Source organism: Duganella sp. 3397 (assembly GCF_031456625.1).
In the GTDB taxonomy this organism is placed as follows: Bacteria; Pseudomonadota; Gammaproteobacteria; order Burkholderiales; family Burkholderiaceae_D; genus Rugamonas; species Rugamonas phyllosphaerae.
Genome location: NZ_JAVDVB010000005.1, coordinates 453683 through 569025 on the forward strand (window position 1 = coordinate 453683; position 115343 = coordinate 569025).

A 115343-nucleotide genomic window follows, 5' to 3' on the forward strand; every position below is an offset into this window, starting at 1 on the left:
GTATTTCGCCTGGATTCTGGGGCTGCCGCTGGCAGCGATGTTTGGGGTGCTCAATGCGATGTGGTACGAGATGGCGGAGGATGATGCCGAGGCGGCCCTGCGTTAGCCGCGCGCCACGCCCGGTATCACTGCGGTTATATTGGCTAACCAACTTTCAGGAGGTGCATCATGCCAATCAAAACCGTCGATGAATACCAGGTCGAATACGTGGCCGAGGCGCTGGAGGGCAGCGACCAGTGGGGCGCGTTCGTTTCCATTTCGGCGCCTTCGGCCACGCCCATGCACATGAACGTGATTCATGAACGCCAGCGGGTGGCGGCCGACCAGGTGTTCGCCAGCGCGGACGAAGCCGAGGCGGCCGCCGAGCAGGCGGCGATGGCGCTGCTCGAGCAGGTGCGCAATCCGGCGCCACCACCGAACTAACCCTCCGCACCACCCCCCAGGGCCTTGTACAGCGCCACTGCTGACCGGAACTGCTCGCGTCGCAGGTCGAGCAGCGTACCTTGCGCTGCATATGACTGGCGCTGGGCGTCGAGCAGCTCCAGTCGGCTGTCCTGGCCGGCGCCGTAGCGCAGCTTCGACAGCCGTTCGCGCAGCTGGGCCGCTTCCACCACCCGTTGCTGGGCTTCGATTTGCAGACGGTAGGTCTGGCTGCCGGCCAGCCCGTCGGCCACTTCGCGAAAGGCCGACTGGATCGCCCGTTCGTACTGCACCACCGCGATCGACTTGCGCACTTCGGCCAGGCGCAGCTCGGCGTTCAGCTGGCCGGCGTTGAAGATCGGTTGCGTCAGCTGCGGCGCGAACGACCAGGTACGCTGGCTGCCGCGGAACAGGCCACCGATTTCCGGGCTGGCGAAGCCCAGTTGCGCGGTGAGCGAGATGCGCGGGAAGAACGCTGCGCGGGCCGCGCCGATATCGGCGTTGGCGGCCACCAGCACGTGCTCGGCCTGGATGATGTCGGGCCGCCGCGCCAGCAGGTCCGATGGCAGTCCGGCGGGCAGGGCGGTGAGTACCGGCTGCGCTGACAGCGCCGCGCCGTCCGGCAAGCCGGCGGGGACGGGAGCGCCTACCAGCAGTTCCAGGTTGTTGCGCGCCAGGCGCAGCGCGCGGTCGCGTGCCTGCAGGTCCGCTTCGGCCGTTGCCACCTGGCCGCGCGCCTGGGCCAGGTCGATGCCGCTGCGTTGCTGCGCCGTGTGCAGGCGTTCGGTGAGCGCCTGCGACTGGCGCCAGTCGTCCAGGGTGCGCTGCGTGAGCTGCGCCTGCTCCTGTGCCAGCCGCTGTTCGAGGTAGGCGTCCGCCACCGCCGCGATCAGGGTCAGGCGCGCGGCGCGCTGGCCTTCCACCGACGCCAGGTAGCGCGCGAAGGCGGCGTCCGACAACGAGCGCAGGCGGCCGAAGAAATCGAGCTCGAAGGCATTGATCGCCAGGCCGGCGCTGCTGCTTTCCTGGATCGCGCGCGGCTGCAAGTCGCTGGCGCTGATGCGCTGGCGCGCAGCGCCAGCGGCCACGTCCACCCTCGGCAGCCGGTTGGCGTCCTCGATGCGGTACTGCGCCTGGACTGCAGCGACATTGAGCGCAGCTGCGCGCAGATCGCGGTTGTTGGCCAGCGCCAGTTCCACCAGTTGTTGCAGGCGCGGGTCGGGCAGCATGGTGCGCCAGGGCATGTCGGCGCCGTTGCCAATGTTGGGGGCAGTGGCGTCGGCATAGCTTGCCGCCACCGGCAGCGCCGGCTTTTCCAGCGTGGGCGCCAGCGTACATGCCGACAGCGCGGCGGCCACGAAAACAGTCATCAATTTATGGCGCATCATGGCGCTTGCTCCTCGAGCGTGGTGGCGGCCGATGGCTGCCGGGGCCCGCGCCAGCGCGCCAGGCGCTCGGCGCCGCCCACCACCACGACAAAAAATACCGGGACAAAGAAAATCGCCAGCACGGTGGCGGCCACCATGCCGCCGAACACGCCGGTACCGATCGCGTGCTGGGTTTCGGCGCTGGCGCCGGTCGCCAGCATCAGCGGCACCACGCCCAGCGTAAATGCCAGCGACGTCATCAGGATCGGCCGCAGGCGCAGGCGCGCCGCTTCGATGGCCGCTTCCACCAGGCTTTTGCCTTCCGCATGCAGTTGGCGCGCAAATTCGACGATCAGGATCGCGTTCTTGGCCGACAGGCCGATGATGGTGATCATGCCGACCTTGAAGAACACATCGTTCGGCATGCCGCGCAAGCCCACCGCGAGCAGGGCGCCCAGCAGGCCCAGTGGCACCACCAGCATGACCGAGACCGGAATCGCCCAGCTTTCGTACAGCGCGGCCAGCACCAGGAACACCACCAGCATCGACAGCGCCATCAGCATTGGCGCCTGCGACGCCGACTCCTTCTCTTGCAGCGACTGTCCGGCCCAGGTCACGCCGAAGCCGGGCGGCAGTTGCGCAGCGAGGCGCTCCATCTCGGCCATGGCGGCACCGCTCGACACACCGGGCGCCGCACCGCCGCTGATGCGGCTCGACAGGTAGCCCTGGAAGCGCACCAGTTGCAGCGGCGTTTGCTGCCACACCGGCTGGACGACTTCCCGTAGCGCCACCATGCCGCCATCGCTGTTACGAATGCGCAGCGCGAGCAGGTCGTCGACCTGCATGCGCGCCGGGGCGTCGGCTTGCACGATCACCTGCTGCATGCGGCCGGAGTTGGGAAAGTCGTTCACGTAAGTCGAGCCGGTGGCGGTGGTGAGCATGTCGCTCACGGCAGCAAACGACACGCCCAGCGCCTCGGCCTTTTTGCGGTCGATCTCCAGGCGTACGCTGGCGCCGGGCGGCAAACCGTCCGGGTACACCGCCGCCAGCAGCGGGCTTTGCGCAGCCAGTGCCAGTAGCCGGTTCTGCGCTGCCTGCAGCGCGGCGGCGCCGTGGTTGGCGCGGTCCTGCAGGCGTAGCACGAAGCCGGACGAGTTGCCCAGTTCGTCGATGGCTGGCGGCAGCACCGACATGATCATGCCTTCACGCGCGGTAGCCATCGCCAGCTGCGCTTGCAGCACTTCTTCCTGGGCGCTGGCGCCGTCGCGCTTCGACCAGTCGTTAAGCATGGTGAACGCCAACGCCGCATTGGGGCCGGAGCCGGAGAAACCAAAGCCCAGTACCGACTGATTGACCTCGATGCCGGGACGGCTGGCCACGTGCTGCTCGTACTGCTCGACTACCTCCAGCGTGCGGCCGGTGGTGGCGTCGGACGGCAACTGGAACGAGGTGATGAAATAGCCCTGGTCCTCTTCCGGCAAAAAGGCCGACGACAACCGCGTAAAGCCCCAGGCCACGGCGGCGGCAATGACCGCGTACAGCAGCATCATGCGGCCGCCGCGCTTGAGCAGCAGCGTGGTGCCGGCCGCATAGCGCACCGTCAAGCGCTCGAAACCGCGGTCGAACCAGCCGAAGAAGCCTTTTTTGACATGGTCGTCGGGACCGATGGGCTTGAGCATGGTGGCGCACAGCGCCGGTGTGAGCGTGAGCGCCAAAAACGCCGAGAACAGGATGGATACCGCCATCGCCACCGTGAACTGGCGGTAGATCACGCCGACCGAACCGGCGGCCAGCGCCATCGGGATGAACACGGCCGTGAGCACCGCCGTGATGCCTACCACGGCGCCGCTGATCTCCTTCATGGCGCGCGATGTGGCCTCGCGCGGCGACAGGCGCTCGGTGGCCATCAACCTTTCCACGGCTTCCACCACCACGATGGCGTCATCGACGATGATGCCGATCGCCAGCACCATGCCGAACATGGTGAGCACGTTGATCGAATAGCCGGCTACCGCCATCACGGCAAAAGTGCCCATCAGCGCAATCGGCGCGACAATCGCGGGTATCACCGTGTAGCGTACCTTTTGCAGGAACAGATACATCACCAGGAATACCAGCACCATGGCCTCCACCAGCGTGGTCACCACTTTTTCGATCGAGATCTTGACGAAGGGCGCGGTGTCGAACGGCACCGAATAGGTCATCCCGGCCGGCATCGACTTGGCCAGTTCCTCCATCCGTGCACGGATGCCGGCGGCGGTGGCTACGGCGTTGGCGCCGGGCGAAAGCGAAACCGCCGCGCCGGCCGATTCCACGCCGTTTTCGCGCGTCTGGAAGCTGTAGCTTTGCGCACCCAGTTCCACCCGCGCCACATCTGCCAGCGTGACCAGCGAGCCGTCGCGGCCTGCGCGCAGCACGATGGCGGAGAATTCCTGGGCGTTGCACAGCTGGCCCTGTACCGTCAGCGGCGTGGTAACGCGCTGGCCGGGCACGGACGGCGTGTCGCCTACCCGGCCCGGCGCGATCTGCACGTTCTGGGCGGCGATGGCGGCGGTGACATCGCCCATCGAGACGTTATGGGCGGTCAGTTTCGCGGGATCGACCCAGACCCGCATCGCCCGTTCGGCGCCGAACAGCTGCACCTTGCCCACGCCGGGCACGCGGCGCAGTTCTTCGATGACGTTGCGCGCCAGGTAGTCGCCCAGTTCGAGCGCGTCGGCGCCTTTGCCTTGCCTGTCATCGGCGTTCATGCTGATGATCATCAGGAAGCCGGAAGACGCCGATTCCACCGTCACGCCGTTCTGGCGCACCGATTGCGGCAGGCGCGGTTCGATCGACTTGAGGCGGTTTTGCACGTCCACCTGCGCCAGCTCCGGGTTGGTGCCGGGCTTGAAGGTGACGGTGATCGAGGCCGAACCCGAGGTGTCGGTAGACGACTCGTAGTACAGCAGGTTTTTGACGCCCGACAGTTCGCGTTCGATCAGCGCCACCACCGCGTCGTTCATGGTTTGCGGCGAGGCACCGGGATAGACTGCGCTGATGGTCACGCTGGGCGGCGCCACCGACGGAAAGCGGGCAATCGGCAGGTTGGGCAGCGCGATCAGGCCGAACAGCACGATGAAAATGGCGACCACCCAGGCGAAGATGGGGCGGTTGATGAAAAATTGTGACATGGGGATTCTCTTTCAGTGCGATCAGCGTTGCGCAGTTTTCGGCGCGGCCGACTGCCACCGGTGCGGCGCCGCTTGCACGCCGTCCTGCAGCCGCTCCTGGCCTTCAACCACCAGGATGTCGCCATCCTTGAGGCCTGCGCGGATCACGTACTGGTGGTTGATCACCGGACCCACCTCGATCTTGCGCAGGCTGGCCTTGTGGTTTTTGTCGAGCGTCCAGGCCAGCGCTTCGCCATCGGGGCCGCGCTGCACCGCCTGCTGTGGCGCCATCAGTTCGTTCGAGGTGGCGCCACGGGCGATGCGCGCGCGCACGAACATCCCGGGCAGCAGAGCGCGGTCGGCGTTGTCCACCAGGATGCGCAGGGTGGCGTCGCCGGTGCCGGCGTCCACGCTGATGTCGGAGAACAGGATGCGCGCCTTGGCGGCATACGGCTTGCCGTCAGCATCGAGAATGGTGACTGCGACGCCATCGGGCGCGCGCGTGCCCAGCGCATGGATCGACGCGATCATCGCCGCCGGCTGGCGCACGTCCACGTACACCTGGTCGGTCTGCTGGATGCGCGCCATGGGGGTGGCGTCGAGCTGGCCCACCAGCGCGCCTTCGGTCACCAGTTCCGAGCCGATACGGCCGGAGATCGGCGCCTGCACGGTGGCAAAGGCTACGTCCAGGCGGCGCCGTTCCAGCGTGGCGCGGGCCTGCGCCACACTGGCGGCAGCCAGGTCGCGCTCGGAGACGGCGTCGTCGAACGACTGGCGGCTGATGGCGTCGGCCTCGATCAGCGGTTGCAGGCGTTCGGCCTGGCGCGTGGTGCGCACCAGCGTGGCTTGCGCGTGTTGGAGCGACGCTGCGGCGGAATCGAACTCCGCTTTCAGCGGCGCGGGGTTGAGCTGGAACAGCGGCTGGCCGGCCTTCACTTCGGCGCCCTGTTGGAACAGGCGGCGCAGCACGATGCCGCCCACTTGCGGACGGATGTCGGCGGTGCGCAACGCCGACACGCGGCCGGGCAGGTCGTCGCTGAGGGTGACTGCGGCAGGCTTGAGGGCGATGACGGTCACGCCTGGCGGCGGTGCGGCGGCCGGCGTGGCCTCTTGTCCGGAGCAGGCGGCCAGGGCCAGGGTCAGGGTCAGAGCCAGAGCGGCGGCGATCATCAAGGGCCATTTCTTCAGCAAGGTATGCATAGTTGTCATGTCTGTGTGGTCGTGCGGCGAGACTACGCCTGGCACATGCAAGTTCGATGGGGGAAGTGTGGAGATTGGATGGAGGCGATCGATATATTTTCGGCGCTGGCAAACGCGCGGCCGGCGGCGTTATCATGCAAGCCTATGCACAAACCTCCCGATAATATGGAAGCCCACACGGAGTCCCACCAGGCGCTGGTGCTGGTGGCCGAAGACGAAACCGAAATCGCCCAGATCCTGTTGGCCTACCTGGCGCGCTCCGGCTTGCGCGTGGCGCACGCCGCCGACGGCCAGGCGGCGCTCGACATGCACCTGGCGCTCAAACCCGACCTGGTGCTGCTCGACGTGATGATGCCTCGCCACGATGGCTGGGCGGTGCTGTCCGAGCTGCGCCGGCGCGGCCATACCGCCGTCATCATGCTCACCGCGATGGACCAGGATATCGACAAGCTCACCGGCCTGCGCATCGGCGCCGACGACTACATCGTCAAGCCGTTCAATGCCGCCGAGGTGGTGGCGCGTACGCTGGCCGTGCTGCGCCGCACGCGGCAGGGTGGCGCGCAGCCGCACCGGCTGCTGCGCGCGGAAGGCATCGAGGTCGATCTGGAACATTACGAGGCGGCCGTGTGCGGCGCGGCGGGCCGGCAGCTGCTGGCATTGACGATTACCGAGTTCCGCCTGCTGGCGCACATGGCGCGTGCGCCCAAGCGGGTATTTACCCGCACCGAGCTGCTGGCCGCTTGCCTGCCCGAGGGCGAAACACTGGAACGCACGGTGGACAGCCACCTGAGCAAACTGCGCAAGAAGGTGGAAGGCGCCGGCGGCGCCGGGCTGCTCGAGAGCGTGCGCGGCGTCGGTTACCGGCTGGGGGGCGGCGCATGAAATTCCGCATGGGCCTGGGGCGCCAGATCACGTTGTCGATGTCGCTGCTGACGCTGCTGATCATCGTGCTGTTGCAAATCAGCTCCAGCATCCTGTACGCGATGCTGCTGCGCTACCAGCCCGAGTTGTTCGCCGACCCGGACAACTACATGCCCACGCTGCCGGAGTGGCTGTACATGGGAATCTCGACCATCATCGCGGTGATCATCGCCATGGTGGCGGCGGGGCGGCTCTCGCGGCGCATTCTGGCGCCGCTCAACGCCGTTGCCGCCAGCCTGCGCCGCGTGGCCGGCGGCGACCTGTCCGCGCGCGCCGCCGTCGATGACCGTCCGATCGGCGAGGCCTCGCAACTGGTGGAAGACTTCAACAGCATGGCCGAGCGCCTGCAGCACATGGAGCAGGAGCGCGGCTTCTGGAACGCCGCCATCGCCCATGAGTTGCGCACGCCGGTCACCATCCTGCGCGGCCGCCTGCAGGGCTTTACGGACGGCGTATTCATGCCCGACCAGGCGCAGTTCCGCAGCCTGCTCACCCACGTCGAGGGCCTGGGCCGGCTGATCGAGGACTTGCGCATGGTGGCGCTGGCCGGTAGCGGTCACCTGGAGCTGCACCTGCTGGAGACGGCGTTGGCCGACGACATCGCCACCGTGATCGCGCTGGCCGGTCCGGCCTTGCAGGCTGCCGGCTTCAGCATCGAGGTGGCAACGCAAAGCGACACGATGTTGTGCGATCCGATGCGCATGCGCCAGGCCTTGCTGGCGTTGCTCGAAAACGCCCGCCGTCATGCCACGCCCGGCCGCCTGCGCATCGGCGCCGCCGTGGCGGACGGCATGTGCGTGCTGCGGGTGGAAGACGAGGGACCAGGCATTGCGCCGGAATTGGCGCTGCACGTGTTCGAAGCGTTCCAGCGCGGCGAGCAATCGCGCTCGCGCGAGAGTGGCGGCACCGGCCTGGGGCTGGCGGTGGTGGGCGCCATCGCCAAGGCGCATGGCGGTCAGGCCACGTGTCGGCCATCGATCATGGGCGGTACGCTGTTCGAACTGCGCTGGCCGGCGCACGATGTTCACGCACCGTAGCCACGCACGGTAATCACGTACGGGAGACACGTAGCGCTTGAGAGTTTAATGATAATGACTTATCATTACCGACTATCACGCATCGATGAGGAACTTTCCATGTCCGTTTTCCGCAGCAACCGCACCCCGCTCGCCCTGGCCATCACGCTGGCGTTGAGCCATTTTTCCATGGCCCACGCTCAGACTCAGACTCAGTCCCAGGCGGAAACCCGCCTGCCGGCCGATCCGGAATCGGTGCCGACCGTGGTCGTGGCGGCCAGTGCGCTGGGCGTGGTGGGCGACGACATGATCACGCCGGTCACGTCCATCGGCGGCAATGAGCTGGTGCGGGTGCGCGAATCGACCCTGGGCGAGACACTCAACCGCCAGCCCGGCATTTCGTCGAGCCAGTTCGGCGCCGGCGCCAGCCGCCCGATCATCCGCGGCATGGACGGTCCACGCGTGAAAATCCTGTCCGACGGCGCGGAAATCCAGGACGCCTCCACCATCAGCCCCGACCACGCGGTGGCGTTCGAGCCGATGCTGGCCGAACGCATCGAAGTGCTGCGCGGCCCGTCGGCGCTGGCCTACGGCGGCGGTGCGGTGGGCGGCACCATCAATATCATCGACCGCAAGATTCCCACCGCCATTCCGGTCAACGGCCTCGAAGGCAGCGCCGAACTGCGCGCCAACTCGGTCGCGCGTGAAAAGGCCGGCGCCTTCGAAGTGACCGGCGGCGCCGGCAGCGTTGCGTTCCACGCAGAAGGCGTCAAGCGCGAGGCCGACGCCTACCGCGTGGGCAAGGGCTGGAGCGAAGGCCGCAAGGTTGACGGCAGCTTCAAGGATACCGATACCGGCAGCGTGGGCGTGTCGTGGATCGGCGCCAACGGTTACCTGGGCCTGGCCTACACCAAGGAGCGTACCAGCTACGGCATTCCCGGCCATAACCACGAATTCGAAGGCTGCCACCTCGATGGTGGCGCCCTCCATTGCGGCGAGCACGAAGAAGAGGGCGGCGCCGAGCACGAACACGAAGAACACGCAGCGGGCGAGGTGCCCACCGTGAAACTGGACAGTAACCGCTGGGACCTGCGCGGCGAATACCGCGCGCCCGTGGCAGGCATCACCAAGGTGCGCCTGCGCGCCTCGCTCACCGACTACCAGCACGACGAACTGGAAGGCGCTGAAGTGGCGACCAGCTTCCGCAACAAGGCGCACGACGTGCGCGTGGAAGCCGAACACGCACCGCTGGGCGGCTGGCGCGGCGTGGTGGGCGTGCAGACGACCAAGCGCGATTTTGTTGCCGATGGCGAGGAAGCCTATGTGCCGGCCACCATCACCAAAAAGAACGCGGTGTACCTTACCGAGGAATACAAGCTGCGGGACTGGCGTTTTGAAGCCGGCGCGCGCCACGAGTGGCAGGACATCACCGTCAACCAGGCCGGCCTGCGCGACCACGATGTGAGCGGCACGTCCGTGGCGGTGGGCGCGGTGTGGAAGTTCGCGCCCGAGTATTCGCTGCGCGCGTCGCTGTCGCGGGCCCACCGCCTGCCCACCGCCGAGGAACTGTACGCCAACGGCGTGCACCTGGCCACGAGCACCTACGAGATTGGCAACCAGGACCTGGACAAGGAAACTTCGAACAACGTCGACCTCACGCTGCGCAAGTACGCCGGCGCCACCACGTTCTCGCTCAGCGCATTCCGCAACAAGGTCGATCACTACATCTACGCCCGCACGCTGGACAACTTCGAGGGCTTCCAGCTGATCGAATACGCCCAGCGCGACGCCACCTTCACCGGCCTGGAAGGCGAGGTAAAACACAAGTTCTCGCCGGCGTTCGAAGGCACGGTGTTCGGCGACTACGTGCGCGCCCGTTTCGACAGCGCCGCCAGCGACCGCAACCTGCCGCGCATCCCGGCCGCACGCCTGGGTGCACGGGTGGACGCCAACCTGGGCCAGCTGCATGGCCAGGTGGAGTTCTACCGCGTAAACAAGCAGGATAAAGTGGCCGACTTCGAAGGCGCCACGCCCGGTTACAACATGCTCAACGTGGGCACGCATTACACGCTGCGCCTGGGCGGCATGCCGGCGCAGATTTATGCGCGTCTGAACAACCTGACCGACGAACTGGCCTACAGCCATACTTCGTTCATCAAGAATGCGGCGCCGCTGCCGGGCCGTAATGTCACCGCCGGCGTGCGCGTGTCGTTCTGATGATGATGAAGTACCTGATCCGCTGGGGCGATTACGCGGGCATGACCGCCTCCGGCATCTGCCTGGTCCATTGCGTGGCGATGCCGTTCCTGCTGGCGGCGTTCCCCATGCTGGGCCTGGGCCACGAACATGATTCGGTCCATTCGCTACTGGTGCTGGGCGTGACGATACCGGTGGTGGTGGCGCTGCTGCCAGGCTTCATCAAGCACCGCGAGCCGGTGGCGCTGCTGCTGGGCGCGGCCGGGCTGGCGGCGTTCATGGTGGCGGTGTACGTGGTGGGGCCGCTGTTCGGTCAGGCCTGGGAGACCGCGCTGGCCATTTGCAGCAGCCTGCTCCTGATCATCGCCCATCGCCGCAACCACGGCAACTGCAAAAGCTGCGCGTCGGACTGACCGATCGCCTTATTTACACTGGTCGCACAGGCCGTACAGGGTCAGCTCGTGCGATTCGAGCTGAAAGCCCTTGGGCGCCATCTTTTGCATGTCGCCGGGGCAGGCGTGGACTTCGAACACCTTGTCGCACGCGCGGCAGTGAAAGTGGTGGTGGTGGCCATGGCCTGCCACTTCATAACGGTCGCCGCCGGTCGGCAACGATACGGCGGCAATCTCGCCCGACTCCAGCAGCGATTTGATGTTGCGGTAGATCGTGGCCATGCCGATGCCCGGCACGGCCTGCTGCGCGTGTTCGAGAATTTCCTGCGGCGCGAGCGGGCGCCCGGCGGCCGTGATGCACTGGTGGATGGCGGTGCGTTGGCGGGTATTTCGTTCCATTCGTTTCTGTTCCTCGGCGCCGGACGACGGCCCGGACAGACCTTGATTATATAACCGGGAACCTTTGCATGTTGTTTCGATCGCTGTTTTTCATTACCTCGCTGTATGCCGCCATTCCGTCATCCGCCGCAACGGCGCCTGCGCCGCAAGTGCTGCCGCCCGCCGCCCCGTGGAGCGGCAAGAGCGAGCAGCTGATCGTGCCTGCCGCAGAACGCCTGGCCACGCCGGCCGAGCGCTCCGATTTCCGGTCGTCGCCCAGCTATGCGCAAACAATGGACTACCTGCGTACCTTGGCCGGATCCTCGAAGCTGCTGTCATTGCACAGTTTCGGCAAAAGCCTGCAGGGGCGCGACCTGGTGTACGTGCTGGCGAAAAAGCCCGGCGCGGAAAAATCGGAGTCCAAAAAGCCGGTCGTCGTGATCCAGGCCGGCATCCATTCCGGCGAGATCGACGGCAAGGATGCCGGGCTGATGCTGCTGCGCGATATCGCCCAGCGCGGGCGCGACGACCTGCTCGATGCGGTGGACCTGGTGTTCATTCCCATCCTCAACGTCGACGGCCACGAGAACAGCAGCGCGCTGGGCCGCCCGCACCAGCATGGTCCGGACAGCAAGGGTTCGCGCACCAACGGCCAGGGGCTGGACCTCAACCGCGATTACGCGCGCCTGCAATCACCCGAGATTGCGGCCGTGGTCAAGCTGCTGCAAACTTTCGATCCGGCGCTCTACATCGACGTCCACGTCAGCGACGGCATCGATTACCAGTACGACGTGACCTACACCTATGCGGGCTGGGGCACCTATGCGCGCTCGCGCGCCACGGCCGACTGGCTGATGAAAACCTATCACGGCGACGTCCACGCGGCGCTGGTGGCGCAGGGCCACACGCCCGACCTCTATCCTAGCTGGGTCGACGAGGACGCGCCCGAGAAGGGCTTGCGCATCAGCGCCGAAGGGCCGCGCTATTCGACCGGCTATGGCGACTTCACCGGCATTCCGACCGTGCTGGTGGAGAACCACGCGATGAAGCCGTATAAACGCCGCGTGCTGGGCACCTATGTGCTGCTCGAGCAGTCGCTCAAGACCGTCGCGCGCGAGCACGCAGCCATCGCTGCCGCCAAGATCCAGGACCGTGCCGACCGGCCCGCAACGCTGATGGTGCGCTGGGAGCGCGAGGCGGCGCCATTGAAAATCAAGACGTTCAAGGGCTACCGTTACGACGCCTACCTGTCGCCGGCGTCCGGCACCACCGAGCGCCGCTGGACCGGTGAGCCTATCGATATCGCCATGCCGGTGTTCGGCGTGCGCTCGACCAGGGAGGTGGCGCTGCCGGCGGCGTGGTGGATCGGCGCCGAGCAGCAGGGCATGATCGCCGCGCTGCGCCGGCACGGCATCGTGCTGGAAGAATTGAAGCAGCCGCGCACCATGCTGCTCGACACCGTGCAACTGGCCAGCGGCAAGGAGCGCAGCGGTTTGCAGCGCGCGCAAAAAGAATGGACGCTGCCGGCCGGTTCGGTGCGGGTGCCGTCCGACCAGCCGTTCCACCTGCTGGCGGCGGCGCTGCTCGAACCCGAGAGCGACGACTCGTTCCTGGCCACCGGCTATTTCGATACCGCCTTGCCGCTCGAGTCGCAACTGCCACGCCACCTGCTGGCGCCCATGGCGGACCGGATGATGGCAGCCGATCCGGTCCTGCGCACGCGCTTTGCCGAGGCGCTGGCGGCCGATGCCACGCTGGCCGGCGATCCGCAGGCGCGGCTGCGCTGGTGGCTGGCGCGCTCGCCGTATCTCGACCGCGCGCGCTGGACCTACCCGGTGCTGGTGGAACGCAGATAATCGGCAAACTGGTTAGGCCACATATAAAGTGGTCTAACCACCTTGAAACCTTGCTAGAATGGTCCCGCATTGCCAGATCCGGAATAATCCGGGCGCATAATCAATCACGGAGACCAGACCATGAAGGTGGAGATCGATCAGAAAGTTGACCAGAAGCGCCGCACGTTGATGCGCAGCGGTGCGGGCATGGTGGCAGCGGCCAGTGCGCCTGCGGCGCTGTTGCACACGGCGGCCAGCGCCGGCGACAAACAGGCTGCGGCCGACCCCTGGCAGCGCGCGCGCGACATCGAGCAGAAATTCGCCACGCCGCTCAAGTTCCGCGACCAGGACTTCGTCATCACCGCCTTCGGCGCCAAACCGTGCCAGCTGGCCAAGGTCAACGCCACCATCCGCTACACCGAAAAGGCCGACGTGCCGTCGCCGGTGCGCGGCTCGCCCGACGCCTATCCCGCCATTACCGCCGCCATTGCCGCCTGCAACAAGGCCGGCGGCGGACGCGTGGTGATCCCGAAAGGCGACTGGTACGTGGCCGGTCCGATCGTGCTGCGCTCGAACGTGCACGTGTACCTGGCGGCCGGCGCCCACGTCTATTTCAGCGCCAACCCGGCCGACTTTGCCAAGTACGGCGACATCGATTGCGGCGCCAACGGCAAGCTGTCGATCTCGCGCTGGCAGGGCAACGACGTGCTCAATTACTCGCCGCTGGTGTACGCCTACGGCCAGACCAATATCGCGCTGACCGGCGAGGACTGGACCAGCGTCTTGAATGGCCAGGGCGGGGTGCCCTTCGAGAACGGCGAGGGCTGCTGGTGGGACTGGAAGGGCCGCCACAACAAGGGCAGCGTGCAGACCGAGATCGCCGTCAACGAGCGCAATCCGAAGTCGATGCGCGAGGTGGCGCCCAATCTGCCGGCGCACGAGCGCGAGATGATCGAAGCGACGCGCCAGAGCTTCCGCGCCGACGTGCGCTACCTGCCAGCGCTGTCGGAAGCCGGCGTGCCGGTGGCAAAACGCGTGTTCGGCGTGGGCCACTTCCTGCGTCCGAGCATGATCGAATTCATCGGCTGCACCGATGTGCTGATGCAGGGTTACATGGTGACCGCCACGCCGTTCTGGCAGCACCACCCGGTCAACTGCCGCAACGTCCATATCCGCAAGGTGCGCATGGAGAGCCAGGGCCCCAACAGCGACGGCTTCGACCCCGAGGCCTGCGATACGGTGTTCGTGGAACACTGCGAGTTCAATGCCGGCGACGACTGCATCGCCATCAAGGCGGGCCGCAATCGCGACATCGAGTTCGGGCCGACCCGCAATGTGCTGGTGCAGGACTGCGTGATGAACAGCGGCCATGGCGGCATGACCCTGGGCAGCGAGATGGCCGGTGGAATTGAACACGTGTATGCGCAGCGGCTCGAGTTCCGCAACAAGTACTGGCAGACTTCGGGCCTGAACACCGCGATCCGCATGAAAACCAATATGAACCGCGGCGGTTTCCTGCGCCATTTTTATGTCCGCGACTGCACGCTGCCCAACGGCGTGGCCACCATCGGCCGCACCTATAGCCAACTGCCGGGCACCAGGCTGCCGGCGGTACCGCACACCACGGCCGGTGGCGTGATCACCATCGATTGCGACTACACGCCGGTGGACGAAAGCGTGCGCATACGCCCGCCCGAGGTCTCGGACGTGCACATCTCGAACCTGCGCGTGAATGATGTGCAAACGCCGATCGGCAAGCACTCGTGCTTCCAGGCGTTCGTGATCCTGGGACCGGTGGCCGGCACCTACAACGGCCCGGCCGGCAAGGCCACGCTCCCGCTCGACAACATCACCATCACCAACTGCGACTTCGGCACCCCGCGCAACGCCGAGCAGCCGTGGTTTGCCTACAACGTGAAAAACCTGGTGCTCAAGGATGTGAAAATCGGCGGCAAACTGGTCAATCAGAAGATCGACGCCTGAGGATCTTTTTTGGCGGCGCCTGCGCGCTTGCGTTTGACACTGCGCGCGGGCCCCGCGCCGAACAGGGCCAGCACCAGTTCGTCGCGCCGCGCCGGTTGCAGGTGGCGCCGGACCGGGTGCGGCTTGTCATCCTGCAAGACGTGGATGCGGTGGTCGTCGCTGCCGAACAGCCGGCTCAAATAGTTCTCCATTGATTTACCTCCATGCATAATGTTGATCTGCATTGTCCCATTGAGATAAATGCCAAAACATTGATATATATCAAGAAGCCAAGCAAGGAGTGCACCTTGAATCATGATAGATCCAATGGCTGGGAGGCTGTTGCCCGGGAATTCATGGCTGCCAGATCCGATATCGGCAGCAGCGTCGTGCGGCAATGGGCGCGTTCCTTGCCGGCCCGAGCGGAGGTGGTGGATATCGGCTGCGGATCGGGGGCGCCAATGGCGATAGCGCTTGCCGAAGAAGGTTGTTCAGTGTTCGGCATCGACGCATCGCCCACCCTGCTGGCGGCATTCCGCCAGCGCTTGCCGGCAGCGTCCGCAGCTTGCGAGACGGTGCAGGACAGCAGTTTTTTTGGCCGCAAGTTCGATGGCGCCCTCGCTGTGGGGCTGATATTTCTGCTGTCGGAGCGGGAACAGCGGGAATTGATCTTGCGGGTCGCCAACGCCCTCCATACGGGAGCACGATTCTTGTTTAGCGCGCCTCGTGAACCGTCTGCATGGAACGATCTGCAAACCGGTCAGCCCTCGCGCTCGCTGGGCGAGCAGCACTATCTGCGCCTCCTCGCCGAGGCCGGTTTTACGCTGTTGACCGTGCATGTCGACGAGGGCGGCAACCATTATTTCGACGCGGTCCTTTACGATGGATGCACTTGATGGCGTCGTACTTCTGCCGCACCGGCATTAAAGGAATGATATTATTTGCAACGGCCGCCTGTTCTTCAGTCAACATCCTTCACCATCCGCCACCATCCCATGTTTAAACTACTTAATAGACTATTGGGCCGCAGCGCGCCGACGCGCCCGGCGCCACCTGCCGCCGCCGACCGCGTCTCGGACGACCAGCTTCTCAGGTCGCATTTCTCCGTTTCCAAAGAGGCTGAGCTGGCACTTGAGCGCTTCGGCACCCTGGTCACGGCCCAGTTGGGCGCCAAGGAGAGTCGTCGTTTGACCAATTTGCTGGTGGCGCAATTGCAGCGCGGCGATACCCCGGAAGATGCGGTCAACAACAGCCTGCTCGGCGATGATGGGCAGCAGCCTGGGAAGTGGGTAATGCTCACGGTCGACTGGAAAGCCACGGAAGAAGTGGAATGGCAGGCGAACGAACTGCTGGCTACGGCAGGAGTTGCCGAGACCTGGCATTTGCAAGACGAGGAAAACAAGATCGTCGCGCAGGCCCTGCTGGAGTTTTCCGCGTGGGTGGAGCCGCGCGGCTTGCAGTTGCTGCACCTGGACCTGCTGCACGATGCCTACTACGCCTTGCTGGTGCGCGCCGAACTGGCAGACGAAGCCAGGCAGGCTGCGAAACAGGCCGGCCTGAAGCTTCAATCTTGCGACGAGTTTCGCGCCGAAAACGGCTGATCCATAAAACAACCCGGCGCATGCGCCGGGCTTTCTCTGTTTAAACCAATTACTTGACGTCGCTCGCCGGCTCTTCCGGGAACGCGTTGGTCGCCTTCGAGCCCCACAGTGCATAGAACAGCACGTAGATTTCGCAAGCCACGGTCAGCAGGAACGACATCTGCAGGCCGTAGTGGTCGGCCAGCATGCCTTGCAGTACCACCAGCGCGCCGCCGGCGATTGCCATGATCATCAGGCCGGAGCCTTCTTCGGTCATCGGGCCCAGGCCCTTGATGCCCAGCGTGAAAATGGTCGGGAACATCACCGAGTGAAACAGGCCCACCGAGATCAGCGCCCACATCGCCAGCGAGCCGCCGGAGAAGGTGGCCACCGTCATCACGATGGCGGCGCCGATGCTGCAACCAGCGAGCACGCTTTCGGCCGTGAATTTGCGCATCAGGATACTGCCGGCAAAGCGGCCTACCATCATGCCGCCCCACAGGATGATCAGGTAGTGCGACGCCTTTTCGTGGTTGACGTTGCCGATGTCCGGCTGCGAGACGAAATTGATGAACAGGTTGGCCACGCCGATTTCGGCGATCAGGTAGATGAAGATGGCCGGAATGCCGAACACCAGGTTGCGGTGCTTCCACAGCGAGTGGTTCTTGCGCGCGGCTTTGGCGGCTTCGCGGTTGGTCGAGGCGCCGATTTCAGGCAGCGGGAAGCGGGCAATCACGATCGCCAGGATCACCAGCACGCCGGCGACGATCAGGTACGGCAGTTCCACGGCGCGGGCGTCGGCCAGGCGTTCGGCCTGGGTCAGCACCTGGTCGGCGGAGGCCGTGCCCGAGTTGGAGCGGCCCAGGATCAGGTAGCCGCCGAACAGCGGCGCCAGCATGGTGCCGAGCGAGTTAAACGCCTGCACCAGGTTCAAACGGGCCGATGCCGAGCTGGCCGGACCGACCACCGCAACGTAGGGGTTGGCCGCCACTTGCAGCAGCGTGATGCCGCAGGCGATGACGAACAGCGCGAACAGCGTCACCCCGTACGACGGCAGGTGGGCGGCGGGGATCATCATCAGCGCGCCGACGGCCATGATGACCAGGCCGGTGACCAGCGACTTCTTGTAGCCCACGCGCTCGATCAGCCGCGCGGACGGAATCGACGCGAAGAAATAGGCAATGAACCAGACCGATTCGATCAGCGTGGTTTGGGTATAGTTCAGCTCGAACACGCTGCGCAAGTGCGGCAGCAGGGTGTTGTTGATAACGGTGATGAAGCCCCAGGTGAAGAACAGGCTGGTCAGCAGGTACATCGCCGATTTTGCCGTATTTGCGTGCGATGCGCTGATCGCGGTGCTGCTCGAAGGTGTTGGTGCCGCCACTTTGTATCCTTTTTATAGACTTGCCTGGATCGCAATCTTAGGGGCAAAGCGGGTATAACACCAATAACTAAATGGAATTCCTCTATATCGAAATGGTGATGACAGGTATCACTGAAACAGATTATTGCTCATGCGCATTAAAACCACGGCACCATAAGGCGTTTCTCGGGTGTCCTTGCGGAAAGCGTTATACTGCGTGACCGGTGGAATTGCCGCCGGAGGTAGTAACAACCGGGGGATGGATGGAGCAGCGGGGAACGATGGCCGACGATCTGGGATGGTTGTCCGGTGGGGGCGATATGGGCGAATTGATACGGTCCATGGACTGGTCCACCACGCCTTTGGGGCCGCTTTCCGGCTGGCCGCAAAGCTTGCGCACGTCCGTCAGCCTGTGCCTGTCATCGACCTTCCCGATGCTGGTGGCCTGGGGCCCCGACGATGTGCAGATCTACAACGACGCCTACCGCCCGATCTGCGGCGCCAAACACCCGCAGTCGATGGGCGAGCCGTTCAAGATCTGCTGGGCCACTGCGCTGCCGGTCGTCGGTGACGCTTTCGACCGCGCCCACGCGGGCGAGGGTGTCTATATCCGCGACCAGCGCATGTTCCTCGACCGCTACGGCTACATGGAAGAAGCGTTCATGACGTTTTCGTTCTCGCCGATCCGCGCCGAATCGGGCAACGTGGGCGGCATCTTCCACCCGATCAGCGAAGGCACGGCGGCGGTGCTCGACGCCCGCCGCACGCAGAACTTGCGCGACCTCACCGGCCGCATCGCCCTGGCGCGCACCGGCGACGAGCTGGCGCGCTTCATGGTCTACGACAGCGAAACGCTGGCGATGGACGCGCCGTTCCTGCTGCTGTACGAACTGGCGGACGACGGCCGCACGCTGGCGTTGCGCGCCCGCGTGGGCCTGTCCGCAGGCAGCGCGCTGGCCCCGGCCGAAGCGGCGCTGCACGGCACCGGCGGCTGGGATTTTGCCGCCGCCCTGGCCGACGCTGGCAGCCACCGGATGGATGACCTGGCGGCGCGCTTCGGCGCCTTCGCGTGTGCGCCGTACGAGGAAGCGCCGCATACCGCCATGGTGCTGCCGCTGAAGGTGGCCGGCCAGGAACGCCCTTATGGTTTCCTGGTGGCCGGCGTGAGCGCCCGGCGTGCGCTGGACGCCGCCTACCTGAACTTCTACGAGCTGCTGCGCGGCGCCTTCAATACCGCCATCGGCAATGTGCTGGCCTACGAGCAGGAACAGAAACGCGCCGCCGCACTGGCCGAAATCGACAAGGCCAAGACTGCGTTCTTCTCCAACGTCTCGCACGAATTCCGCACGCCGCTCACGCTGATCCTCGGCCCGCTGGAAGACGCGCTGGCCGACAGCGTCGACGCCCTGTCGCCACGCCAGCGCGAGCGCATCGACCTGACCAACCGCAACGCGCTGCGCCTGTTGAAACTGGTCAACTCGCTGCTCGATTTTTCGCGCATCGAGGCCGGCCGGGTGCAGGCGCGCTTCGCCCCGGTGGACCTGGCTCAACTCACGGCCAACCTGGCCAGCGTGTTCGAGGCGGCCATGGACAAGGCGGGCCTGGCCTACCGGGTGGAGACGGCGCCGCTGTCCGAACCGGTGTTCGTCGATCTCGACATGTGGGAAAAGGTGGTGTTCAACCTGCTGTCGAACGCCTTCAAGTTCACTCTGCATGGCGGCGTGATCGTACGCCTCGAACAAACCGCCACTGGCGCGCGCCTGTCCGTGCGCGACACCGGCGCGGGCATCCCGGCCGCCGAATTGCCGCGCGTGTTCGAGCGCTTCCACCGGGTGGAGGGCGTGCAGGGCCGCAGTTACGAAGGCACCGGCATCGGCCTGGCGCTGATCCAGGAGCTGGTGCGCCTGCACGGCGGCACCATCGCCGCCGACAGCACCCTGGGCCAGGGCGCCACCTTTACCGTGGATATTCCGTTCGGCTCCAGCCACCTGCCGCCGCAGTACGTGGTAGCACGGGCCGACGGCTCGTCGGGCGACCGCATGGGATCGGCCTTTGTCGAGGAGGCGCTGCGCTGGCTGCCCGACAGCGTTACCCCCCAGCCGAGCGCCGTCATTACCACGGTGGCCACTGCGACGGCAGCGACGGCGGTAGCGGTGGCGTCAGCGCAGCGCGCCCGCATCCTGATCGCCGACGACAACCAGGATATGCGCGGCTACGTGCGCTCGCTGCTTGAGCGCGAGTACGTGGTGGAGACCTGCGCCGACGGCCAGGACGCGCTGGAAGCCGTGCGCCGCAACCCGCCCGACCTGCTGCTGAGCGACGTGATGATGCCGCGGCTGGACGGTTTTGCGCTGCTCAAGACCATCCGCGCCGAGGACGCGATTCGCCACGTGCCGGTGATCCTGCTGTCGGCCCGCGCCGGCGAGGAGGCCCGCATCGAAGGACTGCAGGCGGGCGCCGACGATTACCTGGTCAAGCCGTTTTTCGCCAACGAGCTGCTGGCCCGCGTGCGCAACCACATCGAGCAGGCCCGCGAACGCCAGCAGGCCACGCTGGAGCTGCGCGAACGCGAAGAATATTTCCGCTCGCTGGTCAACGCTTCGCCGGCCATGTTCTGGACCACAGACGAAAACCATCAATGCACGTTCCTGAGCCAGCGCTGGTTCGATTACACCGGCCGCTCGCCCGAGCAGGACCTGGGGCGCGGCTGGATGGAACTGATCCACCCGGACGACGCGGTAGCGGTGGGCGAAGCCTACACGGCCGCCTGCGACCGCAACCGGCCGTTCTCGATCGACTACCGCTTGCGCGACTGCGTGGGCGCCTACCGCTGGGTGATCGACGCCGGCGCGCCGCGCTTCGGCAACGGCGGCGCGCTGCTCGGCTATATCGGCACCGTGATCGACGTCCACGAGCGGCGCTTGTTGCAGGACCGCTTTGCCAACGTCACGCGCGCCAGTGGCATCGGCGTGTGGTACGCCGATTCACCGCTATCGACCATGCAGGCCAATGCCCAGCTGCGCACCCAGTTCGCGCTGCCGGCCGACGGCCTGGTGCCGGTGTCGCAGTTTTACCAGCGCGTGCATCCCGACGACCGTGCGCGCCTGGAAGACGAATTCCAGCGCGCGATGGTGGAGGGCGAGGGCTACGAGGCGGAGTTCCGCGTGGCCCCGGCGCCGGGACAAACCACGCCGCGCTGGATCCGCATGATCGCCTGGTCGCAGCACAACGAGCAGGGCGGCATGATTCATTTCGACGGCGTCACGCTCGACATCACCGACCAGAAGAGCGGCGAATCGGAACTGCGCAGCAAGGCGGGCGAACTGTCGCAGGCCAACCAGGCCCAGCGCGAATTCCTCGTCACGCTGGCGCACGAGCTGCGCAACCCTTTGGCGCCGATACGCAGCGGCCTGGAAATGATGCGCGCCGAGGAACTGGCGCGCGACGAAATCGAACGTATCCGCGCCATGATGGAGCGCCAGGTGGGCCACCTGGTGCACCTGGTGGACGACCTGCTCGACCTGGCCCGCATTGCGCGCGGCAAGGAAGTCCTGGTGTTCGGCCCGGCCGACTTGAACAGGATCGTGCGCAACGCGGTGGAACTGAGTACGCCGCTGATCGACGCCCGCCACCACCGCCTGAAGATCTCGGTGTCCGATCACGCGCCACCGCTGTGGCTCGATGCCCAGCGCATCGCCCAGGTGATCGGCAACCTGCTCAACAACGCCGCCAAGTACACGCCCGAACACGGCGCCATCGAACTGCGCGCAGCCGTCGCCGATGGCGAACTGACGGTGAGCGTGAGCGACAACGGCGTGGGCATCCCGGCCGAGGCGCTGGGCAGCGTGTTCGACATGTTTACCCAGGTGCCGGGCAGCGAGGGGCAGGCGCAAGGCGGCCTGGGCATCGGCCTGAACCTGGTGCGGCGCCTGACCGAACTGCATGGCGGTAAAGTCAGTGCGCACAGTGCCGGCGCCGGCCGGGGCAGCACGTTTACCCTGCACCTGCCGGTGATGCTGCCGGCCATGCAGGCGGTGCTGGCGGCGCAAACCCCGCCGGCCGCGCCGGTGGCGGCGCCCGCGCTGCAACGGGTGGACACCGCATCGGGCGCGAGCCTGCGCGTACTGGTGGTCGATGACAATGTCGATGCCGCCGAGACGCTGTCGGCGCTGTTCGAGATCAAGGGGCACCAGGTACAGACGGTGCACGACGGCATCGACGCTATCGGCCGCGCCCAGACCTTCCTGCCGCAGGTGGTCTTCCTCGACATCGGGCTGCCGGGCATGAACGGCTACGACGTGGCGCGCGCACTGCGCTCGCAAAAGGCGCTGGACGGCGTGGTGCTGGTGGCGCTGACCGGCTGGGGCACGGATGCCGATCGCCTCAAGTCGGGGGAGGCCGGGTTCGACCACCACCTGACCAAGCCGGTGAGCTTCGACGAAATCGTGCGCTTGATGTCCAACCTGGCCGGCCGATGAAACGCCTGTTCGCCCATGCGCTGCTCGGTTTTGCGTTTGGCGCGGCGGCATTGCCGCCTGCGCTGGCGCAGCAACGGCCGCTGGTACTGGTGAGTTTCGATTACCCGCCTTACGTGGAAGTGCAGCCGGGCCAACCGGCCACCGGCATGATGGTGGACCTGGTGAGCACCATTTTTGCGCGCATGCGCCAGCCGGTCGAATTGCAGTTCTACCCGCTGGCACGCAGCCTGTCGTTGATCGACACGCCGCGCGCCGATGGCTTTTTCACCATCAAGAAGACCGAAGAGCGCGAGCGCAAATACCTGTTCCCGCGCGAGCCCTTGCTGACCCAGGATTTCGTGATTTTCGCCCGCGTCAATTCGCGCATGGCGTTCCACGGCAACGTGAGCGAGCTGGCCGACGTGCGCCTGGGCGTGGTCAACAAGGTCTCTTACGGGGCCATTTTCGACGCTGCCGCCGGCCGCGGCGTGTTCAATCAGCTGGAGGTGGCGCAGACCTACGAGGCCAACTTCCGCAAGCTGCTGGCCGGGCGCATGGACGCGCTGGTGAGCAGCCGCGTGATGGGGGAGGCGGTGCTCAAGCGCCTGGACGCGCTCGACAAGGCGAAGGTCATCGGACCGCCTATCGAGACCACCCAGAGCTACCTGATCTTCAACCGCCACACGGTGGCGCCGGAAGTGGTGACCACCTTCGACGAGACTCTGAGCACGATGCGCAGGGATGGCACGCTGCGCAAGATCCGCGACAGGTACACAAAGTAGTTACACAGCCATGGCGACGGCCGCTGCCGCCACCGCCGACAGTCCCGCCACCTGCGCCAGCGGAATCACGCGCCGCGCCTGGTAGGTCAAGGTGAGCACCACCACCACCGCGCCCGCAGTCAGCGCCCCCAGCCACAGCACCCACCCCTGCGTGGCGCCCTTGAGCGCCAGCGACGCCGCCAGCGACAGCAGCAGCCCGGCCGTGCCGCAAGCCTGCAACCAGCGCGCCTTGGCGCCGGGCGACGCGCCGCGCCCGTACAACGCCTCCCAGTGCCGGTCCATGGCCAGGCTCAGGCCCGCAAAGCCGGCCAGCGCGGCCGCCAGCGCCGCGTAGATCAGCAAGCCGTTGGCCAGCGCGCTCATGCCGCGCCTCGTGCCAGCACTGGTTTCGACTGCTTCACTTCCGGTTCCTTGACTTCTTTTTTCACGCGTGGACTCCCCATCCGTTTAGCTGCAAACAACAAGCCGATCCCGAGCGCCAGCACCACCAGGTCGAAGCCGGCGACCTGCAGCAGGCCGTGCGACAGGCTGTAGGCGAGGTGCGACTCGGTGGTTACGGCATTCAACACCGGCAATCCGGCAAACAGCACGCCGCCCGCGCCCAGCAGCACCTGCCACATGCGCCGCGTGGGACGGACCAGCGCCAGCACGGCCGCCGCGCCCCAGGCGCCGAAGAACCAGGCCGCTTCCATGGCCGGCCGCTCGGCCAGTCCCACTGGCAGCAGGCGGTTGGACCAGAAGTAGGCGGCAATCGCAATCGGCACGCCGGCGATGGCGCCCAAATTCAGGCCATCGACCAGCCGCAAGCCAAAGCTCACGCGCCCGCCCCTGGCGAGGGCCTTGGTGAACTTTTGCCGCTCCTTCACGGCCCACAGTATCAGGCCGGTGGCCACCATGGCGCAACCGGCCAGGCCGGCGATGAAAAACAGCGCCCGCAGCGCGGGGCTGGAAAAGCGCGCCGCGTGCAGGCCGATCATCACGCCCTGGGTGTGTGCGGCCGGCGCGGCTTTCGGCTCCGGCGGCGAGATCAGCGCGCCGGTCACGCCATCGAACACCATGGCCGGCTGATCGACCGCGATGTCCTTGCCGTCGCGCCGATAGAAGGCCACCATGGCATTGGTCTGCCTGGGATGGTTGACGATGATGCGGCCCACGCTGCCGTCACCCCATGCAGTGGTCGCCTGCGCCAGCAGCGGCGGCAGCGCCGTGAGCGCGGCCGGGATGCGCGAGGCCTTGGGATCGGGCGGCACGCTTTGCCGCAACTCGGTGAAGAACTTGTCGCGCTCGTCCTGGTACACGGCCTTCACGCCCCACGGCATGTACAGGAACATCAAGGTGACGATGCCGGTGTACGTGATCATCAGGTGGTAGGGCAGGGCCAGCACGGCGCTGGCGTTGTGGGCGTCCAGCCACGAACGCTGGCCCTTGGCCGGCCGGAAGGTGAAGAAGTCCTTGAAAATGCGCTTATGCGTGACGATGCCCGACAGGATCGCCACCAGCATGAACATGGCGCAGATGCCCACGATCCAGCGCGACCAGATCACCGGCATATAGTGCAGGTCGAAGTGCATCCGGTATAAAAATTCGCCGCCGCGCGTGGCGCGCGCCGCCGCCAGCTCCTCGCCGGTGGCCGGATCGAGCGTGGCGTTGGCCAGGCGCGCGCGGCGCTGACGTGGTTCGCCCGCTTTGGCCGGGTCGGCCGGCGGCGGCGCCCACATGGTGCGCAAGGTCGGTTCGCGTTCGCCCGGCAGGTCGATGAACCAGCGGTCGCTCCTGGGCGCGCGCTTTTCCAGGAAGGCCACGGCGGCGGCGGTGGCCGTTGCCGGCGCCACCTGGCGCGTCATGGACTGGTGCACCTCGGGCTTCATCCACAGGGTGATCTCGTCCTTGTAGTACGACGCCGCGCCGGTGCAGAACACCAGGAACAAGATCCAGCCGGCCAGCAGGCCGGTCCAGGTATGGAGCCACGCCATCGACTGGCGCAAACCGTCCTTCATGGTGCGCCCCAGGTCACCGCGCCCATGGCCAGCACCACTGCGCCGGGCAGCAGGCAGGCCAGCAGCAGGCCGGTCCAGGCGCGCAGCGCGCTGGCGCAGGCGAATACCCACATCACGGCCACCGGGTAGACCACGAAGGCGGTCAGGGTGCCGGTCATGGCCGCTTCGGCGCGGCTGGTGGGGAGCGCGAGGGCGAGGGCGGCAGCGACCAGCGCCGACAGGACATAGCCGCCGCCGATGGCGGCCACGGTGCGCGACAGGACGCCGGCGCGGTAACGGATGCTGAGGGCCATACACTTCCTTGGAAAGACTGAATCGCTAAATGCGAATAATTCTCGTTCATCTTTGCCAAGTTGTCAACCGCTTCAACGCCCGCAGGTTTCGATCAGCAGTGCCCGCACCCAGGCGTGGGCCGGGTCGTTGTGGGTGCGCTCGTGCCAGGCGACGATCTTGGTAAAGCCGGGAATCTCGACCGGCGGCGCCAGCGCCACCAGCCCCGCGCTGCCGGCCACCAGCCGGCTCGGGGCGACGGCAATCAGGTCGCTGGCGCGCAGGATCTCGGGCAGCACCAAAAAGCACGGCACCGACACGCTCACCCGCCGCGTGCGGCCCACGCGCGCCAGCGCCTCGTCGGTGGCGCCGCGAAACGGGCTGCCGCTGTACGAGATGATGGCGTGGTCCAGCGCGCAGAACTTCGCCAGCGACAGCCGTTTGGCGCCGGCCTCGGGATGACCCTCGCGCATCGTGCACACATAGTGTTCCTCGAACAGCACGTGGCTGTGCAGCAGCTCGGGCGAAATGGACTCGGGCACCATCAGCGCCAGCGCCAGCTCGCCTCGTTCGAGCTGGGTCTGCACCTCGTCGGGGTGGGCGGGCAGCACGGCCACGCGCATGCGCGGCGCGCGTTCGCGCAGCACCGCCAGGAACGGCACCAGCACTGCACGCTGGGCGTAGTCGGTGGCGGCGATGTTGACGGTCAGGTCCGACTGCAGGGGATCGAAGCTGGCCGGTTGCAGCATCGCTTCCACCTCGCACAGCACGCGTTTGACCTGCGCCCCCAGCGACAGCGCATGGGTGGTGGGCACGATGCCGCGCCGGGTGCGCACGAACAGCGGATCGTTGAAGCCTTCGCGCAGGCGCGTCAGGCTGCCGCTCACGGCCGGCTGTGTCAGCGAGAGCCGCGCCGCCGCCCGGGTGACGCTGCCTTCGTCGAGCAGGGCGTCGAACACCTTGAGCAGGTTGAGGTCGATGGTTCTGATATTGGACATGGTGATGGGTTTTGCCGGAGGACTGAAGCCATGTTTATACCTCAGCCGTAGAAGTTCGGCAATCGGCGGTGAGCGTGCGCAAGGCCGCTGCGGGGCGCGCTGCTACCGTGGGTATTTTGCGCGACGGGCCACACCATGCACCTGCTCGACATGACGATGTACTACGCCCTCCACGGCGGCGGCATCAGCAGTTATCTCAATGCCAAGGCGCACTGGCTGGCGCGGCACAGCACGATCCGCCATACCATCGTCACGTCCAGCATGGCGCCCGAGCAGGCCGGGGCGTCGGTGATCGCGCTGCCGGGACGGGCGCTGCCGGGCATCAACGGCTACCGGGTGCCGCGCTCGCTGCGGTCGCCGCTGCAGGTGTGCGAGCGCTGTCGTCCCGATGTGATCGAGGTCGGCGACGCCGGGCCGTTTGCGCTGTCGGCGCTGGCTGCGCGACGCCGCTTCGGCATGCCGGTGGTGGGCTTTTACCACTCCGACCTGCACGCGCTGGTGGCGCAGCGTTTCGGCGCGGCCGGGGCAGCGCTGGCAAGGCGCTACCTGGCCCGCGTGTACGGCCAGTGCGACCTGGTGCTGGCGCCCAGCCGGCAGATGGTCGCGCGCCTGAAGCAGCTGGGCGTGCGCGATCCGGTGTACCAGCCGCTTGGCGTCGATGCCGGCGTGTTTTGCCCGGCCCGGCGCGATCCGGCGCTGCGGCGCCGCCTGGGCCTGGCCCCCGAGACCCGGCTGCTCGTGTATGCCGGCCGCTTCACACCGCAAAAAAAGCTGCACCTGCTCGCTGGCGCCATGCAGCGCCTGGGTCGGCCGTATCACCTGCTGCTCGTTGGCGGCGGCGGTGAGCCACCACCGATCCCGCGCAGCACGGTGCTGCCGTTCGTGACCGAGCCGCAGCGGCTGGCGGCGCTGCTAGGCGGCTGCGACCTGTTCGTGCACCCGGCCGATGGCGAAACCTTCGGCCTCGTGGCGCTCGAGGCGATGGCCTGCGGCGTGCCGGTGCTGGGCACGGGCGGCGGCGTGGCCGAACTGATCGACCATCACACCGGGCTGGTGGTGGCGCCCGACAGCGCGGCCGCCCTGGCCGAGGGCATCGCGGCGCTGTTCGAGTCCGGACCTGGCCGCTGCCTGGCGTCCCTGGCCGGCAACGCACGGCGCCAGGCCTGCGACATCTACGACTGGAACCACATCATGCCGCAGCTGATCGAGCGCTATGCCCGGCTGGCGCCGATAAATCATGCCGATGATTTTTTCAGGCGGCGCGTGCCATCATCGAAGGGGTGACTATAATCAACGGACCATAAAACTACATTAAGAGACCATGAAAAATTTCGCACCCCTGCTGCTCGTCCTGGCCGCCGCGCCAGCCTTCTCCGCCACCTATTATGTCGCCCCGAATGGCAACAACAGCAATGCCGGTACCCAGGCCGCGCCGTTTGCCACCATCGCGCGTGCGCAAACCCAGGCCCAGCCGGGCGACACCGTGTACCTGCGCGGTGGCCGCTATGCCTACACGGCCGGCGTGGAGAGCTGTGCCAGCCGCACCGCCATCGTCAACGCCATCACGCTCGACAAGAGCGGCGCGGAAGGGCGGCCGATCCGCTACTGGGCCTTCCCGGGCGAGACGCCGGTGTTCGATTTTTCGGCGATGAAGGACGACTGCCGCGTGAAGGGTTTCAATGTGACCGGCAGCTGGCTGCACCTCAAGGGACTGGAAGTGACGGGCGCGCCGCAACAGCCGGGCAACCGTCTCAATCACGAATCGTGGGGCATCTGGGTCAATGGCAGCCGCAACACCTTCGAGCAGCTCGACCTGCACCACAATATGGGGCCGGGCCTGTTCATCCAGAACGGCAGCTACAACCTGGTGCTCAACAGCGACTCGCACCATAACTACGATCCGTACACGTCCAATGGCGCCGGCCAGAGCGCCGATGGTTTCGGCGCCCACATCAAGGCCAACAATCCGGGCAATGTGTTCCGCGGCTGCCGCGCCTGGGCCAACTCCGACGACGGCTTCGACCTGATCAACGCGTTCTCCCCGGTGGTGATCGAAAACTCGTGGGCCTGGTCGCAAGGCTACCTGCCCGGCACCACCACCCCGCTGCAAGCCGGTAACGGCAATGGCATCAAGGCCGGCGGCTATGGCGGCGCGTATGTGTCTAACGGTGTGAAGCACACTGTGCGCTTCTCGGTGGCGTTCAGGAACAAGGCGGCCGGCTTCTACGCCAACCACCATCCGGTGGCGCTGGACTTCTTCAACAACACCTCGTTCGAGAACGGTTACAACTACGACATGCTGGGTATTGCGGCCGACGGCTCCAACGTCAACCTGGGCACGCTGCGCAACAACATCTCGTACAAGGGCCAGCAGTCGCGTAATATCGACGGCGCCAATATGCGCTACAACTCGTGGAATTTGCCGGTGACGGTGTCCGACGCCGACTTCGACGACGTCTCCGCCACCGGCTGGGATGCGCCGCGCCAGGCCGACGGCAGCCTGCCGGTGCTGCGCTCGTACCGCCTGCGCGCCGGCAGCGACCTGATCGACAAGGGTGGCGACGTCGGCCTGCCGTTCCAGGGACCTGCACCCGACCTGGGCGCGTTCGAGAAGCAGTAACTGCTCGCGGTAACTACTCTTTCAGCTTGGATGCCAGTTGCGCCACGCGGTCAGGATCGGCCTTCACGGCGGTGCTGATGGCGCGGCCGTAGTTGGCGTCGGCCTTGTAGAAGTACGACAGCATGGTGTACTTGATGCCGTCATCCTTGACCTGACCCAGGTCGCCGGCCAGGTTGCTCACCAGGTTGGCCTGCTGGCTTTTATCGAGCGAGCGGTAGAAGTCGCCGGCCTGGGCAAAGTTCAGCGTCTTGACGGTGCGTGCCTGCTGGGTGGTGCCGGTCAGCTTCAACTCGGTGGCCTTGAATTCGGCATTGTCGGCCAGCGGGGCGCGCTCGCTCGGCTGGTAGTTGACGTCGCCCTTGCGGCTGCCGCTGTTGGTGGCGCCATCCTGGTTGTAGTTGGCCACTTCATTGCGCGGACGGTTGATCGGCAGTTGCAGGCCGTTGGCGCCGATGCGATGCAGCTGGGTGTCGGCGTACGAGAACAGGCGGCCTTGCAGCATGCGGTCTTCCGACGGCTCGATGCCCGGCACCAGGTTCGATGGCGCCATCGCCGACTGCTCGGTTTCCAGGAACACGTTATCCGGGTTGCGGTTCAATGTCATGGTGCCGACCTTGGTTTCCGGTACGCCGGGCCAGATCTTGGTGGCGTCGAGGGCATCGAAATTGAACTTTGTCAGCTGCTCGGGTTTCAGTACCTGCACGTACAAATCCCACTGCGGATAGCGGCCATCCTTGATCGCGCCGATCAGGTCGCGCGTCATGTGGTTGAATTCGCGGCCCTGGATGGTTTCCACTTGTTTCGCGTCCAGGTTCTTCTCGCCCTGCAGGCTTTTCCAGTGGAATTTGACGTAGCTGACCTGGTTCTTCGCGTTGACGAATTTATAGGCGTGCACGCTGTTGCCATCCATCTCGCGGTAGCTGGCCGGCGTGCCCAGGTCGGTGTACAGGCGCGTGAGCATGTGGGTCGATTCCGGCTGGTGCGAGAAGAAATCGAAGAAACGGTTCGGGTCCTGGATGTTGGAGTCGGGCGCCGGTTTGAGCGAATGCACCATGTCCGGGAACTTCATGGCGTCGCGGATGAAGAAGACTGGCAGATTATTGCCGACCAGGTCCCAGTTGCCTTGGCTGGTATAGAACTTGGTGGCAAAGCCGCGCGGATCGCGCAGGGTTTCCGGCGAGTGGTTGCCGTGGATGACGCTGGAAAAGCGCACGAACACCGGCGTCTGCTGGCCCGGCGTAAAAACCGCCGCCCGTGTGTATTCCGAGATGTCCTTGCTGGCGACGAACACGCCATGGGCGCCGGTGCCGCGCGCATGGACCACGCGCTCGGGCTGGCGCTCGCGGTCGAAGCGCTGCAGTTTCTGGATCAAGTGGACATCCTGCAGCAGCACCGGGCCGTTGGGGCCGGCCGTTTGCGAGTTCTGGTTGTCGCCGACCGGGGCGCCGTTGTCGCGGGTCATCTGGGTGGCGGCCTGGGTAGCGGGTTGGGTCGATGGCTGCGGCGCGGTCTGGGCGTGGGCGGCGCCGCAGCCCAGCACTGCGGTGAGGGCCAGGGTGGCCAAGGCAGGTGAGTTCATGATGTCTCCGTTTAGGGCAAGGAAGACAACATTAATGCCAGGACAGTCATTGTCCTAGTCAATTATTTCTATGAAATCGATAGTGTTTTACTGAGAGTTACCGCATGTCTCCCCGCCATAGGGCAGGGGAAAACCGCCGAAGCCTGCGCTAGACTGGTGTTCACCGACAAAAGGAGAGACGCCATGAGCGACGGCTGCCAGCACTTCAACCAGATTCATACCCACGCCGCCAATACCAGCGGTTGCGAAGAATGCATGAAGATGGGCGACACCTGGGTACACTTGCGCGTGTGCCTGACCTGCGGCCACACCGGCTGCTGCGACCAATCGAAAAACCGCCACGCCACCAAGCACTTCGAGGCCACTGACCACCCGATCATGCGCTCCAAGGAGCGCGGCGAGACCTGGGGCTGGTGCTACATTGACCAGGAAATGTTCGACCCTATCTGAATCCCGGGGCCGAAAATACGTCACTCCCGCGCAGGCGGGAGCCCAATTTCCCTCCACTGGCTGTCTTAATGGCTGTCTTGCTGGCTGTTCTTCTTTCTGAACTGCGCCGCCTTGTAGCGGTTGCCGCACAAGGCCATGCTGCACCAGCGGCGCTTGTGCGACTTGGTGCGGTCGTAAAACCACAGGATGCAGTCGGGATGTTCGCACTGCCGCACCAGCGTGAAGTCGCCTTCGACCAGCAACTGCGCCACCGCTTCGGCCACCGGGCCCAGTAACGAGGCAATCGCGTCGCCGCGCGCGGTGCGGGTGAGGGCCAGCTTGCCGTCGCCGCCGCGCGCCAGGTGCGGCGCGCCCAGGTAGGCGTGCAGGTAGGCGTTGAGTGCGGCGATATCGGCGTCGTCGGCGCCGCCTTCTTCCTCATCCTTGCGTGCGGCGATCAAGCGGCGCGCCAGCGTGCGCAAGGCCACTGCCTGCGCATGCAGCGCTGCGCTGTCCACCTGCCCATGCGCTACCACCACGCCTTGCCGCGCCAGCCACGCGCGTACCTCTTCACCGCTATGCCAGTAGTCCACGGCCGCGCCGTCGTTGCGTGCTTCCGTGTTGAGCAAATCCATTGCCATGTGGTCGCCCACTTGCGGCGCTTCTTGCTTGATGGCGGTCAGTGTCATGAATAACCTCTAAAAATGTAATTGACAGGTTACTTGGTTCGCGCCATACTGCGCTGCATGTAACCGTATTAAGTGAATTATACAGGTTATTAAACTATCCAACCCAGAGGAATACCATGACCACATCCACCATCGCTGCCGCCGCCATCCTGGCCTCCACCTTGTCCGCCCCCGTCCTCGCGCTCACCGCGCCGCCTGTCGTCCACCACCAGTCGCTGGAGGTCCAGGGCGTGAACGTGTTTTACCGCGAAGCCGGTCCTGCCAATGCACCGACGGTCCTGCTGCTGCATGGCTTCGGCGCCTCGTCGTACATGTTCCGCAACCTGATCCCGCAACTGGCCGGCAAGTACCACGTGATCGCGCCGGACCTGCCGGGCTTTGGCCAGACCGTCGTGCAGCCCGGCGTCAAGTTCGACTACACTTTTGACAACCTGACCAAGGTGATCGACGCCTTCACGGTGGCCAAGGGCATCGACCGCTACGCCATGTACGTGTTCGATTACGGCGCGCCGGTGGGCTGGCGCCTGGCGGTGAAAAATCCGCACAAGATCACCGCCATCGTCAGCCAGAACGGCAACGGCTACGAAGAAGGCCTGAGCGACGGCTGGGCCGACATGCGCCGCGCCTGGGCTGCACCAACCCCCGCCAACCGCGAAGCGCTGCGCCGCTTCAACTCGCTGGAGACGACAAAATGGCAGTACACGGAAGGCGTGCGCGACACCACGCTGATCGCGCCTGAAACCTGGCAACTGGCGCATGCGGCGATCGAGCGCGTTGGGGTGGAGGTGCAAATGGATTTGCTGGTGGATTACGGCCAGAATATCAAGCAGTATGCGCAACTGCACGAATACTTCCGCCGCCAGCAACCGCCGCTGCTGGCCATCTGGGGCAAGAACGATCCGTTCTTCCTGCCGGCCGGCGCCGAAGCGTTCAAGCGCGACAACCGGAACGCGCAAGTGCGCTTCCTCGATACCGGCCACTTCGCCAACGAGACCCATGGCGCCGAGATTGGTGCGGCGATGCTCGAGTTCCTGGACCAGGCGGGCGTCAAGTAAGCTTATCGTTGCCGGCTGCTGGCGAATTCCTCGATCTTGTGGGTAGCGCCTGACACCACCAGGATATCGCCAGGGCGCACCAGCGTTTCCGGCAGCGCATGCTGAAAATCTTCGCCGGCGCGCTTGACGCCGACGATGGTCACGCCGAAGCGTGAACGCACCTGGGCGTCGGCCAGCGTCTTGTTGTGGGTGAGGACGGGCGCGCGCAGCTTGGCGATGGCAAAACCGTCGTCGAACTCGATGAAGTCCATCATCCGCCCGGTGATCAGGTGCGCCACCCGCTCGCCCATGTCCACCTCGGGATAGACCACGTGGTGGGCGCCGATGCGCTGGGCGATCTGACCGTGTTCTGGCGTGAGTGCCTTGACCCAGATGTCCTTGATACCGAGTTCGGTGAGCACCATCAGCGACATCAGGCTGCTGGCCAGGTCGGCGCCGATGCCGACGATGGCGTGCGAGAACTCGGCCACGCCCAGCTGGCGCAGCACGCTGGCGTTGGTGGTGTCGGCCTGCACAGCGTGGGTGAGCTTGTCGGCCCACAGCTGCACCAGGTCGGCGTCGCGGTCGATGCCCATCACGTCGTGACCCATGCGCATCAGCGTCTCGGCCACCGAACCGCCAAAGCGCCCCAGGCCGATGACGACCACGCTGTCGCCGCTGGAAAACGAGAACTGCTCTGAAAAGATCTTACCCAACAATTGGATGCTCCTCTGCGTAACGATAAGGCATACGGCGCCCGCCCAGCACCAGCGACGCGGCCAGCGTGATCGTGCCCACCCGTCCCAGGTACATCAGCAGCGTGAGCAGCAGCTGGCCCGACGGCGGTAGTTGCGCCGTGATGCCGGTGCTCAGGCCCGCGCCGCCGAAGGCCGAGGTTACCTCGAAAATGATGTGATCGGTCGGGAAATCGGTGACCGTCAGCAGCACCATGGTACCCGCCACTACCACTGCGCTGCCCAGTACCACCACGGTAATCGCCTGGCGCTGGGCGCTGGCGCCGATGCGCCGGCCGAAAGCTTCGGTGTCCGCGTGGCCGCGCACCTCGGCCAGCACCAGCAGCACCAGGATCGCCACCGTGGCGACCTTGACGCCGCCGGCCGTACTGGCGCTGCCGCCGCCGATGAACATCAAAAAATAGTGCAGCGCCAGCGATTCCTGGGTGAGGGCGCCGATATCGACCGCATTGAAACCGGCCGTGCGCGCGGCCACCGACATGAAGGAGGCGCCCAGCAGCTTGTCCGGCAGGGGCAGTCCGCCCAGGGTGCGGGCATTGTGCCATTCGGTCAGCAGGAGCGCCACCGTGCCGCCGCCCAGCAGCAGCGCGGTGCCGGCCAGCGTGAGCTTGGTGTGCAGCGACCAGTGACGTGGATCGCGCCAGCGGTTGCGCAAGTCATGCAGTACCGGAAAACCCACGCCGCCGACCACGATGGCCAGCATCATCGGCAGCAGCACCAGGGCGTCGCCGGCGTAGCGCATCATGCTGTCGGGGTGGATCGAGAAGCCGGCATTGGTAAACGCCGCCACTGCATGGAAGCTGCCGCTCCACGCAGCCTCGCCCCATGGCAGGTCGTAGCCGTAGCGCAGCCGCAGTGTGAGCACGGCAGCGATGATCAACTCGGCGGCAAACGTCACCACCAGCACCAGCCGCGCCACGGCAGCGACGTCGCCCAGGCCCAGCGTGCGGGTTTCCATGTGCGTCATCAGCTTGGTGCGCAGGCGCGGCGAGCCGTTGACCAGCAAGCCAAGCAGGGTGGCCGCCGTCATCATGCCGAAGCCACCGCACTGAAACATAAACATGATCATGCCCTGGCCGAAACCCGACCAGTAGGTGCCGGTATCGACCACGGCCAGCCCGTTCACGCACACCGCCGAGACGGCCGTGAAGAACGCCACCAGCACCGGCGCGCCATCGGGTCCCGTGCGCGCAGCCGGCAGCATCAGCAGCAGCGTGCCAACAACGATCGCGGCCAGGAAGCCAAGGGCCACCGCGCGCGCGGGGTGCAGCACAGTTCTCATGGTGGTTGGGGTGGACCCGGTGGTGGTGGGGCGCCGATTATACCGAGAAGCGGGAAGGTTTCGGGGATCGATGGAATGTGGGACGAAGCTTGATTGTTGATCACTTACTTATCTGCACGGCAAACCAGCTGAAATTTCGGTACAGATCTCAAGTCCAACTTTTCATATGCAGCGTCTTGGGTCAGTACAGAATTTCGCGCATGATTGGTGGTCAGATCCAAGTTTCCCCATGGAATGTCTTTTGAATTCAATGGCTTGCAGCCTTCATATGGTTTCATAATAGCTGGCATAACGATTGCTATTCCTCCATACCCCGGGCGACGACCCGGGGACAAAAACTTGGAGGAACACATGAAGAAGAAACGCCCATTAACCCTGTACATCCTGGTCGCGATGGTGCTCGGGATCGCGGTCGGTTACGGTTGCCACGAAGCGATCACCGATAAACAACTGAGCGCGCAGATCGCGTCCCACATCTCGATCGTCACCGATGTGTTCCTCCGCCTGATCAAGATGGTGATCGCGCTGCTGGTGTTTTCCACCCTGACGGTCGGCATTGCCCACCTGGGCGACGGCAAGGCTGCCAGCCGCATCGGCCTCAAGGCCATGGGCTGGTTCGTGGTGGCGTCGCTGCTGTCGCTTACGCTGGGCATGGTGCTGTCGAACTTCCTGCAACTCGGTACCCACCTCGGCCTGCCGCTGCCGCCGGTCGATGCCACCACCGGCCTGAAAACGGCCGCGTTTACGCTCAAGGATTTCGTCAGCCACCTGGTACCCAAGTCGCCGATCGAGGCCATGGCCAATAACGAGATCCTGCAGGTGCTGGTGTTCTCGCTGTTCTTCGGCAGCGCCTTGAGCGCGTTGGGCGAGTCGGCTGGCAAGCTCACGTCCGCGATCGACCAGCTGGCGCAAGTCATGCTGCGCATTACCGGCACCATCATGAACCTGGCGCCGCTGGCGGTGTTCGCAGCGATGGCGTCCGTGGTCACCACCAATGGCCTCGGCATCCTGCTCACCTTCGCCAAGTTCATGGGCGGCTTCTACCTGGGACTGTTCTGCCTGTGGATGCTGCTGGTCCTGGGCGGCTACGCCTTCATCGGCAAGCGAATTTTCCGCCTGCTGGTGCTGATCCGCGAACCGTTCCTGCTGGCGTTTTCCACGGCCAGTTCCGAAGCTGCCTATCCGAAGATGCTGACCGCGCTCGAGCAGTTCGGCGTGCACCGCAAGATCTACAGCTTCGTCATGCCGATGGGGTACTCGTTCAACCTCGACGGCTCGATGATGTACTGCACCTTCGCCGTGCTGTTCATCACCCAGGCCTATGGCATCGACATGTCGCTCGGCACCCAGATCACCATGCTGCTGGTGCTGATGATCACCTCGAAAGGCATCGCCGGCGTGCCGCGCGCGTCGCTGGTGGTGATCGCCGCCACGCTCAACCAGTTCAATATCCCGGAAGCGGGCTTGCTGCTGTTGATGGGGATCGACCAGTTCCTTGACATGGGCCGCTCGGCCACCAACGCTGTCGGCAATGCCGTGGCCACCGCGGTAGTCGCCAAGTGGGAAGGCGCGCTCGATGAAGAGCGCCCGGAGCAGGTCGAAGCGATCAAGCACGCCGCATAAAACATAACAACACTGGAGACAACATGAAAACACCTATCGCCATCCTGCTGACGCTGGCCGCAGCTTCGGCTACCGCAGCATCGGCTGCCGCAGCACCGGCTGCCGCCCAATCCTCGGTCACCATCTACGGCGTGGCCGACGCCGGCCTGGTGCTGGAGCGCGGCGGCGCTGGCGGCAACGTGCAGGCGCTGAGCAGCGGCGTGGCTTCGGCTTCGCGCATCGGCTTCAAGGGCAAGGAAGACCTGGGCGGCGGTTTGAGCGCGTCGTTCGTGCTCGAAAATGGCAACAACATCGACACCGGCGCCGCCGGCCAGGGCGGCCTGCTGTTCGGCCGCCAGGCCTACGTGGCGCTGTCGAGCACCACGCTCGGCGCGATCAGCGCCGGCCGCCAATACTCGCCGTATTACAAGGCCCTGCGCGATATCGCCGATCCGTTCGTGGTGGGCCTTGCCGGCAATGCCATGAACATGATTGCCACCACCGGGCGCGTGGACAACTCGGTGGAATACCAGACGCCGCGCGTGAACGGCTTTTCGGCCGATGTGCTGTACGGCTTTGGCGAAGTGCCGGGCGATACGGCCAAGAGCCGCACCATCGGCGCATCGATCAGCTACGCCGCGCCGGAATCCCTGCCGTTGAACGTGGTGCTCACCCATCATCAACGTGACAATCCGCTGGCGACCGCGCGCAGCCGCTCCACCATGCTGGCCGCGCGCTACCGCGTGGGCGATGTCACCACCCACGCGTCGCTGTCGCACAACCAGGACCTGCTGGCGCGCGCCAGCAACGACGCCTTGATCGGCGCGACGCTGGCCGTGGGGCAGGGCAAGTGGATGGCGTCAGCCATCTTCCACCGCGACCAGTCCACGCTCGAGCAGCACGCGCGCCAGCTGGCCATCGGCTACACGTACAACCTGTCGCGCCGCACCGACCTGTACACCGCGTATGCGCACATCAGCAACCGCAATGGCGCGGCTTTCCACGTGGGGAATGCGACCGATAACGGTACCGGCACCGGCGGCTTCAATCTCGGGGTGCGCCATGTGTTTTAATAGCGGTCTTCAACTGGTTTAACTGAACTGACAAAGGGTTCCATGCCGGCAGCGCAGAAAACGTCCTGGACGCGGTGGCTGACTTTCGCGCTGCTGCTGGCGGCCGGCCTGGCGCTGGCCGTTGCCGCTGGCCGCTGGGCCGAGAACGCGGCCATCGAACGCCTGCGCGAAGCCGGCGCCCAGCGTCTGCAAAGCTATGCGCTGGGCCTGGAAAACCTGCTGTCCAAGTACGACTTCCTGCCCGGCACCCTGGAGCTGAACAAGGACGTGATCGCGCTGCTCGCCAATCAGCACGACGACGGCCTGCGGCGCGAGGTCAACACCTACCTCGAGAGCATGAACCGGCTCTCGCGCGCCACCACCATCTATATCGTCAACTTGCAGGGCATGACCCAGGCCGCCAGCAACTGGCGCCTGCCCGACAGTTTTGTCGGCGACAACGTCGCCTTCCGGCCGTATGTACGCGATGCGATGCTCGGCAAGCCGGGCGGTTTTTACGGCGTGGGCACCACCAGCCGCGAACCCGGTTACTTTTTCGCCCACGGCATCTACCGCAACGGCAAGATGCTGGGCGTGGCTGCGCTCAAGGTCAATATCGAAAAGCTGGAAGCCTCCTGGGTACAGGGCCGCGACCGCGTACTGCTGGCCGACGCCAACGGCGTTGCCATCCTCAGCTCCGTACCGGAATGGAAGTACGGTACGCTGGCGCCGCTGGCGCCCGCAGTGCGGCAAGAGCTGGAGCGTTCGCGCCAGTTCCACTCGCATTCGCTGAAACCGATCGGCTACCGCGAGGTGCGCACGCTCGACGCCCGGGCCAGCGTGGTGGCCGTGGACGGCGCCCCCGGCAGCGGCCGGATGCTCCGGCAAGCGCTGGCGCTGCGCGCGCGCGACTGGCAGTTCGTGTATTTCTCCGACCTGGGGCCGGCCGAGGCCAGCGCGCGCAGCGCCTTTATTTTTGCCTGCCTGTCGCAGGCCTTGCTGGCCATGCTGGTGCTGTATGCGCGCCAGCGCCGCCGCCTGGGCCGCCAGCGGCTGCGGGCGCGCGAGGATTTGCAGCGCGCCTACGACCACCTGGAAACCATGGTGGCCGAGCGCACCGCCAGCCTGCAGCAGATGACCGAGAATCTCTCCGCCGAAAACCTGGTGCGGCGCAAAGCCGAACAGCAGCTGCGCCAGGCGCAGTCGGAACTGGTGCAGGCGGCCAAGATGGCGGTGCTGGGCCAGATGTCGGCAGGGATGACGCATGAACTGAATCAGCCGCTCACCGCGCTGCGCACCATGGCCGACAATGCGCGCGTGCTGATCGAGCGCGGCCGCCTGCCCGAGGCCAGCGCCAACCTGGCCACCATCTCGCAGCTGGTGGCACGCATGGGACTCATCACCGGCCAGTTGCGCCAGTTCGCACGCAAGACCGACGCCACGCTGCCCGCTCAAGCTGTGCCGGTGGCCGCCGCCATTACCGGCGCGCTGTTCCTGGTCGAACGGCGGGTGGAGCAGGAGCGTGTCAATTTTCGGATGTCGATGCTGGACCACGACGTCCACGCGCTGTGCGACGGCAACCGCCTCGAGCAGGTGCTGGTCAACCTGTTTACCAACGCGCTCGATGCCATGCAGGCCAGTGAAGTGCGCCAGCTGAGCGTTACCGTTGAGCGCACCGACGACCGCGTGATGATCGGCGTGGCCGACAGCGGACCGGGGGTGCCGGCGGAAATCCGCGCCCACTTGTTCGAACCATTTTTTACGACAAAACCGCAAGGGCAGGGCCTGGGACTGGGGCTGGCGATCTCCGAGCAGATCGTGCGCGAATTCGGCGGCCTGCTGCGGGTGGAAACCACGCCGGCCGGCGGCGCCCGGTTTATCATTGAGCTGCCTTTGGCGGAGCGGGAGACAAACAAACATGAAAATTTTATTGGTTGAAGATGACGCCAGCGTGCGCGCCGGCAGCGCCCAGGCGCTGGACCTGGCCGACTTGCAGGTGGCTGACTTTCACGCGGCCGAGGGCGCGCTGGCGCACATCACCCCGGGCTTTGCCGGCGTGGTGGTCACCGACGTGCGCCTGCCCGGCATGAGCGGGCTCGAACTGATGGCGGCGGTGCACGCGATCGACGCCCAGCTGCCGGTGATCCTGGTCACCGGCCATGGCGACATCAACATGGCGGTCAACGCCATGCGCGACGGCGCCTACGATTTCATCGCCAAGCCGTATTCGTCCGAGCAGCTGGTGGAGGTGGTGCAGAGGGCGCTGGAAACCCGGCGCCTGACCCTGGAAGTGGCGGCGCTGCGCCACCGCATCGAGCACGGCGAGGGCATCGAAGCGACCCTGCTGGGCGATTCCCCGGCCATGCGCGACCTGCGGCGCCTGATCCTGGACCTGGCCGACGAACCGGCCGATGTGCTGATCTACGGCGAGACCGGCACCGGCAAGGAGATGGTGGCGCGCTGCCTGCACCAGTACAGCCGACGCCAGAACAAGCACTTCGTCGCCCTCAACTGCGGCGCCATCCCGGAAAATATCTTCGAGAGCGAAGTGTTCGGCCACGAACAGGGCTCATTTACCGGCGCGGGCAAGCGCCAGATCGGCAAGATCGAACACGCCGACGGCGGCTCGCTGTTCCTCGACGAGATCGAGAGCCTGGCCATGCCCTTGCAGGTCAAGCTGCTGCGGGTGCTGCAGGAACGCTACGTCGAGCGCCTGGGATCGAACACGCCGGTGCCGGTTGACTTGCGCGTGATCGCCGCATCGAAGGTCGATCTGAAGGAGTGGTCGGACCAGCAGAAATTCCGCAGCGATTTGTACTACCGCCTGAACCTGATCGTCCTCAACCTGCCGCCGCTGCGCGAACGGCGCGAGGACATCCCGCTACTGTTCGAGCATTTTCTATTGGGCGCCGCAGCGCGCTACAAGCGCGTGGTGCCGCCGGTACCCGGGCCGCTGATGCAGTCGCTGATGGCGCAGGACTGGCCCGGCAACGTACGCGAACTGCGCAACATCGCCGAGCGCTACGCGCTGGGCCTGTCGAGCGGCGCGGACGGCCTGCTGTCGGTAAAAAACCTGGCGCCGGTGCCGCTGGCCGACCAGGTGGGCGGCTTCGAGCGCGCGGTGATCGAGCAGGAACTGCGCAAGGCCGGCGGCAGCGTGACCGAGGTGAGCTTGGCGCTGGGCGTGCCCAAGCAGACCTTGTATTACAAGATGCAGAAGTATGGGTTGACGTCGGACGAGTACAAGAACTAGCCAGGACCAGGTCCGGCCGATTGTGCGCAATTCGTCATCGTTTGCCGCGCGGCGGTGCAAGACGGTGGCTGAGCAGCGCGGTAAATTATGGTTTGATTCCCTGTTCGAGGACCAGCCATGCCCCAGCACTTACCCGATCCGTTTCGTCATCGCCGCCTGCTGTTGAAAGGCGCTGCCAGCGTCGGGCTGGCCGGGTGGGGCGGCGCTGCTGGTACGGCTGCTGTGGCAGCCTGCTCCCGCGTGGCGGGCGAAGCGTCAGCTGCGATTCCCGGCACCGCGCGCGCGGTGCCGCTGTCCGCCGTGCGCCTGCTGCCTTCGGTATATGCGGACGCGGTACAGGCCAACCTGGCCTACCTGCTGCGCCTCGACGCCGACCGCTTTCTGCACAATTATCACAAGTTCGCCGGCCTGCCGGTGAAGGGGGCGATTTACGGTGGCTGGGAGTCGGACACCATCGCCGGCGAAGGCCTGGGCCATTACCTGTCCGCGCTGTCGCTGATGCACGCGCAAACCGGCGACCCGGCGCTCAAGCCGCGCATCGATTACATCGTGGCCGAACTGGCGCACGTGCAGCAGGCGCAGGGCGATGGCTATATCGGCGGCTTCATGCGCAAGCGCAAGGATGGCACGGTGGTCGATGGCAAGGAGATCTTCCCCGAGATCATGCGCGGCGAGATCCGCTCGGCGGGATTCGACCTCAATGGCTGCTGGGTGCCGCTGTATAACTGGCACAAGGTATTCGCCGGCCTGTTCGACGCCCAGTCTTACACCGGCAATACCCAGGCGCTGCAAGTGGCGACCGGCCTGGCCGGCTACCTGGCCACCGTGTGCGCCGCGCTCGACGAGGTCCAGTTGCAGCAGGTGCTGGCCTGCGAACATGGCGGCATCAACGAAAGCTTCGCCGAACTGTACGCGCGCACCCAGGACCGCCGCTGGCTGGCGCTGGCGCACCGCCTGTATCACAAAAAGGTGCTCGAACCGCTGGCGCAGGGACGCGACGAGCTGGCCAACCTGCACGCCAATACCCAGATCCCCAAGCTGCTGGGCCTCGCGCGCCTGCACGAGCTGGACCCGAATCCCGGCTACGCCGAGACCACGCGGTATTTCTGGCAACGCGTAACGCAGCATCACAGCTACGTGATCGGCGGGCACGGCGACCGCGAATATTTTTCCGGTCCCGACACCATCGCCGCCCACATCACCGAGCAGACCTGCGAAGCGTGCTGCAGTTACAACATGCTCAAGATGACGCGCCAGCTGTTCGGCTGGGCGCCGCACGCGGCATTCTTCGATTACTACGAGCGCACCCACCTCAATCACATCCTGGCGCACCAGAATCCGCGCACGGGCATGTTTACGTACATGACGCCGCTGATGTCGGGCGTGGCGCGCGAGTATTCGAGCGAAGAGAACGACTTCTGGTGCTGCGTGCTGTCCGGTATGGAGAGCCACGCCAAGCACGGCGATTCGATCTACTGGGAAAACGGCGACACCCTGTTCGTCAACCTGTACATCCCGTCGCAGGTGGCGTGGCGCCAGGCCGGGGCCAGCCTCGAGCTGACCACCCGTTATCCGTACGAAGGCGATATCGACATCGCGGTCAAGGGTATCGCTGCGCCGCGCGCCACCACGCTGGCGCTGCGCCTGCCGGCATGGGCCACGAACCACACACTGCTGGTCAACGGCAAGCCTTACAAGGCGGCGCAAGGCCATGGCTACCTGCTGCTGCGGCGCCAATGGAAAGCCGGCGACAAGGTGCGGCTGTCGCTGCCGCTGGACTTGCGCATGGAGGCGGCAGCAGGCAACGGGCAAGTGCAGGCGCTGCTGCGCGGACCGATGGTGCTGGCGGCCGACCTGGGACCGTCGGACCAGCCGTTCGACGGCCTGGCTCCCGCGCTGGTGGGCGCCGATATCCTCGGCGCCTTCAAAACGGTGGACAAGCAGCAGGCCACCTACCGCAGCGTGGGCAGCGGCCGGCCCGGCGACATGACCTTCAAGCCGTTCTTTTCGCAGTACGAGCGCCGTGCCGCCGTGTACTTCAACGCGTACACGGAACCGCAATGGGCCGCGTCGGAAGCGGCGTTCCGCAAGGAAGAGGCGCGCCTGAAGGCGCTGGCGGCGAGGTCGGTGGACGTGATGCACCTGGGAGAAATGCAGCCGGAACGCGACCACGATTTGCAGTCGGAGATTTCGTACCCGGTGTCGTACCGCGGTCGCATGGGGCGCGACGCCCGCACCGGCGGCTTTTTCAGTTTCCGCCTCAAGTGCGGCGATGGTCCGCTGGTACTGCAGGCAAGCTACTGGGGCGAGGAGCGCAACCGCGACTTTTACATCCTGGTCGACGGCGTGCGCGTGGCGCGTGTCAAACTCGACGCCAGCCATGCCGGCGTGTTTTTCGACGAGGACTACCCGGTGCCGCCAGCCCTGACGCAGGGCAAGCAAGCCATCACCGTGCGCTTCGAGCCGGAACCGGGCCATACTGCCGGCCCGGTATTCGGCGTGCGGCTGTACCGGGCCGAGTGATCAGGCGTCGTTACACTCGCTGTGCACCGGTCGCAGGTCGGCCGCGATGATGGCGGCGTTTTCCGGGTAGAACGGGCGCAGCGCCTCTACCAGCACGTGTGGCGTGGACGGCGACGAGAACACCAGCACATCGCCGGGCTGGCATTTGGCGATGGCCACGGCCAGCGCCTGCTGAACGTCGTCGATCTGCACCGCCGTGCCGTCACCGCTCAGCTGCTGGCGGATGCCTTCCACGATCAGCGCGCCCGTCTGGCCGTCGGCGCGGCCGCGCGGATTGGACTGGTAGACGATCAATTCATTGAAGTCGATCGCGCAATTGCGGCCGACGTCGCGCAGATCGGCGTCGCGGCGGTCGCCGGGGGCCGTGACTACGCCGATAACCTTCCCGGACGTTCCTGCACCCGCGACCGAGCCAGCCAATGAGCGCGCCATCCTGCCCAGCGCACGATAGGCGGCCGGGTTGTGGGCGTAATCGACCACCAGCGTGGCCTGCCCCATATCGTAGACGTTCGCGCGCAGCGGATTGTTATGGCTGTCCGAGACGAAGGTCGTCAGCGCTTCCGCAATCTTCGGCAAGGTGAAGTCGGTCGCCAGCAGTGCAGCGATGGCGGCCAGCGCGTTGGCGATATTGAACATGGCGTGCCCCTGCACCGACATCGGCATGGCTGCTGCGCTGACCAGCGCCTCGCGGCGGTTGCCGTGACCGATCATCAGCACACCATCGTGCAGCCAGGTGGCGCGGCCGCCCTGGTCGAGGTGCGTGAGCAGTACCGGGTGCTCCGGGTCGAGCGAGAAGTACAGCACTTCCACACCTTCCTCCACCTGCGACGCCATGCGCACGCAGTAGGGGTCTTCGGCGTTGAGCACCACCGCGCGGCTGGCCGTGCGCGCCACCACGGCTTTGACTTCGGCCAGGTCGGCCAGCGTCTCCACGCCGTCCATGCCGAGGTGGTCGGCGCTCACGTTGAGCACCACGCCCACGTCGCAGCGGTCGAACGCCAGGCCGCGCTTGAGGATGCCGCCGCGCGCCGTCTCCAGCACCGCGAAGTCCACCTCGGTGGACGTGAGCACCTTGCGCGCCGACCAGTAGCCGGAGCAATCGCCCTGGTCCACCCGCACGCCGTTGATGAATACGCCCTCGGTGGTGGTCACTCCGGTGCCCAGTTTGGCCATGCGCCCGGCGTGGCCCAGCAGCAGGGCCGTGGTGGTTTTACCATTGGTGCCGGTGACCGCAATGACCGGGATGCGGCCGTTGTCCTTGCCGTACATGGCTTCCACGATGGCGTCGCCGGCGTCGCGCGGCTGCCCGCTGCTCGGGTACTGGTGCATGCGGATGCCCGGCGCGGCATTGACTTCGATGATGCCACCATCCTGCTCGTCGAGTGGCACGCCGATATCGCGGCAGATGATGTCGATGCCGGCCACGTCCAGACCGATCGTGCGCGCAGCGCGGATGCAGATTTCGCGCGTGGATGGGTGCAGCAGGTCGGTGGCGTCTTCCGCCGTGCCGCCGGTGGATAGATTGGCGTTGCCGCGCAGGGCCACCACGGCGCCAGCCGGCGGCACGCTGTCGAACTCATAGCCTTGCTTGGCCAGCAGGTCGGCGGCGATCTGGTCGAGCCGCATCCTGGTCAGGATATTGGTGTGGCCGTCACCGCGCGCGGGATCGAGGTTTTCCTGCGCCACCAGTTCGGCGATGGTCTTTACGCCGTCGCCGGTCACTTCGGGTGGACGGCGGCGCGAGGCGGCAGCGACCTTGTTGCCGGTGACCAGCACGCGATAGTCATGCCCCTCCAGGTATTTTTCCACGATCACGCGGCGGCTGTAACCGCGCGCATGGTCGAACGCGGCCTCGATCTGCTCGGGCGTGACGCACACGGTGGTCACACCCTTGCCCTGGTTGGCGTCGAGCGGCTTGATGGTGACCGGCACGCCCACGCGGCGGGCGGCACGCTGCGCCTGCTCGACATCGGTCACCAGGCGGCCACGCGGCACCGGCACGCCCGCTTCGGCCAGCAAGGTCTTGGTGAGCTGCTTGTCGCTGGCGATGTTGGCGGCCACCAGCGACGTGTTGCCGGTAACGGTGGCTTGCAGACGCTTCTGGCGCGCACCCCAGCCCAGCTGGAACAGGTTGGCTTCTTCGGTCAGACGCAGGCTCGGGATGCCGCGCCTGGTGGCGGCGTCGATGACGGCTGCGGTGCTGGTGCCGATGGCGCGGCGTTCCGCGTGGTCGCGCAGTTCGGCCAGTGGTTCTTCCAGGTCGAACGGCTGGTCATGCGCCAGCGCCGTGACCAGTTGCATGGCCAGCGCGAACGCTTCCTGCGCCACCTGCTCGAACTGGTAGCCGCAGATCACGCGGTAGCGGCCCGGCTGGCTCTCGATCGGCGCCGAGCGGCCAAAACCCACCGGTGCGCCGGCCAGGGTTTGCAGTGCCAAAGTCACGTGTTCGACCACCCGCGCCATGTAGGTGCCTTGCTGCAGGCGCTGCACAAATCCGCCCGGCTTGCCGGGCGGGGAGTAATGCTGGCCGAGGCTGGGTATCAGATCCAGCAAGGCGTCGTTGAAACGGGGCAGGGCGCTGGTGCTCACGCCCTGCAGCTCCGCCAGGTCGACCACGGTGAGCAGGCACGGCGCGCTGCTGTAGAGATTCGGGCCGCGCAGCACGCGCTGTTCGATGAGGTTCATGGCAGGGTGTTCCTGTGGGTGACGATGTGCATAAAGTGTTCGAGCGGCGCGGGCGCCTCGCCGGTCTTGTAGCGTGAACCAGCGGGAAGCAGGTGCAGCCGCACGTCGATCAGTTCCGGGCAGCCGTGTTGCGGCAGGTCGGCGATATTGGTGATGGTGTCGCGGCCGTCGGCAATGGTGACGGCGCCGTCACCGATCACCTCGATGCCGGATCCAGGCGTAACGATCAGCGCCGTGTCTTCATCGATGCCGATGCCGAGCAAATGCGGATTGGCAGCCACGATGGTGAGCAAGCGCGAGAGCCGGTGCCGCTGCGAAAAATGCTGGTCGATCACCACGCGGTTGACCAGCCCCAGTCCGGCGCCCAGGTGGACCGCGCCCTTTTCCGGATGCAGGTCGGTCTTGCCGTCGGCCAGCATGTGGTTGGACATGGCCGAGGCCCCGGCGCTGGTGCCGGCAATCACGGCGCCGCGAACGTTGAGCGCGCGATGCATGGCGTCGTCGGCCAAGGTGCCGCCGATGATGGCCATCAGGCGCTTCTGGTCGCCGCCGGTCATGAAGATGCCGTCGGCCTGTTCGATATCTTCCACCAGTTCCCGGTTGTTGGCGTCGGCGCGCGTATCCAGGTGCAAGTGCTTGCGTTGGGTAACACCGAGGTCGCCAAAGGCCGCGTCATACATCGCCCACACCTGGTCCGGCACCCGGCTGGCGGTAGTGATGACGACGAAGCGGCGCTCGGCGCCGCCGGCCATCTCGACGAAGCGGGTCAACACGTTCTTGTCATCGGTGCGGTCTTCGCCGCCGCCGATGATGATCAGGTGGCCGGTGCTCATGCCAGCAACTGGCGGAAGATACGGGTGGCCATCAGGCCGGCCGCGCTGTGGTGGCGTGCGGGGGACATCAGGTCGATCAGCATCGCCATTGCGGCCGGCTTGCTGCCGGCAGCGGCCAGGCGCTGTTCCAGGCGGCGCAGCTCCGAGCCGCCGTCGCCGGCATCGAGGTCCGCCTCGCGCGCCGGATGGTGACGAATCACGCCGCGCGGCTTGTTGGCGTTGGGGCGCGTGGCGGCACCATCGCCCAGAGTCTCCAGCGCGCGCTGGCGGGCGCGGAAGCTGATTACCCGCGCACCGGTGGCCGGTGCAGTTGCAGCTGCATGAGCCGCACGCGGAGTGGCGATCCAGTCGCGCAGGATTTGCTGCTCGTAGCTGCTGAACACACCGAACATTTCGGCCCGTTCGCTCTGGATCAGTTTCCAGAAGCGGCTGTTCTCGGCCGGTTCGCCGCGCTTGATCCAGCCGGCGTTCTCCAGTTCCAGCAGCATGTGCGGAATTTGCATCGGTTCGGCCAGCCAGTCGTTGATGCTGCGGCCGGCCACGCGGCAGTAATCGGAGTGCATGTTCTGGCCCACCACGCTTTTCTCCTGCATGATCTGCACCAGTTCCGCTTCCAGGTCGAATTCGGCGATGACGGACGTGGTGCAGGCGCCCAGATCGTTGAGGCGATAACCATCGAGCATGCGGCGCTGGAAGTCGGCCGGGTCGGCGGCGCTGGCGATGAGCTGCTGCACCCCTTGCAGCGCCTTGTGGGCGTGGCCGGTGCCGGCGTTGTCCACCGTGATGTGCAGAGTGAAGTAGTAGGGATCGATACCGAGTTCATTGAGCTCGTACGAAGTAATGAGCAGGTGCAGCGGCAGCTGCTCGTAACCGAGGTTGTAGCCGACGATTTCGGGCAGGTAGTGCTGCGCATCGGCAGCCAGCGCCAACTGGATCGCGCCCTGCACGAACTTGTCGTCATCGAGGCCGCGCCACTGGTCGCATTCCAGGCTGGCCAGCAGTTTCTTGTACAGCACCACGTGGTTCTTTTCGGCGATGCCGTCGCCCAGTTCTTCCAGGTACGTCTGGATCAGCGGACGGAAGTCGGGGTCTTCCCACCGTTCGAGCAGCGCGAACAGCCAGGCGCCGTCTACCAGCTTGGTCGGTGCGACCGCCTTGATGAAGTACATGGCCTGCGATTTGCTGGCGAAGTAGCGGCGCGGCGCGCCGTTTTTGCGGGCGTCGAGATAGTCGCGGTATTGCTGGCCCACGGCCACGCTGCGGGTGCGCATCCACTCGTTCATCTGGCTGATATCGGCCGGCACATCGTCCTGCAATGCGCGCGCAGCTTGCAGCTGGCGCTCGAGATAGCCGCGCGCGGTGTCGCGATGCTCTGCCAGCCCGCCGTGCTCGAGAAGAAAATAAAGTTCTTTCGCCGATGGCGTGGAAGACGCCGTAGGTGCTGGCGTCACGACTGGTGCGAAGGAGGTTTGCATGAGGGGCCCGGAAACTGGTTTATTTGTTACATTATCCCGGGCGGGAGATTTATTACCTATCGGTGCGTCCCCTGAGGCTGTGTAAGACGATGATTACACGCGTTGCCTCAGGGAATAGATGCTTACTTTTTGCTCGGCGTCGGCGTGACGTTTTGCGCATCGGGCACCGGTTTTTTGGCCTGTACATTGCGCACGGTGGACGGTGATTGCGCCAGGTTGCGGGTGCGCGTGGCGTCGGCCAGCGCTGCCGCGCAATTGACCGGCTCCACCTTGCTGACGTTAATCAAAGGCAGCAGCGCTGCCAGCGGATTGACCAGCGACGCCAGCGCCACCGCCGCGCCGCCCTTCAAGGCCAGCGGTCCGGCGTGCGGCCCCACTTTAGGGTTGGTAAAAGTGCCCTTGGCGTACAGCGGCGTGCGCAGGGTGATGATGCGCGCGCCCTTGGTTTCGGGTTTGATGTCGAGATCGAGCTGCTCGGTGGCGAGGTTGACGGAACCCCTGACGTTGATTACCGCTTCGTCGGTATCGACCACGAAGCGGCGAATCTGGGCGTCGCCGCGTTCGACCACGAAGTCGCCGGCGCCGCAGTTGAGCTGCACCTGCTTGTCGCCGAACAGTTTGACGAACACCAGGTTGGCCACGTTCAGGCCTGCCGCTTCGAGGATGAATTTGCTGACCGTGCCTTCGCTGACCGTGGCGCCCAGCTCGCCGTTGGACGTGGCCAGCATGGTCGATACCGAGTTGCCCTTGCCGAGCAGCGCGGCGTCGGCATTGACTTCACCCACGCTTGCCTGCATCGATTCGAGCTTGGGGAACAGCTGCTTGATCTTGAGGTGGCGCGCGGCCAGGCGCATCTGCGCGTCGATTTGCGGCTCGCGGCCGTCGAGGCGGATATGCGACGTAATCTGGCCGCCGGCCATGCTGAAGTTGAGCGGGATCAGCGTGAGCACCTTGTCCTGCATCTTGATGTGGGTGGTCACGTCGTTGATCGGAATGTCGTGCGTGCGCAGCACCTTCTTGCCGGTGAACTTGACGTCGGCGTCGAGCGCGTCCCAGTTCTTGGTGTTGAACTGCTCGACCGGCAGCGCCTTGTCGGCCGGCTGGATATTCTTGCGTCCGCGCGCAGCCTTGTCGGCCGCGCTGTCGGCGCCGATGGTCGGACCCAGGTCTTCCAGGCGCAGCTGGCGCGATTCCACCGAGCCGGTCAGGAACGGGCGCGGTTTGCGCGGAATGTACTCGAGTGTGCCTTGCAGGTCGCTGCCGCCCACGGTGCCGGTAAAGTCGCGGTAAGCCCAGCGCCAGTCGGCGCCGGTGTTTTTGCCGACCAAACGGCCCTTGGTGGCGTAAGGCGGGGTTTCCGGCAGCAGAACGCCGGTGAGCGGGTACAGGTCGGCCATGGTGGCGCCGGCCAGGGACATCTTGAGGTCGATGCCGGCCAGCGCGCGCGGATCGGTCAGCACGCCTTCGAGCGACAGCTTGTTCTTGCCGGCGGTGGCGTTGGCCTGCACCGGGAAGTTGATGTGTTCACGTTCGAGCGACAGCACGTTGCCCATCTTGCCGCCGCCGACGATCTTGGCGTCGCGGTAGGTGCCGCCCACGACGAAGCGCAGCCCGTACGGCTTGGCTTCCTCGCCGCTGATGGTTTCGGCCTTGGCGTTCAGATCGAGCTTGATGCCGCTGTCGACATAGCGCACCGTGCCCTCGTTGAGCTGCACGCGGTCGATATTGACTTCCCACTGCGACGGACCGTTGTCCTTGAAGGTCCAGGTGTTGGTGCCATCGGCGCGGCGCTCGGCGGCGACCGCCAGTTTTTCCACGGCCAGGTCGGTGATGCGCGCCTCCTTGTGCAGCAGCGGCAGCAGGTGGATGCCGGCCGCCACGCTGCCCACGCTCACCAGCTCGGGTCCGGTCCTGGTCCACTCGGGGTTGGCGATGTGGACGTCGGCGGCGTTGATGTGCGGCCGGGGCACGTAGTGGCGCCAGCCGGTTTCATTGGGTTCCATCCACTTGAAGCGCACCTTCAGATCGCCCTTGATGGCGAACTCGCGGCCGATGCTCTCGGTGACCTTGTTGTTGATGTAGGGCCTGGCGCGGTTCCAGTCGAACGTCAGGATGAAAATGACGACCGCCACCAGCAGCAGCACCAGGAAGCCGAGGATCGCGAGAAAAATATTGAGTGGGCGTGATTTTGTCATGGCCCCATGGTAGGCCCGACCACGCCCCATTTATGTGCGCTTTACCACATACGCGCAAGGTTGGTTGCCGCGTGGCTAACTTTTGACCTGCCAGGCCTGGCCGTTGGCGAGCAGATGCGCGCGCAGCAGCTCGCGCTCGACCGGTTCCGGCGTGCCCACGTAGCGCAGCTTGTTGCCCGCCTGCGTGGCCACCGGCAGGCCGTCGCGGAACAGGATGCGGTTGCCGGCCAGCGCCGGCACCTTGTCGCCGGGGAGCAGGGTGCCGCACAGGTTGAGCGGGTCGATGCCGGACAGGCAGACCAGGGCGCCGTCGTGCGGGCGGCGGCGCATGTCGCGCAGCAGCGGTATCGCTTCTGGCAGCGCAAACTGTTCGCCCGACAGGCCTGCGACGAAACGTCCCCCGCGAATCTCGCCGCGCGCCTCTAGCCGGTGATAGACCGGCAGCAGCTCGCGCCAGGCCGGCATCCACGACGCCTCGCGCTCGAGCAGGCGCCAGAACATCACGCCGTAGCGGCGCAGCAGGGTCATGGCGATGTGTTCGAGCGTGGCGGGATCTGTGCGCGGCCTGCGGCTTGGGACTGCCGGCTTTCTGGCTGCGGGCGCTGCTGCAACCTCGCCGGCGGCCAGGATTTCGCTGGGCCGCTCGACGATCGTAACGCCGTCGGCGCGGCGCACCAGGGCCCACCGGCCCGCTTCTTCCATCGCTGGCCCGGCCCCGACCAAGCCGCGCCGGCGGCGCTTGTCGAGCGTGTTGCGTTTTGCTGCCGGCGCCAGCATTGCGCGCAGGCCGGCGTAGCTGTCGGCATTGACCAGCCCCGTGGCCACCAGTTCGCCCAGCGCGGTTTCCAGCTCGGCGCCCAGCAGGCGGGCGTCACGCGCCAGTTCGTCGTAAAACATCGCGCCTTCGCTGCGCAGCGCGGCCAGCACCCGCGCCGCCCGCGCCGAGACAGTGATCTCGCCAGCCACGGCCGGCAGCGCATGCCACAGCGCCAGCTGGCGGCGGGGTAGCAGCACCAGCGGCGTGCCGCGCACCGGGCCGCCGGCAGCGGAACTGGGCGCACCCACGCGGGTCCAGACGATTTTGCCGGCGCGGCACAGGTCATCGAGCCAGGTATTCGAATAATCTTCCACGCGCAGGGCCAGCAGGTCGCTTTCCCAGCCGCCGGCTGCCGCTTCGTAGCCTTCGAGCTGCGCCAGGATCTGCGCCAGCGCCTCCTGGCCGGACAGCCGTTTGCTGCCTGAGAGGTGCTGCCAGTCGAACAGGAAGCGCATGAAGTCCTGGCGCTCCACCGGCTCGATCTCGCGCCGCAGCCGCTTGATGGTGTAGCGGTGGATGCGGGCGAGCAGGTGGCGCTCCACCCATTGCTCTTCTTCCACGCCCGGCGTAAAACGGCCGCGCATCACGTAGCCTTCGGTTTCGAGCCGGGTGAGGGCGATGGTGACCGTCGATGCCGCCAACCCCAGCGGGTCGGCGATGGCAGCCACGGTCTGCGGGCCGAAGCCGCCCAGGCGCGCGCGCAGCAGTTCCACCAGCGCGCTGTCGCGGGTCCAGGGTTCGTCGTCGACGTGACCAGGCAGCGGCGCCAGTGCCGGCGTGGCGACTGCTTCCGGGTAAACCGCTTGCAGGCAGGCCAGGCGCTCCAATGCCACCCACAGCTGCGTGTCGCCAGCGGCCAGCAGCGTGGCGCGTCCACCCGCAGCCAGTGTGTGCAGCCAGTCGGCCCAGCCGGCGTGGGCCTGCGCTTCTGTCGGCGTGATGGCGGCCAGCGCGACCAGCGCTTCGTGCATCTCGTCGCTGTTGCGCACATCGGGCCACGCTTCCTGGCCCACCGCCTCGATGGCGCCGACGTCGAGCGCGCCCAGGTCGTCGGTGGACGCGGGATCGGTCCAGCGCCGGTTGATCACTGCCTGCGTACGCCGCTCTTCCAGCGGCGCGTCGTCGAGGAAGGCGTACGGGCGGGCGTTGAGGATTTCCATCGCCAAGGGGGAAGGCGCCGGCAGGTCGCGCGCCAGCAGCCGTACTTCGCCCCCCTCCATGCGCCGCAACAGCGCCAGCCAGCCTTCGCTGTCCATCGCCTCGTGCAGGCAGTCGTCGAGGGTCTGGTCCACCAGCGGGTGGCGCGGCAATTCGCGTTCGCCCACGATATTTTCCAGGCACGCTGCCTGGTCGGGGAAGACGGCCGCCAGCAGGTCGTCGCTTTTCATCCGCTGCAGCTGCGGCGCCACCTTGCGCCCGCCGGCGTAACGGGGCAGTGCCAGCGCGGTGGTGGCGTTCCAGCGCCACCGCACGTTGAACAGCGGTGCGTCGAGCAGCGCCTGCACCAGCACCTGCTCGGCCGTATTGGCGCGCAGGTAGCGCCATACTTCATCGAGCGGAAAGCTGTGGCTCTCCGAGAGCGAGAGCACGATGGCGTCTTCGGTGGCGGCGGCCTGCAGCTCGAAATTGAAGTTGCGGCAGAAGCGCTTGCGCAGCGCCAGTCCCCAGGCGCGGTTGATGCGGCTGCCGTATGGCGAGTGCAGCACCAGCTGCATGCCGCCCGATTCATCGAAAAAGCGTTCCATCACCAGCGTGTCGTGGGTGGGCAGGCTGCCCAGGGCAGAGCGGGCGCGGGCCAGGTACTCGACGATCTGGCGTGCGGCGTCGTCGTGCAGGTCCAGGTGCTCATGCAGCCAGTCGATGGCGCGCTCGATGGCGCGCTCGTTAGTCAACTCGCCCGACGCGCCATCGGTGCGCGTGAGCAGGCGGTCGATTTCGCCGCGCAGGCGCGCCACGCCGAACGACAGCTCGTCGCTGCGACCCGGCGCCTCGCCCATCCAGAACGGGATGTTGGGCGCGGCGCCATGGGCGTCTTCCACCCGGACCTTGCCGGCATCGATGCGCTGGATGCGGTACGACGTGTTCCCGAGCTGGAACACGTCGCCGGCCAGGCTCTCGACCGCGAAGTCTTCGTGCACGGTGCCGATCGCAATGCCCTGCGGCTCGAGCAGCACCGAATAGTCGGCATTGTCGGGGATGGTGCCGCCCGAGGTGACGGCGGTGAGCTTGCCACCGCGCCGGCCACGCACGGTGCCGCTCACGGTGTCGCGGTGCAGGTAGGCGCCGCGCACTCCCTGGCGCGTGGTGTATCCTTCCGAGAGCATGCGCAGCACCGCGTCGAAACGGTCGCGCGCCAGGTTCGCATACGGCCAGGCTTGCCGCATCAGCGCAAACAGCTCGTCCTCGCGCCATTCGCGGCTGGCCACTTCGGCCACGATGTGCTGGGCCAGCACGTCGAGCGGCGCCACCGGCACGTGCAGGATATCGAGTTCGTCGCGGCGCACGCAGTCGAGCAGCGCCGCACATTCCACCAGGTCGTCGCGCGAGGTGGGAAACAGCCGACCCTTGGGCAAGCCACCCACGTGATGGCCGGAGCGGCCCACGCGCTGCAAAAAGGCGGCGATGCCGCGCGGGGAACCGATCTGGCACACCAGGTCGACGTCGCCGATATCGATGCCCAGTTCCAGCGAGGCGGTGGCCACCAGCACCCGCAGCTCGCCGCGCTTGAGGCGCTGCTCGGCGTCCAGCCGGTATTCCTTGGCCAGGCTGCCGTGATGCGCGGCGACGTGCTCGCTCCCCAGGCGGTCGGCCAGGTGGCGCGCCATCCGTTCGGCCATGCGCCGGGTATTGACGAACACCAGCGTGGTGCGGTGCAGGACGGTCAGCTCCGCCAGCTTGTCATATACGCGCTCCCATACTTCGTTGGGCATCACCGCTTCCAGCGGCACCGGCGGCAGTTCCAGTCCCAGGTCGCGCGCGCGCACGTGTCCCACGTCCACTACCGCGCAATCCCGGCCGGTACCGGCCAGGAAGTGCGCCACCGTGGACAGCGGCTTCTGGGTGGCCGACAGGCCGATGCGCACCGGCGGCGCATCGCACAGGGCGTCGAGCCGTTCCAGGCTCAGTGACAGATGGCTGCCACGCTTGCTGCCTGCCACCGCGTGGATCTCGTCGACGATCACCGTGCGTACGCCGGCCAGCATGGCGCGGCCGCTGTCGGAACCGAGCAGCACGTACAGCGATTCCGGCGTGGAGACCAGGATGTGCGGCGCGCGGCGGCGCATGGCGTTGCGTTCGGCCTGGGTGGTGTCGCCCGTGCGCACGGCGCTGCGGATGCCATGCGGCGGCAAACCCATGGTCTGCAATTGCTCGGCGATGCCGTCCAGGGGCGCCAGCAGGTTGACGCGGATATCGTTTGACAGCGCCTTCAGGGGCGACACATATAACACCCGCGTGGCGTCAGGCAGCGGCCCGGCGCCGCTCTCGCGCACCAGTGCGTCGATCGCGGCCAGGAAGGCGGTGAGGGTTTTGCCCGAGCCGGTCGGCGCGGCGATCAGGGTGGGGCGGCCGGCCTGGATCAGCGGCCAGGCGCGGCGCTGGGCCTCGGTGGCGGCAGGGAAGGCAGCGGTAAACCAGGCGGCGACGGCGGGGTGGAAGTCTTGCCAGTCGTGGAGGGCGGGTTGGCTCATGGAGACGTAGATGGGGGCGAAATGGGCGAACTCAACGCTGCTACCGGCGGTTAAAAAAAATGATAGGCTTGCGATCATTGTAGTTGAGGCATTCAATAAAGGCATGTATCCATGAATTTCACGGACGGACCGGTACCAGCGGCGCCCGATTTTTTAACCGCCCCGGGCGCACTGAGCGCGCAAATCCTGGCCCATGACTGGTCGCACACCCCGCTCGGCCCCATCGCCCAGTGGCCGCAAAGCCTGAAGACCGTGGTCAGCCTCATGCTCAGCTCCCACCAGCCGATGTGGATAGGCTGGGGGCCGCAGGCGACGTTTTTATATAACGACGCCTACATCGATGTGCTCAGCATGGCCAAGCACCCGTGGGCGCTGGGACGGCCGGCGGCCGAGGTATGGGCCGAGATCTGGGACATCTGCGGACCGCTGTCCGACCGCGTATTCCAGCACGGCGAAGCCACGCTGGCCAACGACGTGCGCCTGTTCATGAACCGCGGCGATTTCTTGGAAGAGGTGTTTTATTCGTTCTCCTACAGCCCGGTGCGCGACGAGTCGGGGCGGGTGGCGGGCCTGTTTTGTCCCAACCTCGATGTCACTGCCAAGCACCTGAATGCGCGCGGCCTGCTCACGCTGTCGGACCTCAGTACGCGCACGCGCGACGACAAGACCGTCGATGAAGCGTGCGACAACGTCATGGCCAGCATCAGCGGCAACCCCGACGACCTGCCGTTTGCGCAGCTGTTCCTGGCCGATGAAGACGACCGGCTGGCACTGGCGCGCAGTACCCATGCCGAGATTGCCGACGACCTGTTCGAGGTGGCCAGGGCGGTACGCCATGGCCGCATGGTGGAAGTGGAGTTTGCCGACGACCCGCGCGCCATCGGCCTGCCGACCGGCCTGGCGGGCCAGCCGCTACGCCGCGCGGTGATGCTGCCGCTGATGGGCGCCGGCCAGCAGGCCGTGGGCGCACTGGTGCTGGGCGTGAGCGCCGCGCGCCGGCTCGACGCCGACTATCGCCGCTTCATGGAACTGGTGGCCATCCAGGCTGCCACCGCCATCCAGCATGCCCGCGCGGCAGAAGATGAGCGACTGCGCGCCAACATGCTGGCCGAACTCGATCGCGCCAAGACCCAGTTCTTCAGCAACGTCAGCCACGAATTCCGCACGCCGCTCACGCTGATGCTCGGGCCCATGGAGGACGCGCTGGGCGACAGTGCAGAGCCGCTGCCGCCACAGCAGCGCGCCCGCATGGAGCTGATGCACCGCAACGGCCTGCGCCTGCAAAAACTGGTCAACACGCTGCTGGAATTTTCGCGCGTGCAGGCCGGCCGTGCCCAGGCCCACTTTGCGCCGGTGGACCTGGCCGCGCTCACTGCCGACCTGGCCAGCAGCTTCCGCTCGGCGGTGGAAAGCGCCGGCATGCGCCTGCTGGTCGATTGCCCGCCGCTGCCGTCGCCAGTGTACGTGGATCCGGTGCTGTGGGAAAAGATCGTCCTGAACCTGCTCTCGAATGCGTTCAAGTTTACCTTTGCCGGCCATATCGCCATCAGCCTGGAAGCGGTCGGCAACCACGCATATCTCACCGTATCCGATACCGGCATCGGCATCGCGGCCGAGCAGCTGCCCAATCTGTTCGAGCGCTTCCACCGGGTGGAAGGCGCGCGCTCGCGCACCCACGAGGGTTCCGGCATTGGCCTGGCGCTGGTGCACGACCTGGTGGCGCTGCACGGCGGGCGCATCGGCGTGGAGAGCGCGGAGGGCGAGGGCACGGTGTTCCGCGTGGAACTCGCGCTGGGCAGCGCCCACCTCGACCCGGCCCACGTGGTCGACGCGCCACCCGAGGCGCCGCGCCTGTCCGCTGTTCAGTCGTACGTGGCCGAAGCGGAAGGCTGGATACAGCGCGCCGAGGTTCCGGCACCGGATGCGGTGGCCAGCGTGCGCAGCGGCCGGCTGCTGATCGCCGACGACAATGCCGACATGCGCGACTACCTGTGCCGGCTGCTGTCCGACCACTGGCAGGTGGAGGTCTGCGCCAATGGCGTCGAAGCGCTGGCGGCCATCGCACGCCGGGCGCCCGACGTCATCCTGTCCGACGTGATGATGCCGGAGCTCGACGGCTTCGGTTTGCTGGCCGCGCTGCGCGCCGATCCTGCCACGCGCGATATTCCCTTCATGCTGCTGTCGGCGCGGGCCGGCGAGGAAGCACGGCTCGAAGGCTTGCAGGCGGGCGCCGACGACTACCTGGTCAAGCCGTTTTCGGGCCGTGAACTGGTGGCGCGGCTGGACGTGCTGCGCGAGCGCCAGCGGGCGCGCGAGGTGGATGCTGCGGTCACGCGCCGGATCCGCAGCGTTTTCAGCCAGGCGCCGGTGGCGATCGCGATCTTTCGCGGACCGCGCCACGTGTTCGAGCAGGCCAATGCCCATTACCGCAGGCTGGTGGGAATGCGTGAACTCGACGCCATGCCGATCCGCGACGTCTTTCCAGAGCTGGAAGGGCAGGGCATCTTCGAGCTGCTCGACGAAGTGGCCCGCACCGGCGAGCCTTACGTCGGCCAGGCGGTGCCGGTGCTGCTGCGCACCGGCCCGGACCAGCAACTGGTCGAGCGCAGCTTCGACTTCATCTACCAGCCGCTGCTTGGCGACGACGGCAAGCCGGAAGGCGTCATGACGGTGGCGTTCGAGGTGACGGAACTGGCCAATGCGCGCCGTGCGGCTGAAGCGGCCAACCGCGCCAAGGACGATTTTCTCGCCATGCTGGGCCACGAGCTGCGCAACCCGCTCGCGCCCATCGTCACCGCGCTGCAGTTGATGCGCCTGCGCGGCGGCGACCAGGCGGCCAGGGAGCGCCAGGTGATCGAGCGCCAGACCAGCCACCTGGTGGCGCTGGTGGACGACCTGCTCGACGTGTCCCGCGTGGCAGAGGGCAAGATCGAACTGCGGCGCGAACCGGTGCAGATTGCCGAAGTGGTGGCGCGCGCGATCGAGACCGCCAGCCCGCTGATCGAACAGAAGCACCACGCGCTCGATGTCGATGTGCCGACGGCCGGCCTGCTGGCGCTGGTCGATCCGGGCCGCTGCGTGCAGGTGGTGGCCAACCTGCTCAACAACGCCGCCAAGTACACCGAGGCTGGCGGCACGCTCAAGGTTGGCGCCTGGCGCGAGCGCGGCGATGACGGCCAGGACGTGGTGGCCATCGCCGTGCGCGACAACGGCATCGGCATCGCACCGGCCATGCGCAACTCGATCTTCGAGCGCTTCGTGCAGGAGCGCCAGGCCTTGAGCCGTTCGCAGGGCGGGCTGGGACTGGGCTTGACGATCGCCCGCAGCATGGTGGCGCTGCACGGCGGCAGCATCGATGTGCACAGTGACGGCGTGGGCCGGGGCAGCACGTTTACGGTGCGCCTGCCGCTGCTCGCACAGCATGAAGCACAGGAGCAGCACAATCAGTCCGATGCTGCGCCCGCTGGCGAAGCTGCCACGGCGGCGCCGGCGCCCGCGCCCACCGGCCTGCGCGTGCTGGTGGTGGATGACAACGAGGACGCTGCCAGCGCGCTGGGCGAGCTGCTGGCATTGCAGGGGCACGAGGTGAGCGTGGTGTTCGGCGCGCCCGAGGCGCTGGCGCAGGAGCCGGTGTTCGCGCCGCAAATCTGCCTGCTCGACATCGGTCTGCCCGGCATGGACGGCTACGAACTGGCGCAGCGCCTGCGCCGGCAGAGCAGCAACCGGGCGTTGCGGCTGGTGGCCATCACCGGCTATGGCCAGGACAGCGACCGCCGGCGTGCGGCCGAAGCGGGGTTCGATCATCACCTGACCAAGCCGGTCGATCCGCGCGTGCTGGACGAGTTACTGCGCCAAAAGTAAGAGAAACGCGAGCATCGTTGCGCATTACGCAAAGGTGTTGCCGGCTCAGGCTGGCTTATCAGCAGGCGTGCGGCGGTCTACAGTGGCTCATCTCCAACCACTACGGACCACTGCCATGAAACAGCTGCTCGACACCATCCACATCGGCGACCTCGCCCTCACCAGCCGGGTGGCGATGGCCCCGCTCACGCGCGCCCGCTCCGGCGACGACGGCGTGCCGGTTGCGCTCAACGCCCTGTACTACGGCCAGCGCGCCACGGCGGGCCTGATCATCACCGAGGCCACCAATGTCTCGCCCAATTCGGCCGCCTTCGAACTGGCGCCCGGCATTCATACCGAGGCGCAGGTGGCCGGCTGGCGCGGCGTGACCGACGCGGTGCACGCCGCTGGCGGCCGCATCTTCATGCAGCTGTGGCACAGTGGCCGGGCCAGCTCCTACGCGCTGCTGCAGGGCCGCGCGCCGCTGTCGCCATCGGGCGTGAACGACGACCTGGGCCTGTTGCAGGTGTACGGCGCGCTGCGCAACGGCATTTACACCCGTATCGCTGCCTCGCCGTCGCGCGCCATGACGACCGAAGAAGTGTATGCGGCCGTCGCTGAATTTCGCGCTGGCGCGGTGAACGCGGTGCGGGCGGGCCTCGACGGGGTGGAGATCCACGCCGCCAATGGCTACCTGGTGCAGCAGTTCCTCTCGCCCGTGGTCAATCGCCGCACCGACGAATTTGGCGGCAGCGTGGAAAACCGCCTGCGCTTCCTGCGCCTGATCGTCGAAGCGGTGCTGGAAGTGCTGCCGGCCCAACGCGTAGGTGTACGCATCTCGCCGTTCGCCGCCTATAACAACGCCACCGATCCGAACGTGGCAGAGACCTATGGCGCAGTGGCGCAGCTGCTCGACGGTTATGGCATCGGCTACATCCACGGCGCCGACACCAATGCCTGGGGCGGCACGGCCGACATGCCGAAGCTTCTCGACATCATCCGCTCGGGCTACAAAGGCGTGGTGATCGCCAACGCCGGCATGACGCCGGAAGCGGCGCAAGAACTGCTGGCCGGCGGCCAGGCCGACATGGTGGCGTTCGGCCGCGCCTATGTCGCCAACCCGGACCTGGTGGCCCGGATTGCCGCCGGTGGTCCGTACAACGAGCCCGATCCGTACTCGTTCTACGGCGGCGCGGAACGCGGCTACACCGACTACCCGTCGCTGGGCTAGGCGGTGGACCGCTGGCAAGCCATGCGCACGCTGGTGCAGGTGGTGGAATCGGGGACGTTTTCCGCCGCCGCACGCCGGCTCGAGGTGGGGCAGCCGAGCATTTCCAAGACGGTGGCCCAACTGGAAGCCGAACTTGGTGTGCAGCTGCTGCTGCGTTCGAGCAGGGGTCTCACGGCCACCGAGGCCGGCATGGCGTATTACCAGGGCGCGCGCCGCGCGCTCGATGCCTTGCATGACGCCGAAGCGGGCGCCCGGGGCGAGGGCGCCAGCCTGTCGGGGCGCCTGGTCGCGTATGCGCCGGTGACCTTTGCGCGGCTGCACATCATGCCGCATTTGCCGGCCTTTCTCGAGGCCCATCCCGACCTCACGCTCGACCTGGTGCTGGACGACCGCAACGTCGACCTGCTCGAAGGCGGCGCCGACATCGCGCTGCGCCTGGGCCACCTGGAGGATTCGGCCATGACGGCGCGCCGCCTTGCGCGCGGTCCGCGGACGCTCCTGGCCACGCCGGAATACATCGCGCGCTACGGTACGCCCGCGCATCCCTCGGAACTGTCCAGGCACCAGGCAGTGCTCTACGACCGTCCGGGCACTGGCAATGGGACCGGTGCGGGCAGCATGTTCGTGCGCGGCGACGAGCACGTGCCGGTGGCGTTGACGGGGCGGTTGCGGGTATCGGCCGCCGAAGGCGTGCGTGCGGGCGTGCTGGCACACATGGGATTGGCCGTGGCCACCGAGTGGATGTTTGCGCCGGAGCTGGCCAGCGGCCAGGTCGTGCGCCTGCTGCCGGACTGGCGCCTGCCCGCGATGGACCTTTGGGCGGTGTACCCATCGGGGCGCAGGGCCAGCGCCAAGACGCGCGCCCTGGCCGCCTTTGTCGAAAGCGCGCTGGCTGCGCGCTGACCCCTGCTGCCCTGCTACGACTTGAGGTGCGGACCGGCCAGCGGCAGGTCGCGCCAGCGTTTGCCCGTCACGTGGGCCAGGGCGTTGCCCAGGGCGCCGGCCATCGGCCCCTGCGCCGCTTCGGCCACGCCGAGGAGCGGCGTGCCGGGACGGTCGAGCAGCCCCACGTCCACATGGTCCGGCACGCCCGAGTAGCGCATGATCGGATAGCTGGCCCAGTCCACGCTGGCGATGCCCTGTGGGCCGAACTGCAACTGCTCGTACAAGGTCCAGCTGGCAGACTGCAAAATGCCGCCTTCGATCTGGTTGCGGATGCCGTCCGGGTTGACCATCTGGCCGCAATCGACGGCTGCCACCACCCTGGCGATGCGCACGTCGCCGGTGCTGCGGTCGAGCCGGATTTCCACCGCGATCGCCACATAACCCATGATGTTCTTGTACTGGCCGAAGGCAAAGCCGAAGCCGTGATCCGGCTTCGCTTTGCGCTTATCCCAGCCAAACCTGGCCGCAGCGCTCTGGATCACCGCGCGGGCGCGTTCGTTGTCCAGGTGCTTGAGGCGGAACTGCACCGGGTCGATGCGGGCGGCAGCGGCCAGTTCGTCCATCATGCTCTCGATGGCAAACAGGTTGATGTGCGCACCCAGCGAGCGCATGGCCGAGGTGCGCAGCGGCGTCACCGGCAGGAAGTGGTTGACTACGCGCGACTTGGGCAGCACGTACAGCGGAATCGCATTGCGGTCGCCGCCGCCCTCGGGCATCGGCATCGGCACCGAGGGGCTGGGCACGAATGGGCGCGCCAGCAGCGTGGCCGGGATCAGCTTGCCGGCATTGCCGGGACGCTCGTTGTGCGAGCCGCTCCACAATTCGTACTGCCAGTCGCAGATCTTGCCGCTGGCATCGATCGAGGCGGAGAGCTGCGAGCTGATGGCCGGCGCGTACGGTTCCCACTGGTTTTCCTGGTCGCGCATCAGCTGCACCCGCACCGGTATGCCGGGCAAGGCGCGCGCGATCAGGGCGGCATCGGCCGCCACGTCGTCGGCGCCGTTCTGGCCATAGCACCCAGAGCCTTCGGTGTGGATGCAGCGCACCGCGTCGAACGGCATCGACACCATCTCGGCCAGCGCGGCGCGCAGCGGATACACGCCCTGGGTGTGGGTCCAGACGGTGAGCTTGCCGTCCACCAGGTGGCCCAGCGCGCAAGACGGCCCGATCGAGCCATGCAGCACGTACTGCTTGGAATAGCGGTGCGACAGCGTGGTCACGGCCGCACCGGTGGCGGCGCGGTTGCCGGCGATGGTGATGTCTTGCGAGGGCAGGGCGCGCAGCGTAGTGTGGATGGTTTCCTGCACCGGCAGTGGCGGGCCGGCCTGCCACCTGGCGCTGGTGGTCAGCGCGCGCATGGCCAGCACGGCCTGCCATTCGTCGCGCGCGACCACGGCCAGGTAATTGCCGTCGACGACCACCTTGACCACGCCGGCCATGCGCGCAACCCCGGCCGTATCGGCCGACAGCAGCCTGGCACCATACGCGGGCGGGCGCACCACGCGCGCATGGACCATGCCGGGCGGACGCATGTCCTGCACATAGGCGGCGCCGCCGGTGAGCTTGGCGGGAATGTCCACCCGTGGCAGCGACGCGCCGATCACCGTGTATTTTGACGGGTCCTTCAGTGGCGACTTTTCCTGGGCCTGGCGGTGCAGGTCGATGCCGCGCACCGCGTCGCCGTAATGCATGTGGCGGCCGTCCGGCGCGGTGACCACACCATTGCGGGTGGTGAGCCTGGTGGCGTCGAGCTGCCACTGCGCCGCTGCGCCTTGCACGACCAGCGCGCGCACCTGGGCGGCGGCATTGAGCAGCGCGGTGCCGCTGTCGGCCATGGTGTGGCTGCCGGCGGTGAAGCCCTCGTTGGGCGTGCGGCCGGTATCGGCGGTGACGAAGTCGATGGCGGCTGGCGCGATATCGAGCTGTTCGGCCGCCACTTGCAGCAGCGCGGTGCGCACGCCGGTGCCCAGTTCCGCCTTGCCGGTGAAGACCGTGGTCTTGCCGTCGGGTGCGATGCGGATCCAGGCGTCGAGCATCGGGATGCGACTGAGGCTGCCGGGCAGCCTGGGGTTGGCAATCGGCGGCACGCCCATGCCGTTGAATTCCGCGCGTGCAGCAGGCACCAGGGAGAAGCCCACCAGCAGGGCGCCGGCGCGCAGCACGGCGCGCCGGCGCGGGTCGATCGGTTGTTCGGCTATCGTCATTTCTGGCTCGCTGGGGTAGTTTTTTGCGCCACTTCGCGGATCGCGCCAAGAATGCGCATGTGGGTGCCGCAGCGGCAAAGATTGGGTTCCATGTGCTTGCGGATCTGCGCTTCGGTGGGGTGCGGGTTCTTCTCCAGCAGCGCCTGGGCGCGCATCACCATGCCTGCGATGCAATAGCCGCACTGCGCGGCCTGGTGCTTGATGAACGCCGCTTGCAGGGCGCCCGGCTTCGCTTGCGTGCCCAGGCTTTCGATGGTGCGCACCTTGCGGCCCGCGCACGCGGCGACCGGCGTGAGGCAGCCGAACACCGGCTGGTCGTCCACCAGCACGGTGCAGGCGCCGCACTGGCCCAGGCCGCAGCCAAACTTGGCGCCGTTCAGTTCCAGCTGGTTGCGCAGCGCGTACAGCAGCGGCGTGGAGGGATCGATGGCCAGCGTGTGCGACACGCCGTTGACGGTGAGGGTGGTCATTGCTGGTTCTCCTTGCGGATGGCGGTCACGCGTTGTTCGATGCCGCGTGCGTCGAGCGGGCGTTGTTTGTCGTCCTGCCATGGCGCGCGCTGGCCGATCTCGGCGCGTACGTACATGGCGATGCTGGCCACCTGGGCGTCGGTCAGGGTGCCCGCGAATGGCGGCATGTAGCTCGATTGCCCGGTGTGTGTCCACGGCAGCCCGTTGAGGATGGTCTGGATCAGGTTATCGGGCTTGGGACCGGCGACGGCGCTGCTCAGCGCCAGGGACGGGCGGCTACCGGCGGCCATCATCGGCGCGGCGCTGGTGTGGCAGCCGGCGCAGGCGCCGGCGAACAGGGTACGGCCCGGCAGCAGCGCAGGATCGTTGGCAGCTGGCTGGATGACCGCTGCAGCCGATAGTGCAGGCGGCTTTGCCGCAGGGTTTTGCAGCGACATGATGTAGTGGGCGATCGCTGCCGCATCTTCGGGCGGCGTGGTGGACAGGCTGTGCGCCACCGGCGCCATCGGGCCGCCGGCGGCGCCGTGTTCGGGCGACCAGCCGTGGCGCAGGTACAGCGCCAGCTGCTGCTCGGTCCACGGGCGCGGTGCTTGCAGCAGGGCGGTCAGCGCGGGTGCATCCCAGCCATCGATATTGCCGCCGCTGAAGGCTGGGCTGCGTTCGCCGCCGATCGGTCCCAGCGCGCTGTGGCACGAGGCGCAGTGGCCGGCGCCGTCCACCAGGTAACGGCCCCGGTTCCAGATTTCGCTGCGGTTGCCGTCGGCCGGCACCGGTCCGGGGCGCAGGTACAGCAGGTTCCAGCCGGCCAGCAGCGGCCGGAAATTGAGCGGGAAAATCAGCTGGTTGGCGGGCGGCGTGGCCTGTACCGGCGCGCGGGTCATCAGGTAGGCGTAGGCATCCTCGATGTCCTGGTTCGACATGCGGGTGTAGTGAATATAGGGGAAGGCCGGATACAGCAGGTGGCCGTCCCGCGCCACGCCCCGGCGCAGCGCGCGGGTAAACGCGGCCGGCGACCAGTTACCGATGCCGGTGCCGGCATCGGGCGTGATATTGGTGGTGTAGATGGTGCCGAACGGCGTTTTCAGCGGCAGGCCGCCGGCAAAGGGTTCGCCGCCGGAAGCCGTGTGACACACCATGCAGTCGCCCTGCGCCACCACGCGCGCGCCGCGCGCCACCGTTTGCGCAGCGAAGCTGGCGGCTGCCGGCGGCGCGATGGGCGCGATCGCCGGCTCCAGCATCCAGGCCGCCGCGCCGGCGCAGCCGGCCAGCACCACCGCGCCGGCCACACTCCATTTGGTCTTGCGTTTCATGTCTTCCTCCATTGATAACAGGATGCTGCCACGCCTGTGCGCGGCTGTAACCTGCCTGAAGGAATAGCTGCTATTCCTTCCTGGAATAGGGGAAGGAAGGCTGGCACGGACGAAACTAAACCTTGGTATGAGTTGGCATTACCAAGGTGCGATTTCGCCAGGTTCCGCACCGACCTATATTGGCAACAGGTCGGCGCCGCCGTCCTGCGCACTTTCTGGAGGGGTATGGTCGTCAATTATGGGAAGCTGCCGGTGCTGCACATGGTCGGGAATGCGAAAGCCGGATGGCTCATCGTGTGCTGCGTCGTGCTGGCCGCTGCGCTGGCAGCGTGCTACTTTATCTGCCACGAGAACGCACTGCCCACCGCTTCCGAAAGCGTACGCGACGCCATGCGCGCCAATGGCCTGTGCGCTGCCGATTGCAGGCGCTTGCTGCTGCAATCGATCAAGCGCGCCATGGCAGGCTGGTAGGATAACGCCATCCTGGCATCATGAATTTTTTAGAGGAGCATCGAGGACATGGGTACCAAACACACTGAAGCTGCGGGCAAGATCGAAGCATATACCCACCCGGCGGCGGGTTGGGGCGCGCTCAAGTACGTGGCGCTCAACCTGTGGCGTGAGCGCGTTTCCGCAGGCAAGTACGGCACCCTGTTCGCCCAGAACCAGCCCGACGGCTTCGATTGCCCCGGCTGCGCCTGGCCCGACCGCGAGCACAGCTCCACCTTCGAGTTTTGCGAAAATGGCGTCAAGGCGGTGGCGGCGGAGGCCACCAGCAAGCGCGTGACCAATGACCTGTTCAGCCGTTACAGCGTGACCGAGCTGCTGGCGCAGTCGGACTACGAACTGGAACAGCACGGCCGGCTGACGGCGCCGATGCGCTACGACGCCGCCAGCGACCACTATGTGCCGGTGTCGTGGGACGACGCCTTTGCCCTGGTGGCGCGCGAACTCAAGGCGCTCGACCACCCCGACCAGGCGGCGTTTTACACGTCTGGCCGCGCCAGCAACGAGGCGGCTTTCCTCTACCAGTTGTTCGCCCGGGCCTACGGCACCAACAACTTCCCCGACTGCTCCAATATGTGCCACGAGGCGACCAGTCGCGGCCTGCCGTTGTCCGTCGGCGTGGGCAAGGGCACGGTGGTGCTCGAAGATTTCGAACATGCCGACGTGATCATGATCTTCGGCCAGAATCCGGCCACCAACCACCCGCGCATGCTGGGCGAGCTGCGCGACTGCGCCAGGCGCGGCGCCACCATCGTGTCCATCAACCCGCTGCGCGAACGCGGACTGGAACGCTTCGCCAGTCCGCAGGACCCGGTGGAAATGCTCACGCTCACCAGCACGCCGATCGCCTCGCTGTTCCTGCAGCCACGCGTGGGCGGCGACTTCGCGCTGATCAAGGCGCTGGCCAAGCGGGTGCTGGAACTCGACGATGCGGCGGTCGCCGCCAACGCGCCGCGCGTGCTCGACGTGGCCTTCATCGCCGAACACACGAGCGGCTTCGACGCCTTTACCGCCGACCTGCGGGCCGAAAGCTGGGACCTGCTGCTGGCCGAATCGGATGTGCCGCGCGCCACCATCGAGCAGCTGGCGCAGGTGTATGTCAAGGGCGAGCGCGTGATCGCTACGTGGGGGATGGGCATCACCCAGCACAAGAACTCCGTGGCGACGATCCAGATGCTGGCCAACCTGATGCTCATGCGTGGCAATATCGGCCGCCTGGGCGCGGGCCTGTGCCCGGTTCGCGGCCACTCCAATGTGCAGGGCAACCGCACGGTCGGTATCGAGGAGCGGCCCACCCCAGCCTTCCTCGACCGCCTGGAACAGGTGTTCGGCTTCGAGCCGCCGCGCCACCATGGGCTGGACGTGGTGGCCACCATCGCCGCCATGGCCGCGCAAAAAGTGAAAGTGTTCATGGGACTGGGCGGCAATTTCGCGGTCGCCACGCCGGATACCGAGGTTACGTACGCCGCGCTGCGCTCGTGCGCGCTGACGGTCAATATCACCACCAAGCTCAATCGCAGCCACCTGGTGCACGGGCGCGAGGCGCTGATCCTGCCCACGCTGGGCCGCACCGAGATCGATGAACGCCAGGGCGTGCCGCAAGGCGTGACGGTGGAAGACTCGATGAGCATGGTCCACGTTTCCTACGGCATCAACCAGCCAGCATCGCCTGACCTGCTGTCGGAAGTGGCGATCGTCGCGCACATGGCCGAGGCCACGCTCGGCGGCGGTCCGGGAGTAGGGCGCGACAGCCTGGCCTGGGCGACGTACCGTGACGACTACTCCCGCATCCGCGACGATATCGCGCTGGTGTTCGACGATTTCCACGACTACAACGCGCGCATCGCCGTGCCGGGCGGCTTTCACTTGCCGGTGGCACCGCGCGACCTGACCTGGCGCACGGCCAGCGGCAAGGCCACCTTCATCGCGCACGCGGTGGCGCACGACACGCCGATTTCGCGCGCGCGCCGGCGCCATGGCGAACAGTTGATGGTGATGATGACCACCCGGTCGCACGACCAGTACAACACCACCATCTATGCGCTGGACGACCGCTATCGCGGCGTGTTCGGCATGCGCCGCGTGATCTTCATCAACCAGGCCGACCTCGACATGCTGGGCATGAAGGCGGGCGACTGGGTGGATGTGCGCAGTGTGTGGGTAGAAGGTGACAAGGGGAGCGAGCGCGAGACGGTGCGCCGCGCCGACGGCTTCATGCTGGTGGCCTACGATATTCCGCGCGGCTGCCTGGGCGCCTACTACCCGGAGACCAACGCCCTGGTGCCGCTGGCCAGCGTGGCCGACGGCGCTGGTACGCCCACCTCCAAGTCGATCCCGGTGCTGCTGTCGCCGGGTGTCATGCCCGCTGGCGGCGGGCGCTAGGAGCGTTACCGCTTGCGGTCCCCGTCCGTCGGGGAGCGCGGGCCAGGGCGGCGCAGCGGCACCACGCGGCTGCGCTGATCGTCCTGCCGGGACGGCGTCAGGTTGGCACTGGCCCGTAACTGGTCCAGGTGCCAGCCGGGCATGGCTTCGGCCGGCATGGGCCGCGCCACCAGGTAGCCTTGTGCCTGGTCGCAACCGAGTTCGCGCAGCAGCGCCAGGTCTTCTGGCGTTTCGATCCCTTCGGCCACCGAGGTTACTCCCAGCTCGCGCGCCGTGGCAATCGCGTGCCGCAGCAACGGCTTGAGGTGCGGACGCTGCCACGCCTGGTGCACCAGCTGGCGGTCCAGTTTGAGTTCGCTGAAGGGAAAGCGGGCCAGCCGCAACATGGACGCGTGGCCGGCGCCGTAGTCGTCGAGCGACAGCCCGAAGCCGTGCAGCCGCAGCTTGGTCAGCACCCGCAGCGCCGTGGCCAGGTCGGCCACTTCGGCATGTTCGACGACCTCGAAGGTCAGGTAGGCCGGCGGCACACAGGCTTGCGCCACAGCGTCGATCAGCTGGCGCGCCAGGTGCGGGTCGGTCAGCGACAGCGGCGACAGGTTGACCGACAGCGGCAGTGCCAGGCCGGCGCGGCTCCATGCTTGCCAGTCGCGCAGCGCCAGGCGCATCACTTCCATGGTCACCTGGTCCATCATGCCCATAGCTTCCACCTGCGCCAGAAAACTGCCCGGCGCCAGCAGGCCCCGGTCCGGAACGCGCCAGCGCAGCAGCGCCTCGGCCCCTTGCAGGGCACCATCGTACACTGCCACCTTGGGCTGGTAGTGCAGCTCGAACTCGCTGTTGCGGATGGCATCGCGCACGTGCGCCGCTGCCAGCACCGGCAAGATAAGCGGCGCTTCCTTGCGCGGCGCTGGCAACCCGGTTGGACCGGCGCGCGCGCAATCGCCGATCGCGGCCAGCAGCGCGGCGGCCTGCGCCGGCTTGCGCACCGCGCCCAGCGCCCGCAGGCCCAGCGTGGTGGCCAGCGTCAGCGCCGAATCCTGGATCCGTTCGCACACGGCGCTGCAGATCACCACGCTGGTGGCTGGCGCCAGCATCGACAGCGCCAGCAGCAGGTCGGCGCCGTCCATGTCGGGCAGGCGCAGTTCGAGGATCACCAGGTCGGGCGCGGCCGGCAGCGACTCGATCAATTCCAGCCCGGTCGCGCCATCATGGGCCCAGCCGTTGACGCGCAAGCCCGATTGGCGGCACAGCGCGATGGTGGCGTCGCAGGCGCGGCGGTCGCCGTCGATGACGATCACCCGTAGCGGCGTGCGGCCGGTATCGGTATTCATGCCGCCCCCTGTTCAAAGCCGGCCATGAGCAGGTTGGCGACCTTGATGCGGGAGGTTTTCATGGCGGGCCTGTGCGGTATGGAGAAGGCTACAGGATAGGGCCGCGCACGGCCGCGCCACGGCTACAGATGGCGCCATGGCGGGGGAGTACAGTCGTGGCGAATTCACCCGCTGCGGCGCATCGGCTCCATCAGTTCTCCGGCCACCAGGCCCAGCGTGCGCACCGCCGCTTCCAGCGCCTTGTTCCACGGATAGCTGTAGTTCAGGCGGATGTGGTGGCGCCAGGCGCCGCTGGCGGCGAACATGTCGCCGGCCGCCAGGCTGATGCCGCGTTCCTGCGCACGCGCATACAGTTCCAGCGCCTGTACGCCGGGCGGCAGGCATACCCACAGCAGGTAGCCGCCGGCCGGTGTCGAGACGCTGGTGCCACCGGGGAAAAAGCGCAGCACGGCGGCGGCCATGATGCTGGCCTGCTGCGCCAGCGTCTTGCGCAGGCGGCGCAGGTGGTAGTCGTAACCGTCGGTGCGCAAGTATTCGGCAATTGCCAGTTGCGGCAGCGACGGCATGCTGGGGGTATTGAGAAACTTGAGCTTTTCAAGCTGCGTGTGGAAGCGCCCGGGCAGGGTCCAGCCGATGCGCCAGCCGCTGGTGAGGCTCTTGGAAAACGAATTGCAATGCATGACCAGGCCATGGGTGTCGAAGTGCTTGAGGCTAGCCGGATGGCTGTCGCCGTAATACAGCTCGTGGTACACATCGTTCTCGATCACGGGCAGATCGTGCCGTGCCAGCAGGTCCACCAGCGCGCGCAGGCGCGCCTCCGGCATGCGGAAACCGAGCGGATTCTGAAAGTTGGGCATCACCATGCACGCTGCGACGTCGTCGGTCTCGATGGCGCGCTCCAAGGCCGCCAGGTCCATGCCCAGTTGCGGGTCGGTGGGAATTTCCACCACCCGCATGCCGAGCCGTCTGACGGCCTGCAGCTGCGCATAATAGGTGGGCGATTCCACCGCGATGGCCGCTCCCGGCCGGGCCACCGCTTGCAGACACAGGTTGATCGCTTCGGTGGCGCCGGCGGTGACGATGATTTCTGTTGCGTCGACTGCCAGCCCGTTATCGAGGTGGCGGCGGGCGATCTGGCGTATCAGTTCCGGGTTGCCGGGCGGGAGGTCGGCCAGCGGCATGCGGCCACCGTCGCGGCGCCCGATGCTGGTGGCGTAGTGATTGAGGCGCGCCCACGGGAACAGCGCGGGATCGGGGTAGGGGGAGCCGAACGGCACGCTGCCCTGGTCGATCGAGCGCAGGGTGGTGAGCACCAGCGCGCTGGTATCGAGCGACGGCGCGCGCGCCACCTCGGCCGGCGCCGGCGGCGCTGGCTGCGCCGGCAGCACGGTGCCCGCCGGGCGGCGCCGCACGAAGTAGCCCGACTGCGGCCGGCTCTCGATCACGCCCTGGCTCTCGAGCAGCAGGAAGGCGCGGATCACGGTCGATACACTGAGGTTGTGGTGCTGGCTGGTCTGGCGCACCGAGGGGATCCGCTCACCCTCGCGGATCACGCCCTGGGCGATTTGCCCGGCGATGTCGGCAGCCAGTGTCTCGTACAGTTTCAAGGCGTTCTCCGTGGTGACAATGACCACAGCTTATGCTAACCGGAAGTTACTGGGTATCATACTTTGGTTGCTAAATGGACGTGGATGATGATTTTCTGCCTATCCCTTTGTATAGGAGAGCAAACCTTTGGTTACCCTTATAATCCCGTGAATATATGATAATGACAAGGTTGACGATGCGCCGGGACGCCAGGACACCACTGCTCTCCACACTGCTGATATTGAGTACGGTGCTGATTTTCATCGTCGACACCTTCACCCCGCTCGACGTGGCGATCGCGGTCATGTACGTGGTGGTGGTGCTGCTGTCGGCCAGCGTGTGGCAGCGGCGCGGCGTGTTGTGGACCTGCGCGGCGTGCCTGCTGGCCACCGCGCTGTCGTACGTGGTCACCCACCTCGACGTGTTTTCCATCGCTGCGGTAGGGCGCATGGGGGTCAGCATGTCGGCCATCGGCATCGCCACCTTCCTGGTGCTGCGCGGCCAGGCCGCCACCAATGCGCTGCTGGCGCGCGAACAGGCGCTGCGCCGCAGCCAGGCTTTCCTGGCCGGTTCCCAGCGCATCAGCAAGACCGGCAGTTTCAGTATCAAGTCCCCCGGTGGCGAGATGTACTGGTCCGACGAGGCCGCGCGCATCTTCGGCCATGCGCCTGAAATCACCCCCACCATCGACCTGATATTGGCGCGCACCGCACCCGATGACCGCGTGATGGTGCGCGCCGCGTATGACCGCTGCGTCGAGTGCCTGGGCAGCGTCGATCTGCGTCATCGCCTGGCGATGGCCGACGGGTCGATCAAGCATGTGCAGGTTCTGGCCGAGCCGCTGTTCTCGCGCGATGGCGACTGCGAATACGTCGGTTCCATCACCGACGTCACTGGCGCCGTGGTGGCCGAGCAGGCCTTGCACCGTTCGCAGGTGCAGCTGCAGCACGCCACCCGCGTGACCATGCTGGGCGAACTGGCCGCGTCCATCGCGCACGAAGTGAACCAGCCGCTGGCCGCCATCTCCACCAACGGCGAAGCTTGCCTGCGCTGGATGAACCGTCCGCAGCCCGACCTGGAAGAGGCGCGCTACACCGTCAACGCCATTCTCGCAGCGAGCGCCCGCGCCACCGGCGTGATCAAGCGCATCCGCGCGCTGGCGCGCCGTAGCGACCCGCAGCACCTGGGCCTGGACCTGAACCTGCTGGCCGAGGAAAGCGTGGACCTGGTGCGCCGTGAACTGAATAACCACCGGGTGGCGCTGGTGCTGGAGCTGGAAGCCGGCCTGCCGCCGGTCAATGGCGACCGCGTGCAGCTGCAACAGGTGATCATCAACCTGCTGATGAACGCCATCCAGGCCATGCACCAGTGCCCGGCCGGCCAGGCCGTGCTCACCCTGCGCACCGAGCGCCGCGCCGACAGCACGCTGTGGCTGGGCGTGACCGACACCGGTCCAGGCATTCCGCCCGACCAGATGCCGCGGCTGTTCGAAGCCTTTTACAGCACCAAGCCCGATGGCATGGGCATGGGCCTGCCGATCTGCCGCTCGATCATGGAAACCCACGGCGGCCGCATCTGGGCGGTCGAGCCGGAGGGCGATGCGCCGGCCGGTGCCACCATCGTGGTTTCCCTCCCTGTCCCGGAGGCTGCATGAACCCGTCCACCGATACCGCTGCCATCGAGCCGCTGATCTACCTGGTGGACGACGACGCGCTGCTGCGCGACGCCATCGGCAGCCTGCTGCGCTCCGTTGGCATGCGGGTGGCGGCTTACCCTTCGGTGGCGGCGTTCCTGGCCGTGCCGCGCGTGGATGTGACCAGCTGCCTGCTGCTCGATGTGCGCCTGCAGGGCATAAGCGGGCTCGATTTTCAGGCGGACCTCAATCGCGAGGGCGTGCCGCTGCCGGTGATTTTCATGACCGGCCACGGCGACATACCGATGTCGGTGCGCGCCATGAAGGCGGGCGCCATCGATTTTCTGGCCAAACCGTTCCGCGACCAGGACCTGCTCGACGCCATCAACGTGGCGCTGCAGGCCGATAGTGCGCGCCGCAGCCGCGACCAGGCGCTGCACGCGGTCACCGCGCGCTACGCCACGCTCACCCCGCGCGAGCGCGAAATCATGGCGCTGGCCGCCCGTGGCCTGATGAACAAGCAGATCGCCGGCGAAGTGGGCACCAGCGAAATCACGGTCAAGATCCATCGTGGCAACGCCATGCGCAAGATGGAGGCGAAAACCTTCGCCGACCTGGTACGGATGGCCGAGGCGCTCGGCCTGGCCTGAATATCCACCTTCTTGCAGCGTTCTTATACCCATGTATGATTTCGCGATTGTGCGCGGACCGGTATTGTTCCCCCATGCGCTGGACGGCCGCTAGCCGCCGTTCGAACATGGGAGTACGTAGTGTTTCAACCAGATCCAGATTTTTCCAATATTGCCATCGTCGATGACGACGAGTCGGTGCGGGTGGCCTTGCGCAGCCTGCTGCGCTCCTACGGCTACTCGGCGCATGCCTACGATTCGGCCGGCGCATTGCTGGCCAACGAGGAATTGGACTCCTACCACTGCGTGATCACCGACCTGCAAATGCCCGGCATGAGCGGCATCGAGCTGCTCGAGCACCTGCGCCGCGAGGGCAATGCGCTGCCGCTGATCCTGATGACCGCTTTCCCGGAGGTGACGCTGCGCAAGCGCGCGCTGTCGGGCGGCGCCAGCTGCTTCCTGAGCAAACCATTCGAAGCCAACGCGCTGCTGCGCTGCCTGCGCCAGGCCAGCGGCGCCGAGCCATCGTCCGCACTGGAGTAAGCCATGCAGCCATCCGCCAGCCGTTCGCGTCTTGTCATTTGCATTTCGCTGCTGCTGGTGATCGTGGCCAGCCTGGTGCTGTCGGCCGCCATGGAGCGGACCGCCAACACCATCCGCCGCAACGAGACGCCGCTGCTGACCGTGGTCATCCCGCAGCTGCGCTACCTCGGCGAGTTCGAGAGCGCGCTGTTGCGGTACCAGCTGGCTTACGATAAACGATACACGGAGTCGATTACGCCGGACCGCTTCCAGTTCCTGGAACGCATGGGCCGCAGCGAACTCGATTGCACACTGGGGCAACTGCGGCCCAGCCTGGGCGATGGCCCGGAGCTGGGCGTATTGCGCGACGGGACCATGCGCATCGTCGCCATGGCGCCGCAATTCGAGCGCCTGATGGGAGCCAACCCCGGCGCGACCCGGCACTTGCTGGTGACGATGAACGACGAGGTCAAGGTGCTGCGCACGCAGATCGATGCGATGCAGCTGCGGGCGCAGGAAAAACTGTACGACAACGGCACGCTCGCTGGCCGCAGCATCTCCTCGATCACCACGCTGATCCACATTTTCGATGTGCTGGCCGTGGTCACCGGCCTGTTCCTGCTGTATCACGTCCGGGCCCGGGTACGGGTGGAGGACCAACTCAAACACCTGGCCGGCCACGATCCGCTCACCGGCCTGCCGCACCGCCGCGCTTTCGAGGCCAGGCTGCACGAGCTGGCCGCGCAGCAGGAAGACGCCGGCCACCACGCGGTGGTGCTGGGCACCATCGACCGCTTTTCGCGCATTATCGGCGGTTTCGGCCACGCCTTTGGCGACCGCGTGAAGGTGGGGCTGGCGGCGCGCCTGCGGCTGGCGGCCGAGCGCAGCGGCGGCCAGGTATTCCGCCTCGACGGCGCCAACTTTGCCATCCTGTACCGGGTGGGCTGCGACAGCGTGGCATTCGAGCAGGCGCTGGCCGGCCTGCGCGACGAAGTGCGCAATCCGTACGACTGCGAAGGCCACGAGATTTTCACCACCGTGAGCCTGGGCGCGGCCAGCTATCCGCTGCACGGCCAGTCGCCGCAGGCGCTGCTGCGTTATGCCGACGCCGCGCTGCAGGCGGCGCGCAAGGCCGGCGGCGACAACCTGGTCACCTATGGACCGGAACTGACGGCGCAAACCGGCGAGCGGCTCGACATGGAGGCGCTGCTGCGCCACGCCATCGAACGCGACGAACTGGAACTGCATTACCAGCCGCAGCAAGGCCTGCGCGACGGCTGCCTGGTGGGTTTCGAGGCGCTGCTGCGCTGGCGCCGCATGGGGCAACTGATCTCGCCGGCCGACTTCATTCCCCTGGCCGAGGAATCGGGCCTGATCATCCCGATCGGCAAATGGGTGATCGAGGAAGCGTGCCGCCAGGCCGCCGCCTGGCGCTGCCAGACTGGCGTGGCGGTGCAGGTGGCGATCAATATTTCGCCGCGCCAGTTTGCCGCGCCGGACTTCCTGGCGCACCTGGAAGGCGTGCTGGCCGCCACCGGCGTGGAGCCGGCATCGATCGAACTGGAAATTACCGAGAGCGTGATGCTGGAAAACGCCGAGCCGGCGATCGCGCTGCTGCACCGGCTGCGGGCGCTGGGCCTCAAACTGGCGATCGACGATTTCGGCACCGGTTATTCGAGCCTGCAGTACCTGTCGCGCTTCCCGATCCACAAGCTCAAGATCGACCAATCATTCGTGCGCAATATGGACACCGTGAGCGAGCAAAGCACCATCGTCCAGGCCACCATCAGCCTCGGTCACAGCCTGGGGCTGACCGTGATTGCCGAAGGCGTGGAAACGGAACAGCAGCGCGCCATGCTGGCCGCCTGGCGCTGCGACGAAATCCAGGGCTATTGCTACGGCCGCCCGCAGCCAGCGGCCATGGCGCGCAGCTTTATCGATCACGGCCTGCTACAAGCCGCCTAGAGCTGAGCCTCAGTTGCGGCGGAAGCGTTTGCCGAGTCCGGGCTTCAGGGTGTCGGCGCAGTCGCCGCAGAATCCGTACAACGACAACGAATGCTCATGCAGCACGAAGTTGCGTTCCCTGGCCACGGCTTCCTGGCGCTGCTCGATCTCGGCGTCGAGAAATTCTTCCATCTTGCCGCAGTTGGTGCAGATCAGGTGGTCGTGGTGGCCGCCTTCATTGAGCTCGAAGACCGAGGCCACCGATTCGAAATGGCGGCGGATCAGGATGCCGGCGTCGGCAAACTGCATCAACACCCGGTACACGGTTGCCAGGCCCATGTCGATACCCTCGTCATGCAGCAGCCGGTACACGTCGTCGGCATTCATGTGCTTGGATTTCGACTCCTGGAACAGTTGCAGGATGCGCAGCCGGGGCAGGGTGGCCTTGAGGCCCAATTTACGGAGTTCTTGTGGAATATCCATACGATTGATCGTCAACAGTCCTAAGAAATGATAATGATTCGTATTCGCACTATAGAGGTTATTTGTTTCCTGTGCAATGTACGATTGATACGATTGGTACGATTGGCTTGCGTAGTACCTTTTTCCATCGACGACGTCCTATAATCGACGCTTATCGCATACTAGTCAGTAACCTCGTGAATTATCCCTTCCTCAACGGCGGCGGCCATATCGCGCAGATCATCGCCTCGTATGATTGGGCCGGCACCGCACTGGGCGCGATCGACACCTGGCCGCAATCGCTCAAGACCACCGTATCGACCATGCTGCGTTCCACGCTGCCGATGGTGGCGTTGATGGGCGAAGACGGCATCATGATCTACAACGACGGTTATTCCGAGTTTGCCGGGCGCCGCCACCCGATGTCGCTGGGCTCCAAGGTGGGCGAGTCGTGGCCAGAGGTGGCCGAGCACAATGCGTACGTGATCCGCGTGGCGCTGGCCGGCGGCACGCTGGCCTACAAAGACCAGGAAATGACGCTGCTGCGCTCCGGCAAACCGGAGCAGGTATGGATGGACCTCGACTACGCGCCCGTCCTCGACGAAGCGGGCAAGCCGTGCGGGGTGCTGGTGGTGGTGGTCGATACCACCGCCAAGGTTCGCGCCGAACATCAGCTGCGCGCCAGCGAAAACACCTTCCGTACCCTGGCTCAGGCCATGCCCAGCCAGGTCTGGGCGGCCGACGCCGACGGTGCGCTCAACTGGTTCAACGAGCAGGTGTACCGCTATTCCGGCACCCAGCCGGGCCAACTGGCAGGCGACGGCTGGACCGCCATCGTCCACGCCGAAGACAGCGCCAAGGTGGGCGCCGCCTGGCGCGCGTCGGTGGCGACGGCGCAGAACTTCGAGGTCGAGTACCGCATCCGCCGCGCCGACGGCGCCTGGCGCTGGCACATCGTGCGCGCCATGCCGATCATCGACGACAACGGCGTGGTGCAGCGCTGGGTAGGCACCAGCACCGACATCGAAGACCAGAAGGCCACCGCCAGCAAGCTGCAACAGCAGGTGGCCGAACGCACGGCGGAGCGCGACCGCATGTGGCGTTACGCCACCGACGTGATGCTGGTGACCACGCTCGATGGCTGGATCACTGCTGCCAATCCGGCCTTTACCCGCCTGCTGGGCTGGGAGGAAGCGGAAATCATCGGCACCTCGATCCACGCCATCATCCACCCCGACGATGCGCAATCGTCGCATGACGAAATGGCTTCGCTGGCGCAAGGCCGCAGCACCTTCAAGTTCGAGAACCGCACCCTGCGCAAGGGCGGCGGCCATGCCATCCTGTCCTGGACCGCAGTGCCGGACGAGGGTTTCATCCACGCCGTGGGCCGCGACATGACGGCCGAACGGGCGGCAGCCGAAGAGATGCGCCGCACGTCGCTCAAGCTGCAGCAGGCACAGAAGATGGAAGCGATTGGCAAGCTGACCGGCGGCGTGGCGCACGACTTCAACAACCTGTTGCAGGTCATCTCCGGCAACCTGCAACTGCTGGCCGCCGACGTGGCGGGCATGCCGCGCGCCGAGCGCCGGCTGGAACAGGCGCTGGCCGGCGTTACCCGTGGCGCCAAGCTGGCCAGCTACCTGCTGGCGTTCGGCCGGCGCCAGGCGCTCGACCCGCGCGTGGTGCGCATCGGCCGTTTCATCGCCGGCATGGAAGACATGCTGCGGCGCAGCCTGGGCGAGGAAATCGAGGTCGAAACCGTGATCTCGGGCGGCCTGTGGAATACGCTGGTCGATACCGCCCAGGTGGAAAACGCGGTACTCAACCTGTGCATCAACGCCCGCGATGCCATGGATGGCGTGGGCAAGCTCACCATCGAGGTGGGCAACGCCATGCTCGACGACCACTACGCCCGCAACCACCCGGAACTGACGCCCGGCCAGTACGTGATGATCGCGGTCAGCGACACCGGTACCGGCATGGCGCCCGAGATCGTGGCGCAGGCCTTCGATCCGTTTTTCTCCACCAAGCCGGAAGGCAAGGGCAGTGGTCTTGGACTGTCGATGGTATATGGCTTCGTGCGCCAGTCCGGCGGCCACGTGCAGATCTACAGCGAACCCGGTTGCGGCACCACCGTCAAGCTGTACCTGCCGCGCTCCACCGACATCGAAGATGCCCCGGCGCCGCCCGAAATGCGCGCCGTGGTGGGTGGCCAGGAGACCATCCTGGTGGCCGAGGACGACGAGGGCGTGCGCGCCACCGTGGTCGACATGCTCGGTGAACTCGGTTACCGGGTGTTAAAGGCCAGCGACGCGGCCAGCGCCCTGTCCATCATCGACAGCGGCATGCCGATCGACCTGCTGTTTACCGACGTGGTCATGCCCGGTCCCCTGCGCAGTCCCGAACTGGCGCGCAAGGCGCGCGAACGCCTGCCCGGCATTGCCGTGCTGTTTACCTCGGGGTACACCGAAAACGCCATCGTCCACGGCGGCCGGCTTGACGCCGGCGTCGATTTGCTGGGCAAGCCGTACACGCGCGAAGCGCTGGCGCGCAAGGTGCGCCACGTGCTGGCCAACCGCCAGCATGCGGTGCAACTGGCGGCGCAGCCGGCGGCGGCCATGGCTGCCATGACAACCGCAAACGCTACCGACCAGCCCTCGGGCCAGCGCATCCTGCTGGTCGAAGACGAACCGGAGCTGCGCGAAACCACCGCCGAACTGCTCGAATTACTGGGCCACCAGGTCAGCGCCTGCGGCGACGCCGCCAGCGCTCTGGCCGCGCTGGCAGAGGGCGGGTTCGATGTGATGCTCACCGATATCTCGCTGCCCGACCTCTCGGGCGAAGTGCTGGCCACGCGCGCGCTGGCGTTGCAGCCAGGCTTGCGGGTGATTTTTGCCAGCGGCCAGACGCCCAAAGCGGCGCTCGCGGGCGCCCAGCTGCTGCTCAAGCCTTTCAGCATCGACCAGCTGATGGACGCGCTGGCCCGCTCCTGATGCTTCTTGCTGGAAAGTAAACTTGATAACATAAAGTAACTGTTGGTGTATTTTTATCAAATAAACTGTGGTTTTTGGTGAGAATCTTTGGTATATTGCCGCATGGCATGAAATTGGCCTTTGGGTAGTGCTGGTAACACCACATGGCGCCTGCTCCCCCCTCCATTTTTTCGTAGTGCAGACGTCTGTCCACGTCCGCCCGCGCGCATGCGCCGGGCTGCCCGTGGCATGGGCGAGGAGTTCCACATGATCGTTCAACTGTTTGCGCGCTGGCTGCGCCGCGGGCTCGATACCTATATTTCGCTGCCGCTGTTTGCGCTGGCGCTGCTGGGCGGCCTGTGGCTGCTGTCGCTGCACGACATCGAGCAGGGCCGCGAGCGCGCCCGCGCCGCCGCCGCCAACACGGTGGGCGAAGTGCTGGGCACCTACGAGGCGCAGGTGGAGCGCAGCGTGGACAGCATCGACCAGACCCTGCGCGTGATCAAGTACGCGGTCGAGCGCAGCGGCGCGCCGGACGCACTGGCCGAACTGGCAGGCGAAGGCCTGCTGCCACCGGCCATGCTGTTTGCCGTGAGCGTGGTCGATCGCGACGGCATGGTGGTGGCCAGCAACCCGAGGTCGCGCCCGGTCTCGGTGGCGGAACAGCCCTATTTCCTGTATCACCGGCAGCGCGACAGCGGCGGTATTTTTGTCAGTCAGGCCCAGCGCGATGCCGTCAAGCCCGACGCCCACCTGCACTTCACGCGCCGGCTCGACGACGCCCACGGCAATTTTGCCGGCATCGTGATGCTGGAAACCGACCCTGCCTATTTCACCAGCGGTTACGAGCGCAGCCGCCTCGGCGAGCGTGGCATGCTGGCGCTGGTGGGTACCGACGGTGTAGTGCGTGCGCTGCGCGTGGGCGACCAGGTCTCCTACGGCCAGCAGCTGCCGGCCGGCGGCGTCGATGTGGACGACGGCGTGACGCGTTTTGCCGCCGCGCGCGAGCTGCACCAGGTACCGCTGCGCGTGCTGGCGGGCCTGGACGAGAACGAGCAGATGGCGCGGTTCGAACGCCAGACGCGCGACAAGCTGTGGGCGCTCGCGATGGTCAGCCTGGTGCTGGTGGCAGGCACCGCGCTGCTGTGGATGTGGGCCTGGCAGGGCGCGCGCAACCGCGCCCGCGTGCGCCGCGCGCGCGAAACCTTTGCCGCCGCTTCCGCCGCCAGCCTCGATGCGTTCTTCGTACTGCGCGAGGTGCGCGACCAGAGCAATGCCATCATCGACTTCCGCTTCATCGACGTCAATGCCCGCGCCGAGCGCATGACCGGCATGTCGCACGGCGATCTGTGCTCCATGACGCTGCTCGAGATGATCCCGGAAGCGCGCAAGGGCGGCATGTTCCAGCTGCTGGTTCGCGCCAGCGAAGACGGCGGCGTGCACGAACGCGAATGGGAGAACACCACCCAGCCGCGCTATCCGCGCTGGATGCAGAAGCAGGTGGTGTCGGTGGAGGGCGGCATTGTCGCCATCGTTCGCGACATCACCGAGCGCAAGCTGGCCGAGGAACGCATGCTGCACCTGGCCCACCACGACAACCTGACCGGCCTGCCCAACCGCGTCCGCATCACCGAGCGCCTGAACCAGATGGTGGCCGACGGCGGCGCCGTGATGGTCGCCTTTATCGACCTCGATGGCTTCAAACTGGTCAACGATGGTCTGGGCCACAACGCTGGCGACGAGCTGCTCAAGATCGTCGCCGAGCGCATGGCCGGCTGCGTGCGCGCCAGCGACGCCGTGGGCCGCTTCGGTGGCGACGAATTCGTGCTGATGCTCGACGCCGTGGGCGACGGGGCGCCAGCGCAGGCGACCGCCGTGATCGAGCGGGTGCGCCACGCGGTGCTGCAATCGATGTGCGTGGCGGGGCAGAAGGTGCAGGTCAGTTGCAGCATCGGCGTGGCGGTTTATCCGCAGGACGGCAGCGATGCCGAAACGCTGCTCATGCACGCCGACGCCGCCATGTACCGCGCCAAGGAGCTGGGCAAGAACAACTACCAGTTCTACACGCGCGAGATGAACGTGAACATCGAGGAGAAGCTGCACCTGATGGAAGGCCTGCGCATCGCTTTCGAGCGGCAGCAGTTCCACCTGGTGTACCAGCCCAAGGTGGAAATGCGTACGGGCCGCATCTTCGGCTGCGAGGCGCTGATCCGCTGGCACGACCCGGCGCGCGGCGTGATCGGGCCGGACCGCTTCATCCCACTGGCCGAGGAAAGCGGGATGATCGTGGCGTTGGGCGAATGGGTGTTGCGTACCGCCTGTTTCCAGAACCGGGCGTGGCAGGATGCGGGTCTGGCGCCGCTGTGCATCTCGGTCAACGTCTCGCCGCGCCAGTTCGAGGAGCAGGGCCTGGTGGACCGCGTGGCGCGCGCACTGGCCGACAGCGGCATGGATCCGCGCTGGCTGGAGCTGGAAGTGACCGAGGGGCTGATCATGCGCGACCTGGCGCAGGCGTTGGACAAGATGGGGCAGTTGCGAACGATGGGCGTATCGCTGTCGATCGACGATTTCGGCACCGGCTATTCCAGCTTGTCGGCGTTGAAGTCGTTCCCGATCAGCACCCTCAAGATCGACAAATCGTTCGTGCGCGACCTGGGCCGCAGCGACGGCGACGAAGCCATTGCCAGCTCGATCATCGGCCTGGCGCACCGGCTCAAGCTGCGCGTGATCGCCGAAGGGGTGGAGACCGAGCAGCAGCGCAGCTTCCTGTCCGAGAACGGCTGCGACGAATTGCAGGGTTACCTGATCAGCCGTCCGCTGCCGCCGGAGCGGCTGGCCCTGATGCTGTCCGGCCCCGATTTGATAGCGGCCTGAGCCAAAATAGCGCCTGTTGTACAATCGTTTTCCAACGTTTTGAACGTTTAAACGCTTACGCAGACAGGAAGGCACAACATGGCTATTCGGGTACACCATCTCAACAAGAGCCGCTCGCAGCGCATCGTCTGGCTGCTCGAGGAACTGGGCCTGCCGTACGAACTGGTACGCTACCAGCGCGACCCGGTTACCAATTTCGCCCCGCCGGAACTGAAAGCCATCCACCCGCTCGGCAAGTCGCCGCTGCTCGAAGACGAGGGTGTATTGATCGAGGAATCGGGCGCCATCGTCCAGTACCTGCTGGACCGCTACGGCAAGGGCGCCCTGCAACCGGCAGCCGGCACTCCTGCGGCGCTGCGCCACCTGCAGCTGATGCATTTTGCCGAGGGCTCGGCCATGATCCCGCTGCTGCTGCGCATTTACGTCACGCGCCTCGGCGACGGCGGCGTGCCGCTGCACGGCCGCATCGACAGCGAAGTGACCAGCCACTTCGACTACCTGGAAAGCATCCTCGAGTCGTCCGGCTACTTCATCGGCGACGACCTGACCGGCGCCGACATCATGCTCAGCTTCCCGGTCGGCATCGCCGTCAAACAGCCGGAAGCGACCCGCTGGCCGCGCCTGAAGGCGTTCACCACCGCCATCGAAGCGCGCCCGGCGTGGCAAAAGGCGATGGCGGTGACCGGGGGGTGAGGAAGGCCAGGGAAGGGCGGTAGACACTACATCGTCAACACGATCTTGCCGACATTCAAACCATCTTCCATGCGCTGCTGCGCCGCGCCGGCTTCTGCCAGCGGAAATACGCTGTCGATCACCGGCATCAGGCCATCCTTGCCGAACTGCGACAGCCAGCGCTCCTTGAAGCGGCGCGACATGGCGTGCTTGACTTCCTGGCTGCGCGACTTCATCACCGTGCCGATGATGTGCAGGTGGCGGTACAGCAGGCGGTCGAGCGGAATCTTGGCGTTCTCGATGCCGCCCATGATGCCGATCTGTACCAGGCGGCCGCCGAAGTTGAGCGCATTGACGTTGCGCTCGAAGTAGGGCGCGCCGATGAAGTCGAGGATCACGTCCACGCCGCGTTCGCCGGTCAGCATGGCCACCACCTGCGCAAAGTCTTCGTTTTCGTAGTCAATCGCATGGTGGGCGCCCATGCGGCGCACCAGGTCGTGGGCGCCCGCTTGCGCGGTCGCGATCACGGTGGCGCCGGCCGCGCGCGCCAGTTGTACCGCCGCGCCGCCCACCCCGCCGGCGCCGGCGTGGATCAGGACCGTTTCGCCTTCCTGCAGTTTGCCCAGGTGGAGCAGCGCTTCGTGCGCGGTGACGAAAACTTCGGTAATGGCGGCCGCCTGGACGTAGTCGAGGCCTGCGGGGATCGGCATCGCCATGCGGTGATCGATGCGCGAGATTTCGGCGTACGCGCCGCCGCCGACGATGCCCATCACGCGGTCGCCGAACTTGAAGCCGGTGACATTGGCGCCGACCGCGATCACTTCGCCAGCGATCTCCAGGCCCATGATGGTGGAGTCGCCGAAGTCGGGCCAGCCGTAACCGCCGCGGCGGTGGGTGAGGTCGGCGCGGTTGACGCCTGCTGCGTGGGTGCGCACGATCAGGTCGTCGGGGCGCAATACCGGCTCGGGCGCGTCGCCCAGTTTGAGTACGTCGCTGGCGCCGAATTTGTCGAAGGTGATGGCTTTCATGGTGGGTTCCTGAAAAAGTAGAGGTGGATCCAGCTTAACCACGAACCACCGGTTTGATAATCGCCCCTGGCCGGCTAACCGCTGTGCACCCTGCGCACAAGTGGCCGCTAGCGCATGCCGGCCGCACGCATCGCCAGGTGCAGCAGGCTGGCGACGATGCCGAGCGCGCCCACGCTGAGCAGCCAGATCACCACCAGCCAGCCCACCCGGCCCAGCCACATTTTGCGTTGGGCCTGCATCAGTGATACCCCTCGCCGAGCTTGACCTTGCCCCGGAAGACGTAATACGAGAAGCACGAGTAGCCCAGCACGAACGGCAGGATGAACAGCGTGCCCACCAGCGCGAAGCCCTGGCTGGCCGGCGGCGACGCGGCAGCCCAGATCGACAGCGTGGGCGGCACGATATTGGGCCAGATGCTGATCGCCAGACCGGTGTAGCCGAGGAAGATCAGCCCCAGCGACGCCATGAACGGCCCGTGGTGCGGCGCCGCGCCGGCGAGGGAGCGCAGCAGCAGTATCACGCCCGCCACCACCAGGATCGGCACCGGCGCAAACCACAGCATGCCGGGCCAGGTGAACCAGCGCGCCGCCACGTCGGCATCGGCCAGCGGGGTCCAGATGCTGACGGCGACGATCGCTACCACCAGCAGCAGCGCCAGCGGCCGCGCGGTGGTGAGCATGCGCCGTTGCAGTGGTCCCTCGGTGCGGAAGATCAGCCAGGTGCAGCCGAGCAGGGTGTAGGCCACCATCACGCCCACGCCGCACATGAGCGGGAACGGCGCCAGCCAGTCGAAGGCGCCGCCGGCGAACTGCGGCCTGGTGGCGGTGGCCACCAGCGCAATGCCATGCACGTAAGTGCCGAGCGCCACGCCCTGGAAGAACGCTGCCGTCACCGAGCCGCCGATAAAGGCCAGGTCCCACACGGGGCGTTCATGGTCGAGCGCCTTGAAGCGGAACTCGAACGCCACGCCGCGGAAGATCAGTCCCAGCAGCATGAATATCAACGGCAGGTACAGCGCCGAGAGGATGATGGCGTAGGCGCGCGGGAAGGCGGCAAACAGTGCGGCGCCGCCGAGCACCAGCCAGGTCTCGTTGCCGTCCCAGACCGGCGCCACGGTGTTCATCATGACGTCGCGTTCGTGGCGGTCGGGCACGAACGGGAACAGCATGCCGATGCCCAGGTCGAAGCCATCCATGACGACGTACATGAACACGCCGAAGAAAATGATGACTGCCCAAATGGTACTCAAGTTACTGGTCAGGTCGGTGCCCATTACAGTGTGCTCCCATGCGGATTGATGTGGTCGGGCGCCGCCGACAGCGGCCGGCTCGGTGTGTTCGCCTGGCCGGGGCCACCCTCGGTGGCGGCATCGGGCAGGAAGCGCGCCGGCCCGTTGCGCATCAGGCGGAAGACGTAGGTGATGGCCACGCCGAACACGAAGGCGTACACCACAATGAACAGGCCGAGCGACAGCGCCACGGTGCCCACCGCGTGCGGCGTCACCGCATCCTTCGTGCGCAGCAGTCCATAGACGATCCACGGCTGGCGGCCGATTTCGGTGGTGTACCAGCCGGCCAGGATGGCGACCAGGCCGGCCGGTCCCATCGAGGTGGTCAGGCGCAGGAACCAGCGCGTGCTGTACATGGCGTGGCGGCGGCGCAGCCACAGGCCCAGTAGCGCCACGCCGATCATCGCCATACCGAGCCCCACCATCACGCGGAAGGTGAAGAAGATGATGGTGGAGTTGGGCCGGTCCCCTTTCGGGAAGTCTTTGAGGCCGCGAATCTGTCCGCCCCAGGTATGGGTAAGGATCCAGCTGCCCATGCGGGGAATCGCGACCTGGTAGCGGTTGGTTTCGCCGTCCATGTCGGGAATCGCGAACACTACCAGCGGCAGCGGATCGGCGCCGTGGTTTTCCCAGTGACCTTCGATGGCGGCGATCTTGGCCGGCTGGTGCTTCAAGGTGTTGATGCCGTGGGCGTCGCCGAGGAACGCCTGCAGCGGAGCGGTCACCAGGAGCATCCACATCGCCATCGAAAACATCTTGCGCACGGCTGGCGTATCGTTCTTGCGCAGCAGGTGCCAGGCGCCGCACGCGGCCACCACCATCGCCGTGGCGAGAAAGGCGGCCACGCTCATGTGCATCAGGCGAAACGGGAACGACGGATTGAAAATGATCTCGAGCCAGCTGTCGGGCACCAGCACGCCGTTCTCCACCCGGTAGCCTTGCGGCGTTTGCATGAAGCTGTTCGAGGCCAGGATCCAGGTGGTGGAGATCAGCGTGCCGATGGCGACCATGGCGCTGGCAAAGCAGTGCAGCCCGGGGCCCACGCGGTTCCAGCCGAACAGCATCACGCCGAGAAAACCCGCCTCCAGGAAGAACGCAGTGATTACTTCGTAGGTCAGCAGCGGCCCGGTGATGCCGCCGGCATACTGCGAGAAGAAGCTCCAGTTGGTGCCGAACTGGTAAGCGAGCACGATGCCGGACACCACGCCGATGCCGAAGTTGACCGCGAAAATCTTGAGCCAGAAGTGGTACAGGTCCCGATACAACTGGCGCTGCGTGCGCAGCCAGCACAGTTCCAGCACCGTCAGGTAACTGGCCAGGCCGATCGACAGCGCCGGAAAGATGATGTGGAAGGAGATGGTGAACCCGAACTGTATGCGGGCCAGCTCCAGGGCCGTAAAACCTGTCATGTGCTCTCTCCCGGGCCGAGGTCTCGGCGTTGCCGTGTGGTGTGGTGTGGTGTGGGCGGCGAGCCTGCTGGAGGCTCTGCCGCACGATAAGGCTCCATCATCGCCAAACTGGCGTTACGGCGACACTTGCGGAAGCGGTGGTGCGGGGTCTGCCTTTGGTTAATTAGTTTTTCTTATCAACTGGGCGGCATCGAATCAATTGGCCTGCTGATGCCCTTTTTTTCAATACTGTAGGAGGGAAAAAGGAGTAACGATGAAAACTGGTGTACGTCATGTGGCATCCAATGATGGGCTGACCTTACTGCCCGATCGCCGCCTGTTGATGCAAGGACTGGAGCTGGCGTTGTCGAATGCGGCGGCGCACGGGCACTACGGCGCGGTATTGTTTCTCGATCTCGATCATTTCAGGACGCTGAACGACACGTTGGGACACTGCGGCGGCGACCGGTTGCTGCGCGCGGTGGGAGCCAGGCTGCTCGAAGCCGCCCGGCCGGGCGACACCGTGGGCTACGTCGGTGGCGACGAATTCATGATGGTGATCGAAGGGCTGGGGCACGATCCGGCGGGCGCCAGGCAGGTGGTCGGCGCAATCGGTGACGCGATCCTGCACGTGCTCGGCCGCCCGCATTGTGTCAACGGCCACAGGGTATATGCCACCGCCAGCATCGGCGCGACGCTTTTCTGCGCCAATGCCAAAACCATCGACGAGATACTGAAACAGGCCGACCTGGCGATGTACGAGGCCAAAGCAGCGGGACGACATGCATTTCGCTTTTGTGATCCGGCATTGCAGCAGCGGGTAGCCGAAACCGCGCTCCTGCAGGAGGATTTGCGGACGGCACTGGACAACGGCGAGTTCCTGCTGCACTACCAGCCCATCGTCGATGCCGAACTGCGCATACGCGGCGCCGAAGCGCTGCTGCGCTGGCATCATCCAGAACGCGGCATGGTACGCCCCGACGTGTTCATTCCGATCGCCGAACGCACCGACCTGATCCTGTCGCTGGGCCGCTGGGCGCTCGAGCAAGCCTGCATCCAGCTGGTGCACTGGGCGGCGCAGCCGGAGACCGCGCACTGGACGCTGGCCGTCAACGTCAGCGCCAGGGAGTTTCGCCAGCCCGACTTTGTCCGCCAGACCATCGGAATCGTCGCTGGCAGCGGCGCCCGGCCCGACCGGTTGCGGCTCGAGCTCACGGAGAGCATGCTGCTCGATGACGTGGACGACGTGGCGGCGAAAATGGCGCAACTGCGGGCGCTGGGCGTGCGCTTCTCGCTCGACGACTTTGGCACCGGCTACTCGTCGCTCAGTTACCTCAAGCGCCTGCCGTTGTGCCAACTGAAAATTGACCGTGCCTTTGTCAAGGATGCCTGGTGCAATCCCAACGACGCGGCGATCGCCCGCGCCATTATTGGGCTGGCCGCGAGCCTTGGCCTCGAGGTGGTGGCCGAGGGGGTGGAAACGGCTGCGCAACGTGATTTCCTGGTCGCCAATGGTTGCCGGATTTTTCAGGGCTTTTTGTTCGGGCGGCCGGCGCCGGTGCTCGATATCGTCCCGCAGTAGCGGGATCTAGCAGTTCGCGTCGAGGAACAGCTGGATGCGGCGCGCTTCCTCCGCGGCGATCTCGGTAAATTCGGTGATCAGCGCATCTTGCTCGGCCGCGCGGGTAAACAGGTGTACCGCCAGCGGCGCCAGATCGGTAATCGGCCGCATCGTCACGCCGGCAGGCAGCGCGGTAAAGATGTATGCGGCGCCCAGCATCAATCCCGCCCCTTCACCTGCCATTGACACCCCCATCTGCGACTGCTGCGTCTCGTACACGAAGTTCGGGCAAAAGCCGGCACGCTTGCAGGCAGCCACCAGCAGGTCATGCAAGTGCGGCACGACTGGCCGCTCGAAGAAGATCAGGCGCTCGGCGGCAAGATCGGCAACCGTCAAACCGGGCTGGCTGGCCAGCCGGTGATCGGCGCGCATCACCGCCACCCAGGCGCCGCACAGTATCGGCCAAGCCTTGATGCCGCTGTCAGCAGCGGGCATGGTCACCGGCACGCCGATGCCGACGTCGATGATGTCCTTGTGCAGGGCTTCGAACTGCAAACCGGCGTGCATTTCGTGGCGCTGCACCTTGAGGCCGGGATAACCGGCCTGCATGCGCACCAGTGCAGGAGGAATAAACGGCAGGTTGGTGTATTCCACCATGCCGATCGAGAGCCGGAACTCACGCTCGCTGGCCGCTTCGCGGGTGCGACGCAGCGCGACCTGCAACTGCTCGAACATCTTGTCGAGCTCTCGGTGCAGGGTAACGCCGGCTGGTGTCAACACGACCTTGCGGCCATCGCGGGCGAATAGCGTCACGCCGACCGTGTCTTCAAGCTTGCTGATTTGCTGGCTGAGCGCCGGCTGGGTGATAAAAGCGAGGTCGGCGGCTTTGCGAAAATGCAGTTCCTGCGCCAAAATGGAAAAATAGCGCAATTGCCGCAGCTCGATACCTCGCATCACATCCTCGTCCGCAATGACCGCCCCAGCGGCGGTCAACGGCGACGATGGTTGCACAATTGCCATACGAAATCAATATGCAGAAGCCAGGCTCATACTTAAGGCAGACCGTGTGCGCGTGGCGCCAGCGTCGCGGGGCAGGGGGCGTGCCGGTGGCGTCACCACGGCATCGAGCTTGAAGACCGCCACCGCTGCCGTGAGCTGCGCGGCCTGTTCCTGCAATGACGCCGCTGCCGCTGCCGCCTCTTCCACCAGCGCCGCGTTTTGCTGCGTGACCTGGTCCATCTGGCTGACCGCCATATTCACCTGTTCGATGCCGATGCTCTGTTCGGCACTGGCTGCGGCGATTTCCTGCATCTTGAGGCGCACGCTGGCAATGCTGGCCACGATGTCGCCCATCGTGCTGCCCGCTTCGCGCACCAGCGTGGAACCTGCGGCCACCTGGATGCTGGAATTGCCGATCAGGTGCTTGACCTCTTTTGCCGCAGCGGCGGAGCGATGCGCCAGGTTACGCACCTCGGTTGCCACCACCGCGAAGCCCTTGCCGTTCTCGCCGGCGCGCGCCGCTTCCACCGCTGCGTTGAGCGCCAGGATATTGGTCTGGAACGCGATGCCGTCGATGACACTGATGATATCGGCGATCTTGGTGGCGCAGGCATCGATGGCCGTCATCGTATCGACCACGCGGGCGACCACGTCGCCGCCCTTGCAAGCCACGTCGGCCGCCACCGCGGCATACTGGTTGGCCTCGGTGGCATTGTCGCTGTTCTGGCGCACGGCCACGGTCAGCTGTTCCATCGACGCCGCAGTCTGTTCGAGCGAGCTGGCTTGCTCCTCGGTCCGTGCCGACAAGTCCAGGTTGCCGCTGGCAATTTCATCGGTGGCGCTGGCGATGGTGTCGGAGCCGGTGCGGATCGCATTGACGGTCGTGGCCAGCATGGTCTGCATGCGGTGCATCGCATACAGCATGCTGGAGCGGTCCTGCGGCCTGGTGACCACGGTGACCGACAGGTCGCCGGCGGCAATCCGGTTGGCGATCATTGCGGCGTATGCCGGTTCACCACCGAGTTCCCGCAGCAGGTTGCGGTTGATGAAGGCCACCAGCGCGAACAGGGCGATGCTCAACGCTCCGAGCAAACCCACGCCTCGCAGCAGCGACTGCTCGAATTCCTTTTCGATGTCGTCGACATAGACGCCGGAACTGATGTTCCAGTCCCAGGGCGCAAAGTGCACCACGCGCATCAGCTTGGGCTCCTCCACTGTGTGGCCGGGACGCGGGTACGAATACCGCACGAACCCGGCGCCGCCGCCACGGCCGATATCGGCCACCTCCTGGAACACGTGGACGCCATGACCATCCTTGAAATCGGCGAGGTTTTTGCCCGTCATCTCCTGCAGGAACGGATGCATGACCACCACCGCGTGCGAGTCGGTGACGGTGAGATAACCTTCCTCGCCGTACCTGAAGTTTTCAAGTCGTTGCAAGGCTTGGGCCTTGGCCTGTTCGGCAGGCATTTGCCCCTTGGCGGCCATGCCGTCGTAATCTTTGACGATGCTCACTGCGGCGTCGACGATATTGGTCAGGTCGGCGCGGCGCTCGGCAACACGCAACTCGCGTTGCTGCCAAACCCCGTACGCCGACAGGCTGGCCATGCACAGCAGCGCGAGTATCGAAGGTATCCAGAGCTTCCTGGAAAACGACATGTTTTTCATAACGGTCCTTGAGTAATGATCCGAGGTACCGAGTATGTCGCGCTGCGCACATCAAGACCAATTAGTTCGGCGATCGCGGTTTGATAAGTTCGACTGGGGGATCAGTCCTGCCGCTGCTTCGCCACTCCCGCCGCCGTCACCTTGCCCTGCTTGCCGCCGAACTGGTAGAGCACGTAGTTGCTCAGCTGCGCAATCTCGTCATCGGTGAGCGACGCCCGGAACGCCGGCATGAACACCTCCGCACCGGCGATGTGCGCCCTGGTGCCGGTCAGGATCATCTGCACCACGTTGCGGCCCGACGGGTCGTTGACCGAGCGTGCGCCCAGCAGCGCGGCGTATGGCGATTGCGGGCCGTCGCCGTTCCACTGGTGGCAGCTGGCGCAGCTGCTCTCGAACAGGCGCAGGCCGTCCTTGAGGTGGGCCGGGGTATCAGGCGCCGGCGCGTATGCGCTGGCCTTGGCCACGCTGTCCGGCTGCGGATTGACGACGATCGGGTTGTCGCCGTTGCGCGGTGGCACGCTGCGCAGGTAGGTGATCAGGTTGCGGATGTCGGTGGGATCGAGGTATTGCAGGCTGTTTTTCACCGCTTCGCGCATCGGGCCGGAGGCGGCGCCGTGGCCTGGGGCGTGGCCAGCGCGCAGATATTGGTACAACTCGGCGTCGGTCCACTTGCCGATGCCGTGCACCGGGTCGGACGTGATGTTGGGCGCCTGCCAGCCGTTGACCACCGCGCCGCCCAGTTCATTGCGGTGGTCGAGCGCGAAGCCGAGGTTGCGCGGCGTGTGGCATTCGGCGCAGTGGGCCAGCGCAATGGCCGTGTAAGCGCCGCTGTTCCACTGCGCCGACTTGTCGGGCGCCGGCTTGAAGCGCTCGCTCTTGAAGAACACCGCGTTCCAGAAGCCCATCGCCCAGCGCTGGTTGAACGGAAAGGCCAGGTCGGGCTGCGGCGTCTGCTGCGTGACGGTCGGCAGGCTGAATAAATAGGCCTTGATCGCCAGCGCATCGTCGCGGCTCAGCAGCGAATACGACGTGTACGGGAAGGCGGGATACAGGCGCTTGCCGTCGTGGCGCACACCGTCGTGCAGTGCGCGCACGAAGTCGTCGTCGCTGTACTTGCCGATGCCGGTTGCCTGGTCGGCCGTAATGTTGGACGAGTACAGGGTGCCGAACGGCAGCTTGAACGGCAGGCCGCCGGCAAACGGCTTGCCGCCGGCAACCGTGTGGCAGGCCACGCAGTCGGCCGCCTTGGCCAGGTACTCGCCGCGCACGATTTTCGAGGCCGACACCGGCGCTCCTGCCAGTACCGGCGCGGTGCCCGGTGTGGGATCGGAACGGGTGAGGTAAAAATACGCAGACGTGCCGAGGACTGCGGCGCACACGGGCGCAATGATCAACATGCGTTTCATGCCCTGCTCCTTTTTTGCGCCAGCAGCTCGCGCCGGATCGGCAGTTCGCGCAGGCGTACGCCGGTGGCGGCAAAAATCGCGTTGGCCAGCGCCGGTGCGGCGATGGCGGTGCCCACTTCGCCGATGCCGCCGGGGGCCTCGGTGCTGGGGACGATGTGGACTTCGACGTCGGGTGTTTCGTTCATTCTGATCATGCGGTAGTCGTTGAAATTGCTTTGCTCGATGGCGCCGTTGGCGATGGTTACCTCGTTGAACAGCGCGGCGGACAGCCCGAACAGCAGGCCTCCCTGGATTTGCGCTTCGATCGAGCCGGTGTTGACGGGGATGCCGCAATCGACCGCCACCACCGCGCGCCGCAGGCGCACGTCGCCCGCGGGCGTGACTTCCACCTCCACCATGGCGCACACCTTGCTGCCGAACGGCTCGCCCAGGGCCACGCCACGGCCCACGCGCTGAGGCAGGGCAGCGCCCCAGCCCATTCTGGCCGCCGCCAGGTCCAGCACGGCGGTGGCGCGCGGGTTGTGGCGCAGCAGGGCGCGGCGCCACGCGACCGGATCGGCCTTGGCGCGGTGCGCCAGTTCGTCAAAAAAGCTCTCGACGATGAACAGGTTGTGCAGCGCGCCCACCCCACGCCACCAGCCCACCAGCAGTCCCGGCGGCATATCGTGGCGCACCCATTCCACCTTCATGTTGGGAATCGCATAGGGCATGTCGGCCACGCATTCGATGGCGTCGCCATCAAGGCCGTTCGGGCGCATGCCGCCCGGTCGCCAGCGCCCCAATACGGTGGCGCTGCAAATGCGGTCGCCGTACCACACCGGCATGCCGCTGGCATCGACCACCGCCGAAATCACGTCGTGGTACATCGGGCGCACGATGTCGTGGCCGATGTCTTCCTCGCGGGTCCAGATGATCTTGAGCGGGTACTTGACCAGCCTGGCGAACATCACCGCCTGGTCCACGTAATCGCTCTCCAGTCGCCGGCCGAACCCGCCGCCCAGGTATTGCGGATGCAGCACCACCTGCGCCACCGGCAGGCCGGTGATCCTGGCCGCATTGGCCACCACCCTGGTCGGCACCTGGGTGCCGGCCCATATCTCGCAGCGGTCGGCAGTAACGTGGACGGTGGCGTTGAGCGGCTCCATGGTGGCGTGGGCCAGCATCGGCAGCTTGTACGTGGCCTCGATCAATTCGCCGGCGGGACGCGTGCCTGCTTCGCGCCCGGGGATGGCCTTGCCATTGGCCTGGCTGGCGGCGAGTCCCGCGCGCAGGTCGCGCGTCGTCAGCGTCGCATTGGCGCCCCGGTCCCATTCGATCTCCAGCAGTTCCATGCCACGCCTGGCCGCGCCGAAGTGGATGGCGACCACTGCCACCGCGTTGTCGATCCTGATTACGTCGATCACGCCGGGCACGGTCCGCGTGGCGCGGTCGTCGAACTTCACCAGCTTGCCGCCAAAGGTAGGGCAGGCCTTGACCGTGGCGATTCGCATGCCGGGCACGCTGACGTCGATGCCGAACTTGGTGACACCGTAGACCTTGTCGGCCGAGTCCAGGCGCGCCATCGGTTTGCCGATCAGGCGGAACTCGGCAGGTGACTTGAGTTTGACTGCGCCGGGATCGGGCAACTGGTTGGCGGCGGCCGCCACCTGGCCGTAAGCGAGCTTTCTGCCGCTGGCAGGGTGCCGGATCACGCCGCGCTCCACCACGCAGTCGGCGGGCGCCACCTTCCATTTGGCGGCTGCGGCCGATACCAGCAGGGTGCGGGCGATGGCGCCGGCTTCACGCAGTTCGGTAAACGTGCTGCGGGTGCTGGTGGAGCCGCCCGTGATCTGCCCCTTGAGCAGCTTCATGCCATACAGCTCGTCGCTGGCCGGCGCGTGTTCCACCTGGATCTGGTCCAGGTCGACGTCCAGCTCCTCGGCCAGCAGCATGCACGAACCGGTGTAGATGGCCTGGCCCATTTCCACCATCGGCATCACCAGGCGGATGGCGCCGCTGGTGTCGATGCGCACGAACGCATTGGGAGCAAAGGCAGGTGCACCGTCTGCCGCTGCCGCTTCGGCGTCGCCGGCCTGGCGATGCGGGGTGACCATGCCGAGCGCGGTCTTGGGCGTGGCCAGCCACACGAAGGCCACCGACAGGCCGGCGGCTTGCAACAGCTGGCGGCGCCCGGCCGAAACGGTTTCATCGACGCGGCTCATTTGCGGCCTCCGATCGCGGTGACAGGAATCGCTTGGGTGACCGCGATCTTGCCGGTGGCGGCCTGCTTGATGGAGGCGCGGATGCGCACGTAGGTGGCGCAGCGGCAGATATTGCCGGACATGGCCGCGTCGATATCGGCGTCGGTAGGGTTCGGCGTGCGCTTGAGCAGCGCGGCGGCCGACATGATCTGGCCCGACTGGCAGTAGCCGCATTGGACCACGTCCACCGCCAGCCACGCCTCCTGGATACGCCTGCCGCTGTCGGTGGCGCCCACCGCTTCGATGGTGGTCACTTCGCGGTTGCCCACGCTTGACACGGGCAGCACGCACGAGCGCACCGGGTTACCGTCCAGGTGCACGGTGCAGGCGCCGCACTGGGCGATGCCGCAGCCGAACTTGGTGCCGGTCATGCCGATCACGTCGCGTATCACCCATAGCAGCGGTGTGCTGCCTTCGACGTCCACGACATGTTCGTGACCGTTCACCCTTAGCGTTTGCGCCATTGTCCTGCTCCTCGGTAGTTTTTCATTCCTTTTGAGCGTAACAATCTTTTGACAAGGCGATAACTGGCTGATGGTGATAAGCCGTTATGCGCCTTTTGCACAAATGGGCCCGTCACGCCTGGCTGATGAACTTGTTGGTGAGATAGTGGCCTATCCCTTCTGTCCCGCCTTCCGATCCATGACCGCTTTCCTTCATGCCGCCGAACGGCAATTCGGTGGCGACGATGCGGTACTGGTTAATCCCGATCATGCCTGCTTCCAGGCCGTCGCCGACGTCGAGCGCGGTACGGGCATTGGTCGTAAAGGCATATGCCGACAGGGCGTATGGCAAGCGGTTCGCCTCGGCCAGGCCATCTTCCAGCGTGTCGAATTTCATCAGCACGGCGATCGGGCCGAACGGTTCTTCGTGCATGATGCGGGCAGTCATCGGCACATCGGCCAGCACGGTCGGTTCGAAAAAGTAGCCGCGGCGGTCGATGCGCTTGCCGCCCGTGAGCACGGTGGCGCCCTGTTCGACTGCGTCGGCCACCAGGGCCTCCATTTTGGCCAGTTGACGCGGATTGGCCATTGGTCCAACCTGCGTCTGCGACCCCATGCCGTCGCCGATCACCAGCGCGCCGGTGGCGGCGACGAAGCGTTCCACGAACCGGTCGTACGCGCCGCGCTGGATCAAAAAGCGGGTGGACGAGATGCAGATTTGCCCGGTGCCGCGAAAACGGTTGGCGGCACCGCCAACTGCGGCAGCCTCGATATCGGCGTCGTCGAACACCAGCACCGGGCCGTGGCCGCCGAGTTCGAGCGTGATCGGCTTGACGCCGGCGGCGGCGCGCTCCGACAGCAGGCGGCCCACCGGTACCGAGCCGGTAAAGGCCACCTTGCGGATCACGGGGGAGGCGATCAGCTGCGCCGACACCATGTCCGGCACGCCGAACACCACTTGCAGCACGCCCTTGGGCAGGCCGGCGTTGTCCAGGCAGCGCGCCAGCGCCAGGGCGGTGGCCGGACTTTCCTCGCCGGGTTTGAGGATCACGCTGCAGCCGGCGGCCAGCGCCGCCGACAGCTTGCGCGCCGGGGTAATCGCCGGGAAGTTCCACGGCGTGAATGCGGCCACCGGGCCGATCGCCTGGCGCTTGACGAGCTGCTGCACGCCGGGACGGTTGGACGGCACCACGCGGCCATCGATGCGGCGCGCCTCTTCGGCGAACCACTCGAAGTATTCGGCGGCGCGCAGCACTTCGTCGCGGCTTTCTGCCAGCGGCTTGCCTTCTTCGAGCGTCATCAGGGTGGCAATGCGTTCGGCGCGCTCGCGCATCAGCGTGGCGGCCAGGCGCAGGATGCGCGAACGTTCGGCCGGCACGGTGCGGCGCCACACGTCGAAGGCGCTGCGCGCGGTGGCCAACGCCAGGTCCAGGTCGGCGGCGGTGGCCAGCGGCACGCGCCCCAGGATCGCGCCATTGGCGGGATTGACCACGGGCGCGGTATCGCGGTTGCCGGCGGCGATCCAGGCGCCGTCGATGAACAGGGAGAGCGGGTCATAATTAAAGGTACGCATGGTTTTTTCCTTGGTAGAGTTGAGTTGCCGTGGAAAGAAGCGTAGAACCGGACGGCGCGCGTGATAAGCGGGCGCCGTCCCACAACCGCTATGCAAGGAACGCAAAGATGCAATCAGAAAAATTCGCGGAATTTCTCGGCGTGTTCGTCGATGTCGCGCGCGAGGGCAGTTTTTCCGGTGCCGGCCGCCGGCGCGGACGCACGCCGTCGTCCATCGGTCGCCAGATCGACATGCTGGAAGAGCACCTGGAGTCGCCGCTGTTCCTGCGCTCCACGCGGCTGCTTACGCTCACCGACGCCGGCGAAGCGTTGCTGATACGCGCACGCCAGATCCTCGACGCGCTGGCCGACGCCCAGCAGGAACTCGCTTCGATGAAGGGGGAGGTGACGGGCGTGTTGCGGGTGGCGTGCTTTCCCACCTTCGGCAAACGCTACGTGCTGCCGGTGATGGGGCAACTGGCCTGCCAATACCCCGACCTGCGGCTGGAACTGGATTTGACCGAGCGCCTGGCCGACCCGGTGGCCGAGCGCCTGGACCTGGTGATCCGCATCGGCGACCTGGCCGACAGCACCCTGATCGCCAGCCGCCTGGCCACGCAAACCCGTATCCTGTGCGCCAGCCCTGCCTACCTGGCGCGCGCCGGCACGCCTGCATCGTTCGACGATTTGAGCTGCCATCGCCTGATCGACAAGCTGCACGGCGCCGACCTGCTGGGCTGGACCGACGTGCTGGGCCAACCGGCGCGCGCGTGCGGCGGCCAGCCGGTGTTTGCCTGCGACGACTTCGAGGCCATGCGCCTGGCCGCGCAGGAGGGCATGGGCATCGCGTATTTGCCCGACTGGGTGGTGGGGCCCGACATCCATGCCGGTCACCTGCGCCAGCTGTTTCCCGAATGGTCGCAGCAACCGCGCGCCAGCACCGGCATCCACGCGCTGCGCGCGTTGCGCCAGCCGCCGCCGCGGGTGACGGCGCTGCTCGATGCGCTGCGCGCGGCCATCGGTCAGCCGGCGGTGTGGGCGTGCCACACGAGCTGCGCCGCCATTTAGATGCTCTTGGCCAGCAACCCCTGCAAGATGGCGATATTGGCCTGCAGTTTCTCCGCCCGCTGCGGGTCGTCGCGCAACAATTCCTGCTCCAGCCGTTGTTGCTCCTGCAGCGCCCGCAGCGCCGACCACAGCGCCGCTTCCACTGCTTCTTCCTGCAGATGGGCCAGCACGCGCGCGGTGAAGGCATGGCCGGTGTGGCACCGGAACCGCGCCGGCGCCGCGCCGTCGAGTTGCCATAACGCGCCGCCGCACTCGGGGCAGGTATAGCCGCTCGGCTTGCCGATGCGCTGCAGGTCCGGCAAACCGGCTTTGCCTTGCACGAAGCTGTTTTCCACTTTTACCCACGTCGGCGCCGGTGGTGGCGGTGGCGCCGATGGTGCCTCTGGTGGCAGCGCCGCCAGGCTGGTCAGCAGCGCACCCATCTCGGCGACGCGCAGCACGTGATCCACCGCGACGTTGCCGATCGCGCTGGCCGGCATGTCGGGCACTTGCGCTTCCTGCGGGTCTTGCACTACCGCCTGGCCGCCGCAGGCCTTGATGGCCTGCAGGCCGGCCGTGCCATCGTCGAGATAACCGGTCAGGATGGCGCCGATCACGTGACCGTCGAAGGCGGCGGCGGCCGAGCGGAACAGCGGATCGATGGCTGGGCGCGTGTAGTTTTCCTTGGGGCCGTGCCACAGGCGCGCGCGCGGCTGGCCGTCGTGCTGTTCCACGGTCAGGTGGCAATCGGGCGGCGCGATCAACACCTGGCCCGGCAATAGCGGCGCCCGGTCCACGGCGTGGGTGACCGGAAGCGGGCAGCGCTTTTGCAGGATGTCAGGCAACAGGCTGTGACGCGCGCCAATGTGCATGACGATCAGCACCGTGGCCGGCAGGTCGGCGGGCAGGGCGGCGGTAATGTGCGTGAGTGCCGCCACGCCCCCGGCCGAGGCGCCTATCAGTATCAGTTTTTGCATCGATGTTCCTCCTCTTCCGACCATGCTGGTGCTGGGAGCGTTTTAGTTCGGTGCGTTTTCTCACATGCGCGCAGGTCGCGTCGTACGTCGCATATTTAATACAGATGGAAAAATTTTCAACGGTGTAAAATTGACCTTCTTTTTTACCGGAACTGCTGATATGGCCCCGTCCGATCATTCTCCCCAGCGCATCCATCTTGTCCAGGACAAGGTCATGCGCAGCGCCCAGCAGTTTCCGGTGGTCGGCCTCGGCGCATCTGCCGGCGGCATCGAGGCGCTGCTCGATTTCTTCGGACATGCCCCGATCGATGCCGGCGCCGCTTACGTAGTGGTCATGCATTTGTCGCCGGTGCACGACAGCAATGCCGACGCCATCTTGCAGCGTGCCACCCGCATGCCGGTGGTGGTGGTCACCAGGCCGGTGCACGTGGAACAGAATACGGTGTATATCATTTCTCCCAATCTGACGTTGGAGATGAACGACGGCTACCTGCGCGTGGGCGAACGTAAACCGGGCGGGCCGCCGGTGGCGATCGACCAGTTCATGCGCACGCTGGCGCTGGCGCACGGGCCGCGCGCGGTGGCGGTGATCTTGAGCGGCACCGGCGTGGACGGCATCGGCAGCCTGTCGCTGGTGAAGGACCAGGGGGGGATGGTGCTGGTGCAGGCGCCCGAGGATGCTGGCCAGTCCGGCATGCCGCGCGCAGCCATCGACACCGGCTTTGCCGACTTTGTATTACCGGCAGCGCAAATGCCGCACAAGCTGGCAGACCTGTGGCGCAATCTCCGCAACCTCCGCGACATCGACCTGCCGCAGGCGGCAGCCAATGCGCCGACGCCGTCCGAGCCGGGACAGGACGAGATCGTACGCGAGATTCTCGGCCTGCTGCGCACCCGTACCGGCCACGATTTCTCTAAATACAAGCAGGCCACGGTGCTGCGACGCATCGAGCGGCGCCTGCAGGTACGCGAGCTGCACGCGCTGCAAGACTACCGCGACCTGCTGCGCCAGGAACCCGGCGAAGGAAATGCCTTGTTGGCCGACATGTTGATCGGCGTCACCCAGTTTTTCCGCGACCGCGAAGCGTTCGACGTGCTCGCGCAGGACGTCGTGCCCGAGTTGTTCCGCGACCGCCACGACGACGACCTGGTAAGGGTGTGGAGCGTGGCGTGCTCCACCGGCCAGGAAACCTATTCGCTGGCAATGCTATTGGCCGAACATGCCGACAGCGCCAACCTCGGCTACAAATTCCAGTTGTTCGGCTCCGACATTGACGAGCGCGCCATTGCGGTTGCGCGTGCCGGCCTGTACGCCCCCAGCATTGCCGACGACGTGGGCGAGGCCCGGCTGGCCCAGCACTTTACGCGCGAGGACGGCCGCTACCGCATTCGCAAAACACTGCGCGACACCATCCTGTTCGCCAGCCAGAACGTGCTGCGCGATCCGCCGTTCTCGCGGCTCGACCTGATCAGTTGCCGCAACCTGCTGATCTACCTGAACCGCGACACCCACGCGCAATTGCTTGAAATGTTTCATTTCGCCCTGAAGCCGGGCGGCTACCTGTTCCTGGGCAGCTCCGAATCGGCCGATACGCTGGCCGAGTTTTTCGTGCCGGTCGATAAGAAAAACCGCCTGTACCGCGCCAAGCCGGCGCCGCGGTTTGCCCGCACGGCCCCGCCAATTCCGCTGGTAGTGGCGCCGGTACCACACCTGGCAGCGGCCAACCCGGCCCAGCCCGACAAGGTGATTTTTTCGTATGCATCGGTGCACCAGCGGCTGCTGGCCGAATACGCGCCGCCCAGCGCGCTGGTCGATCATGATTCGAACATCGTGCACCTGTCGGAAGGTATCCACCAGTTCCTGCGCCATGCCGCCGGCGAGCCCTCGCGCAACCTGATCACGCTGGTGGAGCCCGAGTTGCGGCTCGAGTTGCGCACGGCGATGTTCCAGGCCATTCAAAGCGGCAAGAGTGTTGAAACCCGCCGGATTGTCATGCAGCGCGGCGAGCGGTCGTTCTACGTCAATATCGCGGTGCGGCCGGTGTTCGATGTGAACACCGGCACCGACTTCGTGCTGGTGCTGTTCCACAAGGCCGAGCAGACCACGGAAGAGCAGGTCATCAACGCCGACGGTGTCGAGCAGGACGCCGTGCTCACCGGCCTCGAGGAAGAACTGCGCCGCACCAAGGCGCAGCTGCAGGACACGGTCTAGCATTCCGAAACCTCCAACGAGGAACTGAAGGCGTCCAACGAAGAGCTGCAAGCGATCAACGAAGAATTACGCTCGGCCACCGAGGAACTGGAAACCAGCAAGGAAGAGCTGCAATCGGTCAACGAGGAACTGGTGACCGTGAACTACGAGCTCAAGAACAAAGTGGAGGAAGCGGGCAAGGTCAACGACGACCTGCAAAACCTGATCACGTCCACCGACATCGCCACCATTTTTGTCGATCGCAGCCGCCGCATCAAGCGCTACACGCCGCACGCGGCCACGCTGTTCAACCTGATCCCCGGCGACGTCGGCCGGCCGTTGCACGACATCACCCACAAGCTCGACTATCCCGAACTGGCCACCGACGCCAGCACCTCGTTCGATACCCTGCGCGTGGTCGAGCGCGAAGTGAGCAGCGACGATGGCCGCTGGTTCATCAGCCGCATCCTGCCGTACCGCACCGGGCAGGACCGCATCGATGGCGCAGTACTCACGTTTATCGACATCACGGGCCGCCGTCGGGCCGAAGAGCAGATGCGCCGCAACGAGGAACGCATGCGCCTGGTGGCTGCCAGCACCAAGGATTACGCCATCATGACGCTCGATTGCGATGGCCGCATCACCAGTTTCAACAGCGGCGCCGAGCGCATCTTCGGTTATACCGAGCAGGAAGTGCTGGGCCGCCACGACGCCATCATCTTCACCCCCGAGGACCGTGCAGCGGGCGCGCCGGACGACGAAAAGCGCCGCGCGCGTGAAGACGGCCGTGCCGAAGACGAGCGCTGGCACCTGCGCAAGGATGGCAGCCGGTTCTTCTGCAGCGGCGTGATGGCGCCGCTGGCCGACGGCGAATTCTTCGGCTACGCCAAGATCGGCCGCGACCTCACCGGCCGCGTGGAGCACGACCAGCAGCGCTCGGAGCAACTGGCGCTCGAACGCGACCGCCGCGCCGAGGCGCAGACCGCCAATGCACTCAAGGACGAGTTCTTGGCCGTGATGTCGCACGAACTCAAGCATCCTCTCAACCTGATCCACCTGAATGCCGACCTGATCTGCCGGCTGGCCGGGGCCCAGGGCAATGCCGTGCTGAACAAGGCGGCCGAAACCATTCGTGCCTCCACCGTCAGCCAGGCCAAGATCATCAACGATTTGCTCGACCTGTCGCGGCTCAAGACCGGCAAGATGGCGATCAACCGCCGCCGCATCGATCTCAATGTCATGACGCGCACGATCGTGGACGTGGTGCGCGCCGACCCGGCCGCCGCCAACCTGCACATTGCGCACCGCGAACCGGACGAATCGCTGTGGCTGTATGCCGATCAAACCCGCATCGAACAGGTGATCTGGAATTTGCTCAACAACGCCATCAAGTTTACGCCGGCGGCCGGCACCATCGACGTGGTGCTGAGCAGGGAAGGGGACCAGGCCCGGCTCGACGTACGCGACAACGGCCAGGGTATCGCGGCCGAGTTTTTACCAACCATTTTCGACATGTTCGGCCAGGGCACGCCGAGCATCGTGCGCGGCACCAAGGGCCTGGGCATTGGCCTGGCCATGGTGCGGCAAATCGTCGAACTGCATAACGGCCAGGTGGAAGCGGCGTCCGGCGGCAGCGGCCAGGGCGCCAGCTTCACGGTCTGGCTGCCGCTCGACAGCCGCCGCCAGGAACGTGAAACGCTGGCGCCGTCACAGGGCGCAGCGGCGTTGGAGGGCGTGCGGATACTGGTGGTGGACGACAGCGAAGACGTGATGGAAGCGTTTACCCAGTTGCTGCAATTTACCGGCGCCACGGTGCGCCCCACCACATCGCCCCACGCCGCGCTGGCTATCCTGGCGGAAGAGGACATCGACTTGCTGATTTCCGACATCGGCATGCCGGAGATGGATGGGCTGGCGTTTATCGGCGCCGTGCGCGCCGGCGCGCGCAACGCCAGCGTGCCGGCAATTGCGGTCACCGGCTACGGCCGCAAGGCCGATATCGAACGGGCGCTGGAGGCCGGCTTCGACAGCCACGTCAACAAGCCGGTGGAAATCGACCAGGTGGAAGCGGTGGCCCGGCGTTTGCTGGGCCGCGATGCCGATTGAGCGCCTTGCTACCTCAGCGACTTACTTGAGCGACTCCTGGAGTTTTTTGGCCATGTCGCCATGCTCGGCAACAATCGGTTCGAGCTTGGTGGCCAGCGCCTTGATATCGGCGTCCTTGGCGCCGGTCATGTCTTTTTTGAGCTTGGCGTGCACTTTGGCATGGTCTGCCACGCCGCCTTGCTTGATGTAGGCCTTGTCGAATTCCGTGCCCGACAGCTTTTGCAGCTCGGCCGCCATTTTCTGGTGGGCAGCGTCGGGCGCAGTGGGCAACGTGATGTTTTTCGCCGCCGCGACCTTTTTGGTATCGTCCAGCCCGGTGGTGTGATCGTCGATCATCTTCTGGGCAAACGCCTTGACGTCGGGGTTGGCCGATTTTTCAACCGCGATCTTTCCGGCTGCAATTTCGGCCAGGTTGGCCTGGGCGATGGCGGCCAGGCGGTCGGCATCGGCCTTGGCCACCGTGGCATTTTGGGCGAACGCGACACCGGTGGCGGCGAAAGCGAGCGAGAGGGCGGCAAGCAAGCGGTTGGTTTTCATGGGCTATCTCCTGGTTAAGTAAATGGCAGTGGCGAGCACTGCGAACCAGTAGTCTGCTGCAGACGCGCCCTCAAGCTCTGTGCGTCACGTCACCGATGCGCGTTCAAGCCCGGAACGCGCGGCGCATGCCGTCGAAGTCGACTGCCGGCTGGTGCTGTTCCACCGCTGCCGCCGTGACCTTGCTGGTCGGCGCGAACACCAGCCCCTGCACCAGCATTGCCGCCAGCAACAGCAGCCCGAAAATTGCAGCGATCTTGATCGTGACCATGATTGTCTCCTTCTGTATCGGCCGGTATGCAGATGCGTCCGGCGCGGGTTGTTATATCCAGAGTAGGCCGTACCCAGGCTAAAGGGAAGCTGTTTCGTCGGATAGCTGGTATTTCCGGTCCGGATGGCTGGCCATCGGTACAGGCGCGTTTGATCTTGCACAAGGCCGTAGCCGCATGCGCCCACTACGCTGGTCGTTGATCCGGGAGGCGACGATGGCGAAATTCCTGTATGCATTGTTGTTGTTTTACCTGTGCGGCTGCGCCGGTACCTCGCACCGTGCCCCCGCCCCTGGCGACGCGGAAGTGATACCGATTACGGCGCAATGGCTGGCCGGGCAGCGCCGCGAGCGCAATGTTGACGACGCTGCCAGCGCCGTGTCCGCGCTGTCGAGGCCAGCAGCATTGCCGGTCCCAGTCCCGATCCAGGTCCCGGTCCCGGTCCCGGTCCCGGGTTCGGTCCGGATTCCGGCCCCGGCTACCGCTGCGGGCACCGACAGCGCCTACCGGCTGGGCGTGGGCGACGTGCTGGCCGTCACCGTCTGGGACCATCCCGAGCTGACCGGCGCCGGCCTGCCGTCGCGATCCGACAACCTCGACGGTCAGACCGGACCACCGCCGGCCACCTTTGTCATCGACCAGCAGGGACAGTTACATTTCCCGTTTGCCGGCGCCGTGCCGCTGGCCGGCCTCACCCGCGAAGCGGCGCGCGACCGGCTGGCGCAGCGGCTGGCACGCTACTTCCGGGCGCCGCGCGTGACGGTGACGGTGATGGCCTACCGCAGCCAGCGCGTGTATGTCGATGGCCAGGTACGCACGCCCGGCCCGCAACCGATCAACGACATTCCCATGACCGTGCTCGAAGCGCTCAACCGTGCCGGTGGCCTGTTGCCAACGGCCGACCAGAGCCGCATCTCGGTCGAACGGGCGGGGCGGCGCTACCGCATCGACCTGGCGGCGATGATGGGTGGCGGGCTGCCGCTGCCGCCAGCACCCGCGGACAGTGTCAGCACCGGCCGGGGGCACCCGGCCGCCGTGCTGCTGGCCGATGGCGACGTGGTGCGGGCGCCGCCGCGCGACGAGAGCAAGGTGTTCGTCGGCGGCGAGGTGCTGTCGCCCCGCGCGCTGACCATGCACGACGGTCGCCTGACGCTGGGCGAGGCGCTGGGCGAGGCCGGCGGGCTCAATCCGCAAAGCGCGGATGCGGGGCAGGTCTACGTGGTGCGTCGCGCACGGCATGGTGACGATGTGGCGGCTGCGGATGCGGCTGCTGATACGGTGCACGGTGCCGGTGTGCCCGGTCGATCGCTGGTCTACCGGCTCGACGCCCGGTCGGCCAGCGCGCTCGCCCTGGCCGAGCAGTTCGAATTGCAGCCGCGCGATGTCGTGTACGTGGCCGCCTCCACGCTGACCAACTGGCACCGCGCCATCAGCCAGCTGTTCCCGGGCGAGCTGTCGTCGGCCGTTGGCGTCACCACCCGGCCTTAGGATACCCACAATGGATGCCCCCATGGACGCCCCCCGCGACGCCGACACCTCCCGCATGCTGCGCGCGTTGCCGGGCGTGGCGCAGCCGGGCCGCCTGATCGAGTACCCGGCGCCGCCCGCGCCGGCCGATCCGACCATGCTGGCCTGGCGCGCCTGGTTCCGCGCGCTGGCCGCACGTCGCTGGCTGATCGTGGTGGTCGCCGCACTGTGTACGCTGGCGGCGCTCGGTTACGCGCTGGTGGCGCCGCCCGTGTATCAGGCCAACATGCTGCTGCACGTGGAAGAGGAGCAGCCCAATGCGTCGAAGAACATCCTCAACGAAGTGTCGTCGCTGTTCGAGACCAAGAAGGCCGCGATCGCCGAAATGGAGCTGCTGCGCTCGCGGCTGGTGGTGGCGCCTGCGGTCGATACCTTGCGCCTGTACATCCACGCGCGGCCGCGCTACTTTCCGCTCGGCGGCGAATGGATCGCCCAGCGCCGGGGCGGCCAGTTGTCGGCGCCGGCCTGGTTCGAACGCGGCGGTTACGCCTGGGGTGGCGAAAAAATCGACGTCGCCGTGTTCGATGTGCCAAGCCACTGGTATGGCCGAAAGTTCAACCTCATGGCGCTCGGCGGCGAGCGCTGGCGGCTGACCGATGGCGCCGGCCGCGCATTGCTCGATGGCCGGACAGGGCAGCTGGCGCGGCTGGCGTTGCCGGCCGGGCCTGCTGCGACGGGAGTAACTGGAGCGGACGGCACGGCGGGTTTCGCGGCGACGCGTACCACGCCCGATCACCTGGAATTGCTGGTCACGCGCCTGCGCGGAGCGCCCGGCACCCGCTACGTCTTGCGCCGCACGTCGCGGCTGGCGGCGCTTGAAAGCGTGCAGCGGTCGCTGCAGATTTCCGAACAGGGCAAGCTGTCGGGCATCATCGCGGTCACCTTGCAGGGCAGCGATCCGCAGCAGGTATATGCCACGCTGACCGAAATCGGCCGCGAATACATGCGGCAAAACCTGGCGCGCCGTACCGAGGAAGCGCAAAAGACCCTGGCCTTTCTCGACCGCCAGTTGCCGGTGGCCAAGCAGCAACTGGAAGCTGCCGAGGCCAGCTACAATGGCTTTCGCAGCGGCCACGAGACCATCGACCTGACCCAGGAGGTGCGCATCGCGCTCGACACGTTGGCAGCCGCGCAGGCACGGCGCAGCACGCTGGTGCAAAAGCGCGCCGAGCTGCTGGGTCGCTTTACCGACGAGCACCCGGTGTTGCAGTCGGTGGCGCAGCAAGTGCGCGAAAACGACCGCGAGATCGGCGCGCTGGAAACCCGCATCAAGCGGCTGCCGCGCATCGAGCAGGAACAGGTACGGCTCGAGCGCGACGTCACGGTCAGCACCAAGCTGTACACCGAGCTGCTCAACACGGCCCAGCAATTGCGCCTGATGGCGGTGGGCAGCATCGGCACCGTGCGCATGGTGGACATGCCGGTCGCGCCCGAGAACACGCTCAAGCCCAACCGGCCGCTGATAGTGTTGCTGGGCATGGTAAGCGGGGTGTTCCTGGGTGCGCTGCTGGCGCTGGCTTGGCGCGCCGTGCGCGGCGGCATCGACGCACCCGAACGGATCGAGGCGCTGCTGGGACCGAACACGGTGCACGCGACCATCCCGCACAGCCGCAGCCAGGACCGGTTGCGGCGCCAGCTACGGCGGGCAGGCAAGGCCGAGCCCTCATCGCAGGCCGGGCAGCAGCTGCCGGCGGTGCGCTCGCTGGCGCAGGCCGCGCCCGACGACGTTGCTGCCGAGAGCCTGCGCGCCTTTCGCGCCACGCTGCAATTCGTGTTGCCGCACAGTCGCAACAACATCGTGTGCTGCCTCGGCCCCACGCGCGAGGTGGGGGCGGCTTTTGTTTCAGTCAATCTGGCGCTGCTGCTGGCGGCCGGTGGCCAGCGCACCTTGCTGGTCGATGCCGACTTGCGCGACGGCACGCTGCACCAACACTTCGGCCTCGACCGCGCGGCCGGCCTGGCCGATTGCCTGGCCGGGATGTTGCAGCCGCACCAGGCGCTGCGCGCTGCGGTGGCGCCCCGGCTCGACTTCATCGCTGCCGGCGGCGCGGCGCCGCACCAGGCCGAACTGCTGCAATCGAGGCTGTTTGCCGACGTGCTGGCGCGGCTGGGTGCGCGCTACGACGTGGTGCTGGTGACGGCGCCGCCGGTGCTGGTGGCGGCCGATGCGCTGGTGGTGGGCGCCAATGCCGGGTCGGTGTTCCTGGTGGCGCGCGCCGGAGTCACCACCGAGGCCCAGCTCGGTGCGGCTGTCAAGCGGCTCAACCATGCCGGCATCGCGCCGCGCGGGGTGGTGTTCAACGACGTCTGACGCATTTTTCGAATTTCTTTTCATTTTTTTTCACCCCGACTTTGTCCCCCTTTCTGCTTGCAAGCCGCATGCCTGCTGGGTTGCGTCTTGCCGGTGCGCATGGACTGATGACTGTAAATAAATCTTGTCAGAAATTTTTTACTGAAAGCATTGAACTATAGAATTTGATGCAGATCAAACCTCGCTCATTCACTTTGAAATTGCGAGGAACGGCTGATGAAATCATCTGTCAACTATCTGTCTCAAACTGCTGGTGCGACCGCCTGCATGATCTTGCTCTCCGCCTGCGGCGGTGGTCAAAGCGATAGCGCCAGCGAGGCGCCCGCCGTCATGCTGGCCACGACGCAACTGTCGGACCAACCGGCGGCGGACGCCAGCTACAACGCGGCCGCCACCGTGCTGTACGTCGCCATCACCGGCGCCGACAGCAACCCCGGCACCAGCGCCAAGCCGTTCAAGACCATTGCACGCGCGGCCCAGGCAGCCACCCCCGGCACCGTGGTGCACGTGGCGCCCGGCACCTATGAAGGCGGCTTCCGCACCAGCACCAGCGGCACGCCGACGGCGCGCATCCGCTACGTTTCGGACACCAAGTGGGCCGCGAAGATCGTCCCGCCGGCTACGTCCGCCAATGCCGTGGCCTGGGACAACCGTGGCAGTTATGTCGATATCGATGGTTTCGAAGTCGACGGCAGCGGCCACAAGGCCGGTACCCGCTGGGCCGTGGGCCTGTACACCGCCGGCTCGTTCGGCACCGTTACCAACAGCCATGTGCATCACATCGGCCAGGGCGCTTGTGCATCGGGCGGCGGCATCGGCGCCGACAGCTATTACAAGGGCGCCAGCAACGACGTGTTGGCCAACGTGGTGCACGACATCGGCGCGGCTGGTTGCAAGACCATGTCCGGGGTGTTCGTCAACAGCGCCGATAGCGACGTCAAGAACAACCTGATTTACGCCGTCTCGCAGGCTGCGGTGCTGCTGTGGCACGATGCCGCACGCGTGGCCGTGAGCCATAACACGATCTTTGCCGCCCATACTGGTATCGTGGTGGGCGGCGGCGATCCTTATGTGTCCAATGGAGTCAACGATTACTCGCGGGTAGCCAACAACATCGTGGTCGATACCCAGTACGGCGTGGTCGAGCAAGGTAACGTGGGCAGCAACAACACTTACACCAACAACCTGATGCACCAACAATCGGCCTATCCGTACATGTTGCTCAAGGGCGTAGCGGTGGCCACCATCGCGGCGGCGCCGCAGTTCGTCAACTATGTTCGTACCGGCGGCGGCGATTACCAGCTGCAGGCAACGTCGCCCGCAATCGACAAGGGACTTGCCGGCGACGCCACCGCCACCGACCTCAACGGCAAGGCGCGTCCTGCCGGCGCCGGTCCCGACCTCGGCGCCTACGAGTTCAACGGCGCCACGCCGAGTCCGACACCGACACCGACGCCTGCTCCGCAGCCAGTACCGGATGCAGCCCCTGCGACGGCGAACAACCTGTACGTCGCCACCACGGGTTCGGACAGCAACTCGGGCACGCAAGGCTCGCCGCTGCGCACGATTGCCCGTGCTTCCGCGCTGGCCAAGCCCAACACCACGGTGCACGTGGCGCCGGGCACCTATGCTGGCGGCTTCAAGACCACCACCAGCGGTACCGCCAGCGGCCGCATCTACTACTACTCGACCGTCAAATGGGGCGCCAAGATCGTGCCGCCGGCCAGTTCCAGCAACAACATCGCCTGGGACAACCGCGGCAATTACGTCGACATCATCGGCTTCGAGGTCGATGGCAGCAAGCTGCAGGGCGGCACCGTGTGGCGCAGCGGCTTGTACACGGGCGGCTCGTACGACGTCATTCGTGGCAACCGCGTGCACCACATCGCCAACACGCTCGCGTGCAATGGCAGTGGCGCGTCGGCCATCGGCGTCGATTCTTACTACAAGGGCATCAAGGGCGATGTGATCAACAACTTCGTGCACGATATCGGCCCGGCCGGTTGTAAATACATCCAGGGCATCTACGTGAGCACGTCGGGCAGCGTGGTGGGCAACGTGGTGTACCGCGTGTCGGAGGCGGCGATCCACCTGTGGCACGACGCCACCAATGTGGTCATCGCCAACAACACGGTGGCCGCTTCCGGCACCGGCATCGTGGTGGGCGCAGGGGACTTCTACAACCGCACGGCGCCCAACGACTACACCCATGTCGTCAACAACATCGTGTACGACAACCGTTACGGCATCACCGAGCAAGGCTCCACCGGTACCCACAACACCTACCGCAACAACCTGGTGTACCAGAACAGCATCTACAACATCAGCCTGAAAAATGGTCTGCAGGCGACCGGTACGGTGTCGGCCGATCCGCAATTCGTCGGCTACACGCGCAGTGGCACGCCTGACCTGCACCTGCGCGCCTCGTCGCCGGCCAAGGGCAAGGGCACGACCGACTACGCGCCCAAGACCGATATCGAGGGCAAGCCAGTCACAGCCCCGGTGACCATCGGGGCTTACCAGTAAGCAGGATCGGGCGGTCAGCCGGCATCGGCTGACCGCCCGGCAGGCGCGGTTTTAACGGTACGGGCGAGGTCCTGGTCGCCCGGCAAGCGGGGCCGCAGCAGCCGCCGCAGCCTGCCGGTCTGCGCTTCGAACGGCAAGTGAAACAGGTAGGCCAACGCCAGCACCACGGCCAGCATGGCGGCATACACCGCCAGGCTGGCTGCATCCCCCGGCGCCAGCAGCGCGCCGTCGCGGTACGACCACAACATCCGCTGCAACGGGATATGCACCACGTACAAGGTAAAGGAGAAGCCGGCCAGGAAGGCCCCGGTCTTTGCCACCGCCGCCACCGGCCGTCCCCGTCCCACGCTGCACAAGCACACCACCAGCAGCACTGCCAGCAAGAGGTCCGGCCCCAGCGTGGCGAGGGTGAAGTCGCCATCCTGGCCACCGAGGCGCAGCAGCGCCGCCACGACCAGCAGCACGCCACGCCACAGCCAGCGCTGCGCAGCCGAAAAATCGAACCGCAGGCGCGACGCCGCCACCCCCAGCAGCCAGACCAGGAAGTAGCCGGTAACCGCCGCGCCCAGCAGCACCGTCAACGCCAGCGCCAGCGCCACGCAGCCTGATCGCCACCAGGCAGAGCCGGCGCGCGCACCTGTCACCAGCAGCGGAAACAGCACGTAGTACCAGGTTTCATTGGCCAGGCTCCAGAGCGGGAAATTCTCGCCGAAAGGAGGCACGGCCAGCGTCTGCAAGCCCACCAGGTTGCCCAGCAACGTGGTGAGAGACCAGGCCGAGCCGGCCATGGCGAGATCGGAGCGTGGCAGCGCGCCGTCCCATGCCAGGGCCAGCATCAGGACGAACGCCGGCAACAGCACGGTCCACAGGCGCGTGGCGCGGTCGACGGCATAGTCGCGCAGCGCCCGTGCCCGCGGCACGTTGTGGCTGCGGTCGAGGAATACGCCGCCCACCAGCCAGCCACTGAGTACAAAAAACACCAGCACCGCCTGGTGCGCAAAACCGGTGACGAACGCCAGCCCCTGGTACCACAGCGGCGGATCGGTCAAGGCGCCCAGGCCGGGAAACACCTGGGCCCGCAAGTGCGCGGCCGCCACCTGCAATGCGGCCAGCCCGCGCAGCCAGTCGATCAGCACCGACTGTCGGCCGCCCGGCATCAGCCGGCTGCTGCGCACGATGCGCAACAGCGGTCGCTTGCGGCGCACGCCGAACAGCAGCGTGGCCACCGTGCACAATAAAATCTGCAGGTCGATGGCGAAGCTGCGGCGCTGCACGTAGCGCGCATAATAGGCGAGTTTGATGGGCAGTACCTGGTGCAGGTAGGCGTGTTCGGGGTCCGGCGCCTGGCGCAGCAGTTCGCCCTCGTTGCGAAAGCGCAGCGCGGCCCAGTCGGTGATGCCCGGCGCCACCGACAAAACCACCGAGCGCACGGCTGGCGGATAGTGGGCCACGTAGCGTGGTACTTCTGGGCGCGGACCGACCAGGCTCATGTCGCCGCGCAGCACATTGACCAGTTGCGGCAGTTCGTCGAGCTTGTGGCGCCGCAGCCAGCGCCCGGCGCGGGTGGCGCGCTGGTCGTCGGCCACCGACAACTGGCCATCGCGCTCGGCGCCGGCAGCCATGGTGCGGAACTTGATGATCTGGAACGGCGCGCCGTGCCGGCCCACGCGGCGCTGGCGAAACAGCACCGGGCCCGGCGAGTCGCAGCGTACCCATGCCGCCAACAGCAACAGCAGCGGCGCCAGCAGCAACAGGCCCGCCAGTGCGGCGGCGATATCGAACAGGCGTTTGGCTAACATAGCAGCTCCGTCAGGGTGGCGATCACGCGCGCCTGGTCGGCGTCGGTCATGCGGGTGTACAGCGGCAGCGTCAGCTGCGCGTGGTAGCTGGCTTCGGCGTGGGGGAACTGCTCGGGGTGCAGCTGGTAGCGGTCGCGCCAATAGAGCTGGCGGTGCAGCGGGATATAGTGGACGCTGGTGCCGATGCCGCGCTCCGCCAGCAGCTCGATCAGGCGGTCGCGCGCCAGCGGCGCCTGTGCCGTCAAGCGGACCGGGTACAGGTGCCAGGCGTGCTGGCTGCCGGCTGGCGCATCGGGCGGCAGTGTCAAGGGCAGGTCGGCCAGGCATTCGTTGTACTGGCGCGCCAGGTGCTGGCGGCGTGTTAGAAAGCCGTCGATCTTGCGCAGCTGGGCGCGGCCGATGGCGGCGGCGATATCGGTGAGGTTGTACTTGAAGCCTGGTGCGACCACCTGGTAGAACCAGGCCGGGTGCCGGGAGACGAAGCGGTCGAACGCGTCTTCGCTGATGCCGTGCAGCCGCATCACCCGCACCCGCGCTGCGATGTCGGCCGCGCGGCAGACCACCATGCCGCCTTCGCCGGTGGTGATGGTCTTGTTGGCATAGAAGCTGAACACGGTGGCGTCGCTGTCGAGCGTGCCCACCAGGCGGCCGCGCAAGGTGGTGGGAAAGGCGTGGGCGGCGTCTTCGACCACGCGCAGGCCGTGGCGGCGGGCCAGCGCGACGATGGCGTCGATGTCGCAGGCCAGGCCGCCGTAATGGACCGGGATCACCGCGCGGGTGTCGGGCGTGATGGCAGCTTCGATGGCGTCCGGCTGCAGGCACAGGGTGTGCGGATCGACATCGACGATCACCGGGTCGGCGCCCAGGTAGCGCACCACTTCGGCGGTGGCGGTGAAGGTCATGGTGGGCACGATCACTTCGTCACCGGGACCGATGCCCAGCGCCTCCAGGGCCAGGTGCAGGCCGGCGGTGGCCGAGTTGACGGCGATGGCGTGAACGTCGCCGCCCAGACAGGCAGCGAAGTCCTGCTCGAACTGGCGGCTGACGGGGCCGCTGGTAATCCAGCCGGAGCGCAGACAGGCTAGGACGGCGGCGGCTTCTTCCTCGCCGAGGTCGGGGAGGGCAAAGGCGAGAAAGTCGTCGGTTGATAAGGTCATCGTGATCTCCTTTGGTGCCTGTTGGTGGTATGGCTGTATGGCTGTGATGCTGTCTATGGATTCCCGCGTGCGCGGGAATGACGGATTTTTCGCTCACGGTACTGCGGGTGGTAGCGGGTGGTAGCGAGTGGTTGCGGGTTGTAGTGACTTTTGGCGCGCTGCTCAAGCTGGTTCAATGGGGCGGCGGGCCGGGGCGGCAGCACGCGTCGAGGTAGCGCTGCGCCAGCAGCCGGTAGTCGAGGTGGCGGCGGGCGTAATGGGCGCCGCGCTGGCCCAGTTGCTGGCGTTGCGGTGGCGGCAGGCTGGCCAGGCCGGTGATGGCGGCGGCCAGTGCGCCGGGGTCTTCGGGGGCGACGCTCACGCCGCAGCCGGCGTCGGCGACCGGGTCGTTGGCGGCGTCCACCGCGTGGATCACCGGGCGCGCCGCCATCAGGTAGTCGCCCAGCTTATTGGGCGAGATGCCGTAGCGGTACAGGGGCTGGCGCCGCCAGCCCAGGTAGGCGATGTCGAAGCTGCCCAGCAGCGCCGGCATGCAGGCCTTGGGCAATGGCGCCAGAAAATGCACGTGGTGCAGGCCGTCCAGGTCCACCCGCCGCTGCAGTTGCTGCTTGTCGGGGCCGGCGCCCGCCAGCACAAAGGCGAGCGGCTGGCTGCGCAGCAGGCTGGCGGCGTCGAGCAGGGTGTCGAGCGCGTTGGCGGTGCCGTGGCTGCCGGCGTAGCCGACCAGCGTGCGGCCCTGGGCGCGCAGGGTGGCCAGCAGCGACGTGACAGGTGCCGGCAGCGGCGGTGGCGCCGCTTCCCATTCGGCCGGTACCACGCCGTTGGGCACCACGTGCAGCTTGTGCGGCGCCATGCCGCGCGCCACCATGTGACCATCGGCGTGCGGCAGGATCGAGATCACGGTATCGGCGTGGCGATAGGCATAATCCTCGGCCGCCTGCATCACCCGGATGAACGGATGGCGCGGCGACATGCCCCCGAGTTCGATCGGTGACAGAGGCCACAGGTCATGCACCTCGAATACCAGGCGGGCGCCGGCCAGTGCGGCGATGCGGCGCGCGGGCCAGATATCGGCCGGGTAGGTGCTCGATGCGATCACCAGGTCGGGCCGCTCGGCGGCCAGCTGTTTCGACTGCTGGTACAGGCGCGCGATAAAGGCGGCGAGATTGGCTGCGCGCCCCGCGCCATTGCCTTCGTAGGCGGGCGTGGCCAGCCAGCGGTAGGCGATGCCGTCGATCTCTTCGTCCAGCACGGCGCGGCCGTTCAGCTGCGGTGCCTGGGCGCGCAGGTGCGAGGCGCTGGCCGCCACGATGCGTACCCGGTGGCCGGCACGCACCCACTCGCGCGCCAGGTAATAGGGGCGGTATTCCATGCCGTGGCGGATCGAGCCGGCGTAGTGATTGATCAGCAGGATGTTCACGGGAGCTCCTTACCAGCGCAGTGCGTCGAGCGCGCGCACCAGGTTCTTGTGACTGTTGGCGGCCCAGCCGGCGTGCCACTGCGACGGGTGCGTGAGCAGGCAGATGCGCCTGTGCCTGCCCAGCGCCGCCTGCGGCGCCACCGGGTGGAAGTAGCGCGGCGCCGGCTTGTCGCTGATGTACAGGTCAAAGCTCGACAGCAGTTCGTGGTCGTAGCACTCGGCGGCGATGCCGCAGCGGGCGCGCAGGTCGCTGTCGCCCAGCACCGCGCAATTGGTGATGCCCAGGCGCCGGTTGGCGAAGTCGCCGTGGCTGGCTACCGTGTGCAGCTTGCGGCCCAGCGTGGTCTCGATACGCTGGAAGTTGGCTTCGAATTCGGCGCGGATCTGGTCCAGCCGCGCGCTTACCTGTTCCGGGAGTTTCAGGTGCGTGCGTTTGGCATAGGTGGCCAGTTCCTCGTAGTGGTAGCTCGCTTCGCTGCCGTAATCCTCGATCGCTCGCATGAGGCCGAAGTCCAGCGTGGACAGGCGGAAGTAGTAGCTGGCGCGCACACCGTGGCGCTGCTCGATCTCGAACATGCGGCGGGCGGTGGCCAGGTCGGTGTCGATGTCGTGGCGGTGGACCAGCACCGGCGGCGATGACCAGCGGTGGCCGACGCCGTTGCCGCTGTTCTGGCTGCGCAGCACATGCAGCCAGCTGCGCACCGAAGTCTGGCGGTAGCCGTGATCGCGCGCCTGTGCCAGCAGGGCGTCGTAGTGCGGCAGCCGGCACGGCATCAGGTAGTCGGCATACAGCCGGTTCAGGATGGTTTTCATTGCAGTGTGTACCGCACGCGGTAGGGCGTGAAGCCGAGCAGGGTTTTGAATTGGCGCAGGCCGGGCTGGGCGCCGAAGAAGGTGTCGTACATCACGTAGTCGGGGCCGTCGCCGGAGCAACGTTCCGCCAGCAGCAGGTTGACGATGTCGGCGATCATCAGGTGCATCACGCCGTCGTTGTTGCGGTAGCCAAGCAGCTGGGCGAATGCGGCAAAGTTGCCGAAGCGGCCCATGTTGGCGTAGGCAACCAGCTGGCCGCACTTGTCGAACACGCCGAAGTAGCGGTAATGGCACTGCGGCTCGTAGCGGGCAGCTTTTTGCTGGTAGTGCGCATCCATCGGCCGGCCCTGGCGGTTTGGCACGCTGGTGTTGATGGCATGGATGGCGTCGAGGTATTCGTTGCGGTCAATCTGCGCCAGCCGGTAGCCGCGTTTGCGCGCCTTGCCCACGTAGCTGGCGGCGCCGCTGCAGGGGTATGCTGCATTGTCAGCCAGCAGGCGCAGGTCGATCAGCGCCACGCCGAACTGCTTGTGGCCGATCACCTTGTAGCGCGGATGGCGGCGGGTGAACAGTCGATAGGTATTGCGCACGTCCTCGGGATGGTAGCGGGTGTCGAAGCACAGCCTGGCGACAGGCAGGCGCGCCACGTCGAGCGCGAGTCGGCAGCCGCGCGTGAGCGGGGCAAAGCTGAACAGGTGAGTGAGCTTGGCGATCATGGAAACCTCATGCAATGGCGTAGCGGATACGGTAGGGCGCAAAGCCCAGCTTGCGCTTGAATTCG

The 115343-nt window shown here is 66.3% G+C and carries 84 protein-coding genes (2 of these 84 running past the window's edge); 40 read left to right on the forward strand and 44 right to left on the reverse strand.

Features of this window, described 5'->3' with window-relative positions; genetic code table 11:
- Positions 1–106 carry the 3' portion of a cytochrome bd-I oxidase subunit CydX gene (gene cydX, locus J2X54_RS18470; RefSeq protein WP_070248567.1) on the forward strand. It extends 5 nt beyond the left edge of the window, so only the last 106 of its 111 coding nucleotides appear in the window; the start codon falls outside the window, past its left edge; its stop codon occupies positions 104–106.
- A gap of 62 nt (positions 107–168) precedes the next feature.
- Positions 169–423 carry a hypothetical protein gene (locus tag J2X54_RS18475; protein ID WP_310182517.1) on the forward strand — a complete coding sequence of 85 codons (255 nt, stop codon included), beginning with the start codon at positions 169–171 and terminating at the stop codon, positions 421–423.
- Here the strand turns inward: J2X54_RS18475 and J2X54_RS18480 are convergent.
- Genes J2X54_RS18480 through J2X54_RS18490 form a run of 3 tightly spaced genes read right to left on the reverse strand, consistent with a single transcriptional unit; the run spans position 420 to position 6148 of the window.
- Positions 420–1805, reverse strand: coding sequence for an efflux transporter outer membrane subunit (locus J2X54_RS18480; protein ID WP_310182911.1), 1386 nt, complete (start codon positions 1803–1805; stop codon positions 420–422). The genes J2X54_RS18475 and J2X54_RS18480 overlap by 4 nt on opposite strands.
- Positions 1805–4960, reverse strand: coding sequence for a multidrug efflux RND transporter permease subunit (locus J2X54_RS18485; protein WP_310182518.1), 3156 nt, complete (start codon positions 4958–4960; stop codon positions 1805–1807). The genes J2X54_RS18480 and J2X54_RS18485 overlap by 1 nt, the downstream gene beginning before the upstream one ends.
- A 21-nt stretch (positions 4961–4981) precedes the next feature.
- Complete coding sequence (locus tag J2X54_RS18490) at positions 4982–6148, reverse strand: efflux RND transporter periplasmic adaptor subunit (protein ID WP_310182519.1); 1167 nt, start codon at positions 6146–6148, stop codon at positions 4982–4984.
- 135 nt (positions 6149–6283) lie between these two features.
- Between J2X54_RS18490 and J2X54_RS18495 the strand changes: the two genes are divergently transcribed.
- The 4 genes from J2X54_RS18495 (at position 6284) to J2X54_RS18510 (ending at position 10685) form a co-directional block, all read left to right on the forward strand.
- Entirely contained in the window at positions 6284–7021 is a 738-nt protein-coding gene (locus tag J2X54_RS18495; RefSeq protein ID WP_310182520.1) for a response regulator, read from the forward strand.
- Entirely contained in the window at positions 7018–8097 is a 1080-nt protein-coding gene (locus tag J2X54_RS18500) for an ATP-binding protein (protein ID WP_310182521.1), read from the forward strand. Before J2X54_RS18495 ends, J2X54_RS18500 begins: the two co-directional genes overlap by 4 nt.
- Positions 8098–8196: 99 nt before the next feature.
- A complete protein-coding gene (locus J2X54_RS18505; protein WP_310182522.1) occupies positions 8197–10293 on the forward strand; it encodes a TonB-dependent receptor domain-containing protein in 2097 nt (698 codons plus the stop codon).
- Entirely contained in the window at positions 10293–10685 is a 393-nt protein-coding gene (locus J2X54_RS18510) for a MerC domain-containing protein (RefSeq protein ID WP_310182523.1), read from the forward strand. The genes J2X54_RS18505 and J2X54_RS18510 overlap by 1 nt, the downstream gene beginning before the upstream one ends.
- Before the next feature lie 9 nt (positions 10686–10694).
- Here the strand turns inward: J2X54_RS18510 and J2X54_RS18515 are convergent, their stop codons facing one another.
- Positions 10695–11063, reverse strand: a complete 369-nt coding sequence (locus J2X54_RS18515) for a transcriptional repressor (RefSeq protein WP_310182524.1) — start codon at positions 11061–11063, stop codon at positions 10695–10697.
- A 68-nt stretch (positions 11064–11131) separates the two neighbouring features.
- Here J2X54_RS18515 and J2X54_RS18520 point away from each other — a divergent pair, with 68 nt between their 5' ends.
- Both J2X54_RS18520 and J2X54_RS18525 read left to right on the forward strand, forming a co-directional pair.
- Complete coding sequence (locus J2X54_RS18520) at positions 11132–12898, forward strand: M14 family metallopeptidase (protein WP_310182525.1); 1767 nt, start codon at positions 11132–11134, stop codon at positions 12896–12898.
- Positions 12899–13018: 120 nt separating this feature from the next.
- Entirely contained in the window at positions 13019–14860 is a 1842-nt protein-coding gene (locus tag J2X54_RS18525) for a glycoside hydrolase family 28 protein (protein ID WP_310182526.1), read from the forward strand.
- Here J2X54_RS18525 and J2X54_RS18530 read toward each other — a convergent pair.
- Entirely contained in the window at positions 14842–15051 is a 210-nt protein-coding gene (locus tag J2X54_RS18530; RefSeq protein WP_310182527.1) for a hypothetical protein, read from the reverse strand. The two genes, J2X54_RS18525 and J2X54_RS18530, sit on opposite strands and share 19 nt — an antisense overlap.
- A gap of 12 nt (positions 15052–15063) precedes the next feature.
- Between J2X54_RS18530 and J2X54_RS18535 the strand changes: the two genes are divergently transcribed.
- Both J2X54_RS18535 and J2X54_RS18540 read left to right on the forward strand, forming a co-directional pair.
- Positions 15064–15735 (forward strand): class I SAM-dependent methyltransferase, encoded by a 672-nt coding sequence (locus tag J2X54_RS18535; protein ID WP_310182528.1) that lies wholly within the window; start codon positions 15064–15066, stop codon positions 15733–15735.
- A gap of 99 nt (positions 15736–15834) precedes the next feature.
- A complete protein-coding gene (locus tag J2X54_RS18540) occupies positions 15835–16440 on the forward strand; it encodes a hypothetical protein (RefSeq protein WP_310182529.1) in 606 nt (201 codons plus the stop codon).
- Between the two features lie 49 nt (positions 16441–16489).
- Here J2X54_RS18540 and J2X54_RS18545 read toward each other — a convergent pair whose 3' ends face one another.
- Entirely contained in the window at positions 16490–17803 is a 1314-nt protein-coding gene (locus J2X54_RS18545; protein ID WP_229255348.1) for a sugar MFS transporter, read from the reverse strand.
- Positions 17804–18123: 320 nt separating this feature from the next.
- On the opposite strand from J2X54_RS18545, the gene J2X54_RS18550 reads away from it, so the two are divergent.
- Both J2X54_RS18550 and J2X54_RS18555 read left to right on the forward strand, forming a co-directional pair.
- A complete protein-coding gene (locus tag J2X54_RS18550) occupies positions 18124–22260 on the forward strand; it encodes an ATP-binding protein (RefSeq protein WP_310182530.1) in 4137 nt (1378 codons plus the stop codon).
- Entirely contained in the window at positions 22257–23021 is a 765-nt protein-coding gene (locus J2X54_RS18555; protein ID WP_310182531.1) for a transporter substrate-binding domain-containing protein, read from the forward strand. The genes J2X54_RS18550 and J2X54_RS18555 overlap by 4 nt, the downstream gene beginning before the upstream one ends.
- Here the strand turns inward: J2X54_RS18555 and J2X54_RS18560 are convergent, their stop codons facing one another.
- The 4 genes from J2X54_RS18560 to J2X54_RS18575 all read right to left on the reverse strand — a co-directional run bounded on the left by J2X54_RS18560 (position 23022) and on the right by J2X54_RS18575 (position 26286).
- On the reverse strand, positions 23022–23384 hold the full coding sequence (locus J2X54_RS18560) for a DUF3325 domain-containing protein (protein WP_310182532.1): 363 nt from the start codon (positions 23382–23384) through the stop codon (positions 23022–23024).
- Positions 23381–25018: a PepSY-associated TM helix domain-containing protein gene (locus J2X54_RS18565; protein ID WP_310182533.1), complete on the reverse strand. Its 1638-nt coding sequence runs from the start codon at positions 25016–25018 to the stop codon at positions 23381–23383. The genes J2X54_RS18560 and J2X54_RS18565 overlap by 4 nt, the downstream gene beginning before the upstream one ends.
- On the reverse strand, positions 25015–25311 hold the full coding sequence (locus tag J2X54_RS18570) for a DUF3649 domain-containing protein (protein WP_070248596.1): 297 nt from the start codon (positions 25309–25311) through the stop codon (positions 25015–25017). The genes J2X54_RS18565 and J2X54_RS18570 overlap by 4 nt, the downstream gene beginning before the upstream one ends.
- A gap of 72 nt (positions 25312–25383) precedes the next feature.
- Positions 25384–26286 carry a LysR family transcriptional regulator gene (locus tag J2X54_RS18575; RefSeq protein ID WP_070248598.1) on the reverse strand — a complete coding sequence of 301 codons (903 nt, stop codon included), beginning with the start codon at positions 26284–26286 and terminating at the stop codon, positions 25384–25386.
- Positions 26287–26421: 135 nt separating this feature from the next.
- Between J2X54_RS18575 and J2X54_RS18580 the strand changes: the two genes are divergently transcribed.
- Together J2X54_RS18580 and J2X54_RS18585 are read left to right on the forward strand one after the other, a co-directional pair.
- A complete protein-coding gene (locus tag J2X54_RS18580) occupies positions 26422–27570 on the forward strand; it encodes a glycosyltransferase (RefSeq protein WP_310182534.1) in 1149 nt (382 codons plus the stop codon).
- Between the two features lie 37 nt (positions 27571–27607).
- Complete coding sequence (locus tag J2X54_RS18585; protein ID WP_310182535.1) at positions 27608–28906, forward strand: right-handed parallel beta-helix repeat-containing protein; 1299 nt, start codon at positions 27608–27610, stop codon at positions 28904–28906.
- A 13-nt stretch (positions 28907–28919) separates the two neighbouring features.
- Here J2X54_RS18585 and J2X54_RS18590 read toward each other — a convergent pair whose 3' ends face one another.
- Positions 28920–30368 carry a catalase gene (locus J2X54_RS18590; RefSeq protein WP_310182913.1) on the reverse strand — a complete coding sequence of 483 codons (1449 nt, stop codon included), beginning with the start codon at positions 30366–30368 and terminating at the stop codon, positions 28920–28922.
- A 300-nt stretch (positions 30369–30668) separates the two neighbouring features.
- Here J2X54_RS18590 and J2X54_RS18595 point away from each other — a divergent pair, with 300 nt between their 5' ends.
- Positions 30669–30935, forward strand: coding sequence for a UBP-type zinc finger domain-containing protein (locus J2X54_RS18595; protein WP_310182536.1), 267 nt, complete (start codon positions 30669–30671; stop codon positions 30933–30935).
- A gap of 65 nt (positions 30936–31000) precedes the next feature.
- Here J2X54_RS18595 and J2X54_RS18600 read toward each other — a convergent pair whose 3' ends face one another.
- Complete coding sequence (locus J2X54_RS18600) at positions 31001–31603, reverse strand: ABATE domain-containing protein (protein WP_310182538.1); 603 nt, start codon at positions 31601–31603, stop codon at positions 31001–31003.
- A gap of 116 nt (positions 31604–31719) precedes the next feature.
- Here J2X54_RS18600 and J2X54_RS18605 point away from each other — a divergent pair, with 116 nt between their 5' ends.
- On the forward strand, positions 31720–32658 hold the full coding sequence (locus J2X54_RS18605; RefSeq protein ID WP_084640697.1) for an alpha/beta fold hydrolase: 939 nt from the start codon (positions 31720–31722) through the stop codon (positions 32656–32658).
- 2 nt (positions 32659–32660) lie between these two features.
- Here J2X54_RS18605 and J2X54_RS18610 read toward each other — a convergent pair whose 3' ends face one another.
- Positions 32661–33356, reverse strand: coding sequence for a TrkA family potassium uptake protein (locus J2X54_RS18610; protein ID WP_310182540.1), 696 nt, complete (start codon positions 33354–33356; stop codon positions 32661–32663).
- Entirely contained in the window at positions 33346–34674 is a 1329-nt protein-coding gene (locus tag J2X54_RS18615; protein ID WP_310182542.1) for a potassium transporter TrkG, read from the reverse strand. Before J2X54_RS18615 ends, J2X54_RS18610 begins: the two co-directional genes overlap by 11 nt.
- A gap of 351 nt (positions 34675–35025) precedes the next feature.
- Between J2X54_RS18615 and J2X54_RS18620 the strand changes: the two genes are divergently transcribed.
- The 5 genes from J2X54_RS18620 (at position 35026) to J2X54_RS18640 (ending at position 43104) form a co-directional block, all read left to right on the forward strand.
- Positions 35026–36297 carry a dicarboxylate/amino acid:cation symporter gene (locus J2X54_RS18620; RefSeq protein ID WP_310182544.1) on the forward strand — a complete coding sequence of 424 codons (1272 nt, stop codon included), beginning with the start codon at positions 35026–35028 and terminating at the stop codon, positions 36295–36297.
- A gap of 23 nt (positions 36298–36320) precedes the next feature.
- Positions 36321–37349, forward strand: coding sequence for a porin (locus tag J2X54_RS18625; RefSeq protein WP_310182545.1), 1029 nt, complete (start codon positions 36321–36323; stop codon positions 37347–37349).
- 42 nt (positions 37350–37391) lie between these two features.
- Positions 37392–39266 (forward strand): ATP-binding protein, encoded by a 1875-nt coding sequence (locus J2X54_RS18630; RefSeq protein WP_310182546.1) that lies wholly within the window; start codon positions 37392–37394, stop codon positions 39264–39266.
- On the forward strand, positions 39247–40581 hold the full coding sequence (locus tag J2X54_RS18635) for a sigma-54 dependent transcriptional regulator (protein WP_070248620.1): 1335 nt from the start codon (positions 39247–39249) through the stop codon (positions 40579–40581). The genes J2X54_RS18630 and J2X54_RS18635 overlap by 20 nt, the downstream gene beginning before the upstream one ends.
- A gap of 117 nt (positions 40582–40698) precedes the next feature.
- Positions 40699–43104, forward strand: a complete 2406-nt coding sequence (locus J2X54_RS18640) for a glycoside hydrolase family 127 protein (protein ID WP_310182547.1) — start codon at positions 40699–40701, stop codon at positions 43102–43104.
- On the opposite strand, the gene cphA is transcribed toward J2X54_RS18640, so the two are convergent.
- The 5 genes from cphA to J2X54_RS18665 form a co-directional block, all read right to left on the reverse strand.
- Entirely contained in the window at positions 43105–45789 is a 2685-nt protein-coding gene (cphA, locus tag J2X54_RS18645; protein ID WP_310182548.1) for a cyanophycin synthetase, read from the reverse strand.
- Complete coding sequence (locus J2X54_RS18650; protein ID WP_310182549.1) at positions 45786–46622, reverse strand: cyanophycinase; 837 nt, start codon at positions 46620–46622, stop codon at positions 45786–45788. The genes cphA and J2X54_RS18650 overlap by 4 nt, the downstream gene beginning before the upstream one ends.
- Positions 46619–48097, reverse strand: coding sequence for an iron-containing redox enzyme family protein (locus tag J2X54_RS18655; protein ID WP_310182551.1), 1479 nt, complete (start codon positions 48095–48097; stop codon positions 46619–46621). Before J2X54_RS18655 ends, J2X54_RS18650 begins: the two co-directional genes overlap by 4 nt.
- Positions 48098–48219: 122 nt before the next feature.
- Positions 48220–50292: an AsmA family protein gene (locus tag J2X54_RS18660; RefSeq protein ID WP_310182552.1), complete on the reverse strand. Its 2073-nt coding sequence runs from the start codon at positions 50290–50292 to the stop codon at positions 48220–48222.
- A 75-nt stretch (positions 50293–50367) separates the two neighbouring features.
- Positions 50368–54798, reverse strand: coding sequence for a DEAD/DEAH box helicase (locus J2X54_RS18665; RefSeq protein ID WP_310182553.1), 4431 nt, complete (start codon positions 54796–54798; stop codon positions 50368–50370).
- A 111-nt stretch (positions 54799–54909) separates the two neighbouring features.
- Between J2X54_RS18665 and J2X54_RS18670 the strand changes: the two genes are divergently transcribed.
- From J2X54_RS18670 to J2X54_RS18680, 3 genes are all read left to right on the forward strand, one after another.
- Positions 54910–58659, forward strand: coding sequence for an ATP-binding protein (locus J2X54_RS18670; protein ID WP_310182554.1), 3750 nt, complete (start codon positions 54910–54912; stop codon positions 58657–58659).
- Between the two features lie 115 nt (positions 58660–58774).
- Positions 58775–59869, forward strand: a complete 1095-nt coding sequence (locus J2X54_RS18675) for an alkene reductase (protein ID WP_310182555.1) — start codon at positions 58775–58777, stop codon at positions 59867–59869.
- Positions 59870–59872: 3 nt separating this feature from the next.
- On the forward strand, positions 59873–60772 hold the full coding sequence (locus tag J2X54_RS18680; protein ID WP_310182557.1) for a LysR family transcriptional regulator: 900 nt from the start codon (positions 59873–59875) through the stop codon (positions 60770–60772).
- A gap of 14 nt (positions 60773–60786) precedes the next feature.
- Here J2X54_RS18680 and J2X54_RS18685 read toward each other — a convergent pair whose 3' ends face one another.
- The 3 genes from J2X54_RS18685 to J2X54_RS18695 are packed head-to-tail and all read right to left on the reverse strand — an operon-like array spanning position 60787 to position 64798.
- Positions 60787–63018, reverse strand: coding sequence for a molybdopterin cofactor-binding domain-containing protein (locus tag J2X54_RS18685; RefSeq protein ID WP_310182558.1), 2232 nt, complete (start codon positions 63016–63018; stop codon positions 60787–60789).
- Positions 63015–63488, reverse strand: a complete 474-nt coding sequence (locus tag J2X54_RS18690; protein WP_310182559.1) for a 2Fe-2S iron-sulfur cluster-binding protein — start codon at positions 63486–63488, stop codon at positions 63015–63017. The genes J2X54_RS18685 and J2X54_RS18690 overlap by 4 nt, the downstream gene beginning before the upstream one ends.
- The gene (locus tag J2X54_RS18695) at positions 63485–64798 is read right to left on the reverse strand and encodes a c-type cytochrome (RefSeq protein ID WP_310182560.1); all 1314 of its coding nucleotides are present in this window, start codon (positions 64796–64798) and stop codon (positions 63485–63487) included. Before J2X54_RS18695 ends, J2X54_RS18690 begins: the two co-directional genes overlap by 4 nt.
- A 225-nt stretch (positions 64799–65023) precedes the next feature.
- Here J2X54_RS18695 and J2X54_RS18700 point away from each other — a divergent pair, with 225 nt between their 5' ends.
- Together J2X54_RS18700 and J2X54_RS18705 are read left to right on the forward strand one after the other, a co-directional pair.
- Positions 65024–65269 carry a hypothetical protein gene (locus tag J2X54_RS18700; RefSeq protein ID WP_310182561.1) on the forward strand — a complete coding sequence of 82 codons (246 nt, stop codon included), beginning with the start codon at positions 65024–65026 and terminating at the stop codon, positions 65267–65269.
- Between the two features lie 48 nt (positions 65270–65317).
- The gene (locus J2X54_RS18705; RefSeq protein WP_310182562.1) at positions 65318–67687 is read left to right on the forward strand and encodes an FdhF/YdeP family oxidoreductase; all 2370 of its coding nucleotides are present in this window, start codon (positions 65318–65320) and stop codon (positions 67685–67687) included.
- A 5-nt stretch (positions 67688–67692) separates the two neighbouring features.
- On the opposite strand, the gene J2X54_RS18710 is transcribed toward J2X54_RS18705, so the two are convergent.
- Both J2X54_RS18710 and J2X54_RS18715 read right to left on the reverse strand, forming a co-directional pair.
- Entirely contained in the window at positions 67693–69018 is a 1326-nt protein-coding gene (locus J2X54_RS18710; protein WP_310182563.1) for an EAL domain-containing protein, read from the reverse strand.
- A gap of 164 nt (positions 69019–69182) precedes the next feature.
- A complete protein-coding gene (locus J2X54_RS18715) occupies positions 69183–70625 on the reverse strand; it encodes a PLP-dependent aminotransferase family protein (protein WP_310182566.1) in 1443 nt (480 codons plus the stop codon).
- 161 nt (positions 70626–70786) lie between these two features.
- Between J2X54_RS18715 and J2X54_RS18720 the strand changes: the two genes are divergently transcribed.
- The 4 genes from J2X54_RS18720 (at position 70787) to J2X54_RS18735 (ending at position 75354) form a co-directional block, all read left to right on the forward strand.
- A complete protein-coding gene (locus tag J2X54_RS18720) occupies positions 70787–72259 on the forward strand; it encodes an ATP-binding protein (protein WP_310182567.1) in 1473 nt (490 codons plus the stop codon).
- The gene (locus J2X54_RS18725) at positions 72256–72888 is read left to right on the forward strand and encodes a response regulator transcription factor (RefSeq protein ID WP_310182568.1); all 633 of its coding nucleotides are present in this window, start codon (positions 72256–72258) and stop codon (positions 72886–72888) included. Before J2X54_RS18720 ends, J2X54_RS18725 begins: the two co-directional genes overlap by 4 nt.
- A 120-nt stretch (positions 72889–73008) precedes the next feature.
- The gene (locus tag J2X54_RS18730) at positions 73009–73410 is read left to right on the forward strand and encodes a response regulator (RefSeq protein ID WP_310182569.1); all 402 of its coding nucleotides are present in this window, start codon (positions 73009–73011) and stop codon (positions 73408–73410) included.
- 3 nt (positions 73411–73413) lie between these two features.
- Positions 73414–75354, forward strand: a complete 1941-nt coding sequence (locus J2X54_RS18735) for a bifunctional diguanylate cyclase/phosphodiesterase (RefSeq protein WP_310182573.1) — start codon at positions 73414–73416, stop codon at positions 75352–75354.
- Positions 75355–75363: 9 nt separating this feature from the next.
- Here the strand turns inward: J2X54_RS18735 and fur are convergent, their stop codons facing one another.
- Entirely contained in the window at positions 75364–75816 is a 453-nt protein-coding gene (fur, locus tag J2X54_RS18740) for a ferric iron uptake transcriptional regulator (protein ID WP_310182574.1), read from the reverse strand.
- 176 nt (positions 75817–75992) lie between these two features.
- Between fur and J2X54_RS18745 the strand changes: the two genes are divergently transcribed.
- The 3 genes from J2X54_RS18745 (at position 75993) to J2X54_RS18755 (ending at position 82334) form a co-directional block, all read left to right on the forward strand.
- Positions 75993–78788: a PAS domain-containing protein gene (locus J2X54_RS18745; RefSeq protein ID WP_310182575.1), complete on the forward strand. Its 2796-nt coding sequence runs from the start codon at positions 75993–75995 to the stop codon at positions 78786–78788.
- Between the two features lie 246 nt (positions 78789–79034).
- On the forward strand, positions 79035–81641 hold the full coding sequence (locus tag J2X54_RS18750) for an EAL domain-containing protein (protein WP_310182577.1): 2607 nt from the start codon (positions 79035–79037) through the stop codon (positions 81639–81641).
- A 78-nt stretch (positions 81642–81719) separates the two neighbouring features.
- Positions 81720–82334: a glutathione S-transferase gene (locus tag J2X54_RS18755; RefSeq protein WP_310182579.1), complete on the forward strand. Its 615-nt coding sequence runs from the start codon at positions 81720–81722 to the stop codon at positions 82332–82334.
- Between the two features lie 26 nt (positions 82335–82360).
- Here J2X54_RS18755 and J2X54_RS18760 read toward each other — a convergent pair whose 3' ends face one another.
- The 4 genes from J2X54_RS18760 to J2X54_RS18775 all read right to left on the reverse strand — a co-directional run bounded on the left by J2X54_RS18760 (position 82361) and on the right by J2X54_RS18775 (position 86038).
- The gene (locus tag J2X54_RS18760) at positions 82361–83341 is read right to left on the reverse strand and encodes an NAD(P)H-quinone oxidoreductase (protein ID WP_310182580.1); all 981 of its coding nucleotides are present in this window, start codon (positions 83339–83341) and stop codon (positions 82361–82363) included.
- Between the two features lie 107 nt (positions 83342–83448).
- Positions 83449–83580, reverse strand: a complete 132-nt coding sequence (locus J2X54_RS18765; RefSeq protein ID WP_141749350.1) for a DUF2474 domain-containing protein — start codon at positions 83578–83580, stop codon at positions 83449–83451.
- Positions 83580–84614, reverse strand: a complete 1035-nt coding sequence (gene cydB / locus J2X54_RS18770) for a cytochrome d ubiquinol oxidase subunit II (RefSeq protein WP_310182583.1) — start codon at positions 84612–84614, stop codon at positions 83580–83582. The genes J2X54_RS18765 and cydB overlap by 1 nt, the downstream gene beginning before the upstream one ends.
- Positions 84614–86038 (reverse strand): cytochrome ubiquinol oxidase subunit I, encoded by a 1425-nt coding sequence (locus J2X54_RS18775; RefSeq protein ID WP_310182585.1) that lies wholly within the window; start codon positions 86036–86038, stop codon positions 84614–84616. The genes cydB and J2X54_RS18775 overlap by 1 nt, the downstream gene beginning before the upstream one ends.
- Before the next feature lie 253 nt (positions 86039–86291).
- Here J2X54_RS18775 and J2X54_RS18780 point away from each other — a divergent pair, with 253 nt between their 5' ends.
- On the forward strand, positions 86292–87599 hold the full coding sequence (locus J2X54_RS18780; protein ID WP_310182586.1) for a bifunctional diguanylate cyclase/phosphodiesterase: 1308 nt from the start codon (positions 86292–86294) through the stop codon (positions 87597–87599).
- A gap of 6 nt (positions 87600–87605) precedes the next feature.
- Here the strand turns inward: J2X54_RS18780 and J2X54_RS18785 are convergent, their stop codons facing one another.
- The 6 genes from J2X54_RS18785 to J2X54_RS18810 all read right to left on the reverse strand — a co-directional run bounded on the left by J2X54_RS18785 (position 87606) and on the right by J2X54_RS18810 (position 95907).
- Entirely contained in the window at positions 87606–88598 is a 993-nt protein-coding gene (locus J2X54_RS18785) for a LysR family transcriptional regulator (RefSeq protein WP_310182587.1), read from the reverse strand.
- A gap of 6 nt (positions 88599–88604) precedes the next feature.
- Entirely contained in the window at positions 88605–90245 is a 1641-nt protein-coding gene (locus J2X54_RS18790; protein ID WP_310182588.1) for a methyl-accepting chemotaxis protein, read from the reverse strand.
- A 101-nt stretch (positions 90246–90346) separates the two neighbouring features.
- Entirely contained in the window at positions 90347–91651 is a 1305-nt protein-coding gene (locus tag J2X54_RS18795; RefSeq protein WP_310182589.1) for a cytochrome c, read from the reverse strand.
- Positions 91648–93852: a molybdopterin cofactor-binding domain-containing protein gene (locus J2X54_RS18800; RefSeq protein ID WP_310182590.1), complete on the reverse strand. Its 2205-nt coding sequence runs from the start codon at positions 93850–93852 to the stop codon at positions 91648–91650. The genes J2X54_RS18795 and J2X54_RS18800 overlap by 4 nt, the downstream gene beginning before the upstream one ends.
- Positions 93849–94355, reverse strand: coding sequence for a 2Fe-2S iron-sulfur cluster-binding protein (locus tag J2X54_RS18805; protein ID WP_310182591.1), 507 nt, complete (start codon positions 94353–94355; stop codon positions 93849–93851). The genes J2X54_RS18800 and J2X54_RS18805 overlap by 4 nt, the downstream gene beginning before the upstream one ends.
- A gap of 112 nt (positions 94356–94467) precedes the next feature.
- Entirely contained in the window at positions 94468–95907 is a 1440-nt protein-coding gene (locus tag J2X54_RS18810; RefSeq protein WP_310182592.1) for an NAD-dependent succinate-semialdehyde dehydrogenase, read from the reverse strand.
- Between the two features lie 107 nt (positions 95908–96014).
- Between J2X54_RS18810 and J2X54_RS18815 the strand changes: the two genes are divergently transcribed.
- Positions 96015–96953, forward strand: a complete 939-nt coding sequence (locus J2X54_RS18815; RefSeq protein WP_310182593.1) for a LysR substrate-binding domain-containing protein — start codon at positions 96015–96017, stop codon at positions 96951–96953.
- On the opposite strand, the gene J2X54_RS18820 is transcribed toward J2X54_RS18815, so the two are convergent.
- Positions 96950–97909, reverse strand: a complete 960-nt coding sequence (locus tag J2X54_RS18820) for a chemotaxis protein CheB (protein WP_310182594.1) — start codon at positions 97907–97909, stop codon at positions 96950–96952. The genes J2X54_RS18815 and J2X54_RS18820 overlap by 4 nt on opposite strands.
- A 160-nt stretch (positions 97910–98069) precedes the next feature.
- Between J2X54_RS18820 and J2X54_RS18825 the strand changes: the two genes are divergently transcribed.
- Positions 98070–100121, forward strand: a complete 2052-nt coding sequence (locus tag J2X54_RS18825; protein ID WP_310182595.1) for a CheR family methyltransferase — start codon at positions 98070–98072, stop codon at positions 100119–100121.
- 132 nt (positions 100122–100253) lie between these two features.
- Positions 100254–102206 (forward strand): PAS domain-containing protein, encoded by a 1953-nt coding sequence (locus J2X54_RS18830; RefSeq protein WP_310182596.1) that lies wholly within the window; start codon positions 100254–100256, stop codon positions 102204–102206.
- 21 nt (positions 102207–102227) lie between these two features.
- Here J2X54_RS18830 and J2X54_RS18835 read toward each other — a convergent pair whose 3' ends face one another.
- Positions 102228–102743, reverse strand: coding sequence for a DUF4142 domain-containing protein (locus J2X54_RS18835; RefSeq protein ID WP_310182597.1), 516 nt, complete (start codon positions 102741–102743; stop codon positions 102228–102230).
- A 103-nt stretch (positions 102744–102846) separates the two neighbouring features.
- Entirely contained in the window at positions 102847–103011 is a 165-nt protein-coding gene (locus tag J2X54_RS18840) for a hypothetical protein (protein WP_310182599.1), read from the reverse strand.
- Between the two features lie 214 nt (positions 103012–103225).
- Between J2X54_RS18840 and J2X54_RS18845 the strand changes: the two genes are divergently transcribed.
- From J2X54_RS18845 to J2X54_RS18855, 3 genes are all read left to right on the forward strand, one after another.
- Positions 103226–104497, forward strand: coding sequence for a polysaccharide biosynthesis/export family protein (locus tag J2X54_RS18845; RefSeq protein ID WP_310182600.1), 1272 nt, complete (start codon positions 103226–103228; stop codon positions 104495–104497).
- Positions 104498–104519: 22 nt separating this feature from the next.
- Complete coding sequence (locus J2X54_RS18850) at positions 104520–106847, forward strand: GNVR domain-containing protein (RefSeq protein WP_310182602.1); 2328 nt, start codon at positions 104520–104522, stop codon at positions 106845–106847.
- 216 nt (positions 106848–107063) lie between these two features.
- Positions 107064–109373, forward strand: a complete 2310-nt coding sequence (locus tag J2X54_RS18855) for a DUF1565 domain-containing protein (RefSeq protein ID WP_310182603.1) — start codon at positions 107064–107066, stop codon at positions 109371–109373.
- Between the two features lie 14 nt (positions 109374–109387).
- Here J2X54_RS18855 and J2X54_RS18860 read toward each other — a convergent pair whose 3' ends face one another.
- The 6 genes from J2X54_RS18860 to J2X54_RS18885 all read right to left on the reverse strand — a co-directional run.
- On the reverse strand, positions 109388–111172 hold the full coding sequence (locus tag J2X54_RS18860; RefSeq protein ID WP_310182605.1) for a sugar transferase: 1785 nt from the start codon (positions 111170–111172) through the stop codon (positions 109388–109390).
- Positions 111166–112329 carry a DegT/DnrJ/EryC1/StrS aminotransferase family protein gene (locus tag J2X54_RS18865; protein WP_310182606.1) on the reverse strand — a complete coding sequence of 388 codons (1164 nt, stop codon included), beginning with the start codon at positions 112327–112329 and terminating at the stop codon, positions 111166–111168. The genes J2X54_RS18860 and J2X54_RS18865 overlap by 7 nt, the downstream gene beginning before the upstream one ends.
- A 172-nt stretch (positions 112330–112501) precedes the next feature.
- Positions 112502–113749, reverse strand: coding sequence for a glycosyltransferase family 4 protein (locus J2X54_RS18870; protein WP_310182607.1), 1248 nt, complete (start codon positions 113747–113749; stop codon positions 112502–112504).
- A gap of 9 nt (positions 113750–113758) precedes the next feature.
- Positions 113759–114562: a hypothetical protein gene (locus J2X54_RS18875; RefSeq protein WP_310182608.1), complete on the reverse strand. Its 804-nt coding sequence runs from the start codon at positions 114560–114562 to the stop codon at positions 113759–113761.
- Complete coding sequence (locus J2X54_RS18880; RefSeq protein WP_310182609.1) at positions 114559–115278, reverse strand: hypothetical protein; 720 nt, start codon at positions 115276–115278, stop codon at positions 114559–114561. The genes J2X54_RS18875 and J2X54_RS18880 overlap by 4 nt, the downstream gene beginning before the upstream one ends.
- A gap of 7 nt (positions 115279–115285) precedes the next feature.
- Positions 115286–115343, reverse strand: partial view of a hypothetical protein gene (locus J2X54_RS18885; RefSeq protein ID WP_310182610.1) — the final stretch only. 659 nt of this gene lie beyond the right edge of the window; 58 of the gene's 717 nt are visible here — the last part of the coding sequence; the start codon falls outside the window, past its right edge — the gene reads right to left on this strand; the stop codon is at positions 115286–115288.

What these genes read in the sequence shown, in the direction of transcription:
- J2X54_RS18475 (WP_310182517.1), top strand. Translation starts at nt 169, where the DNA reads ATGCCAATCAAAACCGTCGATGAATACCAGGTCGAATACGTGGCCGAG.
- J2X54_RS18480 (WP_310182911.1), bottom strand. Translation starts at nt 1,805, where the DNA reads ATGCGCCATAAATTGATGACTGTTTTCGTGGCCGCCGCGCTGTCGGCA.
- J2X54_RS18485 (WP_310182518.1), bottom strand. Translation starts at nt 4,960, where the DNA reads ATGTCACAATTTTTCATCAACCGCCCCATCTTCGCCTGGGTGGTCGCC.
- J2X54_RS18490 (WP_310182519.1), bottom strand. Translation starts at nt 6,148, where the DNA reads ATGACAACTATGCATACCTTGCTGAAGAAATGGCCCTTGATGATCGCC.
- J2X54_RS18495 (WP_310182520.1), top strand. Translation starts at nt 6,284, where the DNA reads ATGCACAAACCTCCCGATAATATGGAAGCCCACACGGAGTCCCACCAG.
- J2X54_RS18500 (WP_310182521.1), top strand. Translation starts at nt 7,018, where the DNA reads ATGAAATTCCGCATGGGCCTGGGGCGCCAGATCACGTTGTCGATGTCG.
- J2X54_RS18505 (WP_310182522.1), top strand. Translation starts at nt 8,197, where the DNA reads ATGTCCGTTTTCCGCAGCAACCGCACCCCGCTCGCCCTGGCCATCACG.
- J2X54_RS18510 (WP_310182523.1), top strand. Translation starts at nt 10,293, where the DNA reads ATGATGATGAAGTACCTGATCCGCTGGGGCGATTACGCGGGCATGACC.
- J2X54_RS18515 (WP_310182524.1), bottom strand. Translation starts at nt 11,063, where the DNA reads ATGGAACGAAATACCCGCCAACGCACCGCCATCCACCAGTGCATCACG.
- J2X54_RS18520 (WP_310182525.1), top strand. Translation starts at nt 11,132, where the DNA reads ATGTTGTTTCGATCGCTGTTTTTCATTACCTCGCTGTATGCCGCCATT.
- J2X54_RS18525 (WP_310182526.1), top strand. Translation starts at nt 13,019, where the DNA reads ATGAAGGTGGAGATCGATCAGAAAGTTGACCAGAAGCGCCGCACGTTG.
- J2X54_RS18530 (WP_310182527.1), bottom strand. Translation starts at nt 15,051, where the DNA reads ATGGAGAACTATTTGAGCCGGCTGTTCGGCAGCGACGACCACCGCATC.
- J2X54_RS18535 (WP_310182528.1), top strand. Translation starts at nt 15,064, where the DNA reads ATGCATAATGTTGATCTGCATTGTCCCATTGAGATAAATGCCAAAACA.
- J2X54_RS18540 (WP_310182529.1), top strand. Translation starts at nt 15,835, where the DNA reads ATGTTTAAACTACTTAATAGACTATTGGGCCGCAGCGCGCCGACGCGC.
- J2X54_RS18550 (WP_310182530.1), top strand. Translation starts at nt 18,124, where the DNA reads ATGGACTGGTCCACCACGCCTTTGGGGCCGCTTTCCGGCTGGCCGCAA.
- J2X54_RS18555 (WP_310182531.1), top strand. Translation starts at nt 22,257, where the DNA reads ATGAAACGCCTGTTCGCCCATGCGCTGCTCGGTTTTGCGTTTGGCGCG.
- J2X54_RS18560 (WP_310182532.1), bottom strand. Translation starts at nt 23,384, where the DNA reads ATGAGCGCGCTGGCCAACGGCTTGCTGATCTACGCGGCGCTGGCGGCC.
- J2X54_RS18565 (WP_310182533.1), bottom strand. Translation starts at nt 25,018, where the DNA reads ATGAAGGACGGTTTGCGCCAGTCGATGGCGTGGCTCCATACCTGGACC.
- J2X54_RS18570 (WP_070248596.1), bottom strand. Translation starts at nt 25,311, where the DNA reads ATGGCCCTCAGCATCCGTTACCGCGCCGGCGTCCTGTCGCGCACCGTG.
- J2X54_RS18575 (WP_070248598.1), bottom strand. Translation starts at nt 26,286, where the DNA reads ATGTCCAATATCAGAACCATCGACCTCAACCTGCTCAAGGTGTTCGAC.
- J2X54_RS18580 (WP_310182534.1), top strand. Translation starts at nt 26,422, where the DNA reads ATGCACCTGCTCGACATGACGATGTACTACGCCCTCCACGGCGGCGGC.
- J2X54_RS18585 (WP_310182535.1), top strand. Translation starts at nt 27,608, where the DNA reads ATGAAAAATTTCGCACCCCTGCTGCTCGTCCTGGCCGCCGCGCCAGCC.
- J2X54_RS18590 (WP_310182913.1), bottom strand. Translation starts at nt 30,368, where the DNA reads ATGACCCGCGACAACGGCGCCCCGGTCGGCGACAACCAGAACTCGCAA.
- J2X54_RS18595 (WP_310182536.1), top strand. Translation starts at nt 30,669, where the DNA reads ATGAGCGACGGCTGCCAGCACTTCAACCAGATTCATACCCACGCCGCC.
- J2X54_RS18600 (WP_310182538.1), bottom strand. Translation starts at nt 31,603, where the DNA reads ATGACACTGACCGCCATCAAGCAAGAAGCGCCGCAAGTGGGCGACCAC.
- J2X54_RS18605 (WP_084640697.1), top strand. Translation starts at nt 31,720, where the DNA reads ATGACCACATCCACCATCGCTGCCGCCGCCATCCTGGCCTCCACCTTG.
- J2X54_RS18615 (WP_310182542.1), bottom strand. Translation starts at nt 34,674, where the DNA reads ATGAGAACTGTGCTGCACCCCGCGCGCGCGGTGGCCCTTGGCTTCCTG.
- J2X54_RS18620 (WP_310182544.1), top strand. Translation starts at nt 35,026, where the DNA reads ATGAAGAAGAAACGCCCATTAACCCTGTACATCCTGGTCGCGATGGTG.
- J2X54_RS18625 (WP_310182545.1), top strand. Translation starts at nt 36,321, where the DNA reads ATGAAAACACCTATCGCCATCCTGCTGACGCTGGCCGCAGCTTCGGCT.
- J2X54_RS18630 (WP_310182546.1), top strand. Translation starts at nt 37,392, where the DNA reads ATGCCGGCAGCGCAGAAAACGTCCTGGACGCGGTGGCTGACTTTCGCG.
- J2X54_RS18635 (WP_070248620.1), top strand. Translation starts at nt 39,247, where the DNA reads ATGAAAATTTTATTGGTTGAAGATGACGCCAGCGTGCGCGCCGGCAGC.
- J2X54_RS18640 (WP_310182547.1), top strand. Translation starts at nt 40,699, where the DNA reads ATGCCCCAGCACTTACCCGATCCGTTTCGTCATCGCCGCCTGCTGTTG.
- cphA (WP_310182548.1), bottom strand. Translation starts at nt 45,789, where the DNA reads ATGAACCTCATCGAACAGCGCGTGCTGCGCGGCCCGAATCTCTACAGC.
- J2X54_RS18650 (WP_310182549.1), bottom strand. Translation starts at nt 46,622, where the DNA reads ATGAGCACCGGCCACCTGATCATCATCGGCGGCGGCGAAGACCGCACC.
- J2X54_RS18655 (WP_310182551.1), bottom strand. Translation starts at nt 48,097, where the DNA reads ATGCAAACCTCCTTCGCACCAGTCGTGACGCCAGCACCTACGGCGTCT.
- J2X54_RS18660 (WP_310182552.1), bottom strand. Translation starts at nt 50,292, where the DNA reads ATGACAAAATCACGCCCACTCAATATTTTTCTCGCGATCCTCGGCTTC.
- J2X54_RS18665 (WP_310182553.1), bottom strand. Translation starts at nt 54,798, where the DNA reads ATGAGCCAACCCGCCCTCCACGACTGGCAAGACTTCCACCCCGCCGTC.
- J2X54_RS18670 (WP_310182554.1), top strand. Translation starts at nt 54,910, where the DNA reads ATGAATTTCACGGACGGACCGGTACCAGCGGCGCCCGATTTTTTAACC.
- J2X54_RS18675 (WP_310182555.1), top strand. Translation starts at nt 58,775, where the DNA reads ATGAAACAGCTGCTCGACACCATCCACATCGGCGACCTCGCCCTCACC.
- J2X54_RS18685 (WP_310182558.1), bottom strand. Translation starts at nt 63,018, where the DNA reads ATGACGATAGCCGAACAACCGATCGACCCGCGCCGGCGCGCCGTGCTG.
- J2X54_RS18690 (WP_310182559.1), bottom strand. Translation starts at nt 63,488, where the DNA reads ATGACCACCCTCACCGTCAACGGCGTGTCGCACACGCTGGCCATCGAT.
- J2X54_RS18695 (WP_310182560.1), bottom strand. Translation starts at nt 64,798, where the DNA reads ATGAAACGCAAGACCAAATGGAGTGTGGCCGGCGCGGTGGTGCTGGCC.
- J2X54_RS18700 (WP_310182561.1), top strand. Translation starts at nt 65,024, where the DNA reads ATGGTCGTCAATTATGGGAAGCTGCCGGTGCTGCACATGGTCGGGAAT.
- J2X54_RS18705 (WP_310182562.1), top strand. Translation starts at nt 65,318, where the DNA reads ATGGGTACCAAACACACTGAAGCTGCGGGCAAGATCGAAGCATATACC.
- J2X54_RS18710 (WP_310182563.1), bottom strand. Translation starts at nt 69,018, where the DNA reads ATGAATACCGATACCGGCCGCACGCCGCTACGGGTGATCGTCATCGAC.
- J2X54_RS18720 (WP_310182567.1), top strand. Translation starts at nt 70,787, where the DNA reads ATGACAAGGTTGACGATGCGCCGGGACGCCAGGACACCACTGCTCTCC.
- J2X54_RS18725 (WP_310182568.1), top strand. Translation starts at nt 72,256, where the DNA reads ATGAACCCGTCCACCGATACCGCTGCCATCGAGCCGCTGATCTACCTG.
- J2X54_RS18735 (WP_310182573.1), top strand. Translation starts at nt 73,414, where the DNA reads ATGCAGCCATCCGCCAGCCGTTCGCGTCTTGTCATTTGCATTTCGCTG.
- fur (WP_310182574.1), bottom strand. Translation starts at nt 75,816, where the DNA reads ATGGATATTCCACAAGAACTCCGTAAATTGGGCCTCAAGGCCACCCTG.
- J2X54_RS18750 (WP_310182577.1), top strand. Translation starts at nt 79,035, where the DNA reads ATGATCGTTCAACTGTTTGCGCGCTGGCTGCGCCGCGGGCTCGATACC.
- J2X54_RS18755 (WP_310182579.1), top strand. Translation starts at nt 81,720, where the DNA reads ATGGCTATTCGGGTACACCATCTCAACAAGAGCCGCTCGCAGCGCATC.
- J2X54_RS18760 (WP_310182580.1), bottom strand. Translation starts at nt 83,341, where the DNA reads ATGAAAGCCATCACCTTCGACAAATTCGGCGCCAGCGACGTACTCAAA.
- J2X54_RS18765 (WP_141749350.1), bottom strand. Translation starts at nt 83,580, where the DNA reads ATGCAGGCCCAACGCAAAATGTGGCTGGGCCGGGTGGGCTGGCTGGTG.
- cydB (WP_310182583.1), bottom strand. Translation starts at nt 84,614, where the DNA reads ATGGGCACCGACCTGACCAGTAACTTGAGTACCATTTGGGCAGTCATC.
- J2X54_RS18775 (WP_310182585.1), bottom strand. Translation starts at nt 86,038, where the DNA reads ATGACAGGTTTTACGGCCCTGGAGCTGGCCCGCATACAGTTCGGGTTC.
- J2X54_RS18780 (WP_310182586.1), top strand. Translation starts at nt 86,292, where the DNA reads ATGAAAACTGGTGTACGTCATGTGGCATCCAATGATGGGCTGACCTTA.
- J2X54_RS18785 (WP_310182587.1), bottom strand. Translation starts at nt 88,598, where the DNA reads ATGGCAATTGTGCAACCATCGTCGCCGTTGACCGCCGCTGGGGCGGTC.
- J2X54_RS18790 (WP_310182588.1), bottom strand. Translation starts at nt 90,245, where the DNA reads ATGAAAAACATGTCGTTTTCCAGGAAGCTCTGGATACCTTCGATACTC.
- J2X54_RS18795 (WP_310182589.1), bottom strand. Translation starts at nt 91,651, where the DNA reads ATGAAACGCATGTTGATCATTGCGCCCGTGTGCGCCGCAGTCCTCGGC.
- J2X54_RS18800 (WP_310182590.1), bottom strand. Translation starts at nt 93,852, where the DNA reads ATGAGCCGCGTCGATGAAACCGTTTCGGCCGGGCGCCGCCAGCTGTTG.
- J2X54_RS18805 (WP_310182591.1), bottom strand. Translation starts at nt 94,355, where the DNA reads ATGGCGCAAACGCTAAGGGTGAACGGTCACGAACATGTCGTGGACGTC.
- J2X54_RS18810 (WP_310182592.1), bottom strand. Translation starts at nt 95,907, where the DNA reads ATGCGTACCTTTAATTATGACCCGCTCTCCCTGTTCATCGACGGCGCC.
- J2X54_RS18815 (WP_310182593.1), top strand. Translation starts at nt 96,015, where the DNA reads ATGCAATCAGAAAAATTCGCGGAATTTCTCGGCGTGTTCGTCGATGTC.
- J2X54_RS18820 (WP_310182594.1), bottom strand. Translation starts at nt 97,909, where the DNA reads ATGCAAAAACTGATACTGATAGGCGCCTCGGCCGGGGGCGTGGCGGCA.
- J2X54_RS18825 (WP_310182595.1), top strand. Translation starts at nt 98,070, where the DNA reads ATGGCCCCGTCCGATCATTCTCCCCAGCGCATCCATCTTGTCCAGGAC.
- J2X54_RS18835 (WP_310182597.1), bottom strand. Translation starts at nt 102,743, where the DNA reads ATGAAAACCAACCGCTTGCTTGCCGCCCTCTCGCTCGCTTTCGCCGCC.
- J2X54_RS18840 (WP_310182599.1), bottom strand. Translation starts at nt 103,011, where the DNA reads ATGGTCACGATCAAGATCGCTGCAATTTTCGGGCTGCTGTTGCTGGCG.
- J2X54_RS18845 (WP_310182600.1), top strand. Translation starts at nt 103,226, where the DNA reads ATGGCGAAATTCCTGTATGCATTGTTGTTGTTTTACCTGTGCGGCTGC.
- J2X54_RS18850 (WP_310182602.1), top strand. Translation starts at nt 104,520, where the DNA reads ATGGACGCCCCCCGCGACGCCGACACCTCCCGCATGCTGCGCGCGTTG.
- J2X54_RS18855 (WP_310182603.1), top strand. Translation starts at nt 107,064, where the DNA reads ATGAAATCATCTGTCAACTATCTGTCTCAAACTGCTGGTGCGACCGCC.
- J2X54_RS18860 (WP_310182605.1), bottom strand. Translation starts at nt 111,172, where the DNA reads ATGTTAGCCAAACGCCTGTTCGATATCGCCGCCGCACTGGCGGGCCTG.
- J2X54_RS18865 (WP_310182606.1), bottom strand. Translation starts at nt 112,329, where the DNA reads ATGACCTTATCAACCGACGACTTTCTCGCCTTTGCCCTCCCCGACCTC.
- J2X54_RS18875 (WP_310182608.1), bottom strand. Translation starts at nt 114,562, where the DNA reads ATGAAAACCATCCTGAACCGGCTGTATGCCGACTACCTGATGCCGTGC.
- J2X54_RS18880 (WP_310182609.1), bottom strand. Translation starts at nt 115,278, where the DNA reads ATGATCGCCAAGCTCACTCACCTGTTCAGCTTTGCCCCGCTCACGCGC.